The sequence below is a fragment of the Odoribacter sp. AF15-53 genome (assembly GCF_003479425.1).
Classification (GTDB): domain Bacteria; phylum Bacteroidota; class Bacteroidia; order Bacteroidales; family Marinifilaceae; genus Butyricimonas.
On record NZ_QUHC01000003.1, the window covers coordinates 288357 to 403699 of the forward strand.

Below are 115343 nucleotides of genomic sequence, written 5' to 3' on the forward strand. Positions count from 1 at the left end.
CAGTACCGCTTTTCTCATGCCTTCCCGTTTGAGCGTTTCAATCATGGTGCGAAGTTCGTCGAGATATTCGAAATGCTCGCAGTCCTGTTTGGTGAAGATTCGTCCGGGGGTGTTGAAAACCGTGTTCCGTAAATTCTGTATCGACTCCCCGTCGGTCAGGTAATCCGTGAAGGAGAGGTCTGCCTTGATGAAGAACGGAAAACTCCATGACGCGTGATTGAAGGGAGTGATGACGAATCCCTTTTCTCCCCGGTGTTTTTCAAAGCCCTTGAAAATCCGGGTATCGTTAGAAAGTTGCGCCCCGAATATCACTTCATGAGAACCGGGTAAACGGTACGTGTAAAACGGGATGTTATTTCTCAGGCAGATGGCTTGGGCTTCCGCGACCGAGAGTTTATTTTCTGTTTTTTCTGTCATGGTATTTTCCATATTCTTGTTACCGCAAAAATAGGAAAATTATTCGAATCTGATTACTTTTGCAAGTGTCCTCACCACGTGCAAAGATAATCAGGTTTATGGGTTGGTGGGTTACAGGTTGCAAGTTACGAAAGTGTATGAGTGAAAATAACGGTGGCTATAAGTTTTTAGGCGGTTGGCGGGGACTGCGGGAGTTATTGCCGAATAACTCCGGGGCGTTTAGTCAGGTTTTCGCTTCCTTGAAAAACTATAATTTCCGTCTTTATTTCGGGGGACAATGTATCTCCTTGATCGGGACGTGGATGCAGCAGATCGCGATGAGTTGGCTGGTGTACCGGTTGACGGGTTCGGTGTTCTTGTTGGCAACGGTCACTTTCATGGCGCAGATCCCGATTCTCGTGGCGACTCCCTGGATGAGTGTTTTTGTCGATCGGTTCGATCGGCGTAATTTGTTGATTTTGACTCAGTCGATGTCGATGGTACAGGCGTTGTTGATGGCTGTGCTCACGTTGACGGGGCTTATCGAGGTGTGGCATATCATGGCACTGAGTTTGTTGATCGGTTTGATCAACGCGTTGGACAATCCTACCCGGCAATCTTTTTACCCGAGTCTGGTTCCTAAAGATAAATTGAGTAACGCGATTGCGTTGAATTCTGCCGTGATCAACGGGTCGCGATTGATCGGTCCCGCGGTGGGAGGGGTGTTGATCGGGATGTTGGGAGAAGGAATATGTTTCCTGTTGAACGGGATTAGTTATGTTGCCGTGATCGCGGCGTTGCTGATGATGCGCTTGACACCGGGAAAGGTGAGGACGGTGAAGCAGAACGTGTGGGAGGATATGCGGGAGGGCTTCCAGTACGTGGCTGGGAATATGCCAATCCGCACGTTGTTACTTTTGATGAGTGCGATCAGTTTTTTCGGTTTACCTTTGATGACTTTTATCCCGGCTTACGTGAAGACCATATTGGAGGGGGAGAGCGAGTTATTGGGATTGCTGCTTTCTTGTATCGGGGTCGGGTCTTTTTCTGCCGCCTTGTACCTGGCGGCCCGGAAGAGCGTGTTGGGGTTGGGGAAGGTGGTGATGCTTTCCGGGGTGTTGTTGGGCGTGGGGTTGTCGGTCATGTCGTTTGTCACGATTCCTTGGGTGGCCGCCGTGTTGTGTCTTCCTGTCGGGTTCACGATTATAGCGACCGTGGCTTCCATTAACACGTTGTTACAGACGCTTTCCGGGGAGGATAAGCGGGGCCGGGTGATGGGATACATGGCGATGGCTTTCACGGGAATGGCTCCCGTGGGAAGTATTATTCTGGGGGCGGTGGAGAAATTCGTGGGGTTGCAGATGATTATTCTGTTGTCGGGAGTTTGTTGTTTTATCTCCTCCCTGATCTTCGAACATTATCGTCCCGTGGTACGTAAATATGCCCGTCCCGTGTATATAGAAAAAGGAATCATTAAAGAGATTGCTATGGGGATAGATTCGACGGAGGAACAACAATTCTGATTTATTCTACTTTGCAGGTGGTGTAAAAATTATATCTTTGTAGAAATTACCCCGACGATTTATGGATGAAAATGACGTATTGCTGGTAAAACAATTGAAAGACAGGAAAGAAGAGGCTTTCGTTTCCCTGTTCGGGCAATACTATAATTCCTTGTATCGTTTTGCTGCCAATTATTTGTGTGATCCGGAGGCCGCGCATGATATCGTGCAGGAGTTGTTCACCGATCTTTTCGAGAAAAGTGCCGAATTGAATATCGTGACTTCCGTGAAAGCTTATCTTTTCACGGCTACCCGTAACCGTTGTCTTAGTTTTTTGAGGAGCCTGAAAATTAAAGATACTCATAATCGTAATATGTTGGAGGCGCATCTTTACTCGGATACGGTGGATGCTATCGAGGAACCTTCGATTCTGGACGAGTTGCAGGAGATCGTGGATAAGATGCCCCCCAAGATGAAGGAGGTATTTCGTTTGCGGGTCGTGGAGGATTATAAATTCAAGGAGATTGCCGAGGAGTTGGGAATCACGGAAAACAATGCCAAGGTGCAGATGAATGGTGCAGTCCGGATGATTCGTGAAAAACTTCCGGATCTGAAAAAGCGGTTATTCTTCATGATAATCTGGTAGTTGCATCTTGTCTGGATAGGCTTTGATAATTTTTTCGGAAATATTCATATTTTGTCTTAACCTTTCGTCTGTTTGAAGCGTCTTAAGGAAAAATAAAGCCAAAAGCTATGAAAGAGGCAAATGATGAATCTTTGGAATGGACGCTAGTTAGGCGTAGTTTGATGGAAGAGTTGACCGGAGAGGAACAACAACAACTGAATACGTGGTTGAACGCGTCGCCCGCTCATCAAGCCTATTATGACCGAATTTCCGGCTTTAATCCAGCGGAAGGTCTTCCCGGATTGTCGAAAGAACAGTACGAACGGGATTTTATCCGGTATGTATCTTTGATTCGGCAAGCGAAGCGACAGCAGAAGAGACGACGTTTGGTTTATTTCACGAGATACGCGGCAGTATTTGTCGTGCTGTTGGCTGTTGGAGTTTACTTCTGGTATCAAGGGACGTCTGTATCTGAAACTCCGGTAACGTCTTTGCCTCTGGCTGTACAGGGAAAACCACAACCTATTCTGGTGACGGAGGAAGGTGCCCGTGTCTTGTTGGATGAGCAAGGGCGTTCGTTGCAACAGATTTCGCACGGAAGAATTTCTTCGGGGAAACATGGAATTGTTTATAATAATATATCTCAAGGAACAACCTCGGCTGTTGTGGGACACCACACGTTGATCATTCCCCGCGGGGGAGAATACCGGGTGGAGTTGGCCGACGGTACGATCGTTTGGTTAAACTCGGAGACGGAATTCAGTTATCCGGTGAGTTTTGCCGATTCGACCCGGGAGGTGACGTTGAAGGGAGAGGCTTATTTTGAGGTGGCCAAGAGTGCGAAACCTTTTAAGGTGCGGGTTGAGGATGTGGTCGTGAAGGTTTATGGAACTCATTTTAACGTGAATAGTTACGATAAGGAGCGGGTACAAACCGTGTTGTTGAGCGGGAGTGTAGGGGTGAGTTCCTTGAAGCATCCGGCCGTGGAACAAATGATTAAGCCGAACGAGATGGCGGATGTGAACGTGTTAACAGGGAGATGTGAAGTGAAAACGGTGGATGCGGCCGCTTATGCCGCTTGGAAGGACGGGTATTTCTCTTTTGAACACGAGACGTTGGAGCAGATTATGGAGAAATTAAGTCGTTGGTACGATGTACAGGTGACATTCGAGAATGATGAAGTGCGTACACATCGGTTTTCAGGACGTGTGGACCGGAGTGAGAGTTTCCGGGGTGTGTTGAATTTATTGCAACGGACTCTTCTGGTAAAATTCGAGGTGGAGGGAAATAGAATCATAGTTACTAAATAAAAGGAAACGGAAAGTGTTACCAGCACTTCCCGTTGAATAAATTAACCGCCTAAACTGTGGTGTTTAGGTAATTGAATCATCTTATAATCTACAAGAGTATGAAAAATTTGCGAGAAAAAAAAGCTTTTGTGGGAATTTGTTGCAGAGTGTTCGTGTTGGTAGCGTTGGGTTTGTGTTCGGTGACGAATCTTTGGGCATCTTCCATTTCTGCATCCCCGCAACGGGTGACAATTAATCTTAAAGATGCGGCAATCAAGCAGGTGTTTGCTGAAATCCGTAAACAAACCACTTATAATTTCGTGTACAGCGATGACCAGATGGATAAACTGGAACACGTGACGGTGGACGTGAAGAACGAGACGGTGGAAAACGTGTTGAACAAGGTACTGACGGGTACTCCTTACACGTACACGGTGGAGGGAAATGCTATCGCGATCGTGGCAAGGGAAAAAGCGGGAGAAAAAGTGAAGGAGACTAAAGTTGCGGGTAAGGTCGTGGATAAAGACGGTCTTCCTCTTCCGGGTGTGTCCGTGTTGATAAAGGGGACAACTCTTGGCGTGGCAACGGATATTGACGGAAAGTATACCTTGTCGTTTGTGGCACAACCGAATATCGTTTTTGTGTTTTCGTTTGTGGGAATGCAGACGAAAGAGGTGACTTATACCGGACAACCGGAAGTAAACGTGACATTGGAAGACGAGCAGGTTAACTTGAATGATGTCGTGGTTATCGGTTACGGTTCCAAGTCGAAACATGATGTGACGAGTTCGGTATCTTCGATTCATAGTGAAGATTTAAAGAAGTATTCCAGTAGCGCAACTTCTTTTGACGGGATGTTGGGCGGTGCTCTAAAAGGGGTTCGGGTAACACAGAATAATGGTGCTCCGGGAGCTGCAGCAACGATAAATGTGAGAGGGGTGACCTCCCCGGTATCCGGTAGTACAAACGAGCCTTTGTACGTGATTGATGATGTTCCATTTTTCTCGGAAAGAGGAGGTGTCAATCCATTATTGGTGATTTCTCCTAATGATATCGAGAGTATTGATGTTTTGAAAGATGCGGCAGCCACGGCTATTTACGGGTCCAGGGGTGCGAATGGTGTGATTATCGTGAAGACAAAAACCGGAAAGAATAATGAGAAGATTAGTGTTACAGCGGGATATTCGGTTACGGTAGGAAATCCGGTAAAAAGATATAAACCGTTGAATACGGAGCAATTTAAAGAAGTGCAAGATTTATTGCTGAAAAATACGATGTCTGCCATAGGCCGGGGCCAGGTCGATAAAGGGGATGCTGCTTATTTTCTGACACCTGTGATGATGTTAGTGGGGAATTTCTCTATATCGGGTTATGAGGATATGATTCCTTTGTATAATTATGATGGATTGAATGAGGACGTGTTTGGAGATGTGAGCACGAATTGGGAGAAAGAAATAGAGAATCATAATGCTATAAATCAGCAATTTGATTTAGGAGTCCGTGGCGGAGGAAAGGCGATTAACTATTCGTTTGTTTTCAATTCGACAAATCAGGACGGGCTTTTTATTAATGATGGGTTAAAACGTTACGGGGTTCGCTTGGCTGTTGATGCCAACATCACGGAACGTTTGAAAAGTGGAGCAACCATGGGATATACCTTCTCCAAGCTCCGGGATGCAACTAGTTTTTCAGATATGGATACGAAGCCATGGTTAGTGCGTCCGGATCGAGCGGTACGGGATGAAAGTGGGAACTTTGTCCGGTTACCGGGATCCAATTATGGGCAAGAGTTTTTAGGTGCCAATCCGGTTGCTAAGAGGGGCGTGAAGAATCGCACGGATGTAAACCAATTTATAGGAAGTGCTTACGCACAGTATAGAATACTTGATAATCTGAAAGTAAGGGGGGATATAAATATTGCATCTTTCCGTACTGAAGGGAGTAGTTTTATGCCTTTGACTGCAATGGATGACATGATATATTATGATTCGTTTTCGAGTCTTTATGAATCATCAAGCAACACGACCAATACATCGGTGAACTTTCGGGCAGATTATAATTTGGATATGAAAGATCATCACTTGACGTTAATGGTCGGCTATGGCTGGGATCGAACTTTTACGAAGGGTAGTAGTGTGTCATATAGCGATTTCGTTGATGATGAAATATTAAATAATCCTGCATCGGCAGCCATGGTGATGGGCTACAATAGTAATAAGATTACCAATGGATTGAACTCCGTGTACGCCCGTGTCGGGTATGTTTATGGAGATCGTTATTTGGCAGAAGCGAATTTCCGGTCAGATGCATCATCCAAGTTTGGTCCCGGTAATAAACGAGGATATTTTCCCTCCCTCTCTTTGGGTTGGCGCATGAGTCATGAGAAATTTATGGAGCCGTTCACGAAATTGGATGATCTGAAAATACGTTTTAGTGTGGGACAGACCGGATCCACTAATATTGATAATTTTGTGTACAAGCAATTGTATGCGCGTGCTTCTAATGATTTGTGGGGAGGACAACCTACGATTGTTCCGAAAGATAATTTCCCGAATCGGGATGTACGTTGGGAGATGACTACAGAGTATAACTTCGGTGTGGATTTTTCTTTCTTTAATCGTCGGTTGTATGGAAGTTTAGACATGTATTATCGTTTCACGGACGGGGCTTTAACTCCTTCTCCCGTGGCTTTGGAAACAGGTTCGATAACTTATTATTCTAACTTGATTGATTTGTCTAATAAAGGTATCGAGCTGGAAGTCGGGGGAGACGTGTTGAGACGTGATGATTGGGTATGGACATCGAAATTTAATATCGCATTGAACCGAAATAAGATAGAAGACTTGAACGGGGCGACGTTAGCTTCATATCAGGTTGATTATTTCGTGAAAGGGAAACCGGCAGGGGTGTTGAAAGGTTATGTCGTGGATGGAATTTTCCAGTCGGACGAGGAAGTCGCTTCGTATAATAAACTGGCAGAGGAGAAGCATGGAGCGGGAACTTATTACCAGAATTTGGCAACCGGGGCCGGAGATTATAGGTATCGGGATTTGAATGGCGATAGCGAGATCACGGCTGATGACAGAGACGTGATCGCTAATCCGGAACCGGATTTTTTCGGCGGATGGTTTAATTCCGTGAACTATAAGAGTTGGAATTTGTCTTTTGTTTTTCAATTCTCAAAAGGAGGGCAAGCGTTCTTGAATGACCTGCAAAACAGTGCTTCGGGAATTGTCGGAAATAGTATTCAGCGTATGATGTATCGTAATACGTGGACGGAAGATAATAAGGATGCCCGGTATGCTCGTTTGACGGTATTGGATCAAAGTGGAAATACAAATTATTCGGATCGTTACGTGTTTGAAACTTCTTATTTGCGATTGAAGAATATCACGTTATCGTATGAATTACCTCGTAATTGGTTGAAAAAGATATATCTTCAATCTGCGCAGTTGTTTGCCAGTGCATCCAATCTGTGGACGTGGACGAATTGGCCGGGACTGGATCCGGAATTAGTCGGGGATAGGACTCTTGCGGGAACAAACCCGTTGCAAGAAGGGGTGTACAGTAATGATGCCTATCCGTTGAGCAAGACCTTTACATTTGGTGTCAGGGTGAATTTTTAACGATCAAAATGAAAGTGATGAAAAAGTTTAAGTATATAATTTATTCTCTTTTGGGTGTTTTGGGTTTGGCATCCTGTGATTTAACCGGGAATATTAATGACATAAAGCCTGAATATGTATTGGATGAAAGTACCTTGATTCGGGATGGAAAATCTGCGGAATTGGCATTGAGAGGAGTTTATCAGCAATGGCGGGATAAGGGATTAACGTTGATATTACCGAATATGTGTTTTTTGTCCGGTTCAATAACCGGAGGTGGGATTGAGGAAACTCCTTTTATAAATAATGACGTGAGGCCGGAAACAAATAATATTGCCGCTTATTATGTTTCTCTTTATCGGATTGTGAATTATGCCAATACTGTAATGGAGCAATTGGAGGCGGGCAAAGCGGTTGGTCTTGATTCTTTGAGAAGGGTAGAAATGATGGGTGAATGTAAATTCCACCGGGCAATGGCTAATTTCTTCCTTTTACGCGCTTACGGACAATTTTATGACGAGACTTCCCTGTATGGAATTGTTTTAGTAAAAAAACATATGCAAGAAACCAAAGCGGTTCCTAGAAGTTCTGTAGCTGACGTGTATAAGTTGATTAACGAGGATTTAGACGATGCAATAGAAATGGCTCCGGAGTATGTTCAGAATCACTATTCCGTGAGTCGTGTTACGGCTAAGGCTTTAAAGGCAAAAGTCTTGTTGTACCAGAAAGAATATAAGAAGGCTGCCGATTTGGCGAGTGAAATTTTGGAAGAGGCCGGAGAATTTAGTTACGTCATGGAAATCAATTATGCTGATATTTATAAAAATGGTTGTTTCTCTTCGGAAGTTTTGTTTGCACCCTATACTTTTGGACTCATTGAAAGACTTACTCTTAACGTGAATGGAATCAGTCCCGGAGTCTATCTTCGTAAAGTGGCTGATGATTTTGTAGCAGGGAAAGGCGATATGTTGACAGGAGAAGGATTTGATTCGCGCTATGTTGCAACATTTATTAAGACTTCCGGACCGAATAATAACGGGAAATATCCTAATAATGATTACGTTGATAACACGATAAGCAATACTTGTTTTTACTTGAGGTTGGGTGAGGTTTATTTAATTCATGCAGAAGCGGCTATTCGCGGGTATCAGGATTATGCGGGAGCCCGTACTAGTTTGAAAGCGATCACGGATCGTGCGGGATATGATGAGAATTACGTGAATACAATTTCAGATGGGGATTTGTTGGAAACGGTACGTAAACACAAATTGATCGAATTGGTGGAAGAGAATTACGAGGATTGGTTTGATTTGGTGCGTTACTATAAAGAGGGAGATTTGAATATCACGGATGTAAAACCAACTGTTACCTCTGATACAAAATTGATTTTACCGATACCCCAAACTGCATTGGCCGGAAATAATTTGTTAGAACAAAATCCGTTATAAAAAGAAGAATATGAGGACATTTATTGTAATTTTAGTATGCCTTTTCGTGGGTGTATCTTGTCAAAATAAACCGCAGTACACGATTGACGGGAAAATTTCCGGGAATGCGGATGGTATGAAGGTGTTGTTGAATAAGCTGGGGGATACGGGATCGACGTTCGTTGATAGTACATTTATTAAAGATGGAAAATTCGTGTTTGAGGGAGTCGTTGATGAACCTGCCTATTACTCGATCATGATTGATCGTACTCCTCAAGGGGAAGTTTCTTCCGAGAAGTATATGACAAATAGTCAATTCTATCTGGAAAATTCTCCGATCAGTTTTAGTGGAAATATTGATAGTCTACCTTCTTATTTCTGGAGCAAGAAGCCGCGGAAACAAGCCCAGATCACCGGATCGGGCACGGAAGACCTTTATCAGAAGTATCTGGCGATAGGAGAAAAACAGGGTAGCGAGTTGAGTCGATTGAATGACGAGTATTTGCAAAAGTATCATATTCCCTCGATGGATGGTATTTTTAATAAAAAAGAAGGGATCGAGATTTCTCGAAAAATGGAGGTATTGAGGAAACAATTAGCTGAAATAAAATGGAATTTTGTAAAAGAGAATATCCAGACCGTTGTCGGTTATGATCTGGCAAAACAATATTTTCAGGATATGTATGTTCGTATCACCCCCGAACAAATTGACGAGTTAGAGGTTTTGGTGGATCAGGCATGGCCAAATACTACAAAAGCCTCGGAATTCAAAGCAATGGCTGAAAAAGGCAAGCGCGTGGCAGTTGGAACGAAGTATTCTGACATTGAGTTAGTCAATCCTGATGGGAAGAAAGTGAAATTATCGGAATATGTACCCGAAGGAAAATACGTGATGTTGGAATTTTGGGCTTCTTGGTGTGGTCCGTGTCGGGGTGAAATCCCTCACCTGAGAGAAGTGTACAAAGAGTACAAGGATAAAGGATTCGAGATTGTGAGCATATCTATTGATCGGAAGGATCAGGATTGGAAAAAGGCCATGAAAGAAGAGAATATGGTCTGGACCCAGTTGAACGATCCGGGGGAATTTGAAGGTCCGGTAACTCAGGTGTACAACATCATGGGCGTTCCGACTTGTATCCTGTTGGATAAGGAAGGACATATCTTCAAAACCGACATGCGGGGTGCTCAACTGGATGCCGTTTTGGAAGAGATTTATGACTGAATTTTTGTAATTACAGTTTCAAAAAAAAATAATAGTATTATTTAAGATTATCCAAAGGATATTCGGAGTTGAGATTCTGGGTATTCTTTGGATTTTTATTTTCGCTATGTTTGTTGTTTTAGACAATGATGTTCCTTGTGAAATCATTTTGGACGGTTATTTTTTTTTGTATTTTTGTCATTAACGGAGGTAATAATTGTAATGGTTATAATGTGATGGAGCAAGGGCAATTCGATGTATTATTTAATCAGTATTATGAACGTTTGGTACTGTTTGCTGAAAGTTACGTGGGAGATTTGGAAACGGCAGAGGATATGGTGCAGGATGTTTTTTTGTCTCTTTTGTCACGGACGGATTTTAATGAAGTCGAATATTCTCGTTCCTATTTGTATAGTTGTGTGAAGAACGGATGCGTGGATTATTTACGGAAACTAAAAGTTGTAGATCCGTTGGATACAAAGTTATTCGATGCGGTTTATTATGCGGGGGATTTTAATATTTTTGAACAAGAAGAGTTGATTCGTCGGGTAGAGGACGAGATCGAAAAGTTACCGGAACAACGTCGGGAAATATTGAAAATGAGTGTTTACCGGGGAATGAGTTATTCGCAGATAGCGGAAGTGACAGGATTATCAATTAACACGATAAAAACGCACATGAAGAAGGCGTATCAGGATCTACGGGAAGGACTTTATGACCAGCATTTGAATTTAATATTGCCTTTTATCTTGTTGGAAATGAAAAATAAACGTTTGTTGTAGTTTTGTTGGTGCTATTTTTTTATTTTTTCGTTCACCCTGTTTTTGTTTTTTTACGTCTTAGGTTCAAAAATTATGAATAAATGCAAGAATCTAAGTCGATATCTATATCTATTCTTTATCGGAAATCAGCAGGTAAACCGATTTCTGATGTAGACCAGCGGAAGTTTGATGCGTGGTATAACGAGTCGGAGGATCATCGTTTGTATTATAAACGTTTTTGTGTGCAGCAAGAAAAGATCATGGCTCGTGATTGTTCTGTCGTGGATGTTAAGCGTCGGTTGATGGAGGTGAAATTCAAGAGACGTGCAAAACATCATTCTAATTGGTGGAAATGGAGTGGGGTTGCTGCGGCCGTGTTGATCTTCTTTTCTGTTGGTTGGATGTATTGGGCTGAAAATAATATTTCTTGCCCGGTGGTTGTTGAAACCGAACCGGGGAGAGCAGCCGTGACTCTTCGTCTGGGACAGGGAGAGCAAATTGTATTGGATTCGACACTGGTGGCGCAGACGATTAGTCAGGATTGTGTGGCCATGCGTGTAGGTGTCGGCGTGTTAGAGTATAATCGGGATTCTGTTGCGACCGGAGAGTTAGTTTATAATCAGTTGGAGGTGCCTCCTTCCGGGGAGTACGTGGTTGTTTTGTCGGATGGAACGAAAGTTTATTTAAATTCGGCTTCCAGTTTATATTATCCCACGGTGTTCCCGGCTGGAGAGCGGAAAGTTAAGTTGTCTGGTGAAGCTTATTTTGTCGTGGCTAAAGGAGAGCGGCCTTTTATCGTGGAAACATCGTTGGAAGAGGTAAAGGTGTTCGGGACGGAGTTTAACGTGATGGCGTACGAGGACGAGGAAGAATTACAAACGACCTTGGTAGAAGGTTCTGTCGGGGTGTTGATGAAAGGGAAGATGTCGCTAGGATTTCAGAAAATTGTTCCGGGAGAGCAATTTCTTTTGAACCGGAAAACGGGAGAAACGGAGATTGTCTCGGTAGATGTTTTTCCCTATGTGGCTTGGAAGGATGGTCTTTTTGTTTCCCAGAATGATAATCTTGAGACAATTTTGAGAAGGGTGGCACGTTGGTTTGATGTCGAGATTTTCTATCAAAATCCGGCGTTAAAACAAAAACGATTTTTTGGTATTATGAAACGACAAACTCGTTTGCAGGAAGTATTGGATGTGATTGCAGAGGCGGGAAAGGTTCATTTCGATGTGAACGGTCGTGTCGTGTTAGTTCGTGATTAAAAATAAAAGCAGAAGTTGCTGGAAACAATTTCTGCCTTAAAATAAATTAAACAGGGAACAAGCATTTTGCAGGTGTTGTTCCCGTATGTTTCACTTATAATTACAAATGTATGAAAAAAAATCGGTGTTCTATTCCTATATGGAGGGATAGTTTACGAAAAATGTGGATTATGACAAGATTTCTATTTATTTTTGTGTTTGTTGCCTCGTTACACGTTTCGGCGGCGCTTCATTCTCAAAATAAGATGGTGACCCTTCATCTGAAAGGGGTAAGTTTGGAAGAGGTAATACAATCATTAAAACTCCAAACGGATTACGGTTTTTTTTATAATATTGATAGTAAAGATATCAAAAAAATGACGAACATTTCCGTGAATGTCAAGAATATGGCGTTGGAAGATGTTTTGTTGCAAATTTTGAAAGGGACGAATCTGACTTATTCTATCGTGAATGATGTGGTTATTTTAAATACCCGAAATTCTATTGTTGTAAATGATTCAGTAGGAAAAAATCACGTTCTTGTTGGTCGGGTGATGGATGTGAATAAGGATCCATTGCCGGGGGTAACGGTAAGATTAGAAAATACGAACGTGGGGACGGCAACAAATTTTGAAGGTGTTTTCTCGTTTCGACTGCCTGTTGAGAAAGGGAAGTTAATCTTGAGTTTTGTCGGTTTTAAAACAAAAGGGGTGGAGTTTAAACTTCCTTCTGATACGCTGAAGATTGTTATGGAAGAAGAAGTTGAAAACGTGGAAGAAGTTGTTGTAACAGGTTATTTTAATAAGGCAAAAGAGAGTTTTACCGGTTCGGAAGTGACGATTGAAACAGAAGAGTTGAAAAAAGTAGGAGCTTTAAGTATAACGCAAGCGTTGAGTGCTTTTGATCCTTCAATTCGTTTGGCGGAGAGCTTGACCAACGGTTCGAATCCGAACGTGCTTCCCGATATTACGATCCGGGGTGAAAACGGATTTGATTTACGGGCAAATGCGGATGATGCGACCACGAATCCTAATGCCCCTCTTTATATCCTGGATGGAGTGGAGGTTTCGGCGGAACGTGTTTATGATATGGATGTAAATAGGGTAGAGTCTATAACCATTCTGAAAGATGCCAGTGCCACGGCTTTATACGGTTCTCGCGCTTCCAATGGAGTTATCGTGATCACGACGATTCGCCCGAAGTCCGGGCAGATTCGAGTGAGTTTGAATGCTAATTATAATATCTCGGTTCCAGATTTACGGGATTATAATTTGATGAATGCCGAAGAAAAGTTAGAATATGAGCGGCTAGCCGGCTTGTATGAGTCTACCGATTATATAGAACAACGTAAACTGGATGAACTTTATAATTCCCGTTTGGAGGAGGTGAGGAAGGGTGTGGATACTTATTGGTTGTCACAGCCTTTAACGACATCATTGAATCAACGTTATTCTATTAATTTCGAGGGTGGTGACGAGTATTTCCGTTACGGAATAGATTTGCGATATGATACGGATAAAGGGGTTATGAAGCAATCCGGTAGAGATCGGTTAGGTATTAACCTGACATTTAATTATAATATCGGGACGAATTTTTTTATTCGGAATGATTTGTCCGTGGATAATGTGAAAGCGAAAAATTCTCCTTATAATGAATTTTATTTGTACGCCAATCAAAATCCATACGATCGTATTTATGATGAAAATGGAAAGTTTGTTGAGAAGCTTTCTTCTGGAGACTGGAATCCTTTGTATAATGCTCATTTGGCGAAAAAGAACACGAGTACGTATACATCTATTCAAGATAATTTTAATATTGATTGGCGTATTGTTCCTGCGTTGCGTTTGCAAGGACGTATTAGTTATTCCAGACAATTTGATAAAAGGGATTTGTTCAAGTCTCCAGAGTCTTTGGATTATAGCACGGAAACGGATCCTAAAAAGAAGGGAACTTATTTCCGTTCCAATTCACAAAGTGATAAGTTTGACGGTAATTTGACTTTGCAATACAATAAAGTGTTTGGAGTGCATTCGTTGAACGTGGGAGTGGGAAGCAATATGACGGAGTCGACCGAGGAGGGAGATTCTTATACCGGGGTCGGTTTTGTTAATCCGGATATGGTTTTCATCGGAGCGGCGATCTCTTTTGCGGAAAATTCGAGTCCGGATGGTAGCTATGATAAATCCCGGTTGGTAGGATTTTTTGGTAACGTGAATTATGGGTATGATAATCGTTATTTCTTAGATTTATCTTTCCGTACGGATGGTTCCAGTAAATTCGGGAGAAATTCGCGTTTTGCTCCGTTCTGGTCAGTAGGAGTTGCTTGGAATGTGCATAAAGAAACATTCTGGTCGGGAGATGAGAAGAGTTCTTTAAAATTGAGGGCTTCCGTGGGTAGCACGGGAACGACTAATTTCTCTTCGACTCAAGCGTTGACAACTTATAACTATGATTTTTCTAAAATATATAACGGCGTGTTTGGTGTAAGTTTGGCCGGATACGGTAATCCGGAGTTGAAGTGGCAGAACACGATTTCTTATAACGTGGGTGTGGATATGACTTTGTTGAAAGGACTGGTTACGTTTAATGGAGATTTTTACGTTAAAAACACGGAGAATTTATTATTGCCTTTGACGGTTGCACCGTCGACCGGTTTTAGTAGTTATGTGGAAAATATTGGAAAATTGAGGAATACCGGAATTGAAGGCCGTTTGCGCTTGAATTTGATTCGGGATACTCAGAGGGATTTAAGATGGAATGTAACACTTTCCGCGTTCCATAATAAGAGCAAGATCACGAAGTTGTCTAATCAGTTGGAAGAGATCAATAAATATGCTAATAGTGATTGGTATAATCAAGGAACTGTCGTGTACCGGCAATATGAGGCCGGGCGTTCGCAAACAGCCTTGATGATGGTTCGTTCGGGAGGAATTGATCCGGCAACGGGAAACGAAATTTATATTAAACGTAACGGGGAGCTGACATTTGAATATGATGCTAATGATAAAGTGGAGTGTGGGGATATGAAACCTACGATTGAAGGAAACGTGAATACGAATTTGACATGGAAGGGTTTTACGTTGTATATGCTTTTTAAATATCAGTTCGGAGCCAAGGCTTATAATGGAACCTTAGCCTCTAAAGTGGAAGGAGCTAACCCTTACAAGAATGCAGATAAGCGGGTGTTGTATGATCGTTGGAAAGAACCGGGGGATCATGCTAAATTCAGACGTATTGATGATCGAACTTCTCCCTACCAGACAACACGTTTGGTTTTTGATAATGATTTGTTTTCTCTGTCAAGCGTGTCTTTGTCTTATGAATTACCCCGGGAGATCAGTCAAAAATTCTATGCGGATCGGGTTCGATTGATGCTGAGTACGACGGATGTATTTCGTTTGTCAACCATAAAGCAAGAGCGAGGGACAAGTTATCCTTTTGCACGAACTTTTAATCTGAGTTTGAATGTTACGTTTTAATTGTTAATGAAAAGAGTTATGAGGTTAAGAAATTGTATAGGAAGTTTGTTGTTGACGCTCATGTTGTGTTCTTGTAATTCATGGTTGGATGTGGATTTGATCAACCAGAGTGAAGAAAGTGATCTTTTCAGTACTGAGCGTGGTTTTTCCGAGGCTTTAGCCGGTGTCTATTGTGATATTGCGGCTTCTAATATGTATGGACAAACATTGTCTTTCGGAATGCTTGATATTATGTCTCGTATTTATGATTATTCTCAGATCCCTAATAAGATGAAAATATTCCGGGATTATGATTACGAGAATAAGGATATGAAAAGTTATATCTATCTGTTATGGAGTTCATTTTATGCTAATATCGCGGCATTGAATAATATTTTGGAATGGAGTGAGAAAAATGCTTCTGTTTTATCTGATGAACGACGAAATCAGGTACGGGGAGAGGCGTTAGCTTTGCGAGGTTTGTTGCATTTTGATATTTATCGTTTGTTTGCTATTGATGTTAAACTGGAACCAACGGCTCGTGTTTTGCCTTATCAAACGGAGTTTGGAGTAAAAACGTCGCCTGTTTATAGCACGATGGATTATTTGAATTTGGTGATTGGTGATTTGGAGGATGCGGTAAAATATTTGGAGAATGATCCGATAATAGGAGTGACGCCTTATCAGTTGGGAAATGGCGATGGTGAAAATAAAGATGAAGCAGACCTTTATGTTGCTCGGATGAATTATTATGCGGTGAAAGCTTTACTAGCCCGGGTTTATTTGAATATGGGTGGAGATAAAATAAAGGATGCCCGTCGGCTGGCCGAGGAGGTCATTGATTGTGGTAAATTTGCTTTGGTGGATTATGAAAGGAGTTTGAACACGGACGAGGCGAATAAAGATTTGCTCTTTTCTGATGAGCATATTTTTTCTTTGCGGGGACAAAATGTGAAAACTGATGCGGAAGGTGTTCATAAACAAATAACGGGTACGGATGGAAACGTGCAAATGGCGAATGGTTATCAGGCAGTGTTGTATTTAAATGATTTAGAAGATTATAGATTGAATTGGTATAAAAGTTTTTATATAATTAAATATACGTCCGATAATAGTAAACGTTTTTTTCCAAAGATGCCTATGATTCGTTTGTCAGAGATGTACTTAATCGCTGCTGAAGGATGGATGGAGGATGATCCGGAACATGCGGCCGAATTGTTACAAACTTTAAAGCAGGCTAGAACAAAATTAATCGTGAATAAGCAAACGGTGACAGAAGAGATGATTTTATTGGAAATGCGGAAAGAGTTTGTCGGAGAGGGACAGCTTTTTTACGTGTATAAGCGTTTAAATCATGATATTATCGGTAATACTTCGGAAGATGGGGTGAAAGCAAGTAATAGTGTTTTCGTGTTACCGTTACCGGAAGAAGAGATAGAATATGGATATAGGAATTAAATGAAACTTGTTTTATGAAGAAGTTAATATATATTGTTTGGGCGTTTTGTCTTGGATTACAGGGATGTGAGCAAGATCCGGAATACGAGTATGATGATATTGATCGTATTTATTTCCAGTACGAGGTTCAGAATAGCCTTGGGAATAATGTAAGCGTTGATTCGGTCGTTTTCTCGTTTGGAAAATTGCCGGAAGAGGTAGTTGCCGATACGGCCAAGATCGTCGTGCAACTTATGGGGAATGCTTCAGAACAACCCCGGAAATATCGGGTGAAGGTGTTGGAAAAGGGGGTACAGTTAAATGGTTTGACAACCATGGTTGAGGGTGAAGATTATGCTCCTATTGCCGAAGAGCAGGTGTTTGGTCCTAATCGTTTTCAGGATACTCTTCGAATTTTGGTGTATCGTAAGAATTTGAGTACCAGTTTGCGAAATCCGGAGTCTAAAACTTTGATGCTAACTCTTGAGGAGGGAGAGGACTTTTTGTTGGGCATTAATGTCGGACATGAAATGAAGTTATCTGTAAATAATATTTTATTCCCTCCGGCTTGGTGGGAGGCAAATGAGACACAACTTGGTTTTTATCACCCGAAGAAATGGAGAAAATTGATCGAATGGGATCCTATTTTTGCGGTTGAAGATGCTTTTATCGGTACTGGGGTTGATATGCAGAAGAAGAGTGGTATGTTGAATGATTGGCTGAATAAGAATGTGATTATTGACGATGAAACGGGGATGCGTATAACGAAAACCGGGCTTGTTGAAATTTAATATTTGGAAAAGTAATTCGTATGAGAACAATACTATTTTTTGTGTGTCTGACAGGCTTGTTATTTGCTTGTTACGATGATAAGGGGAATTATGATTATCACGATATTAATCAAATTACGATTTCGGGGATTGATAGTTTGATTCGTTGTGATCAGATGGATTTGTTACATATTCCGGTCACTTTGGAAGGAACACAGTATGCCGATACTAATCAATTCACGTATTTTTGGGAAATTAATCGTAAAATGGTGTCCACGGCCAAAGATTTGAACGTGTATGTTAATTTCCCGTTAGGAGAAAACGAGGCTCGTTTCGTGGTAACGGATAAAGAACTTGGTACGAAAGCGTTTAAATATTTTAAGATCAATGTATCCAGTTCCACGGCGGGTGACGGTATTTTGGTTTTAAGCAAATATAAAGGGCATGCAGAGTTGTCTTTTAAGCGTTTGGACAAAGAAGGAAGTGTTTTTACCCCTAATTTTTATGAAGCTTTAGCCGGAAATTATTTAGGGACTAATCCACGGAGGATTCACCGGAATTATGTCCCGGAGGCAGATAATGAAAATTCCGGATTAAAAATAGAAACAGATCATCAAATAAAATGTTTGAGCGAGGAGACGTTACAGGAGATCGGGGAGAATACTATTTTGGATCATAATTTCTTTATCAGGCGTGCAAATAGTTTACCTTCCGGGGATATAACCGATTTTGATGTAAAGGCTTTCGCTCACCAGCCCGTAACGATGGAAGGGGGATTCGGTAAGTCGACTTATATATTTACCATTGCAGGAGATGAGTTTTGGATGGATCAAGCGATGCTTATTTCTTTTGGAGGAATGTCCCAAACGATGTGTATGACATATATGCAATTTAAAAGTCCGTGGGGTGGGAGGTTGTCTCCGGCAATGTTTTTGTCTGCTTTAGTTGAAAAAGAGTTACAGAATTATAATACTCCTACGGCGATGTATATGTTTGATGAAACGGTCGGTCAATTTTGTTATAATAATTTGATGGGATCTAATAATGTTGGTGTTCCTGCGCTTGGGACTTATAGTGGTTATTCTTTATTATTTGGAACCCATACGGCAACGAAAGATCATGCCGTGGCCGTGTTGAGTGATGGGGCGGGTTACCGGATGTTGTATATGAATCTTCCGAATGGGGAGCAATCCGTGCTTGCAGATTTGACGGTTCCTAGTAATATTATTAACGAGACAACATCTTATTATCCGATGAAAAATGAAGCTTATATGTTGTTTGCCACGAATGATAAGTTATATCGTTATAATTTGCGCGAGTTGGAAAATAATGTAGCTCCGGGGAATTCGAGCGTGTTCGTAGAATTGTCGAAGTGGGGATATAGTGCGGAAGCTAAAATCACGTGTATGAGTGTTTCCCGGACAGAGCAGGAAATACTTTTGGGAGTTTCCCGTTATGGGGATGATACGGAAGGAATGGCGGAAGAGTTGAAAGGAGATGTGTTGGTTTTAGACTTGAAAACAGGAGAATTGATAAAAAAATATGAAGGAGTATCGGGTGTTCCTGTAGATGTGAAAATTAAGTATCAAAAATGGCTCCGAGATGGTAAGGAGGGTGGAAGTGTTGCGGATGTACTTTATTTTTAGGAGTGTTGTAAAATAGAGAGAGTGTGTATTAGCGATAGAAAGTTTTATGCCTTTCTATCGCTATTTTTTAATTCTCTTCTTCATTCCCTTTTAATACCGGAAGGCTGATATGGTATTTTACTGCAATAACACGGGTTAGGATAACGCTTCCAGCCGTGATGATTTGCGTGGTGATATGTCCCACGGCAAAGAGATCACAAGCATAGTAAATGAGGCCCCCGAGGATACAGGCGATAGCGTATATGTCTTTACGGAAGATCAGGGGTTCTTCATTAATGAATATATCCCGGATGACACCACCGACGGCTCCGGTTGTCATACCCATGATGATAGCTACCCACATGGGGAACCCGGCGAGTAAACTCTTTTCAATACCGACCACGGTAAACAGTCCGAGACCGATGGCGTCGAAGATAAAGAACGTGTTGTTCAAGCGGATAACGTACTTGCCGAATATGATTACAAACAACAGGGCTAATCCAGTAACAATCAGGTAAGATGGTTGATGCATCCAGAAGGGGGTCAACCCTAGCATTAAATCCCGGGTTGTTCCTCCCCCGATAGCCGTGGCAGCCCCGACCACGTATGCCCCGAACCAGTCGAAGCGTTTGGCGGATGCCAGACGTATTCCACTGATTGCGAATGCGAACGTTCCGATATAATCAATGACCGTGGTAAAATCGATGTTCATAATCCTATTACTTTTTTTGAGCTTGCAAAAATAGTAATAAAGGGAGTCCGTTCGTCTTGGTTTTTGATGTTTTACAGCATCTTACATCCACTCTTCACTTTTAACTTCCCCTTCCACGGAAAGTACGATACGTTTGATCGGAATGTTACGTGTGGCTTGTTCTCTCGCTTTCAAGGCCATTTGCATGAGTCCTCCACAACAGGGTACCTCCATGATCAGTACCGTGAGCGTGTCGATCTTGGCATCGTCAATCATGCTTTGGAGTTTTTCCACGTACGAATCGGTATTGTGATCCAGTTTAGGACAGGCAATCGCTAGAATTTTCCCTTTCAGGAAACGTTCGTGGAAATTCCCGGAGGCAAAAGCAGAACAGTCGGAAGCCAGTAGTACGTTTGCTCCTTGAAAATATCCGGCTTGCGGGTTAAGTAAGTGTAGCTGTACGGGCCATTGACGGAGTTCCGAGTTTCCGGAATGCGAGACAACATTCGCCTTCGTGACCGGCTTTAATTCTCTGGCCATGGACCCCGGACATCCGCATCCTAATTTGGGGGCGGGATGCAATTCCTGCAGATTTATAGATATGTTATGACGTTTCAGGTATTCCACTCCTTGTTTTAACAATTCTACTTCTCCGTGTTCTTTCAAATGGCGTAAGTGGGCCAGGATAACGTGTTCTCCCTTGGGAGCGATGCGTTCCATAACGGCTTCCTCGCTATATGGTTCCGCTTCCCGTTCTTCTAATTCGATAGCCCCTACCGGACACTCCCCGATGCAGGCCCCCAAACCGTCACAATATAGGTCACTCACCATGACGGCTTTCCCGTCTATTAGTTGTAAGGCTCCCTCGTGACAACCTTTCACGCATAGCCCGCAACCGTTACATTTTTCCTCGTCTATTTTTATAATTGTTCGTTTCATAGTTTTTGTTTTTGATTCTAAGACAAAGATACATGCGGGAACGGGGGAATTTTGTAATGAATATTACAAAGCTGGTTTAAAATACAAGAATAATAGTTTATGAATATCAACTTGTAAAAGTCCATAAAATCCTTTGTCTCTGTTGATCTTTGTTTACGGCTATTTATCGTTGCCGTAGACAAAGAATTCCTGTGTTTTCTGACTTTATGGACTTTACAACGGTGGATTATTTGAATATCTTTTTCAGTCTTTCAAGTCCTTCTTTTACCGTGGCGAGCGGACATCCGATGTTCATGCGGAAAAAGCCTTCTCCCTCGGGACCGAAATCCGTACCGCTATTCAAACCGAGTTTTGCCTCGTGGAGTAGTTTCTCCCGGATTTGTTCGTGAGACAATCCTGTTGCCCGGAAGTCTAACCAGAGCAGGAAAGAACCCTCGGGTGGGATCATTTTCACGACGGGAAGTTCTTGGCGGAGGAATTGGTCAGTATACTCGATATTCTTTTCAAGATAGCCGATCATTTCGTCCAACCACGCATCCCCGTGTTTGTAGGCTGCCTCGAAGGTAACGTGGCCGAAAATATTTCCCAGATCCAGGTGCAGGCATAAAATCTCTTCTTCGAAAAGTCGGCGTAGTTCGGGTGACGAGATCACGATCACGGAGTTCATCATCCCGGCAATATTAAACGTTTTGCTGGGAGCCATCATCGTTACCGTGATATCAGCAATTTCCGGTGATAGGGTTGCCATGACCACGTGTTTATGGCCGGGTAACGCCAGATCGGAATGGATCTCGTCGGAAAGAATCGTGACGCCATATTGAAGGCAGAGTTCCCCGATCCGGAGGAGTTCTTCCTTGGTCCAGACTCTCCCGACCGGGTTGTGCGAATTACTCATGATCAGTAATTTTACCCCGTCTTTTAGTTTTGCCTCGAAATCCTCCCAGTCAATCCGGTAATGATTGTTTTCTACTTTGAGCGAACTGCAGACTAACTGTCGTTTGTTGTCTTTCACAACGGCATGGAATGGGGGATACACGGGTGTGAATATCAAAACTTTGTCCCCCGTTTTCGTGTATACTCGAACGGCAATGGATAGGGCGGTGACGATACCCGGGCTACTCAATATCCACTCTTTTTTCACGTACCAGTTGTGGCGGCGGGTTACCCAATCAATAAAGGCTTGTTTTGCCTCATCAGTTCGGAAGGTATATCCGAAAACCCCTTTTTCTGCGTATTGGTGTACTGCTTCCTGTATTTCAGGGGCAACTTGAAAATCCATATCGGCTACCCACATGGGTAGAATGTCCGTGAGTCCGAATACGTTAGCTAAATTGTCGTATTTTACACAAGCCGTGTTCCGGCGGTCTATTATTGCATCGAAATTATACATACTTTTCTTTATTAATTTGTGTAGCAAGTTATAAAACTCTTTTTAATTTTCTATACGAGAAGGGACGTGAAATGTTGAAACAATTATTTAATATTTAAGTAACAAGCCCTTAACAATACTATTCTTCCTTTGCGTAAGTAATCTAGGAATGAATATATGCCTAAGAAACAGCAACATTACAAAACAATCGTTCTTTCGGACATTCACCTCGGGTCAAAATGGTCGAAGACAAAAGAAGTGACCCGCTTCCTGAAACGACACTCGTGCGATACCCTTATTTTATGTGGCGATATTATCGACGGGTGGTCGCTTATGAGGGGAAAGAATAGTAAATGGCGGCGTTGTCACACGAATTTTATCAAGGTACTACTGGACATTTCGCATGACACGAAGATTATCTACGTGCGAGGAAATCATGATGATTTCCTGGATCGGGTGATCCCCTTGGCCTTCACGAATATCTCCGTGGTGAAGGATTATATCTACACGAGTGGGGAGAAACGCTATTACGTGCTTCACGGGGATGTCTTTGATAAGGTGACTTCATCCATGAGCTGGCTGGCAAAGGTGGGAGACGTGGGCTACTCTTTCTTGCTATGGGCCAATAAGATTTATAATCACCGTCGTTTGAAGAAAGGTTTGCCTTATTATTCGATAGCCCGGGAAATCAAGTTAAAGGTGAAGGCGTCAGTTTCGTATATCAGTGATTTCGAGTCTCACATTGTGGATATTGCCAGAAAGAAGGGGTGTCAGGGCGTTATCTGCGGGCATATACACGATCCCGAGAAGAAGATGATCGGTGACGTGCTTTACCTGAATTCTGGGGATTGGGTGGAGTCTCTTTCGGCGTTGACAGAGGATTATGAGGAGAATTGGGACGTGTATATTGAAGAGAAAGCCACTCCTGCTATCCGGCAGGTTGAAAAAGTAACCGTTTTACACACGGAATTGGTGGTATGAAATTGTATTAACACTGGAAAAGCCGGAATCTTAAAATAATGATTTATATTTGTATAGACATGTGATAAGGTTTATTTTAATTTCGAGTGTATGATAAGGTCTGCCATAATATTTTTGTTGTTGTGTTTTTGCAATATGAATTTTGCCCAGAAGAATGAAACTGTTTTCTCGACAGTACACGAGGTTGTTGGACGTAACGAATTGTCGGGGACAGATATTGTAGCCAAGCAATATAAATTTTCTCGGCGGATATTTGTTTCTCGAATAGATACCACGTTGGGAGTGCTGATGATTCAATTGAGGGATACGCTAAAAAAATCGGGAAATTACAAGAATACGGGACAAATGCTTATTTATGACGTGAATCAGGATCAAGTGTTGTGGAATAAGTTTTTAAATTATAATCTGGATCACGTGGAAATGTTCGGGCAATTTGTGATACAGTCAGCCAAGGGAATGAGTGAAGTTTATTTTACGATTGCAGGAAATAAAATTAGGGAGGATTTCGGGCGATATATGGGTGTGTACAAGGATATAAACCTTGGTTTAGTTGTACCGTGTGATATCTCTGGTGATCCGAAGAAACGTTTACTTGGAGTAAATATGTTTTCCGGTGAAAAATTATGGGAGCGTAAAATGGATCATGGGTATGGGATGAAAGATATTGTACGGTTAAATGATTCGGTAATCGTGGTCGTATCCGGGGGATTACATGGGGTAAATTTGAATAATGGAAAAGGTTGGGATTATGATCTTGAGGTTGGCAGGAAAAATTATTCTGCATCCATCTTTGGTAGTTTGGCGGGATTGATGGTTGGGATATTGTCCCGGGGCAGTGTCGCATTTTTTGTCGTGGGACACGATGTACGAAATATGCATTCTAATCTAATCGTTTCTGATTCGGCTGTTTATATGGCTGGAAGAAAAGAGATCGTACGGTTGGATATGGATGGAAATGTTGTTTGGAAAGATGAAATGGTGGAGGATGTAGTTACCATGTCTTCTATTTTTGTCAAAGATGGGGTGTTGTATATGGTTAACACGGGAGAAGTGTTGCGTAATCAACGGGCGCAAAAACGAGGTAAGTCTTTTTTGGCTGCATTTGATGCGAGTTCCGGGAAACGGAAATTTCTGACTCTTCTTGGTGAAGATAACGTGTTTACTCGTTATGCGGTGAAAGATAGTTCTGTTGTATTATTACAAAGAGAGGGTTTACAGGTACATGCCTTAGCCGATCAAATGGTGTTGGCGAAAATGAGTTGTGATACTTCTGTTTATGGAGAATTATTGAATTTCGTGGGTAAGAAGATATATACAGATCAGGGGAATTATTTCGAGTGTCTTGCTGATATTGATTCGGCGTGGATAAATGTTTATACTTCCAAGAAGCGTGTATTGACTATGGACGCTTCGTTGAAAATCGTGGCTAACAGGGAGTGGGATGATTTTTATATATGCTATGCTGAGAAAGATGGATATAAGTTTCTGTTGAAAGATGGGAAAACGATAGTTATTGATAAAAAGAATCGTAAGGTGGCAGATATAAACGTGAATGATAATTCCGTGATTGTTGGTAAGGCTTTGCATAATATCTCGAAAACTACTTATTCCGTGATTGATCTCTCTTCTGTCATAGAGAATTAATCGGAATATGGTACAAGAAGAAAGAGAATACGTTATTTTCTTTCCTGCGCATTAAATAACAAAAAGATGATTTTAATTTCTAAAAACAGAAAAGGGATAGATTAATTGAATGTAGCATGCAATCAAATAGGGTATGAAAAAAGATAAAAGGAGGGTGTCGATGACATTTAATTCTCCGACACCCTTTGTTGCCGTGGGTAAAAAACAACACGGCGGTCATTTACACGCACCTTAATCTTGTTTGATAACTAGTTTGTCTCGAAATGTCTAGATAAAGCATCTTGTTTTCCAGACATCATGTTCCGATATATCCCCTCCAAAGTGCCACAAAAATCTTTTTTATCAATGCGTTCACAAACTTTTCTTTGATAGAGTAGTGTCGGTCGTAAGAGGACATGCATCCGTCATTTCTTCACGCTTCTGTTTTTCTTCCGCTAGGTTACAGATATCGTCTGATGGTATCAATATATCAAAATCACCGACCAACAACAATTCTTTCAAGTCTTTAGGCAGTTTTACCTTATCCACGATATCTTTCTCTATTTCATGAAGACGATCAAGGGAGAGGTTAAGCCAGAATCCCTCGTATTTCTTGGGCAATTCCAGCGTTTTCTCGGCTATTCTATGATGCTCGGGGGGGGGAGATTCTGGAAAAAGGCATACTTATTCGTAAAACTGAAATTAACGACTTGTAATAATTTGTATTTATCACGATCAACTCTTAGGCGTACGATAAAACTATCAAACGTTTTGGTAAGGAGTGCCAATTCTTCCTGCGACAAATGGTCATGCACGATTCTTGCTATTTGTATGCTCACGCTAAATTTTGATATAAACATCCAATCCCGTTTTGGCATCTCTTTTGTCGTGGTATCTGGATTGTTGATATTCCGGATTGTCCACATACCTAGTTTTTTATCTTCTTTTATTTCATAAGTCACATCTTTCTCCTTCACGATACCAATCTTGTATCTTTGTGCTAAAATACTCTTAACATATAAACAAATACTTAAAAGTAAAATGAGTTTTTTCATAGCTCTGAATTTATGTGCTTAATTGATATTCTTTATATATTTTCCAGATCACCATGGCGTTGTTTGTTTTTGGGGGAGCATGGAATTGTTTTTTCATATCTGGGTCAATTTTTTCATCAGGCTCCCCGATGCATCCTTTGATTAAATCAATTAAAGAAAAACTGATAGATCCTAAACCATCTTTTTTTCCTTGGGTGAAATTCCAGAAACCCGTCACGTCAATTTTCTCTTTCATCAACCGGTTGAAATTGCAGGATAACCTGCTTTTAGCAACTTATCAATACCAAATTCTTTGGGATAGTTTAAGGATTGAAATTCGGGTGAAGTTCGAATCTTTTTTCGAGTTTTAGATTGTAATTTGCATAATTCCATGTGATTATGTCGATGATGATAGCCTCTATAATGTTTATTTTTCTCATAAGTTGTAGGTTTCATGGTAGCGTTAGTTTTTTTCTTCTTCGATTGCTCGTTTCATCAAGTCACAACCGTCAATGGCGTAGATGTGCGTGTCGTCAAAATTGTAGCAAGAGGGATCGAACTTCTCGTTCATGGCAATATTGTATAGCTCTTTCAATGTTTTTGTAGAAATTCTTGTGTAAGTAGTAGCAGATAGCATGAATTTCACGGTTACTACTTTCCCGGTTTTGTCCAAATAGAAAGCGACCCAAAAACCACCGCCTTCGGTCTCTCCTATTTGTTTGAGAATTTGTTTCAATTGTTTATTCAATAGCTTTTGAACACATTGGTTTCTCTTTTCTAGGCGTTGTTGGGTTTTAGCACTTTCTTTTGAGAGGGGGGCTAATTTTTCAGCATCAAGTTCTGCTCCGAAGAATTTGTTGTAATGTTTAATCCGCACTTCATAAGATTCTCCGCTATCATCCAAGGGTTTACTTTCGAAACGTTGTGCATGGAGTTGTGTGATGTAAAAACAAATGCTTAATAGCAAGATAACTTTTTTCATAATCTTGAAATTTATTGTGTAAAACTTAAGATGATTGTATGTTAAAAAATTATGGAATTTTAATTATAGCCTTGTAAGCTAAAATTTAATATAGGTTTTTCCGTGCTTGTATTCAATTTATGTTTCGGTACGCTTTCGAATGTGGTATCCGGATTTGTAGTATATACCAATAACCGGAAACGGTTATTGGTATATGAAGTATGATTAGTAGAAACTAATCTCGGCTATACTTGAAGAGTAGAGATCTCCATAAGGACCGGAATTCACAGCTATTTTTACATACCTGTATTCTTTGTTTTTCACATCTTGAGTGAAATCGATATAGTTAACTTCACCTTTTGTTTTTCCCAAGGGGTTCTCCTCTAGATATGTGGCGGGTATCCAGCTCATCAAATCATTAGCAACATAAATCTTAATAACTTCAGGGGCTATGGTTATTTCGTCTGCATTTTCTTGGAATTGTCTTTGAGCGAGACGAAGTCCATTTATGGTTTTAGACGTTTTTAAATCGAATGTTAGTTCGTAGGTTTTAAAATCTGAAGAGTAGAACGGAATCCAATTGGTAGTATAATTTCCATCAATTAAACGCTCTACATGTGAAGGAAAATCCTCGTTGTCTTTAGGATACATGCTGATTGTTGTCTCGCTTAAATCAAGCATTGTTTTCGTAGGTTCAGTTGTAGAATTGCCTTTCTCTTCGATTAGTGCGTTGTCTAAACCTTGAAAGTGTTTGTTATAGCGTTCCACGGTTAAACCATTTAATTCTTTCAATACTTTTAGAGCAAAGTTCGATGCTTCTTGTTCCACGATCTTGCTTTGTCCATACGTTGCATCATCTGCAGCATCATTGGAGGTAAAATAACGTTTACTTCCTAGTATGACTCTCTTGAGATTAGGGAAGTGTAACAAATCAATAAATGAGTTTGTTGACCAATCCAGATAAATGGTTTCTTGTTGTTCGAGCCAATTATTAGGGATTGCTTCCTCGAAACCGAATTGACGTTTTAGTTCTTGCTTAAAATCCGCTTCAAATAATTTATCTGTTGAGAATTCATAAGGTTCAAAATCAATAATATCTTGACAGCCGATTAATTCTCCGTTTCGGTGTAATATTAATGGTTTTGAAGGATTGATTTCTTCGGGTAATAAATAAAAGAGTTGGTCAACTAGTTCTTTGTTTAATTCAAGATGACCTGTTGAGCCGTCCTTTTTTGTGAATTCCAATGAAGCTGATTTAATTTCATTTTGCCATCCGAGAAAAGTGAGAATTAACCGATTTCGAATAATATATACCTTGGAAATAATCCTGTTGAATGCCATGATGTCTTCGTGAGCGTAGGTATAAGGACGTCCGTAAGTGGTGTTGGGAATAGAAGTCTTACCTTCGGCATCCACCGAACACACGGATATTTCGTAATTTCCGTCATTCAAGGTTTCTCCATTCAATTGGTTAATATTATATTGCGTGGTACCTCGTTCTAGTAGCACGGAGTCCTGGGCTTTATCCAGAATCCATTTGACCTTTACTTTTTGGATACAAGGATCTACATTATTTTCCCAATTCACGATAATTCGTTGCCATCCTGGTGTGACTAAAAGATCTGTACATTTTCCTAGGTAACGATTCTCTCCTTTTCCGGCATATTCTTTATAAGTATCTTCCAAACTCTCGTTATCGCATGCTATGCTAAAAGTCAGCATGCAGAGTAATATTCCGATGTATTTATTTATTCTCATAATTATTCGCTTTTTTCCGTGTAAATTTCTAGTTCATGGAATTGTACATAGTTGTAAGGATTATGATTGTTTATATTACCTTGACCTGGTTGTAGACTTGGGTGCCTAAATACCTCGTTAATAACTATTTTCACGTATCGATAACCTTCTTCTTGGTCGACCGAAGGAATAATGATTTCCAGATATTCTTCATCCATGGTACGAATCTCAGATATCGTTCGCTTGGGATAAGTTCCTTGGGCACTTTTACACCATCTTTGTTTCATGGGAAGATCTTTGTTTTGTTTGAATGTCCCTAGTTTTACCCAATTTTCCATTTTATCGATAACTTCGAATGTTGTTGAGGTTTGGTGATCATCTTTGAGTCCATAAAGAGTAACCTCGCAGGGAATTTCATTTGAGTTATCGAGATAAATTAGATTCATTCCTCCTGGCTCTGACCTATCTTCCCAAGATGGGGAATATTCATAATTGAATAAATTGTATATTCTGAAGAAAGCTATTGGGCGATTTTTCTTTAAGTCGAGATACATAGGCACGGCTTCTTCGCCAGCCGAATTTGGGCCTGCGGCGAACGAACAACATTTCTTTCTGTTCTCTAATTGTTCAAGTATTTCTCCTTTTTTATCTCCATCAAAAAGATATTTTGCGCCTAATTTGTGTTTTTCATGCTCGACCGATCTGTCGCAGAAGAATGTGAATTCTGCTGGATTTAATAGGCCTGCATGAAGAGATTTTACTGTAGGCCACACTTTTTCATTTACCATATAACCTCTGAAATCTTCCACTCGAATAACAATCGTAGGATCTTGAATCGTTTGTTTCATTTTGTAATTGACAGATTCGATACCATCCGTTTCTTCTAATACGAAACTGTTTACTAATATTGTATCCGGTAATTGACTAACCGGATCTATCCCCAAATAAAACACGTGCGCCATACCCGTGGTAGTCGTCGGGTTATTGTATTTTATGGTGAAACCATCCCAGTTGGGATAAACTTCCACGCTTTTCATAAATGTGACGGGACCGGAGTCTTTCGTGTTGAAGGTTACATCGAAATTTTGGGATTTCCGGTTGTCATAAAAACAAATTGTCACTTGTGCTGGAATTCCTGTTTTTTCCTCGTTAAAACCAATTAGTTGTATCGAGTCGCAACTTGTTCCACTGCGGCGTGTAATTTCTTGGCCGAAAACATCATGATAACGAACCTCGATACCAACGATTTCCGGATCAGCTGGTAGCGTGTAATGCATAATGGCTCCACCCGGTATGGGTTTGAATGTAAATGCCTGAGCGGGCTCCAAATCAATATGAACAATCGTATCATTGTCGCTACAGGCCCATAGCCCTAGAATAAATAATGATATAAATAATATATTTTTCATAATTCCTGTTTTAAGATCATCAAATCTATGGTTCTGAATCAAAGTTTATTACCAACCCGGATTCTGTACTACTCCCGAGACTAAGATTTCTTCTGCCCGTATAGGAGTAAAATAGTCTTTGGGAACTTCGAATTTGCGTTTCTTCCATACGATGATGGGAGTGCCTCCTTGTCCTTTATTATAGAATCCGTCTTGCGTAGAAGCGAGAACATTCCATCCGTATTGAGGCGTGTTTAATTCCTGTTCAGCCGTCATCCAGCGACGTAAATTCCAATAGCGACGGCCTTCAAATGCGAATTCGATATTCCATTCTTGTTGAATAATTTCACGCATGCCAGCTTGTGTTTTCACTTTATCTGGATTTTTTGCATAACTGTTCCATGCTTCTCGTACTTTCGGAATCCCTGCCCGTACACGTATTTTATCTATATAATCATATACTTTCTCGCTAGGCCCTTCGTATTCATTCCAAGCTTCAGCTGCGGCTAGGTAAAGCTCTGCCAAACGGAATAAATAAGTCGGGTTAGGAGTGCTGTATGCTGCTTGCGAGTAATTGTAACCTTGAATATCGGAACTTATCCATTTTTTTATCCAATAACCGGTGATGTTTTGTGCTTGCGATTCGTCGTAGCGTTTTGCAAAACTTCCTACTATTTCCCCTTGCCAGCAATACATGGGTAAAGCCTCGTATTGAGTTGTGCCGTAATTACTTGTTTTGCGGTACCACAAAGTTCTGTCTCCGGCGATCATGGCATAAAAACGTGGTTCACGATGACGGTGCAAGCTTAAAATATTTTCTTGTAGGGGAAGGACGTTTTTATATTTTTCATCAGCCTCTTTGCTAAAGGAATATTTGGAAGCCATCCATTGTTTGTCTTCTTCGATGGGAAGCCCGTGATCCGTGTAAAACATTTCTACCATCTTGATAGGTGCTCCCAAACAACCTGTGCTACTCCAATCATAATATCTAGTGTCATCGGGGGTAGAACGTAAAAAACCGTAATATATGTATCTGAAGTCCGAATAAATTCGGTTGATCATAAGTATCCCTTCTTTGCAGTCATAGGCTTGCCCTATCCAGGTATGTTCAATATCTGTCATGGTGTTTAATAGCGGGGAAGGCCTGTCACTATTGCCTGAAACAAGTTCTTTCCCGGCAAGATCGCAAATGAGAAGAGCTGTATCACAAGCTAATGCCGCTCTTTTCCATTTTTCCTTATCTGCGTCAGGAAATAATCGTTCTCCATCTTTATTTACAAAGTTCTTCATCATCACATTCCCGTTAAATAAAGGAGAGGCAGCATAAAGTAAAGTCAGTGCTTTTAGTGTAGCGGCGGCTTCTTTGTTGAAAAAGAGAATATGCTCTTCTTCTTTATTTGCCATGTAAGGCAACACGGGAATCACTTCGTCGCATAATTTTACAATTGCTTCCACGCATTCGTCTATTGGTCTTCGTGCTTGTTGCATGGTTTCTATACCTGAATTGGGATGAACGTTCTTATCAACAAGAAGTATTGGACCGTAACGGCGCATCAAATCAAAATAATAACAAGCCTTTACGGCTTTGACCTCTGCAGCCCATAACTTTTTTTCTTCATCAGTCATGTTGTAAACATGATCAATATTTTCTAAAAAAATATTGCAGTACCTGATGGCAGCGTAATGGTGGTTCTTGTGCCACACATTTCCATAAGGAGATTGCGCCATTTGCAAACCATCTCCAATTTTGAGCATATCAAGATATCCATATGTCGCTTTTGAGCGGGCAAAATCTCCGGCACAAAATTCATCTGCACCGAAGAAGGCTGGATTATTACTTCTGCTTGCGATGTTTGTTTCTAATGAAGCATAACATGTTTTAAGCCATTCTAGGGCGTCTTCTTTTTTCTCGAAATTAGTTTCGATGGTTTCAATGTCGTTCTCCGGAACAACATCTAGATAGTTCTTACATCCTGCCAAAGAAAGGAATGTAATGAACAATATACTATGTAATAAATATGTTTTTATCATACTTGTTTAAGATTTAGAAACTGACATTTAAACCTACGGAATAAGTCGTTTGGATGGGATAATTGAATCCATCCTCTCCTAACTCGACATCCCAAATTTTAAAATTACTGATACAGAATGGGTTGTTTGTACTGAAAGAGAGTTTTGCATTTTGTAATTTTAATTTATCTAACCATTTCCGGGGTAAATTGTAAGCTAGGGACATTACCGTACAACGTAAGAATTTACATTCACGCATGAAATAAGTACTTTTTCGAACTTCTGCATTTTCTGAATCATACCAATTTTCCATAGGATTATGTTCTATGATAGAATTCGGAGAAAGACGAGGCCAAAGAGGTCTTTGCACGGCGTGATCTTCTGACCAGTGGTCATTAGCAATGGCTTTTAACATGGCGTGATTGGAAACAAATGGGCTGATTCTTTCAGGATTGATGAAGAACGTACGTTTTCCTGATCCTTGGAAAGCAAAATTAAATTCCCAATTCTTAAAGTTTAAGAAACCACTGAAACCGTATACCAGTCGTGGGTTTTCTGGATAGCCGATAAACGTTGCATCGTTTACGTCGATTACATTGTCACCATTAAGATCCCGGTATTTGATATCTCCTGGCATCACGTCTCCATCTTGACGCGGTGAATTATCAATTTCTGCTTGATCACGGAAAAGTCCTTCGGCAATATATCCCATGGCTTGGCTGATATCTTTACCGGGCTTACGTTGCCAGGCTGGTTTCTCGCTGGCTTCTTCTATGTATTTGTAAGTTACTCTATTATAAGTGAGAGTCCCGTTTAAGATAAACCAAAGATCATTATTAAATGAATATTGAATCTTCCCGGATAAATCCACACCTCGGGAACGAGTTTTTCCAACGTTGTCCAGAGGGGGAGTTTCAATACCGATGTGTGCGGGAATAATCGTTCGTTGCGAAATGATATTATGCCGAATTTCTTGGTATATATCTGCTTGCAATTCAATTAGCCCCTTGAAAAACTGGGTCTCGATACCTAAATTGGTTGTTTCTGCAATCTCCCATTGGATCTTTTCATTTGCATAAGAAATCACGGTTTTGCGATTAAATGCTTGTTGAGGATTTCGAACCCAATCTCCTGATGGTTGGGATTGCGTTTTCCCTATTTGTGGCAGGTATACATAACGAGGTGTTGATATGATACCATCATTACCAACCTTTCCATATGAGAATCGGAATTTTAAATAAGGAAGTATCTGGGAAAGAGGACGCATCCAATTCTCGCTGGAGACTACCCAAGCTCCGCCGACGGACGGAAAGAATCCCATCCGGTTGCCTTCTGCGAAACGCTCGGAACCATTGTAGGCTCCACTAGCTTCGATAAAGTAACGATCTTTATATCCATATGAAGCTCGGAATGAATAATTCAAATTACGTTGTGGTTGTCCATCGAGCACATTACTAATGGGATTGAACGTACGTTCATACATTTGGAAAACCCCGGTTAATGAAGTCTGGTGATCGCCCCAGGCGGCATTGTGATAAAGGCGTCCTTCGTAAGTAACTCGCGTGTCTGTAGTTGATTCTTTACTTCCCACATCCAAAGTCCTTTTGCTGTAGGCGTTTCCATCAGTGGGATTAGGTGCTAAAGTATGCTCTCCAGTTTCGTGGTCATAATTTGCCAAATAATAGAAATATGGTCTCGTTGAAAAGCCTTGATCGTACAATCCGCTTTGTACAAGTGATGCACTTAAACGTAATTCTAATCCTTTGATCAATGAAGAAAGGTTTTGGATGTATTCGGCTTTGTTAATGGTAGAATAACGAGTTCGTTCATTGTATCCTTGATGTACAAGAGCGTAAGGATTTACGTCTGTTCTTGAACCTGCCGTGGTCGTACCAAATCGAATATGCGGCCAGTTGTACTTGTTATCGGCCGGATAAGTAGGTGCAAAATCGACAGGTGAGGCATTAAAGGCTAAACTATAAGCTGTTTTTGTATCGATCAGAGGACCGTGGTATCTATCTAACGTGGCTGAAGAATTGATTACGAGTTTGATACCAGCATGTAGATTGATATTTAAGTTCGTGCGGTAAGTGAACTGATTGTTTACTATATTACAATCGAATTGATTTAGCCTGTCGGTTTTTAGTAGACCTTGGTCACGATTGTAATTGATAGATGCGTAATACTGTACTACTTTAGAACCACCACGAATGGTTATCCCGGCGTGATGATTGATATTTCTGTCCTTGAACATGACATCGTACCAGTTATTAGCAGGATATACCCAGGATGGATATTTACCGGATGCCGTGCGATTAATACGTTCCACGCTGTATTTGGGAGTGGCTGAAGACGAACGATTCAAAAGGGCCTGATTGTAATAACGCATGTAATCAATCGGATCAACCACATCAATTTCTTTTGTCGGTTGACTGGCTACCATTTCATAACGTACGGTGGTGTAAACATCACCTTCTTCCCCTTTTTTAGTATTTACCAAGATCACGCCGTTAGCTCCGCGGGCCCCGTACATGGCGGTTGCCGAAGCGTCTTTCATGACGCTGAAACTCTCGATATCTTCTACCGCAATACGGGCAAAATCTAGTTTTGAACTTTCAACTCCATCAATTAAGATTAACGGGTCTGAAATAGCGTTCGTTTGAAAAGAGGTGACACCACGAATATAGAATTTGGTGTTCATTTCATCTTCTGTTAGGGCCGCAGGCAAACCGCTTGTTTTCCAACCGATCAACCCGGCGATCTTTCCAACCATTCCGGCCGTGAGGTCACTACTGGAAGTTTTTAGATCCATCGGTCGTACCGTAGTAATGGAACCTACGACGCTCTCTTTCTTCTGGGTACCGAAGGCCACAACTGTTACCTCCTCGATATTTTCTGCCGTGGGATTCAGCGTGACATTAATTTTTGTCTTTCCTTTAATCTCGACAGTTTCTGGTTTATAACCAATAAAAGAAACTTGTAATATGTCATTGGGTTGTGCAGCAATCGAGAATCGACCATCATTATCAGAAGTTACCCCCTGTTTGGTTCCGTGAATCATAACCGTTGCTCCGGGAAGAGGGTTCCCTTTTTCATCAAAAATCCTACCGGTGATGGTGCTTAGCTGAACGGTCTTCTTTTCCCGTATAGAAATTAAATTTTGTGAGATGGTGTACTCTAATCCTAAAGGGGGAAGAATTTCGTCTAAAAGTAGTGTTACTTCTTTGTTCTTTGCCGTCACGGTGAGCTTTCCTTTGGATTTTGCTAGTTCACTATTGTAGAAAAAGTCATAATTCGTTTGCTTTTTCATTTCCGTGATTACTTCGTTCAATGTGACTTCTTTCAAATTGAGGGTAACCTTTGTTTTTTGTTGGGTTTGTGCATTTGCCGGAATGGAAATGTATGCTCCCCAAAACAAGATTACGAGAATTTTTTTAAAGATTAACATCTTCTGCCATGAATTCCAGCATCTTGGCCAGACATAGTCTCGTTTTTTTTTCATAGATTTGTAAAATTAAATTATTAAACATGATACATCCGTTTCTTGCTAGGATGCCGGGTGTATGGTGAATAGGAACAGGTTGCGGATTGATCAAGTCTTCAACCTGTTATATTTTTATTTACTTTGTATTATAATTCTGTCTTCTGCCATTATGAAATTAATATCTTGAGTGTATTCCAACATTTTGAATAAAGAGCGGAGATCTTCATAACGTTTTAAGCGTCCGCTAAATTTGATCTCTTTGACTTTAGAATCGGCAAACTCTATGTTGAGATTATACCATCGGGTAAATATTGTCATTAGTTCTTCCAGGGGCATTTCCTCGAACTCGTAATAACCGTCTTTCCAGGAGGTGAATTGTTGTGTGTTCACGGGGAAATACTTCGCTTCTTCTGTCTCCTTATTGTAGGCGACTTGGGTTCCCGCTTCCATGATAAAGCTGTTGTTTTTGCACTGTGCTTCCACTCGTCCTTCAACTAATGTTGTTTTTATCCATCGGCCTTCAGGGTAAGCATTTACGTTAAATGCAGTCCCTAGTACTTGTATTGCTACGTCTGCTGCATGTACGATAAATGGATGAAGGGAGTCGGATTTTACTTCAAAATAGGCTTCACCGGTTAGAAATACCTCTCTTTTTTCTCCGTTAAATTGATCGGGATAACGTAAAGAACTTCCGGCATTAAGGTAAATTTTCGTGCCGTCCGGAAGGAGTACGTTGTATTCTGCTCCAAATGGCACGTTCATCGTATAATATTCAGGATCTCGAATTTCTTGTTCGCTTGATTCTACAATCAAAGTTTGTTTGTCTGTACGAATATCTCTGTTACTATCCGATATGATAATCGTGTTTTTCTCTTGGCTGAGAAGGCGTTTTTGTCCGTTAGGTAGTACTAATTCTGCGTCTGGTCGAGCTAAAGATAAGCCGGAAATATACGTTTGATTCTTTTCGTTTCCTTTTTGCGATATATTTTCTTGTTGTAGAAAAAATAAACAACTAAACACGAGAGTAATTCCTGCAGCACATGAGGACCATAAAATAAGCTTTCGTTTCTTTTTCGTTTGAAGAACATGTTGTTGGATTTTTGTGAAAACAATGTCTTGGTTTTGATGTTTGTTTAAAATCTTTTTTTGCTGCTTCAATTTTTGAATGATTCCACCAAATTTTTCATTTTTAGCGGAGATATTTTTCCATTCCTCCAAAATTCTTTGCTCTTTGTCGGTTAATGGTTCTTTGTTAAGACAATTGACTAGAATTTCATCGATATCTTCTTTCATAGCCCTCGATTCTTTTTTATTATATATTTAAAAAAAGAAGAAAAAGGGTGATATGAAATCAAACTTTTTTTGTTAAAAAAAGTAAAAGGGTTAAGAATAATTCTTCATGAAGATTTTCTCTAAGAAATTTGAGAGCAGTTTTCATTTGGGTTTTCACGGTGTTTATGCTTGTTCCCAGTTCATCTGCAATTTCTTGATAACTTTTGTCATTCAAGCAGGCCATGAGGAATACTTTTCGGCATTTCCCGGGAAGTTTGTCTATCGTGTTATATAATATTTCAATTTCTTCTGTACCTTTTTCTGTATCGTCATAATGATAAATATCATTCTCTAGTGAAAAAGAAGTCTGGATTTCATATCTTTTTTTGTATTCTTTTAAAAAGAGAAATGAACGATTTTTGATCATTTTGAAAATAAATCGGTCTAGATCTCCCGAAAACGAATGAAGGCGTTTGCTGTTCCATAAATAGACAAAACAATCCTGCACGATATCTTCTGCTGCTTCTAAATCATTCAGAATATGATAACAATACAACAGTAGGTTATCATAGTATCTGTCAAAAAGAAGTCGGAAGGCACCGCTTTCGTCTTTTTTGAGTAAATCTAGTATAGTTTCTGATGAATTCATTTACATTTTTTCTACCTACAAATATAGTGAACTCCAAGAGTGATGCAAATTTTAGCAAGAGAAAACCGAATAAATCAAAATTTCGAATAATTATTTCTTGGAGTTAAAAAGAAAGGGAGTCCTTTGCGGGACTCCCTTCTTTCGCTTCTTGCGTTTTGTTTTATTTTTTAGCCAAGTCGATCAAAATTTCGAGAACTTGGATAGCGCTCTTGGATACTTTGGTACCGGGGCCGAATACGGCGATAGCACCAGCATCGAACAAGAATTGATAGTCTTGGTGAGGGATAACACCACCCACGTAAACGAGGATGTCTTCACGTCCCAGTTTCTTCAATTCGGCAATAACGGCGGGTACAAGAGTTTTGTGTCCGGCAGCCAGAGAAGATACACCGACAACATGCACGTCGTTCTCAACGGCTTGTTTAGCGGTCTCCTCCGGTGTTTGGAACAACGGTCCCATATCCACGTCGAAACCAAGGTCTGCATAACCTGTGGCAACCACTTTAGCACCACGGTCGTGTCCATCCTGGCCCATTTTGGCGATCATGATACGCGGACGACGTCCGGTCATTTCGGCAAACTGGTTAGCCAATTCTTTCGCTTTCTGGAAGTCTTCGTCTTCTTTAGCGACACTTGAATATACTCCACTCACGGTTCTGATAACTGCTTTATAACGTCCGGCAACTTTTTCACATGCATCGGAGATTTCTCCCAGTGATGCTCTCTTCTTGGCAGCGTCAACGGCTAATTCAAGCAAGTTGCCTTCTCCTGTTTCAGCACATTTGGTGATAGCGGCCAATGCGGCGTCAACTTCAGCCTGGTTACGGTTAGCTTTCAATTCGTGCAAACGACGGATTTGAGCTTCGCGTACGGCCGTGTTGTCCACTTCAAGGATGTCGATCGGGTCTTCTTTTTCCAAACGATATTTGTTAGTACCCACGATGGTTTGTGTACCACTGTCGATACGGGCTTGCGTACGAGCGGCAGCCTCTTCGATACGAAGTTTCGGGATACCGGATTCGATGGCGGCAGCCATACCTCCCAGTTTCTCTACTTCCTGGATGTGTGCCCATGCTTTTTCAACCAACTCTTGAGTCAAGCTCTCAACATAGTAGGAACCTCCCCACGGGTCGATGGATTTACATACGGTAGTTTCATCCTGGATATAGATCTGGGTGTTACGAGCGATACGGGCAGAGAAGTCTGTCGGAAGTGCGATAGCCTCATCCAACGCGTTTGTATGCAATGATTGCGTGTGTCCCAAAGCGGCCCCCATGGCCTCGATACAAGTACGGCCCACGTTGTTGAACGGGTCTTGCTCGGTCAATGACCAACCAGAAGTCTGGCTGTGAGTACGTAATGCCAAAGATTTCGGGTTCTTCGGGTTGAATTGTTTCACGATCTTTGCCCACAACAGACGTCCGGCTCTCATCTTGGCGATTTCCATGAAATGGTTCATACCGATAGCCCAGAAGAAAGACAAACGGGGTGCGAAAGCGTCGATGTCCATCCCGGCGTTAACTCCGGCACGCAAGTATTCCAAACCGTCAGCCAAGGTGTACGCCAACTCGATATCGGCGGTAGCACCTGCTTCTTGCATGTGGTATCCGGAGATAGAGATGGAGTTGAATTTCGGCATGTTTTTGGAGGTGTACTCGAAGATGTCGGCGATAATCTTCATGGAGAATTTCGGTGGGTAAATATACGTGTTACGCACCATGAATTCTTTCAAGATATCGTTTTGGATCGTTCCAGACAATTGATCCAAAGTAGCTCCTTGTTCCAGCCCGGCAACGATGTAGAATGCCAAGATCGGAAGTACGGCACCGTTCATGGTCATGGACACGGACATTTTGTCCAATGGAATTTGATCGAACAAGATCTTCATATCCATGATAGAATCCACGGCAACACCGGCTTTACCCACGTCACCGATTACACGCGGGTGATCGGAGTCGTATCCGCGGTGAGTAGCCAGGTCGAATGCTACTGACAGACCTTTTTGTCCGGCAGCCAGGTTACGACGATAGAAGGCGTTGGATTCCTCTGCGGTAGAGAATCCGGCGTATTGACGGATCGTCCACGGACGCATCGGGTACATCCCTGAGTAGGGACCGCGTAAATAGGGAGGAATACCGGCCACGTAATCGAGGTGCTCCATTCCTTTTAGATCTTCGGCCGTGTACACGGGTTTTACCGGTATCAGCTCGGGTGTCAACCAGTTTTTCTCGATGTGATTAGCTTTTTCCCACTCGGCAGCAGCGGTGGTAGCTTTCTCTGTTGACTTGATATTTATATCTTTGAAATTTGGTTTCATTTTCTAATTTATGATTTATGATTCACGATTTATGATTCTTGATCTTTTCAATCTAAAATCTAAAATCTTCAAATCTAAAATTATTTAATTCCCAGTTTTTGTTGGTATGCTTTCAAGTCTTCTAACACGTTACATTTCACGTGAACATAATTCTTGATACCGATCTCTTCCAGTTGAGGTCTGCATTCCGGGTTACCGGCAACAACGATGATTGCCTTGTCCTTCAGTGCAGCGTATACTTCCGGGGCGATGGTTGCATACTCGTCATCCGAGCTACAGATAACCACGATGTCAGCCTTGTTGTCCAAGCATGCTTTAGCACCTTCTTCAACGGTTTTGAAACCATTGTTGTCCATTACCTGGAATCCGGCGCAAGCGAAGAAGTTGCAAGCGAACTGGGCTCTTGCTTTACGCATTGCCAAGTTACCCATCGGGAACATGTAAACCACCGGGCGACGTCCGTTTTCTTTGGCAAACATATCGGTTCTGATACGCATAGCCTCGAATGCCTGGGTTCCGCGGTAAGGTTTAAGCGTTTCAACAACCGCGTCGGGAGCCGTTTGGTCTTCCGGTTCGAGGATGCAAGCGCAAAGCTCTTTATCCATCTTCTCGTTGAAGTTCGGGAATTGGTTCGTACCCAAGAAATTCTCTTTCCGGTTAGCGATATCCTGATCTCTCTTCTGGGCGGTAGCTTTCACTGCGGCTTGAACGAATCCGGCTTCAAGAGCTTTCACCATTCCGCCTTGTTCTTGTACTTGCAGGAACAGTTTCCATGCAGCCTCGGCGATGAATTGGGTCAATTCTTCGATATAGTATGAACCACCGGCAGGGTCAACAATCTTGCTGAAGTGTGATTCTTCTTTTAATAACAATTGTTGGTTACGAGCCACGCGTTCTCCCAGTTCGGAAGGATGGCACTCGTAGATATAGTCGTACGGGTGAACCGTGAACGAGTCAACTCCACCAAGAGTTGCCGACATGGTCTCGGTCTGAGTCCGAAGCATGTTCACGTTCGGGTCGTATACCGTCTTGTTCCATTCGGAGGTTTCCGCGTGGATGTTCATCTTGCAAACGCAATCACAGCAAGGATTGTAAGCTTTCACGATGTGAGCCCACAGGTAACGAGCTGCTCTCAGTTTGGCAATTTCCATGAAATATTTAGAACCGGTAGCGAAGTGGAAACGCATGCGGGGAGCGATGTCCTTCACGTCCATTCCTGCATCGGTTAATTTATCCAAGTATTCTACCCCGGCAGCCAGGCTGAATCCCAATTCCTGAACGATAGACGCTCCTGAATTGTTGAAAACGTACCCGCCCACTTCGATAGTCTTGAAATTTTTCAATTCGGCAGTGCTTTCAGTCGTAGCCTTAACCACGTTGAACGGGTTCGGGTCACAGAATTTACCTTCCAGAACTAACTTGCTGATCGGGTCGATGTTGATACCACCCCGTATTTTCTCCGGGTTAAATCCTTTTTCAGCAACATACGCTTTGAACATATCCAGAATAGCAACTTTGTTGCAGCATGCGACAAAATTGATCTCGATACATTCCAGGCAAATATCTTTCAACAGGGCAGCCATATCGGCTTTCGTGAAGTTCTTGCAATTTGAAAGCACGAAACCGAGTGAGTCAACACCCTTGTTCAGAATATCCAACGCTTTCTTGTTCGCTTCGGCAACATCCTCTACCACGATGTCCTGACGTACGAACCAATCGTTGTTGTCTTTCTTGTTACCTCTCACGAAAGGATATTCTCCCGGGAAGCATTCTAGATTCTTGAGGTCTTTCATATCCTCCAACCGGTACATCGGTTGCACGTTGAAACCCTCGTTTGTTCTCCAAACCAGCTTTTTATCGAAGTCAGCCCCTTTGAGGTCTGCAATGACTTTGTCCTTCCACTCTTGAGTCGTGTTGGGAGCAAATTCATTGAAAAGCTTTTCGTTTACATTCTCTGCCATAATAGATTTTTATGTATTTATTCTGTAACTGTTTGTTATTAAAAACGAAAGGCAAAATTAGCCGTTTTTGACAATAAAAAAAAGAAATTCTTCTTTATTTCGCCGTCGAGACTAGAATATAAGTCTTTTTAAGAGTTCTGGATGATTAAGTTTATCGTTTTCACGGGGTCTGTAAAGTGGCAGAAGGTTTTCGAGGTGAGTTTTAGTAAACATGCAGGCGCTAGGATGTGAAATGTCAGCGAACGGTTGTTGTTTTATACCTGTAAACCTCGTATATTTGAAATGTAAAACGAATTATGAAAATCATGGAAAAAGCAAAAGTAATTGAGATACAGTATTATCAATCTCCTTGTGGGGAGTTGATTGTTGGTTCCTATGACGGTAAGCTCTGCCTGTGTGACTGGCAGATAGAGAAACGTAGGGCGGGTATCGATAAAAGATTGCAGGGTGTCTTGCAAGCACCGTACGAAGTCCGTGCGTCTGAGGTTATAACGAAGGCTGTGACTCAATTGGATGAATATTTTGCTCGCGAAAGAACGACTTTTGATATTCCGTTGCTTTTTATCGGCACGGATTTCCAAAAGCGTGTGTGGAGTGAACTGTTGAAAATTCCTTACGGGACGACCTTGTCGTACGCGGGACTGTCGGCTGGATTGAATAATCCTAAGGCTATCCGGGCCGTGGCCGGAGCTAACGGGGCAAACCCGATTTCGATATTTGTTCCGTGTCACCGGGTTATCGGTAGTAATCACGAGTTAACGGGATATGGCGGGGGACTGACAGCGAAGAAATTCTTGTTGGAGCTGGAGTCGATGAAGTAATCAAATCCCTGGGTGAATCCGGGGAAGTCCTAGGGTAAAACTACTATTCTCTCGTTGCTGCTTTGAAGCTCTCCCAGTGCTTCTATATGCAACGGAGGTCGAGCAACGGCGAAAGAACGAAGGAGCATGGACTAAGGGGTAGGATTACCTTAGGATTACCTTAGGATTACCTTAGGATTACCGTGGGATTACGGTGGTTTGTCGGGGATGAAAGTATTGGTGTTGTTGAATTTTGCAGGTGTCAAAAAATAGATGTAAAATATTTAACAATCAGAAGAATTCCGTTTCCATCTGTTTTGTCGGAAGAAATTTTATTTCGTAATTTGCAACGTTAATTTTAAAAGTGAAAAACAGATGAAGAAAATTAGAGCAGCCATTGTCGGGTACGGGAATATCGGTAAGTATGTGCTTGATGCACTGCAAACTGCCCCCGACTTTGAAGTAGCAGGAGTAGTACGTCGGGATGCAGCGAATGTCCCGGCCGAATTGAAGGACTATGTTGTCGTGTCGGATATTGCTCAAATCAAGGATGTTGACGTGGCAATTTTGTGTACCCCAACCCGTAGCGTGGAGTCATACGCCTCTAAGATATTGGCCATGGGGATTAACACGGTGGATAGTTTTGATATCCACACGGAAATTACCGGGTTGCATAAACGTTTGGGTGAAGTTGCCCGGAAACATGGTAAAGTGTCTGTTATTTCTGCCGGGTGGGACCCGGGAAGTGATTCTATCGTTCGTGCCTTGCTGGAGGCTTGCGCTCCGAAAGGAATTACTTATACGAATTTCGGTCCCGGCATGAGCATGGGGCACACGGTGGCCGTGAAGGCTATTGACGGTGTGAAAGCCGCGTTGTCGATGACGATTCCCGTGGGAACGGGTATTCATCGTCGTATGGTGTATATCGAGTTGAAAGACGGTTACGATTTCAAGCTGGTAGCCGAGGCGATCAAGGCCGATCCTTATTTTGTTCATGACGAAACGCACGTGATGCAGGTGGAATGTGTCGATAACCTGAAGGATATGGGACATGGCGTGAACCTTACCCGTAAAGGAGTTTCCGGCAAGACGCAAAATCAGTTGTTCGAGTTCGACATGAAAATCAATAACCCGGCTTTAACGGGACAAATCCTCGTGGCAACGGCTCGTGCTTCCATGAAGCAACAACCGGGATGCTACACCTTGATCGAGATTCCGGTAATTGATATGCTGTATGGTGATCGGGAGGAGTTGATCAGGCATTTGGTATAGGGTGGTCTTTTGTAAGATTCATGTGAATTTATTAGTTACGACTTTGTTGTTGACGATTCGGCAATGAGGTCGTAATTTTTTATTTGTTGTCGGGTGGACGATAAAATGTTATGGTTGTGTCTTGTAGTATGAAATAACTTGGTGTAGTTTGCTGATTTCTGGAATTTAGATTGTGGTCATGCAGACTATTTTATTGCTTCTGTTGTTTTGAGTGATTCCTTTGGAATTATTTCCTAGTTGAAATAACGAAGAAGTTACATAGGGTAAATAGTGTATTTTGTAACTATCACGGGAGACTCTCTTCGGAGTCTCATTAGTATATTGATGACATATTAAGGCAAAGTTGCCGGGAAGTTCCCGATCTGCATCGTTAACTTATCGGCAACTTCTCGTTAACTTCCAATTAACTTACTAGAGAGACTCTAGTGAAAGTCTCCGTGTACAACGGTGCGTCACTGGTTTAATATATCTGTATTTCTTTGGCAAGTGATATTGTTTTTTTTATAAATATACCGAAAATGTAAGAGACAATTACATAAGCATTAAATGCCGGAAGCCACCAAATGTTTTACACGTATTTTGCCATTTTCCACCAAATCTCATATCAATTCGGTTATTGGACACCTATTTATTCGTTTTTTTTATTGTGAATAACAATTACTTAAGAATCACATAATCTTCTTCTCTTAAATATTTTTTAGCAAAAAGATTAACCAAACATGCTGGAACCAGAGTCCATTCTTGCTCTTTCTTTGTTAATAGCCGATGTGTTTCATTTGGAGTATTTTTATAGTTTATCCATTCCGCTTTATCAGGTCCTTCCGGATGGGCAAGCATTCCGAGAAATGCGGTTTCGGCAAGCATTTTGAGAGTGCGATAGTGATTTATTGGTCCTATCTCAACATGATGTTGCCCGTTTTCTTCTGAAATGGTTTTATGTTCGCCAATTTCTTCATGCCATGGACGTCTTCCGATAATATCACAGAACTGTTTACCTTCCCCACTGTTCCATTTTCGAATAGCTTCATCTTTTTCATCCTCGCTAAAGTAAACTGCTTCTGCGTATTTGGTTAATGATATTCCTTCAATAGCAAGTGCCTTCTTGAGCTTTGTACGGGAGACACCTTTGGGACGAAATTCTTCATAAGTACGAGCGAAGGCCTCATACGAGAACTCTGTTATTTTCGCTATCTTTTTGGTCTTCTCTGCTAAAATGTCATAAATCCATAAATCATGTCCTTCTTGGAATAAATTGTAATATTCCAACGAATCTTCATTAGAAAATTTGAATCGATAAGCCCAGCTCTTCGTGCTTTTCCCTTTAGGAATATGTAATGCATATCCTTTTTGGCGTGCGGGTCGCAAAAAAGGTTGAAGTCCTATAGGGGTTATATTTTCTTTCATAAAATCGTCAATTTTTAGAGGGATTGGTTCGTTTGCCCTCAAAGGACAAAATAGATAAAGTATACCTTCATGTTCTTTACCATCATCAAAAGGTTTATAGCAATCCTCTTCGGGGTCATACCAACAAGTAGCAAAGAATAATGCAATATCTATATTACTGGTTAAGTCAAGAACAGGTGTCAATAGCCCATAGTGCTGTGCTAATCCTTCATAATCAACCTTGAAATTATGTCGTTTGAAAAATTTGTCCACAATGGGATATGTATCAAGCATATCACGAAATAATGTGAGCTTCATTCTCCATGTGAAAATTTCAGAGATCGTTAGCGGACGAGGGGTTTCACGATATAAAGATGGATAACATGGCATGTGTTCTTGATTTTGACCTCTAAAAAGGTAAATGACAGTCCCATCCTCTGGTAAAAGAATTTTTTCGTCCCCATTGCCTGTAAGTATCGCTTCAAAACCAAGTTCATGGTCAAGAGCAATCTGTTGATTGATATCGCTTTGTTCATAAAATAGTAGTCTTTCACGGGTGCTTTCCTTGACGAGATGTTTTATTTCTGAGATTGTAAATAATCGAGTCATTGTATTAAATATTAGTCTGTCGCAAAGGCCGTTATTTGCATTTGAATAAATTTCACATTATCTATGTTCTCGAACAATCTCCCGCATCCTTCGAAAACCTCCACAATCTCCTTTTTATTCAATCCGACTTTTACTGCAACAACGAAAAGATCCTCCTTTGAAGGTTCTATGTTATCGTTGATGATAAAATGTTGTTTGTTGTAAATATAGTAATTATTACTCAATATGACGCATGTTGAGGATTATTTATATCTCTTTAATCTAATCAAAATCTGCATATAATTTTCTATATAATATACAAAACTACCGATTTATATTTGTTTTATGATATGTTGTGAATAAAATTTATATTTGGAGGCATTAATATTTCCCATTTATCCTCTATCATGGAATTATTTGTAATCTATATAAACTAGCAAGGCTAAATGACAGGACAAATTTCAGGGGGAATTTTTATTTTCTTAAAATCAAAACTCAGAGCTTGTTTAAATTCTCCTCGCTGAAAAATAATTGACTCGTTATATCCCATTCCCCGTTGGATTCCAAATCGGATTTATCATGGCAGGCCTTTTATTACATATTCGTGAGTAATCCCTCCGTAGTCTATGGTTGGTCTACCCTTTCCCTTGATCAAGAACGTAGCAAGTACACAACACCTACGGAACATACACAGCGACAGGGGTACATGTTCCGTAGGTGTTGTGTTGGGATTCCCTTGGTGTCCTAGTGTAACGATTGAGAAAGGATTGACAGGGGTGGGCTTATTTCAAAGGATGCTTTATACAAACTCTGGATCGGGATGAAATTTAAACAGGCTCTCATTATTTTCAACTAAAATGAAAGGGTATTTTTACTCTTTTGAGAAGTGAATTACCCTCATTATAGCTATAAAGTGGCAAAAGGTTTGATTTTTGTAAAAATATATTATATATTTGCATACGTTGAAAAACGAATTGCGAAAGAGTTCGCATAAAAATATAATGTCATAATCTTGTGATAGAAAACCGCTAATCTTTTTATTCCTACAAGATAGACAGTAGTTCAAGCATAAGCGTGGACTGTTGTTTCTATTTGTAGGAAAGGTTCTTAGCGGTACCTCTATCACAGATAGCGATGATAGTTCCACGTTTTTTTAATATATATAAAATGGTAATTTAAAACTTGAAATTATGAGAGAAACATTATAATGGAATATCAGGAAAGAAATCTTTGATAGAACATTTAAAGATTTTGGCTAGTTCATTTAAATGGTCTATATTATATGATTTATCAGATTTGGGATTTTCAATCTTTTGTATAAATCCTTGAGAAACATTGAGACAGTCTCCTAAATAACGCTGACTCCATTCATTATCAAGACGGCGTTTTTTTATATTATCTATAACGTATAATCTAATTTTAGACTTCATGAAGATTAATTTGATGTAAATTAAGGGATTTTGCAGGATCAATTCGATACCCTATAGGGATTATGTCTATTTAAAGAATGAAGATAAAAACAGGAAAAGTAGTGAAATTAACAAGTTTAGATATTTCGGTGTATAACCTAACTAAAAACCAACACAATGAAAGAAGATCATGAAATTATCAGTGATGAAGAATTGAAAAGATTCTTTTTAAACGAAGCACTATTGCTTTGTCCCTCGACACGGGCAGATCTCACGGAGAGTGAAAAGTTATGGATGTTACACGTGCGTTTGAGAAAAATGAACAAACTCACGGGCATGTTGTGCAATCAAGACCTGGGAGAATACATGCTAGAAATGCAGGAAGTACTGGGATTCTATCTCGTGGAAAAGAACGAATCGAAGAAAAAGAAATTTCGAATGAACGAACACTTGAACAGGTTCAATCAATTCGCGATACGATTGACGAGGTTCTCGGACACGCTTGGACACTGTTACCTGTTTTACAATCGCCATTTAAGAACATTGGAACGGGTAATAAAACTTTATTTCCCCGGGGAATTCAAAAAGAAGCAAGAAGAAGAGGTGGCACGGCAAGGAGGAAACACGGGAGAGAAAGAAACCGGGAACGAGTGACAAACCGAACTAGATTCAAGTAATCACGACTAGAACATGAATAAAATGCCGTATCAGCAAAAATCTTCAAATTCTTTAAAATCCCGCCCTCCCCCCGGGGCGGGGTAAGATCTCACCCGAAACGAAGAAAGGGGGTGCTCGAACACCCCCTTGTAAAAACAAGACAAGCGCGTGCGCTTGTCACATAACTTAAATACAAAAGTATGAAAAAAATGGATTGTCAGCGCCAATTCATCCTGAATTCGCGTGTAGCTTGTATCATGTTTTTCGCGTTCCTCGTTCACGCTCCCCAAGGGGTAAAAAGCGAGGCTTTGCAATCGAATCAAGTAAAGCAAGATTCCATCGTGCAACATCTTGTAACAGGGAAGATCAAGGATAAAAAAGGGATTCCCCTACCCGGTGTTACCGTTCGCCTGGACAGCACGCTAGCGGGGACATCCTCCGATAATAGTGGACATTACCGGATGTATCTCCCGGTAAATAGAGGACGCCTGATTTTCTCTTTTATCGGGTACAAAACAAGAGCCATTTCCTTCACCCAGGTCGATACCCTACTGGATGTAACCCTGGAAGAGAACGTGTCGGAACTCGATGAAGTGCAGGTAATCGCTTACGGGGAACAAACACGCCGTAATAGCGTCGGGGCCATGTCCCTCGTGAAAGCCGACGAGATCAAGGATATCCCCTCCCCCTCCATCAATAACCTCTTGCAAGGCCGGGCCGCGGGGGTGGACGTGACCAACATGACAGGGGCTCCCGGTGGTGGCGGGTCACCAATCGTTATCCGGGGATACAACTCGCTCGCCGCGGAGAACGGGCGTGTAACATCAGACCCGTTATGGGTCATTGACGGGGTTCCCATGTTCAGTTACACCTCCGGGCTCACCGGGCTAAACACGATTGCCGAGATTGACACCAAGGACATCGAGTCCATCCAGATATTAAAGGACGCGGCTTCCGCGGCGATCTACGGTTCCCGGGCGGCAAACGGGGTGATCATCGTGACCACCAAAAAAGGACACCGGAATCAACCGCCCACGCTAGGGGTGAACATATCCCAGACCTGGGTTACCCGCCCCACCTTACCGGATCTCACCACGGGAAACGGGGAACGACGCCACAGGATGCAGGCCATGGAAAATTACCGGGAAGCCGTTCACGATGAAGAAACGAACCGGTACCGCCCCGTTCTATCCTATGAAGACTCGTATAAAAACGGCAAGGATTACAACTTGTTCTGGAATAAAGGCGTGGGACTGGATATCCCGATCGTGCAGGATAGCCTGAACAAATTCTACAACAACTCCACGAACCTGTTCGACTATTATTTTCAAACCGGGAAAGTGACCGACGCGAACATCCAGATATCAGGAGGTTCCAGCAACATCACGTATCATGTCGGGCTGGGATATTACACCGAGACGGGCGTGTTACGTAACACGGGATTCAACAGGATTAAACTCATAACCAACTTGTTCATCAAACCCTTCGACAGGGTTGAAAGTAACATCCGCTTCTACCTTGCCCGTACCGGACGGAACCGGGCGGGCAAGGGACATGATGCCCACACGTTCATCAACGTTAGAAATGACCTGGAGACCATCCCGGACGAGTTGCTCTCGACCTCTACCCTGATGCCCGGGCCGGGAACGGCGGCTTTTGATGAATCCGTCCGGCGTTTCAACGAGATAAAGGAGAAAAACGAGTCGTACAGGCTGAGAGCATCGTTTGACCTGGCCTACACGATCACGGACGGGCTTAAATTGAAATCGTCTCTAGCGGTCGATTTCTCCATGCAAGACCAAAATATATTCATGCCCCCCGCCCTGAACGTTGACAACAAAAGTTACTCGTCGGGGAATGACGAGATCAACATGATGTGGCTAAATGAAAACCTGCTCTCGTGCAACAAGACCCTCGCGGACGGTCACACTCTTGACGTGCTTCTCGGCCTCTCCTTCCAGGGAGACATCGCCAAAAGCAAGGGCGGGTACGGCAAGGGGGCACCGAGTGATTTGATCCGGTACGTCACGTGGAGCGGCAGCGCGTATGACACGGAGAAAAAACAACAGCTAAAGGAATACACGTCCTCCCTCGAAAGAAGCACGATGGTCGGGATGTTTGGCCGTGTATCGTACAACTACAAGCAGAAGTATTTCGCGTCCGTCACGCTTCGAAGGGATGCCAGCTCAAAGTTCGGGGAAAACACCCGCTGGGGGACTTTCCCGTCATACGCTATCGCTTACACGTTTAGCGAGGAACCGTACATGGATTGGGCCCGTGATTTCATGGATCACGGGAAAATCCGCCTCAGTTACGGGAAATCCGGGAAACAGTTCGAACACCCGTACCTCGCCTTCGGGGTATTAGCCCCCGGCACCATCCCTTTCCACGGGAATCAAACGATATCCCCTTTCTGGAATGACGGCCTGTTAAACCCGAAATTAAGCTGGGAAGAAACCCGCCAGTTTGACGCGGGGCTGGACCTCGATTTCTTCAACAACAGGCTGGGGGTCGTGCTTGATTACTACTACCGGTACACCGATAAACTATTGACGCTCGTTAGCTTGCCGGGAGATTACAACGCGTACGTCGCGCAATGGCAAAACGCTTACGCGATCTCGAATCAAGGGCTTGAACTACAAATCAAGGCGGATTTAATTCAATCTGAAAAACTGCACTGGGATATCAATTTCAATATCGCCCGCAACTGGAACAGGCTTGAAAAAAGTAACAACGGGATGGATTTCGTGAACCGGGTAAGCGCTCATAACCTGAATATCATCGGGAAACCCCTGAACGGTATTTACGTCTATAACGATCAAGGCTACTACAACTCGCGAGACGAGATCCCGTCCTATTATATAGATGGCAAACAAAGGTATCTATCCCCCCCGGGAAACCAGATTTACACGCCCGGGGACCGGAGGATACAAGATGTAGACGGGAATGGCCGGATCGCGACCAGCGTGCCGCTTCTAGAAGACCGTGTATACGGGGGATCTCCCCTCCCGCTCGCTTTCGGCGGGATCGCGACTTCTCTTGAATGGAAGAACCTCGATTTAAACCTGCTCTTCTCGTACAAGCTGGGAAGACACGTTTTAAACGCGGGAAGAGGCGCTTCGGTGGGCACCACGTTAAAAGCTAACACGAGTGAAATGATGACCCCGATACTGGCCGATCTTGACAAGATTTCCTTCTGGCAGAAACCGGGAGACGATACCGATTTCCCGGTCAACGAGCTGGATAACGGAAAGAATAATTTCGCCACGAATTTGAAAAGCAACATTGAAAAAATCAACTACTTGAAACTGAAAAGTATCTCTATAGGCTACACGCTACCCGTGTTCCCGAAACAATCGAAACATCACGCCCGTGTATTCATGTCCGTCGAGAACGTGTTTACCATCACCAATTCCTCAAGTCCCGATCCGGAATCAATAGACATCGTGACCGGGATTGACTCGAACAATAATTACCCGCTGGCAACAAGATTCACGCTAGGGTTAACTTTAAATTTATAATCACATGAAAAAACTGCTATACATCATATTGCTGTTGTTCCCGCTGGCAAGTTGCGATGACTTGTTCAAGGACTTCTTGACCGAGGAACCCGAAACACTCGTCACGAACACGAACTTCTGGAAAACGGAAAAAGACGTTGAATCCGCCATGAACGAGCTTCATTCCATGTTCAGGGAATGGGCCGGAAGTGTCACCGTGCGGCTTTACCGGGACCGGGGACTTCAATTCGATTACCTGGGATTAACCTGGAGAAATATCTCGGACAACGAACTGCAGAAAGACATGAATATAAATTCTCTCACCCTCAACTGGCTCGACGAGTACCGGACGATCGGGTTGTGCAATTTCATTTTAGGCAATATTCACCGGGCGAAAATACCCGGGGAACGGGCGAATTATTACAAGGGACAAGCCCTGACACTCCGGGCTTACGTGTACTTTTACATCTCACGCACGTGGGGCGATGCCGTGCTGATCACGTCCGAGGGGGATGTCGGCGAGAAAGCCGTGACCCCGTGGCGGGATATCATGAAAGTCGTGATTGATGACCTCCTTGAAGCCACGAGATTATTACCCCCGGTGAATGAAATGAAAGATGCCAACGGGGCAACGGTTACAAGCAAACAAATACCTTCAAGGGGTACCGCTTACGCCATCCTCGCTCACGCTTACGCCTGGTTGGCGGGATACGGGGAAGAGCCGGAATATTACCAAAAAGGTATCGACGCCGCTACCGAGGTCATCCGATCCAGTGACTATTCTCTAGTTAGTGATCCCCGGGAGGTCTGCGAGATCGTGTTACCCGGGAACAGCCGGGAAGGCATTTTTGAAATAGACTTCGTGGACCCGGAAGCGTTCAACAGGTCCGGGAATAGCCTGGCCGGGGGTACCCAGAAATGGCCCCCGGACCCGACCGCGGGACACTCGACAAGGAGAACATTACTCCGTTTAAACAACGAGAGTGTCATGGCCATGTACCCGGATGTACACGACAAGAGACGGGAAGAATACTTCTACAAACTTGACTCCATGGCACAAGTGAAGACCTCGACCACGCAAGGGGCCGCGTATATCTACAAGTTCAGGAAACCGCTCCTTCACGAGAGTGGTAGCCAGATAGGCAAACTCCGGGGATATGACTTGAACGAGATACTCATCCGTCTCGCGGATATATACCTGCTCCGGGCCGAAATGCGGGCGAAATCCAATGATGTACCGGGAGCCATAACCGATTTAAACGTGATCAGGAAACGAGCCGGGGCAAGGGAATACACCCCGGACGAGAACCTGGAAGAGGCCATCGCCCAAGAGAGGGACAAGGAGTTATTCCTCGAAGGTATATGCACGAGATACTTTGACATTATCCGTAACAGGACTTTCCGTGAAAAACTCAGGGGTAAGTTCAAAACTCTCTCCGATCAGGACGTGAAGGACGGGGCGTTATTCTTCCCGGTCTCTTTTTACGCGTTCCAGAACAACACTAAAATGACACAGAATATTTACTGGAAAAGAAATGGATTTTCAATTTAAACCATACAATCATGAAATCAATACTATTCATATTCATTACCATCGTCCTTCTCGCTAGCTGCGAGAAAGATTACCGGCATGATACCGGGCTGGCGGACGGTTATCACGATTGCTCGATGATGGACTACCTGAGAAGCGATCACAACAACTGGGACTCGATCGTTGTCGCGATAGAACACGCGGGATTAACAAGCATCTTCGAGGGCACGAACCCGGGGTATAAAGAAATCACCTTCTTCGGCCCCACGAACACGAGTATCCGGAAATTCTTTCTCGAACAGACCGGGGAAACAACCTACCAATCTATCCGGGAAATGCCCGTGGAGCTAGTCAGGGACATGATCCTCGCTTACCTGGTTGAAGGGAAAAAGATGAAAGAATCTTTTGATCACGAGATAAAAGGAACCCTCACGGGGGGAACAGAGGTGTATTCCCTGAACAACATCAAACTCCGGGTATACCGGACACGAACCGAGTTCAACGGGATTCCCGATATCGGCCCGGAAGAACTAAAAATCCACGCGATAACCAGTGGTCAAATGGCAACGATCGCCTCGGCCGATATCGAGACAAACAACGGGGTGGTACACTCCCTCGCGAATAAATTCACATGGGTTGAACTATAAAATGAATCGTATGAAATACACCTGGATTATTACACTACTCACGACTTTAATGTATTGTGGGTGCGATGACGTGAAAGTCGGCTACTTGTTTACTCAAAACGCGAAATACACCCCGGATTCTGTCGTGTTCAAGGCGAATCTCGACGAGGCAAACCCGGATGATGCCCACCGGAAGAAGTTCGAGATACCCTGGCAGAGCCAACCCGTTGAAGGCATACAAGGGACAAACCCGATTCATTACACGATTGAAAGAATTTACCCGGATAACGACAACCCGGAAATTCTAAACCAGTTTTCCACGGTTCAAAAAGGTGTCATTCAATTGCCCTGGAACCACACCGTACCCCAAGGTAAATACATCGTATCCTTGCGGGTCAGTAACGAGGGATATACCGTCGTGCTGGATTCGGTACTTACGGTGATTGTTAGGTAGAGTATAATAGCTTGAATTTTTAGTAAAAACGATATTGTGGAGTGCATTATTGCAACCCCACAATATCGTTTAAAAATCTTTTGACTATTTTGTTTTTGATATTAATATATCATTGTACGTTTGTATTATTACTGTTATCTTCTGTCCATTGCCCTATCGTTGCGGTAGATGAAATTTCTTTTTGTGTAAATGTCAGTGTGATTACATGTGCTGTGCTTGCTGCTGTGGTTAGATTTACTGCAACATCAGTGAATACAGTTGCATCTGATAAAGTTATATCTAACTTGATTGCGCTAGCTCCAACTTCAACCATTATAACATCATCAACTGCAGTGGCTTCTTCTATAGCATATGTCTTTCCTGTGAATGCATCTAAATCTGTTGCGGCTGAAGCGTATGTTATAGTTCCATCTGCTATTGCCATGCTTGCTGGTAGTTTTGTTCCTTTAACCTTAATTGAGGTAATGGTAGCATCTCCTGTGTAGCCAGTTCCTTTTACAAATTTGAATTTTAACTGGGAAAGTTTATGGCTAAAAGAAGGTTTTAGGGCTTCGGTTGTTGATTTATTTCCATTAACAACGGGTGCATACATGATATCTTGTTGCCCCGTGAGTCCCGTGAATGTTACAACTCCATTGGCTAATGTCGCTCCTGTTCCTGGGTGATAGCCTATTAAATAAGTATTTTTTGTTTTGTCAATGTTGTAATATTGGGAGGGTGTGAATGTGATAGCTCCATTTGTTGCAGCAATTTTAGCATCTATGGATTGAACTGTTGCAATTGTCCAGTCTGATGGAATTGCAGTTTCATCTGCTCTTACAAATACGACATCATCTACAGCACTTTGGGGAGTAATGGCTCCACTACTTCTGGCAATAGTGTTTACTTCAATTCCTGCATTCAATTTAATTTCCACCGGAGCATTCGGATCGAGGTCTTCTACTGAGGATTTTGTACAACTTGTCATAGCTGCTATGGCAAGGACGGATAGAATAAGTTTTTTCATGACGTAAAATTTAAGTGATTATTTTTTTAATTTGTTTCAATGTTTATAGTGTGACAGATCCCGAGGCAGTTCCTTCTTGCCAGGGGGTGACTGTTGCGCTTATACTGATGTTTTTGTCGTTGAATGTTAAGGTGACGGAGTATGCTTTTCCCGGCATGTAATCGGTATCGTCGGTGGTGGCGGATACTTGGAATGTTTGTTCCTGGGTGCCATTATTGGTAACGATGGTGAGGGGAAGAGTGTTTCCTGTCACGGGTGCGATCATCACCGCTGTACCAACCTGTTTCGGGGTGGTGGAGAGGGTTTGATCCGTGATTGACGGGATTACGAGGGATGCTGACGAGGAATAGGTGATGGTTCCTGTTCCCACGTGGAGCGACTTCGGTAATCGGGCGTTATCGATCGTGATGGATTGAAGTTTCTGGGCATCATCCCAACCACTGCTTTTGGCTACGATAAATTTGAATTGCGTGAGTAGATGGTTGAATGTGAGTGGTTGTTTGATCTTGTTCCCGAGGGAGCCTGATATCGTCTTGGCGTACATAACGTCGACTTCTCCTTGCAGGGAACTAATCGGGATGATTGCTTCAGAGGGAATCCCTTGGGGATACCATGCCGTGATAAAGGTTTTAACGGAATTATCCGTGTTATATTGTGGATTTTCTTGTAGAGTCAAGTTGTTTGTAGATCCGATGGTAATTGTTGTGGGAGCGCTTACCCATGTCGGGGTACTCGTGTAGTCGGGGGTGGATGATGCGGATTCCCATCCGGCAACCGTCGCATCAAAAGAACCTTCCGTGATGGCGGCTTTTGAATGAAGGGTGGTAACCCCGGCATTCAGGCGGATGGTGCGATCGTTCGTGTCATCATCTCCTTTTTCTCCTTCACAACAGATTGTCAGGGGGAGGATAGAGAGTAATATTATGATTGTCAAGTTCGTTTTCATTTTGTTATTGGTTTTTGTTTAGAGTATTAAAGTTATTTGTTGATTGAAGCGGATGCTGTTCCCAGTTTCCAACTGGTGATGATTGCCATGAGTCCCATGTCTTTTAACTCGATGGTCGCTTCATTCTTGTTGTTGTCTGTTATTTGTTTGATGACTTCGGATATGTCGGCTGTCACGGTTCTTTGCGTGTCATCTTTATAAGTAGCGTTAATTTCAACCACGGTTTGTGGGGTCTGCGACGGGGGAGTATCTGCCGCAACAGGGGTGGAGCCGAATGTCGTGCAACTGATCGAAACATTCCCGTCGGTCCGGATGTCGGATTGCATTTCGACATCCGCAATCGTTTCGGTGGTTATGGGGCGTCCGTCAGAAAGACTGATGGATTGGGCGATACCTTTTAATCGTGCGGATACGTTTTTTATATCCCCGTCTTGCGACAGGTTGATGTTAGCCACGATTTTTTTGACGTACGATTTTATTTTGACTTGGCTTTGGATCGGGTTTTGCGCATCCACGGTAATCTCGTCGATGGAGCATCCGTAAAGCATGTCCGGTTGTCCAAGTGTTTGGGCCGATTTTGCGGTGGGGGCCACTGAAGCTTCGGCAAGTTCGTACTTGTCTAGGTGTTTGAACAGGATGTTCCGGGTGTCATTATTAAAAAGTAGTACTTTGTATTTACCTTCCGGTAGACGGTAAGAGCATCCGTCGGCTTGCGTGTCGAGTTGTATGGGAGTACCCTCGGGTTCGGGATAAAATATAAATATCATTCCGGCGGATATTGGTAGGTCTCCCCAATCCGTAGCAATCGAGACGGACCCACAAAGAGTCTTTTTCTCTTTCACGCATGAAAAGGAAAAAATGATGAATACCGAAATGAATATTTGTTTTTTCATATCAAAACACGTGGGTTCATAAATGTTTTATGCAAACATCCGTGTTTTGTCAGAAATGTTGTGAGGAATAGATATAAAAGTGAATTTTTTTACAAATTCGGAAGCGTTTTTGTCAAATTCGAAGTTTTTTACGTATTCATAACTTCATAAAGGGGTCGCGTAACGCTGTTTCCATTGTTTTGGGGTGATTCCTTCGTTTAGCTTGAATGAAGAAATGAAGGAGGATAACGAGTTGAAGCCGGATAAGGTTGCAACTTCTTGTATTTGCATTTCCGGATGTTCGAGCAAGAGAATGGTCGCTTTTTGTATCCTGTATTTATTGACGAATTGGTAGAAACTGAAACCGAATTCATTATTGATGACATTAGATACGTAGGTGCGGTTCGTTCCCAAGAGATTGGCAACGTCGTTGATGGTAAGATTGCCGTTCGTGTAAATTTCTTTTTGGTCAAAGAGGCAAATCAGCTCGTCTTTCATTTTTTCTCTTTTTTCTCCCAGGTTCTTCAAGTATTTTTCCGGGAGAGGGGGAAACACGGAGGAAAGTTCCGGTTCGGGTTTGATCTCCGCTTCGATCTCTTCGAGAGAAATTTTTTCACACGGGATCACGGGTGTTTCCAAGATATGCAGGGGATGTGTAGTCGTGTAATAGATATAGGGTTCGTTGAGAGCATGAATAAAGAGGTAGAAGATGAAGAATATCGAGGTGAGGTGGAATAGGTAGTCGCTCCATGTACTTTGAATGGCCGACATGGCAAGAGCGATTACGGCGTAAACAATGGCCAAGGGGATGGCTTGATCCAACCATTTAAGATCAATGTTTTCTGTTGAAGAATAATTGTTCTCTAATTCTTGAATATGTTGCTTTTTGAATCGAAGTATGCATGTTGCGTAGATGATAATCATGACCATTTGTACGATCAGGCAAATGTATTGGAATATCATTCGAATGGGGTTCGCGATGGTATAAGTTTGTTTGAATTGAGCCGTATCCTCTTGTAGGGGAAAGATGAATAGGGCCAGGATGAAGACGATTATGGCGGGAAGAAGATGGCGTGTTATTTTCCAGCGATTTAGTCTTTCCGGTTTGGTTACTTTTCTGAAATAAAAAAAGTACAGGGGGATAAGGACTAGATTGATGGCGATGTCAAATGCCGGTAATCCGAGTTCCCCGGTGTAAAATTTTTGAATGTTCTGGGTCATGTTGAGGATGAACAGGAAACCTGTTAAGATAAAGATGACACCCAAGAGAGAACGGGGATGTATTCCGGCCTGTTTGTTGGATGATTCGCCTTTGATGGTCAATAACGTGATCCCGCAAAATAAAGGGATAATAAAAGAAAGGACGTATGAAAAATACATCCAAAATATGGATGAGAACATGTTATTATTTATCATATTTGGCCGACTTGACTGTTACGTTTACTCCTTCTTGACGGTGCAAATATAGTCAAATATATGTCTATTTGGATGGATTTTTGTCGCTTATGGTGTTAAATGTGTAGTCGATATAAAATTGATTCTCTAAAAATTGACATCCTGCCGTAAACTTTGTACTTTCGTCACGTCTATAAATGACTTATAACGAGAATTTCATGAATGATGAGAAATTGAAGGAAGAAGTTCGCAAGGCTTGCGAGGTTCTGAAAAATGGCGGGATAATTCTTTATCCTACCGATACGATATGGGGAATCGGGTGTGATGCCACGAACGAGGAGGCCGTGAAACGGGTATACGAGTTAAAGCACCGGGAGGATAGTAAGGCGATGTTGGTATTGCTGGATGATGTGGGGAAACTGGCTTCTTACGTGGAGGTTCCGGATGTCGCTTACGAATTGTTGGAGGTAAATGATAAACCCATGACAATTATTTACCCGAATGCGAAGAATCTGGCGAAGAATCTGATCGCGCAGGACCGGACGATCGGTATTCGGATCACGTCGGAAATTTTCACGAAAGCGTTGCTTTATCGTTTCCGCAAGCCGATCGTGTCGACATCTGCCAATATCAGCGGGGAATCTTCTCCCAAGTGTTTTGCGGAGATTAGTGAGGCCGTGAAATCAGCCGTTGATTACGTGGTGGATTTTCGTCAGGAAGAAACTTCGAATCCCGCTCCGTCAAGTATTATCAAATTGGGTGTAGGCGGGGAGATCCAGATCATCAGGAAATAAATATTAACCCGAAAGTTGAGTCTTGATATGTCCTTCACATTTTCAATTTTCAATTTTCAATTTTCAATTTTCAATTGTGTTATGGCTTTAATTTTAAATATTGATACTTCTACGGATGTTTGTTCCGTTGCTATTGCCCGGGATGGGTATGTGATTGCTTTGAGAGAGAATGACGAGGGATTTAATCATTCCGTTTTGCTGGGTGTGTATGTCGATGAGTTGTTGAAAGAGAACAACCTGACGTCTGATGATCTGGATGCCGTTGCCGTGAGCATGGGACCCGGTTCGTACACGGGGTTGCGTATCGGGGTGTCTTTGGCAAAAGGAATATGTTTTGGTGCCGGGAAGCCTTTGATTGCCGTAAGTACGTTAGAGGCTTTGGCGAACGCTGTGGCTCGTCGGAAGGGCGAAGCGGCATACTACTGTCCGATGATTGATGCTCGTCGCATGGAAGTTTACACGGCAATATATGATCGAGAGGGGGAAATGATTCAGGATATTCGTGCGGAAGTGATCGAGGAGGGTTCTTTTGCCGATTTACTGGTTGATCGAAAAATATTATTCTTCGGAAACGGGAGTGATAAGGTGAAGAATGTGCTAAAAAATCCGAATGCCGTGTTTATATCCGGGGTCACAACTTCCGCTGGGAATATGGTTGTGCTTGCCGAACGTAAGTTTGCCGAGAAGAAATTTGAGGATGTGGCTTATTTCGAGCCTTTTTATTTAAAAGATTTCGTGGCTACGGTGCCGAAACGGAAAGTGTTGTAAAGTTTATTGACAGAGGAGTTGGACGTGGAGAATTTTTTTGATACGATAGGGGAATGTTGCCTGTTTAAATATTATTTTGATGTTTGGATGAAAATTATTGTCATCTTGCCATAAACTTTGTACATTCGTCTGTCTTAAATGACCCATGATAGGCGTTTTATAAATGATTATAGCATGCAGATACCTGATGACGTGATTTGTTCATTGTTAAAGCAGCACCAGACGAAAGGAATAGATTATATGTTTGACAAATATTATCGTCCTTTGGTGTTGTGGGCAGCCACGTTTGTGAATGATATACCGAAATCGGAGGATCTGGTGCAGGATTTTTTCGTAAAACTATGGGAGAAGGACGTGGGACGAACTTTATTGCCGGAGACGTTGAAATCTTTTTTATATACTTCCGTGCATAATTTAGCCTTGGACCGTTTGGAGAAAAAAGACCCGCTTCGGGATGCGGTGGAGTTGATTCACGTGAGGCGTCCGTGGGAGGAGTACGATTATTTCAAGGAGGAGATTTTCCAGAAGATGAAGGAGGAAATCGAACATTTGCCCGAACGTAGCCGGGAGGTGATTACTTGTGTTTATCTGGAAGGGAAAAGTTATAAGGAGACGGCTCAGGTTTTGGGGGTGGCGGTTTCCACGGTGAATACCCTGTTGGTGAATGCGCTTAAAAAGTTGAGGGAACAGGCTCGGGATATGACAGAATATTTAACGTTATTATTTTATCTTTCCGCTTTCGAGAGAAATAAAGAGTATCTTCAATAAATTCGTTTTTATTTATTTTTCAAAAAAAGTGATTTCTCATTCAATGATGCGGGAAAGTTTTCCGTATTATTTGAAAATAGGAATGTATGTCTGATAAAAACGAAATAGATACTTTGTTGGTGCATTTCCTTCAAGGGCAGTTGAATCGGGAGGAGAGAGAGAAAGTGAAAGCGTGGATTACCGGGGAGGAAGATCACGAAAGATATTTTCAAGAATTTTGTCGTGTGCATGTGCATTTGCAGTGGATGGTTCGGGAGAACGCCATTAAAGGCGATCTCCCGATGTTCCGACAGAGATTGGCACGGCGTCGCCGGATCGGGAGGTATGCGAGCGTGGCGGCCGGTATCGTGTTGTTGCTTGGTGTTGGGTTGGGATTACGGCAGGTTGTTCCCGCTTGGATGCCGGATGATGAGTATGCGGAGTCGGTCGTGCATCCCGGGAAGGCGCAAGCCATGCTTTATTTATCGTCGGGAGTGATGGTTCCGATAGATTCTTCTGGGAAAAAATTGACGGAGTTTGACGGGACGGCCATCGAGGTACATGAAAACGGATCCATGAGTTACAAAGCGTCATCCCGAGAGGGGGATGGGGTGAAGGAGGGAATGAATCATCTGGTCGTGCCGCGAAAAGGGGAGTTTCGGTTGACTTTGGCAGATGGCACGAAAGTATGGTTAAATTCCGAGAGCGAGCTTTCCTATCCTTGCAAATTCACGGGAAAGGAACGGGTGGTCCATTTGAAAGGGGAGGCTTATTTTGAGGTTGCCCCGAATAAGGCGTGCCCGTTTATCGTGAAAGCGAACGAGGCGGATATAAAGGTGTACGGTACGCAGTTTAACGTTAATACCCGACGTGAAGGGATAGTCGAAACGGTTTTGGTAGAAGGAACTGTCGGGATGAAAGGGCGAGGGAAAGAACAAGTGTTAAAGCCTAATCAGAAAGCGGAATATCACGTGGGGGATGGGGAAATTCGGGTGGAAACGGTGGACGTGCTTCCGTATATAGCTTGGCGTGACGGGAATTTCGTTTTCGAGAATGAATCGTTGGCGTCAATCATGGATAAATTGTCGCTTTGGTATGATTTGAAGGTGTTTTATAAGCGGGAAGATGCGAAGGAAGTTCGCCTTTCGGGAATTATGGAAAGATACCGGGACGTGAACGAGTTGTTACGTTTCTTCGAAAAGAGTTCGGATTTGAAATTTTCGGTGAGGGAGACTACTGTTTTCGTGGAATAAGAAGTGTTTAAACTTATTATAAAACGGGGAATGTAGCGCATCCCCCGTTTGTAAAGGCAATCGGAATAGCGTGTTTGGCGACAGGACTATTCCAATGTATAACCTGTAAATGCAAATTTATGAAATGTAAACGAATCTTTGTCCCTTCGGGCATGAAAAGATTGAAAATTGTCAGAATTATGAGGTTATTCTCAATTTTTATGCTGGTTTTCACGTTAGGAGCGACGGCTTCCGGGTTTTCGCAGAAACAATTGGTTTCGCTTGACTTGAAGCAACGTGATGTGAGTACGTTATTCCGGGAAATCTGGAAACAAACGGGGTTACGCTTCGTGTATAACGAGAAGTATGTTGCGGACTTACCTCTCGTGAACGTGAAGGTGGATAAACAAGAGGTGAAAAAGGTACTGGATGAGGTTTTTAAGAACACGGCGTTTGAATGTGTTTTTGAAAGCGATGTGATTTATCTTTCCCGCCGGAAGCAGGAGGCCGATCCTCAGGAAAAAGTAAAGGAAGTTACTTTGAAAGGACGTGTCACGGATAAGGATGGAAATCCGATGCCCGGGGTGACGGTTCGTATCGCTAACATGGCGATTGGGGTGACGACGGACGTGAAGGGCGATTACAAATTGACGATGTCAGAGGGAGTTCACACGGAGATTATCTTCTCTTTTGTGGGGATGAAGTCTGTGACCTACAGGTTTCCGAGGGAGAAGGACGTGACGTATAATGTCGTGATGGAGGAGGATTTGATGATGATGGAGGATGTCGTGGTGATTGGTTACGGGACGAAAGCTCAAAAAGATATTACGAGTGCCGTGGGAACGGTTCAAGGTGAACAGTTGATGAAAACGGCAGGAGCCGCGGCTAACACGTTTGATAATATGTTGGGTGGAGTTCTTAAAGGTGTGTTGGTGACTCAAAACAGCGGGCAACTGGGAGCTGCCGCCACGATAAATATCCGGGGAATTACTTCTCCTTTGGGAGCCGGTGGTACGCAAGGAACTGTTAGTAGTGCAAATGAACCTTTGTACGTGATTGACGGGATACCTTTCTTTAACAGTAAAGACGGGATCAATCCCTTGTCGGTGATTTCTCCGAAAGATATCGAGAGTATTGATGTGTTGAAAGATGCGGCGGCTACGGCTATTTACGGTTCTCGCGGGGCAAACGGTGTGATTATCGTGAGAACGAAGAGTGGCAAACGGAATGAAAAAATGACGGTTACGGCGGGATATTCTATTTCCGTGGGTAATCCGGTGAAACGTTATAAACCGTTGAATACGGCTGAATTCAAAGAGTATCAGGAGGAGTTGTACCGGAATGCGATGACCGCGACAAATCAAGGAAATGATATGGCAAATCCATTGTATCTTTCTTTTGCCCAAAGTTCTTATCACATGGAACCGGTATTAGATGAAGCGGGTAATCCGGTTTATGAACCATGGGGGGAATCGAAAAAAAGAATCATATTTGATGAATATCTGGGTTTGAATGATGAGGCTTTCGGGACAGTCAACACGAACTGGGTGAAAGAGACTCAAAATAAAAATGCGGTTACCCACCAGTATAATTTTGCCGTACGGGGTGGAGGTGCGATGATGAATTATTCTTTCTCTTTTAACGCGTCGGATCAGGAAGGTTTGTATATCAATGATCGCCTGAATCGTTACGGGGCCCGTTTGTCTGTTGATGCGGACGTGTCCAAACGCACGAGAATAGGGGCTTCCATGGGATATACTTTTTCCCGGAAAAAGCAGGGGGATGAATCCGGAAAATCAGAATGGTTGGTACGTCCCGATGTTCCCGTCTACACGAATGGGGAATTAACCCGGTTAAGCGGGGAGTATGATTACGGGATGTCGGAGATTACGCTGGCCACTCCGGTAGCTAAAAGAAGATTGGTTCAGGATCTATCGAAGTCCTACCAGTTTATAGGAAGTGCTTATTTGGAGTACGAATTGATAAAGAATTTGAAATTGCACGGTGATATAAATTTGAACGTGTTCCAGGATGAAATGAATACGTTTTATCCCAAAAAGGCTCAGGATGATATGACGGCATTCGGTATGCCTCTTGACGGTCTCTTGAACACGGGTTCTTCCAAAGTGTCAAATTCTTCGATTAATTTCCGGGTGGATTACCGTTGGATTCACGAGCAACATGAATTGAATGCTATGCTGGGTTACGGTTGGGATCGGTCGTTCTCGAACGCTGAAAGTCATAATTACCAGGGATTCCCGGATGATAACGTGTTGAATGATGTAAACTCGGCGGTATCTATGACTAATAAACGTAGCGCGGAGAATACGGAAGGATTGAATTCTGTTTATTTTCGTTTGGGATATGTCTTCGGGAACAGGTATTTGGCTGAATTTAATTTCCGTTCAGATGCTTCCTCGAAATTCGGTCCGGGAAACAAACGGGGGTATTTCCCTTCTCTTTCTTTGGGATGGCGTGTGAAGCAAGAGAGTTTTATGGAGAACGTGGAATGGGTTAATGATTTGAAATTAAGGATGAGTTACGGGAAAACCGGGTCAACGAACGTGGATGATTTCTCTTATATTCAATTCTTTACCCGGGGAAATCGGGATTTATGGGGAAATGAGGTGTCGCTTGGTCTGAAAAGTGTTTTGCCTAACCGGGATGTGAAATGGGAAATGACCGGGGAATATAACGTGGGGGTGGATTTTAGCTTTTTGGGGCATCGCTTGTTGGGTAGTGTTGATGCATATTATCGCAAAACGAAAGGGGCACTGGGACCTGCGCCGGTACCGTATGAAAGTGGTTTCGGTTCGTACACGGCTAATTTGATCGACATGTCGAATCATGGCGTGGAAATTGAAATCGGGGGAGGAGTTATACGAGGCGAGAATTGGTCATGGGATACCCAGTTTAATATATCTTTTAACCGGAACCGGCTTGAAAAATTGAACGGTTCGAATCTTAATGAGTTTCTGTTGGATTACTACATGGTAGGGAAACCTTCCGGGATACTGAAGGGCTTTGTCGTGGAGAAAATATTCCAGACTCAGGAAGAGGTGAACCAGGCTAACCAGAAGGCCGTGGCCGCGGGGTATGATTATTACTATGGAGAATACGCCGGACCGGGAGATTATATGTTTAAAGACGTGAATGGTGATGGGCATATCTCGGATGAAGATAAAGAATTGATCGCAAACCCGGAACCCCGTTTCTTTGGAGGTTTTTTTAATACGTTGAGTTGGAAAGGGTTGAGCCTTTCTGTCATGTTCCAGTTCTCGCAGGGTGCCACGGCATTTTTTGAATCATTGTCCAAATTGGGTGTACCTATGGAGAGCGTGGAACGGGAAATGTTCCGTAACACGTGGACTCCTGAAAATAAAAATGCCCGTTATGCCCGTATGGTTCCCAATTATTACGATAATGGAACGTATCCTTCCGACCGATACGTGTTTAAAGCATCTTATTTGCGCTTGAAAAACATAAGTCTTTCTTATGATTTGCCTATGGGGGTATTGCGTAAGTTGAACGTGCAGGGAATTCAGGTCTTCGCGGGGATGTCGAACTTGTGGACCTGGACGAATTGGCCGGGCTTGGATCCGGAAACTGTCGGGATTGGTATGCCAACGGGAATGCCGGGTACCGGTAGCGTGTCGAATATCGACCCTTACCCGTTGAGTAAAACATTCTCTTTTGGCGTGAACGTGCAATTTTAAGTCAATCATTTAATTCGAGAGTTATGAAAAAGAGATATAGTGTTATTATTATATTGATGTTGCTGGTCGGTTTGGGATCGTGTGATTTGATGAATCGAATCGATGAAATCGAACCGAAGCATCAGCAGGAACTGGGAAACGTGATGACGGATTCTGCTAGTGCCGAGTCTTTGTTGAGGAACGTGTATCAACAATGGAGAGGGGGCGGTATCGCCCGTTCCCAGATGTACATGTCGTTGATGTCCGGGGCGTTGGTGAAGGGGCAGGGAAATGTCTTGGTTAATGGTGTGGATTATCAAGAAAATAAAGTGAAAGCGGAAGATTTGACCGTTGGTGAGATGTACAAAGATTATTACAAGGTAATCAATATCGCGAACGTGGTGATCGAGCTTTTGGAACAAAATATGGCCCCGGATCTTTCCGTGAAAAGAAAAGAAGAGATGATTGCCGAGTGTAAATTTCATCGGGCCATGGCTCATTTTGGATTGTTGCGTAGTTTCGGACAGTTTTATGACATGAATTCCCGTTTCGGGATCGTGGTGCGGGAAACTTCTTATCCCAGTCGTCCGGTAGCTCAGGCGCGGGCTTCCGTGAAAGATGTTTATACTTCGGTGCTGAATGATTTGAAGTACGCGGTTGAGAAAGCACCTAAAAATATAGCACCGGATAAACATTATTACATTTCCCGTTTGACGGCAAAGGCGTTGAAAACGAAAGTTCTTCTCTGTATGGGTAATTATCCGGAAGCGGAAAGTGTGGCGGGTGAAGTGATCCGGGAGGCATCCGGGTACGGATACGAGTTGGAAGAAGTATATGACAACGTGTTTGTAAACAGTTTTAATTCCAAGGAAGTTCTTTTTGCTACTTATTGTTTCGGAATGACAGAACTTGGTTCTAACGAGTTTTCTTATAACACAACCTACGGGTCTTACACGGAACAGATTTCGTTAGATCCTGATTTTGAGGGAGAACCGAGTCTTGATTCCGGAGAAGGATACGATTGGCGGTTCGGGTATGCTTATAACATGTTCGGACCGGATCTGGGGGGTAATGGAGGATCAGGAGGAGATGTCGAGTGGGGTGGTGATGTCGAAGGGTATACATTGGCAAGATCCGGAGTCTCTCGTGGAGGGGATAACGTGCAAGCACGCACAAATAATAAATATCCTTATCCTGATATGGTGGCGGGTCGTAAAGGAAATACCGTATTCTTTTTGCGTTTGGCGGAGATGTACTATATCCACGCCGAGGCCGCAATTAGGAACGGGAATTATGATCCGGCACGGAGTAGTTTGAAGTCTGTTCTGACTAACGGAAGGACTTCGCTTGATATAGATGTGGATGCAGTGCCTGATAACGCTTTGTTGGAGTTTACACGTAAAAATAAATGGATAGAATTGTTTGCAGAAAATAATGAGGAATGGTTTGATATGGTGCGTTATTACAAGGCGGGTGATTTGAATATTACTTCGATCAAAGGAACGATAACCAAGGATAATCAATTGATATTACCCCTTCCGAAAGAGGCTTTAGCCGGTAATAATTTGTTAGAAGTTAATCCTTGAAAATTTAATAAATAAAAAAGAGAACACTATGGTGAAAAATTTATTGTTAATGCTTGTCATGGGCATATTTTGTATGGGTGCTAATGCTCAAGTTGAGATACCTTATAATCCGGTGAAATTGCAAGTTCCTAAAGGGGAAAAGGGGTATATTATTCGGGGGGAGATAGCGAACGCCAAGGACGGGATGAAAGTCTATCTGTTGAATGATCAGGTGTGGCCGGAAGTCCTTTTGGATTCAACCGAGTTAAAAGGAGGGAAATTCGTGTTCACGGGATATGTCGAATACCCGTTGATTTTGAAAATTACTCTGAACAGTAATAAGGAGGATAGTTATGGTTTGCTGGGGACCGCATTCTACCTGGAGAACTCGGAGATTAGTTTTACGGCGGACGTGAATACATGGGAAACGTATTACTATAACCCGGATGTTAAGGGTAAGGTTCCTGCCGTAGTCAAGGGGTCAAAAGAAAATGATTTGTATTTGAAGATGAAGAGCGAAGAGGAAGCTATCAAGGCTCAAAAGGCACCTCTGGATGAGAAATTCATGAATACGGCAACAGCAACTAACGCCAAGCAAATGGTGCCTTTGGTGAAACAATTAAAAGTATTTGAACAGGCACTCGTTGATTTACGATTGAAATATATACATCAGTATCCCGGAACAAGCATGGCGATAGATTTGTTGGGTTGGGAAATAAAGAGTACTGTTTATATTAATTACACGATACCTCAATTGGAAGAGTTGGAGAATTTGATGGTGAAAGCGAATCCGAGGCGTGCAGATGAATTGAAAGGATGGTTTGCTCAGGCGAAACGGACGGCTCTCGGGGTAAAGTATACGGATATGGAACTGAAAACAGTGGATGGCAAAGTGGTAAAATTGTCTGATTATATACCGGAAGGTAAATATGTTTTACTTGATTTCTGGATGTCCGGTTGTGGACCTTGTCGGGGAGAGTTGCCGCACGTGAAACAGGTGTATGAAGAGAATAAGGATAAGCTGGTGATCGTGAGTATTGCTGCCGAACCTGAGATGTCAGAGTGGTTGAAAGCCGTGAATGAAGAGAATATGCCCTGGACCCAACTCTATGACTGGAGAAATTGGGATGATAAGGAAGGGGTTAATGGAAAGTTCAACGTGATTGCTTTCCCTACTTGTATTCTGCTGGATAAAGAGGGACGTTTTTTCAAAACAGATGCACGAGGCGCAAACTTGGAAATCATTTTGGATGAATTATTCGGTTACTGGAATAAGAAGTAAAATAAACACATAGCGAAATTGCAAAGTTGGGCAAAGTGTAGTGAATTGGTTGATAAATAGTTTGTTACGCTTTGTTTTAAAGTACCGTTCATAAAACGGTACTTTTTTATATTTTTGCACTGCTTGAAAGAAAAAGTATAAAAAATATAAATAAACACTCGTTTGGGATGGCATGAAAAAGGTTGTATTATATATTGCAATGAGCCTTGATGGATATATCGCAGATTGCAAAAAATCCGTGAATTGGATAAAAGGACAAGATGATTCCGTAGAAATGCAGGATACCTATTCGGCTTTTTTTGACAATGTAGACACTGTTATCATGGGAAAAAGAACCTATGAACAAATAACAACGGAGCTGTCTCCCAGCAGATGGCCGTATTCGGGGGCTATAACCTATGTCTTTACTCATGATGCATCAATGACTGACACCGTGGATATAAAATTTACAAATGCCAATCCATGCCAACTTGTCAATAAACTCAGGGAAGAAACAGGAAAGAACATCTGGATTTGCGGAGGAGCTGATATTATAAATCAATTGATGAAAGAAGATTTAATAGATATATTCCATATCTCAATAATACCAACCATTCTTGGTGGAGGCACAAAGTTATTTGAAGAAACAGGTAGTATGATAAATTTGGGTTTAGTTAATACATTAAATTATAATGGAGTGATTGAGGTTGTTTACAAGCGCAGATAACCTCCATCTCTTCATCTCTGAGACAGTTTTATACAATCCATTGTCCTTTGAGGCAATATAACATTGTCATCGTTTTTATTTGGAATGTATTTTAAATCGGTTGTCCGGAATGGTGATGTCTACAAGCAATACCTTTCCGGATAATTTTTTATGGGATGCATGGTTGCTGGTTATTTTATCTTTTGCGAGATAGAGGGAGTTTATTACCTTTACACCCTAATAGAGCTTAAAAAACATGATATGAATATAAAATTACTGACCCCCTCACATTGGACGGATTACGAACTGATTGACAGTGGAGCATTTGAGAAATTGGAACGTTTCGGGAAACAAGTTATAGCCCGGCCGGAACCGCAAGCGATATGGAATAAGTCACTTTCCGATGCGGAATGGATGCAGCGGGCAGATGCTTATTTCCGAAAAGACAAGCAAAGTGAGGAACGGGGAGAATGGATTTGTAAACCCAAGATGCCACAACAATGGTTTGTGAACTACCGGTTCGGGGAGATGAACCTGCGGATGCGGTTGGGATTGACTTCTTTCAAGCACGTGGGGATATTTCCAGAACAGGCCGAGAATTGGGATTTTATATATGACGAGGTGAAACGGGTGGGTGAAGGAGCCCGTGTATTGAATTTATTCGCTTACACGGGAGGAGCTTCTTTGGCTGCCAAGAGTGCGGGTGCCGACGTGACGCATGTCGATTCGGTGAAACCCGTGGTAACTTGGTCCCGCGAGAACATGGAGGCTTCCGGGCTGGATGGGATCCGTTGGATCGTGGATGATGCGTTGAAATTTGTTCGCCGGGAGGTGAAGCGGGGTAAAAAGTACGATGGGATTATACTCGATCCTCCCGCGTACGGGCGCGGGCCCAACGGTGAGAAATGGATTCTGCAAGAGAATATTAACGAGTTGATTTCCTTGTGTGGTCAATTATTGGAATCTTCTCATAGTTTTCTGGTTTTGAATCTCTACTCGATGGGGTTGTCTGCACTATTGGCCCGGAGTGTCGTCCGGCAGTTAGTAGGTGATTGTAGCGGGGAACAATTCGGGGAGCTTTATTTCACGGATTCATTCGGTAAGGCATTACCATTAGGCGTTTATTACCGGTTGTGGCGGGAGTGAGGTCTTAAAGGGATGAAAGAGATTGGCATCAGATAAGCGTTTGTATGGGGCATTTGAAATCTAAAATCTAAAATTGTAAATCCAAAATTTTCAGATTTGTGCTGATTTCCTTATCTTTGCACCCTCAATGAAAAATATTAAATCTAAAAAATAAAATAAATGGCAACAACGGCTGATTTTAGAAATGGATTATGTATCGTTTTTAAAGACGATTTATACAGAATTGTTCAGTTCCAACATGTAAAACCCGGTAAAGGTCCCGCGTTCGTGAGAACGAAAATGCAGAACATCAAAACCGGTCGTACGCTTGAGAATACGTTTACTTCCGGGGTAAAGATTGATGTCGTACGTATTGAAAGACGTCCGTATCAATTCTTGTACATGGAAGGTGCGGATTATATCATGATGCATACGGAAACTTTCGAGCAAATTCCAATCGCAAAAGATTTGATCAATGCTCCGCAATTCCTGAAAGAAGGAGATGCCGTCGAAATGGTGGTACATGCTGACACGGAAACCCCGCTGTATGTAGAGTTGTTGCCGACAGTTGTATTGGAAGTTACTTATACCGAACCGGGATTGAAGGGGGACACCGCTTCTTCTACCGCGTTGAAACCGGCTGAAGTTGAGACCGGTGCGAGAGTAATGGTTCCCTTGTTCATCAACACCGGGGAGAAAATCCGTATCAAAACGGAAGACGGTTCTTACGTGGAACGTGTGAAAGAATAAATTGAATCAGATTTCGATTTCTCCTTGTGCTTCCACTTGGAGTTTTTGAATGACCTTTTCAGCGGAGTTTTGCTCCGCTTCTTTTTTAGATGCCCCCACGCCTTGAGCCATGATGTCGTCACCGATCGAGATCGTGCACACGAATTTTGAACGACGGGCGTTTCCTTCGATGGTGTCAATATTCAGGTCGATTTTTTGTTTCTGGGCCCATTCGATGAGGCGGCTCTTGTAGTTTTTATCCACGTGGACCAGATCCTCCAAGTTGACGTAATGCGGAAAGATATAATTCTCGATAAACGCTTTTGTTTTATCGTATCCCTGATCAAGATAGATCGCTCCCGTGAATGCCTCGAACACGTCCCCGTAGATATGCTTATTTTTGGAGATATCCGATTTGGCGATCACCTCCTCGCTCAATCCCATTTTTATAGCGATGATATTCAGTGATTCGCGACTTACGATCTTGGAGCGTAACCGGGTCATGAACCCCTCGTCCTTGTTGGGGAAAAATTTATACAATATCTCAGCGACAATAGCACCGAGCACGGCATCACCCAAGAATTCGAGTCGCTCGTAATTCAAGACGGTTCCGCTTTTGGTGTATCGAGAGGCCGATTTGTGCAACAATGCTAAGGTATACAGACCTTTGTTGCCGGGAATAAATCCCCATTCTGAAATAGACAATCCATAAAACTTTTCCTTCCCGTGAAGGTAAAGTTTTATGGATTGAATTATTTTACTAATCACTTCCCAAAAGTTTTAGTTAGTGATTACTTTTTAAATACAACACAAGCATTGTGACCACCGAAACCGAAAGTGTTGCTAATGGCTACATTAATTTTCTTTTCTTGAGCCTTATTGAACGTGAAATTCAGCTTGGGATCCAGTTCCGGATCAAGGTTACTGAAATTAATGGTAGGGGGTACAATGTCGTTTTTCACAGCCAGAACACAAGCGATCGCTTCTAAGGCACCGGCGGCACCTAATAAATGTCCTGTCATTGATTTGGTGGAACTGATGTTCAGTTCATAAGCGTGTTCACCAAATGCTCTTTGAATGGCCTTAGGTTCTGCCACATCTCCTAGTCCGGTAGACGTTCCGTGAACATTGATATAATCAACATCTTTCGGGCTTAGTCCGGCATCTTCCAATGCGAGTAACATAACATCGGCTGCTCCTTCTCCTTCTGGATCCGGGGCTGTCATGTGGTAAGCATCGCAATTGGCTCCGCCTCCAGCGAGTTCTGCGTAGATGTGAGCACCTCTTTTTACTGCATGTTCGTACTCTTCCACGACTAAGCAAGCACCGCCTTCACCGATAACAAATCCGTCACGGTCAGCGTCGAAAGGACGCGATGCTGTTTTCGGATCATCATTACGAGTGGATAAAGCTTTCATGGAATTGAAACCACCTACACCCGGAGGGGTAATGGCTGCTTCGGATCCACCGGCAAGTATCACGTCTGCTTTTCCTAGTCGGATCAGATTTAATGCATCTACTAACGAGTGTGCGGATGACGCGCAGGCTGAAACCGTCGTGTAGTTCGGGCCCTTTAGACCTTCTTCTATGGCGATCATGGCTCCACCCATGTTGGCAATCATCTTGGGTATAAAGAACGGGTTGAATCTGGGAGTTCCGTCTCCTAATGCAAAAGTTTTGCATTCTTCGTAGAACGTATCCAAACCGCCGATACCTGCACCCCAGATTACACCGATTCTCTTTCTGTCCTCTTGCGAGAAATCGAGTCCGGCATCTTTTACGGCCTCCCTGGAACAAATCAGGGCAAACTGGCTGTAAAGATCCATTTTACGAACTTCCTTCTTGTCGAAGTATTCCGTGGGCTCGTAGTTTTTAACTTCGCAAGCAAATTGCGTGCGAAATTTAGATGCATCAAAACGAGTAATAGGACCGGCGCCACTGACGCCACCTTTCAAGTTCTCCCAAAATTCGGCCACGTTATGACCTAAGGGATTAATAGTTCCAAGACCAGTTATTACTACTCGTTTGAAATTCATAGATAAAATATTAAATTATTGAGCGTTAGCTTCAACGTAAGCAATAGCATCGCCCACGGTAGCGATTTTCTCAGCTTGATCGTCCGGAATAGTAATATTGAATTCTTTTTCCAATTCCATGATCAATTCTACCGTATCCAAAGAGTCAGCTCCTAAGTCGTTAGTAAACGTTGCCTCCGGTGTAACTTCAGTCTCGTCAACTCCTAATTTATCAACAATGATAGCTTTAACTCTGTTTTGAATGTCAGACATAACTTTAAATTTTAATTAGACATTTTTTAAATTCACACTTGCGTCTACAAAAGACGCGCATAACTCTCTAAGTTCGGGGGCAAAGTTAGAGAATTTATTTTTCCTAGAAAATTTTTTGGCATGAATAAAGTTTTCTTATCTTTATGCGTTTGATTTTTAATAGATTACAGGATGAAAAAAATTGCAATATTTGCCTCTGGTTCAGGTTCTAACGCTGAAAATATCATTAATTATTTCCAAAATGATGCCGAAAATGTCGTGAAAATCGTGTTTTGTAACAAGCCAAACGCGTATGTTTTGGAACGGGCTAAACGTTTAAATGTTCCCACGTTTGTTTTCGGACGGGAGGATTTTTATCATTCTGACATGGTTTTGAACGAGTTAAAACGACTGGACATAGATATGATCGTTTTGGCCGGCTTCCTGTGGAAGGTTCCGGACGCGATTATCGAGGCTTACCGGGAGCGTGTGGTTAATATTCACCCGGCACTTTTACCCTCGTACGGGGGAAAAGGCATGTACGGTATGAAAGTGCATGAATCCGTGATTGCCGCGGGTGAAAAAGAGAGCGGTATCACGATTCATTACGTGAATGATCATTACGATGAAGGGGCTACCATTTTTCAGGCAAGATGCGAGATAACTCCTGAAGATACCCCCGACACGTTGGCTGAAAAAGTGCATGCGTTGGAATACGAGCATTTCCCGCGGGTAATTAAAGAAGTGCTTGAAAAAATCTAATGATTTTTTCTTGATTTTAGATTTAATGATTTTAGATTGAAGATTGATGAAGCTCCTGATTCGGTAAATTCATTTTCAATTTTCAATTTTCAACTTTCAATTATTATGAAGAGGTTTACTATTTTATTAGGATTATTACTAGCCGGGTTGTGGTGTCAAGCCGGAGAAGCGAGATTGTTAAGGTTCCCGCATAGCGTCGGGGACAAGTTGGTATTTTCGTATGCCGGGGATCTTTATCTGGTTTCGGCAGACGGGGGTACGGCTCGTCGTCTGACGTCTCACGTGGGATGCGAGATGTTTCCCCGTATCTCGCCGGACGGGAAATATATCGCTTTCACCGGGCAGTATGACGGGAACACGGAAGTATTTGTTATCCCCGCGGAAGGTGGTGAGCCTCGTCGTCTGACTTACACGGCAACTTTAAAGCGGGATGATCTGGGTGATCGTATGGGACCGAATAACGTGGTCATCGGGTGGACCCCGGATAGTAAACGTATCCTTTATCGTTCCAGAAGATACACGTTTAACGATTTCACGGGACAACTATTCACGGTTCCCGTTGAGGGAGGCATGTCAGAAGAGATTCCGTTGACGAACGGGGGCTTCGCCTCTTATTCCCCGAACGGGAAGAAATTGGCTTATAATTATATATTCCGGGAATTCCGGGCTTGGAAACGTTATCAGGGAGGGATGGCGGATGACATCCGGGTTTTTGATTTCGATACCAAAAAATCCGAAAGAATCACGAATAACGAGCGGCAGGATGTATTCCCCATGTGGTCTCCGGATGGGAATACTATATATTATATATCCGATCGGAACGACGTGATGAATCTTTTCGCTTACAACGTGAATACAAAAGAGGATAAACAATTGACCTCTTATAAAGAATACGATATTAAATTTCCCGCTATCGGCGATCGTCGGATCGTGTACGAACAGGGGGGATACATTTACGCTTATGACCTGCAAAACGGTAAAGAATCCAAGATCACGATACATATAGACAACGACCAGACGTATTCCCGTCCGGTGTTGACTGACGTGAGCGGGCAGATTTCAAGCGTAGCTCCTTCTCCCGGGGGAGAACGGGTGGTGGTGGCCGCCCACGGGGATATCTTCTCGTTACCTGTGAATGCCGGGATTACTTATAATCTGACCAACTCGTCCGATGCGAATGACATGCAGGCAGGATGGTCGCCCGATGGGAAATACATCAGTTACGTGTCTGATAAGGATGGGGAGTTCAATATCTACCTCCGGGACGTGCAGACCGGGAAAGAACGAAAACTGATCAAGAACTTGAAGAGTTATATTTTCAATTATAAATGGTCGCCTGATTCAAAGAAAATTCTTTGGAGCGAAAAAGGAAACACGTTGAACATTTCAGACGTGGAGAGTGGGAATAGGAAAGTGATCGAGAAATCGGGTGTCAGTCCCTTGACTTCTTACAACTGGTCACCGGATAGTAAATACATCACTTACGTGCGTCCGGAAGCGGCGATGAATAATATCATCGTGTACAACACGGAAAGCGGCGAGAAACATCAAGTCACGGATGGCTGGTTTGGTGCGGCTTCTCCCAATTTCAGCGAGGACGGGAAATATCTGGTTTTCGTTTCTGCCCGTTCATTCACCCCGACGTATAGCCAGACGGAGTGGAATCACGCTTATACCGACATGAACAAGGTCTATATTCTACCTTTGGCTCAGGGAGCCCCGATACCTTTTGCCCCGAAAAATGATATTGTGCGAAAAGAAACGGTAGTCGAGAAGAAGGATAACAAGAAGAAAGAGAGTGAAGATAAAGGAATCGTGTACGATTTCTCTAATGTAGAGAATCGACTAATAGAACTGCCTGTGCTGGCATCGAATTATTATGGTAATGTACACATGTTGGGCAACCGGGTATACTATAACCGGGGAGGCCGCACGTTGATGTATGATCTGGATGGAAAGAGAGAAACCGATACGGGGGGTAATATTGAGTTCGCTCCCGGTTATAAAAAGGCCGTGGCTTTTTCCGGTTCCGCGTTCCAGGTTGTGGATCTTCCGGTAATCTCTGCTAGCGTGGGTAGTCCGGTTGCCACGAAAGGTGTGAAAAAAGTGATTGATTACCATCAGGAATGGATGCAGATTTATAATGAAAGTTGGCGGCAGATGCGTGATTTCTTTTACGCCAAGAACATGCACGGCGTGGATTGGGATCACGTGTATGAAAAATATAAAGTGCTGGTACCTTACGTCAATCACCGTACGGACTTGACTTATATCATTGGAGAGATGATCGGAGAATTGAGTGTCGGTCATGCTTATTCCATCAACGGGCGTGTGCCTATGCCTGAGAGAATCAACATGGGATTGCTGGGCGCCAAATTCGTGAAAGATAAATCCGGGTATTTTAAAGTGACCAAGATCATCGAAGGGGCCAACTGGGATGCATCAACCCGTTCTCCTTTAACCATGCCCGGTGTGGATGTGAAAGAGGGAGACTATATCCTGGCAATTAACGGGAAATCGTTGGAAAAAGTCGATAACCTGTTTGCCGAATTGATTGATATGGCGGGTAAGACGGTAGAATTGACCGTGAACACCACCCCGACGGAAAAAGGCGCCCGGGAGGTATTGGTCGTTCCGTTAGCTGACGAATCGAAATTATACTATTATAATTGGGTACAAAACAATATCCGCAAGGTGAGCGAGGCAACGAACGGTGAGGTCGGGTATATCCATATCCCGGATATGGGTGTCGACGGGTTAAACGAGTTCGTGAAACATTATTACCCGCAGTTGCAAAAGAAGGCCCTGATCATTGATGACCGGGGCAATGGCGGGGGGAACGTGTCGCCCATGATTACCGAGCGACTGATGCGTACCCCGACCTTCTACACGATGCACACGAATCAAACAGCGGGATCGGTAAGCCCCGTGGGGACATTCCTCGGCCCCAAAGTCTTGTTGGTAAACGAGTATTCGGCATCGGACGGTGATCTCTTCCCCTATCGTTTCAAGTATAATAAGCTGGGAACAATCATCGGACGTCGCACATGGGGTGGAGTTGTCGGGTATAGCGGTTCGATCCGTGTAGTCGACGGAGGGTCTATAGTCACTCCTTCCTACGCGCCTTTCGCTGCCGACGGTAGTGATTTTATCATTGAGGGAACGGGCGTTTATCCTCATATAGATATTGAAAACGATCCCTATCTGGAATATAACGGGGAGGATCAACAGTTGAACAGGGCTATTCAGGAAATTCTGGAAAAACTAAAAACCGAAAGGAAAGAAATTCCGGCAATCCCGGCATTCCCGGATAAGTCGGGCAAAGCAAGTAAAATAAGATAAATTCTTTTAGAATGACATTGTGTCTTTTACATGATTAAATTATTCTCCATATAAAAGATACAATGTCATTCGAAAAGAATAATTTCTATATTTGTCAATACGATCATAATTAGAGAGCCTTTTATTTTGTGAATGGAGTAAAGGTGGAACATGTTTTATGAAATTAGAACAGGCATCACAAGAAATATTATTACGGCAATTGAACGAGGGAGAAGAGGTAGCATTTGAATATGTCTTCCGTGAATATTATGCCTCGTTGTGTTTCTTTGCCAATAAATTTTTACGGGATAGAGAAGCAGCAAAAGATGTCGTGCAGGAAGTATTTCTCCATTTTTATGAAAAAAAGCAATATCATTTTCCCAATTGGATAGCTTTGAAATCTTTTTTGTATGGTTGCGTGCAACGTAAGACGTTGAGTTATTGGGAAAAAATGAACAATCGAGCAAGAATACAACGGGAAATGGAGTTGCAAGAATATCAAGAGAATGAATATTTCTTGCATCAGGTGGAAGCCGAAATGTTTGAAGAGATTTTTGCTGCCATAGAAAAATTGCCGACGGAATGTCGACGGATTTTTAAAATGAGTTATATCGACCATTTGGATATTCAAGAAATTACCGAACAATTGAATATCTCCAAAGCAACCGTGAAAACACAACGTCAACGTGCTAAAAAGTTTTTGCGCGAGCGTTTACAAAATCTTTATCCCATACTTGCGATTTTGTTTTACTGAAAAAAAATTAAACATCTTGTCATCCTTTTTTAATTTCTACCGGATTAAGTAGGTAAAATGTAAAAAGGAATGGACTCAAATAAACATACATTTCAGGAAATAGCTCGATTGATATTGCTAAATCGCTACGGGAAAGCTGAAAAATCGCAAATAATCGAATTACAAAAATGGTTAAAGGAGAGCGAGGAAAATCGGAACTTTTATAATAAAGTCTTATCTCGTTCATACTTGGAAGAGGGCTTGGAAGAATATATGCAATATGACGCGGATGACGCTTGGAAACAACTGAAAACAAAGATGCATCCTCGGAAAAAGCAATTTTTCGTACGTAGCCTTCCCTATGCTGCAATTGTTGCTGTCATTGTGGGATTGACGGTTTGGTTTCAAGATCGAAATTCAAAACAGGATGCTGAATTGCAGAATGTTGTGACTAATGTAATTCTTCCCGGTTCTCCCAAAGCGCAATTGGTTTTGTCTGATGGCCGGCAAATTGAATTGGAAGCGAAAGGCAAGGGATTATGTCGCCGGGTAGAAGGAGAAAATTTCGAAAATAACGGGCAACTATTAGATTACCGTCAGCGAAAATTTGTTGAAAATACCGTACAGGTTCATACGTTGCGAATACCGCGAGGTGGAGAATATCAAATCATTTTATCGGATAGTACCCGGGTGTGGGTGAATGCTGATTCTGAATTACAATATCCCGATCGCTTTACGGGAGAGCAACGGAAAGTTGTACTAAAGGGTGAGGCTTATTTCGAGGTGGCTAAAGATTCTTTACGTCCCTTTTATGTTGAGGTCGGTGACATGAATGTAAAAGTATTGGGAACGTCATTCAATATATCCGCTTATCCTAATTCTAAACGCCAAACCACGTTAGTTGATGGTTGTGTTACAATAAATTGGAATCAACAGCAGGTGACACTCCACCCCGGGCAGCAAGCCACGGAAACGACCCGGGAATTACAAGTGCGGCAAGTGAACGTGTCAAATTATGTCGGATGGATTGATCGGCGTTTCGTGTTTAAAGACAAGCGTTTGGGTGAAATATTGGAAGACTTGGAACGTTGGTACGATGTCGAAGTATTTGTGACAGACGATAAAATTCGTGATTTACATCTTACAGCAAATTTTCAAAAATACGAGAAAATAGACAAGGTATTGGAAATTATTGAATATGCGGCGTGCGTGAAATTTGAAATTAAGGATCGGATGATTATTGTTCGTTTGGATTGAATGGATGAAAAACAGGAAAGTGGTCCAACACTTTCCTGTCTAATTAAGTGATGTCCTTTTAAATAAAGGGCAATTTTAAATAATTAAAACATTACAAATGTATGAAAAAAAGTCAAGAGTTTGATGTCGGAAGGAATTTCGATGCCGTTCGAAAATTGTATTTAACGGCGAAATTATTGCTTTATTTTTTGATCGTAAATCTTTCTATGGTTCATGCGAATGTTTTTTCGCAAGACAGAGTTTCGATCTCTGTGCATGAATCTTCTTTGATTCATGTGTTTGAACTGTTGAGTAAACAAACGGGATATCATTTCGTTTACAGTAATGAAATCCTGCAACGTGCCGGGAAAGTGAGTATGGATATGCAGAATCGGACTCTTGCTGATGTTATGGCCGAGTGTCTGAAAAACACGGATTTATGGTATCGTTTGGAGGATGATATGATTGTTATTTCTCCGAAATTTAAGCGGGAAATTGCTCAAGAAAAAGAGAAATTTTTAACGGGAATCGTAAAGGACAAGGCGGGTGAAATCTTGCCGGGTGTAACCGTGAGGATTAAGGGAACGCATCTTGGAACGTCTACGGATACCAAGGGGTGTTTCAAAATTCTGTTGCCCCAGATGGAGAAAATCACGTTGGTATTTTCTTTTGTCGGAATGAAAACCATGGAATTCGTGGTTAAGGAGGCCAAACAACCCATTGATGTGGTCTTGGAAGAAGAAAAAGAAGACTTGGAAGAAGTGGTTGTAACCGGTATTTACACCCGTAAAAAAGAGAGTTTTACCGGTTCTTCGAAAACTTACAAAACCGAGGATTTGAAAATGGTGGGAACTCAAAACATTATTCAGAGTTTAAGAACATTGGATCCGGCTTTTAATGTGTTGGAGAGCAAAGAGTACGGTTCGGACCCCAATCGTTTACCAGACATTGAGATCCGTGGTAAAAGTAGCATTGTCGGCTTAAAAGAGGAGTTCGGGCAAGATCCCAACCAACCTTTGTTTATTCTGGACGGATTTGAAACCACGTTACAAACCGTTGTCGATTTAAACATGGACCGGGTGGCATCCGTGACCATCTTGAAAGATGCGGCCTCTACGGCCATTTACGGTTCAAAAGCGGCTAACGGAGTCGTGGTCATCGAAACGAAAGCCCCGGTACGCGGGAAACTTCGGTTAAATTATAACGGTAGTATGGATATTTCTTTTGCGGATTTGACGGATTATAACTTGATGAATGCAGAAGAGAAATTGGAATTCGAACGTCTCTCCGGAGTCTTCGAGAGCGAGTCGGCTATTATACAAGAACAATTGACGGGGAGATATAATCAATTGCTACAAAATGTGAAGAGAGGTGTCGATTCTTATTGGATGTCCGAACCTTTACGTTTAGGAATTACTCATCGGCATAATTTGTACATAGAAGGAGGTGACGAGCAAATGCGTTATGGTTTGGGGGTTAATTATTCCGGAATCCAGGGAGTGATGAAAAGTTCAATCCGCGACATTATCGCTTTGTCCCTAGACTTGGTTTACCGGAAAAAGGGTTTCAATTTTGTGAACAAATTATCCGTCGACTGGAATAACAGTGACAATCCGATAGTTCCCTTCTCTACATACGCTAGTACCAATCCTTATTATGAAAAGAAATCGGCTAGTAGTGAACGTTGGCTGGAAGACTGGCATGTGGAAAATATTACCGGTATTAATTTCGGGACTATCCGGGTTGAGAATCCTTTGTACAATGATCTTCAGAACAGTTATAACCAAGCGAAAAGTTTCGGTATCCGGGATAATTTTAGTGTTGAAATTCGTCCGGTTGATGTTTTGAGCATTCGCGGACGTGTGGGATTGACCAAAAGCTATAGCGAAAGTGAAGTATTCACTTCCCCGAATGCTACCCAATTTGATAAGGCAGACCCACTGCTTAAAGGAAGTTATAATAATTCCAACAGTGACGTGTTGAATTACAATGCGGATTTAACCGTTACCTACGGACAGTTATTGGGAGAAAAGCATATGATTAACGTTGCCGCGGGTATGAGCGTTAGCGAAAACAAAACGGTTAGTAAAAATTTTAGTGCTCAAGGTTTTCCGGAAGGTAATTTCACGAAGCCTAGTTTTGCCAATCAATATCCGGAAGGTGATAAGCCGGGTTACTCCGAGAGTAAATCCCGCAACGCCAATTTTTACCTGAACGGGGGATATGCTTACGACAACCGTTATCTGTTAGACGTCAATTTGCGTTCGGACGGAACCTCCGTGTTCGGGGCTAATAAGCGTTTTTCGACAACCTGGGCTGTCGGCGTGGCTTGGAACCTGCATAAAGAAAATTTTTTAAAGAATCATACCAATTTATTCAATGTATTGAAAGTGCGGGCATCTATCGGTAACCCGGGTAACCAGAATTTCGGCTCTTATTCTGCTATTACAACCTATTATTTTAATAACTGGATGTTGAATGATTTCGGTACCGGTCTTTTAATCTCCACCTTCGGGGACCCGGATTTGGAATGGCAGCGGACTTTGGACAAGAATATCGGTTTGGACTTGAGTATGTTTTCCAACCGTTTTCATATCAATTTCGACTATTACCATAAACGTACCGACCCGCTGATCGCCACCATCAAAATGCCTTCTTCCATGGGAGTTACCAGTCGGCGGGCGAATATCGGAGTGCAAGTAGATCAGGGATTCAACGGTAGTTTGAGTTATGCTTTCCTTTACAATCCCAAAAAAGGAATCAATTATACTATGAGTGTCAATTTCCGTTACGGGAAGGCTTACTACGACAAGATCGGTCACAACCTTGATCAGTACAATAAAGAGAATATTGCTAAAAACATGGTGAGATATTACGACGGTGGTAGTCCGACCGCGTTGTGGGCCGTTCGGTCTCGGGGGATTGATCCCGCTACCGGTAAGGAAATTTTCGTACGGAAAGATGGCGTGTTAACTTACGATTTCTCTTATGACGAAGAGGTGGAAGTGGGCGATACCCGTCCGACTCTTGAAGGCGTGTGGGGAAATACACTGTATTACAAAGGATTCTCCGCCAGCGTGCAAATTCGTTACAGTTTCGGGGCGGATGCGTTTAACTCCACGCTATTCAATAAAGTAGAGAATATCTCTTCGGGTAGTATTACTTCCAATCAGGATAAACGTGCTTTGTACGATCGTTGGAAAAAACCGGGCGATAAGGCTCAATTCAAAGGAATCTCGTTATTTGACTATACCCCGATGTCTTCGCGTTTCGTGATGAAAGAGAATTATATTTCGATAGAGTCCGTGCGTTTGGGATACTCGTTCGACAGTCAGTGGCTGAAGAGAAATTTGAAAGTTTCTTCGTTGAATATCAACGCCTATATGAATTCAATCGCACGCTTCTCCACGTTAGAGGATGAACGGGGATTGTATTATCCTTTTGCCAGAAACATATCACTGTCAATTGGCCTTATATTGTAATTTAAATATATCAGAGTCATGAAAAACTTATTATACATATTACTGGCAGCCACTTTTTTGAGTGGTTGTAACAACTGGTTGGACGTGCAGCCTTATGACCGGGTGGCAGAAGACGTTGCTTTCACTTCGGTAAAAGGCTTTGAGAATGCGTTGAATGGTATATACATCGAGATGAATCATACCAGCCTGTATGGTTCTTATCTGTCATGTGAAATGATAGAACTCATGGCACAACGTTATCACGTGAATGAAGGTACCGTTTATTATCACGATCTGGTGGAGCATCAATACCAGGGAGAGATGTGCAGAACTCGTTTCGCGAGCATCTGGGAGAAAATCTATAACTTGATTGCCAATATCAACAAGTTGTTGGAGAATTGCGAGAAGCAGCGCGCCGTGCTAAGTGATGACTATTATCAGCTTATCAAGGGTGAAGCACTTGGATTGAGAGCTTTCTTGCACTTCGATATTTTCCGCTTGTTCGGGCCTCTCTACGAACCGTCCGATAATGTTACCCGATTGCCTTATTACAAAATATTTTCGCTGAATGAACATCCCCGCTTTGCCGCCGAGGAATTCATGAACAATGTCATTGCGGATCTTCGTGAAGCAAGTAACCTGCTGGAGAATGACCCGATTCGTACGGAGGGCAGTTGGCAAGAAAATACATATACATTCACCTCTTTCCGGAAAATGCGTCTAAACTGGTATGCGGTGCAATTGCTTTTGGCTCGTGCGGAATTGTACCGTGGGAACAAGTCGGATGCGTTGTCTGCGGCCCGTAACGTGATAGATGCTCAGGAAAAATGGTTCTCGTGGGTAAACAGACAAAATATTTCATCCGGGAAAGAAGATGCCGATCGTGTATTTTTTGATGAGATCGTTTTTGGTTTAAGAAACTCAAGAGTAACAAGGCTCTATTCGAGTTATTTTAACGGGAATACATTGAGTTCCGAAATGCTTTTAGCTCCCTTAAACTCCCAGATTCTAAAGATTTTTGAGAATAATAGGGATGACTATCGTTACGTTGCTTTCTTCTCGACTCTGTTGACCGCGGGAAGTTCCGCTTACAATCTTTTTGAGAAATACAAATCAACGGTAGATTCGCTTTCCTCCAACTTGATGCCGATGTTAAGGATTTCCGAGGCCTACTATATCGCCGCGGAATGCGAACCGGAACCGGAAGAAGGGATGCAATGGTTGAATCAGGTATTAGTTCATCGTGGTGTTAAAGAAATGACAAATAGTAGTTTGCTGGCCAGCACGTTGGAAAAAGAATATATTCGAGAATTTTGGGGTGAAGGACAACTCTTTTATTATTATAAACGATTGAAATATAGTGAGATAATAGATTCAGATGACCCCCAGTATGTCAGTATGAGAACAATGGGGGTAGCCGAATACCAGCCCCAGATTCCGGAAAGCGAATCTAAATACAATGATATGTATAACTAACAATAATTATCATCGCTATGAAATATTTGTTTTTTCTTTACATGCTAGCTCTGGTACTGTGTTGCGGATGCGAGCATACGGAATTGGATTGTTATGAAGGAGGAAGTTCGGTTTATTTCTCTAAAGAAAGTTTTCGAATTTCGGGAGATACCTTACGATATGATACTTGGGGTGTTATTGACGGGGACATCAAGGAACAGACCTTCAAACTGCCTATTTATCTTTTTGGAACCGTGACGGATTACGACAGGAAAATCAAAATTCGTACGGAATTATGTGATGTAGATACGCTTCGTGCAGAAGTCAACGAGGATTTCCGTCCCATCCCCACGGAAGTCATCTTGCCGGCAAATAGCAACGAAACATACTTGGAAATTATCATGTTGCGGAGCGAAAAATTGAAGCAATATAACCGGATATTTACGGTTGTTATCGAGGAGAATGAAGAGTTCAACTCGGAATACAACTGGCGTAAGGATCGTGACGGGAATAGTTATTTCCTCGGGCATAGCATGACAATCATTGTGAGCGAGAATTTTCCGAAGCCCTGGTGGTGGGATGGGAATGGTGTGCGGTATTTTGGAGAGTGGAGTTACCTTAAAGCCGACCTAATTTGTACGTTGTGCAATATTCACCGGACCGAATTTATCGGTAAGATGGTTATTCCGGATTCCAAACTCAAGTATTACGGTAAAAAGGTGCAACGTTGGTTGAACGCCCAAGAGTCTCCCTACTTGGAGGAAGACGGAACTCCGATGGTAATGGGTGAAGATGCTCAGGACTAGCTCATTGTTAAACTTAAAAAAATGTAATATGAAGCAACTTTCATTATATATATTCTTACTCCTGCTAGCGGTGGCCTGCTATGATGACTTGGGCAATTATGACTACACGGAACTGAACTCGGTTACCGTTGATAGCATTCGTTCCAATTGGTATGAAAAATATTCATATGCGGATACCTTGAAAATCAATCCTGTATTGAATCTTGCTCTTGGCGGATCGGAAGATCACTTGAAATTCGAATGGAAACTGATGCCTTTGCATGCGCGGTATAACAAAGATTCCATTCCGGTGGAGGAGCAAAAAGCAGGATATATTATCGGGAGAGAAAAGAACCTTGCTTACCCGCTGGTAGAAAAACCGGGCGATTACGCTGGTTTCTTTTACGTGAAAGACACGCTTACGGGTGTTTCTTATAAGACCGATTTTTACGTGAGATTGCGTACTGCCGTGAGTGACGGTTGGATGGTGTTGTGTGAGGAAGCTGGGAAGGCCCGGTTGGATATGATTTCTTATACTTCCGAAAATGAAAAATTAGTTTCACACAACATCTGGGAAGGACTCGGGATGGAGCTCGGGAAACCCTACAAGTTGGTTTACAATTATAATCGTACCTTCGGGACCTCCCGTTTGGCATATTGTGAGGCGGGAACCTTTAACCTGGATCCCGAAACGTTACAACCTTCCGAGGAAAACAACATGATTTGGCAATTCAGCGAGAATCCCGATAAGGTAGAGATTGTCGGTGGGATTACAATGATGAATTCAGACCCGAGAAGAGAAATCGTGGTAACATCCGAGGGAGAACTTTTTTGGCGAAATTATGATGATCTCATAAATGGGATACAATTTACCTTCCCCGTGAACAAATTGGAAAAGAGTGACGAATACTTTAAAGTTTCCCGTCATATCGGGTACAAACCTAATTATAGTTGGCCCAACACTTGTTCCGTTATTCTTTATGATGAAACGAATCGTCGTTTCTTGGCTTTGGAAAGTATGGGGAAGAAAGATTGGTGGGGAGATGTTACTTATGAAGCCAAAGATTATCCTAACGTGTTGTCCTTCACGGGAGGTACGGCTGATTATGATGCAAATACCGGTAAAGACTTGGTACACATGGAGGGTACTCGGGAAGGATATGTATTCGCCGTGTTGAAAACACCCGGAACCGAAGATTATGACATTTACGGCATGATCACCAACATTGATTATAAAGTGGAAAGGACTCATTACCTGCGTCTGCTTCCTGCCAATGGTGACAAGATTATCCATTTCGCTTTTCATCCTGTTTTCCGTATCCTTTATTACGCCACGGAGCAAGGCGACGTGTATCAATTTAACCTCAGTACACCGGAAAAGAAAGCCGAGAAAATTCTTTCTTTCCCCGGCGAGCGTATATCGGTCATGAAATTTCAATGTCCGGTAGCTTATGTGGCATACGAACCTTGGGAACGCGCACGGGAATATTGGTTGTACGTGGCTGGATACGACACGGCTTGCGAGGAAAGTGTCAGTGGCGTTTTAAGAATGTTTGATTTTCCGCAACAAACATCTGCTCCCGTGTTACAACAGGAAATCAAACAATTGGGAAAAATAATAGATATTGCTTATAGATTTAAAAACGATTATAAAAAATGAAACATTTTCTACTATTAACAGGCATCATCTTTTGTCTTTGGGGACAGAATACCGTTTATGCTCAAGTGTATGGAACTTATCCTCAAAATAACGCAACCCTCAGCCTGCTCCGGATCACCGGGGCGGGCGCACCGGATACGCTCGAAACGGTTACAATTAAGAACGGGCGTTTCCATTTCACGACCCGACCGCAAGAGGCCGGAATTTATAGCCTGGTATTGCACGATATCGGCTGGGCTTATCCCGTGTTGTTGGAAAAGGGAAAAAATAAGATACTCATCTCTGAAGCTGCAACTATACAATTGGAAAATACGAAATTGCAACGACAGGTCAAGGCTTGTAGTGATGAACTCAAAAAATTGAATGAAGAACTAGTCGCGACAATAAAGCAATTGCAGCAAGAGAAAGTCGAGAACAAGCAGCAGGCTTTAAAAGAGAAACAATTGAATCTCGAAGGGCAAGTCGATAGCTTGCTGGCGCGCTACATTCGGGCTAATAAAAACAACATGGCGGGTCTTCTTCTTGTTTGGGATAAGATGGATTGGGTGGATTTCCAGAAGTTGGAAAATCGCTATCGGCTATTGGACGAAAATATGCAAAACACCCCGATAGGTAAAGCTATCAGCAAGGAAATAGATCGGCGTTGGTATTTGAAACCGGGGGGTATAGCCCGGGATTTTACCATGCCTGACACCGCGGGCAATCCGGTCACGTTATCAACCATTAAGGCAAAAGTGAAAATCCTTGATTTCTGGGCATCGTGGTGTGTGCCTTGTAGAGCTGCAAATAAAAGACTGATACCTTTATATGAGAAATATAAAGATAAGGGTTTGGAAATCATAGGTATATCTGTTGATCGTGATGCCGCGCAATGGAAAATGGCTATAAAAAAAGATGCTTGCGGGTGGATTCAGTTATCCGAACTGAAAGCAACTCCCGATGCCGTTTATTTGCGTTATAAAGCAACCAGCATACCCAGGTGGTTTGTATTAGACGAAAATAATCGGTGTGTTGCGACTGGTAACGATGATAAAGGGTTGGAAGAGATTGTGATAAAAGAATTGGGACTTTAATATTGAGCATTAAATGAATAAGATTGTGATCATATTTTTGGTGGGTGTGATTTCGTTTATGATGGGTTGTAAATCTGATGGATACTCTGTTGATGTTTTTATAGAGAATAACGAACGGGCGGCTGTAAAGATAGTATCGTTGGGAGTGGACGGCCAAGAGGAAATACTAGCTTCGGGCGAGGTCGTAGATGGATCGTTTCATTTTTCCGGTCACGTTGACTCTCCTCGGATTTGTTTTGTGACGATTTCAGGTGTAACGGGTCGCGTTCCTTTGATATTGGAAAATGAATGCTATCGAGTAACAATTCATTCGAAAGAAGTTGTTGATTCTCAAAATTTTACCATCGAGGGCGGGCGGTTGCAAGCTATTAGAAATGAACTACGTGATGGCGAGAAAGTGACCCATCACGTTCGTGATTCTTTGGTAGAACTCTATCAGCAGTCAAGGGCGGTTATGGATGTTATCGAAATGTCTGTTATACGTAAGGAGTTAGATACATTAAGCGAGCAATATAATGCGCACGTCTTGGAATGTATCCGGGCTAATAATGATAACCTTGTAGGAGTGTCATTCGTGTATGAACGCTTGAGACAGTTACCCTACAAGCAACTAAAAGCCCGTTATGAGTTGTTGACAGAGGCTATGCAAAATACCCCTGAAGGTAAAGTTGCTTCGCAACGATTGGCGTGGTTGGGTAGTATGCAACCTGGTAATCAATTTTTGGATTTCCGTCTTCCCTCGGTTTCTGGGGATACGATAACCTTGTCCGAATTAAAAGGGAAGGTGAAATTGATTGATTTCTGGGCTTCCTGGTGTGGTCCCTGTCGTTCGGAAAATCTTAATTTGTTACGGATTTATGAAAATTATAAAGATAAAGGGTGCGTTATTGTGTCTATTTCGATGGATACCGATAGAAAAGCTTGGGAAGAAGCAATTAATGAAGATAAACTTCCTTGGCTGCAACTTTCTGATTTAAAAGGTATCGGAAAGGGTGTGGCTCGACAATATAACATCCAAGCGATACCGCAAACTTATATCCTTGATGCGGAGAATAAGGTTATCGCTGTCGGTTTGAGAGGAAAAGCTCTTGAAGAAACTATTGATAAAGCGATGCAATAAAACCATTGGTAGGCAAGTATCTACCCGGTTTTTCCCTTTGGAATGTGGTTCGTGAAAGTTTCTTGTAAACCTCGAATTTGTGGTCAACCCGGATTTATTTTGTAATTTTACAACCTAAATTGGATGAGAAAATGACTACAAAAGAGGTTGAGTGGGACGGTCTCCCCGTTCCGAGGCGGTATTGGGCGATTCTTGCGATTGCCATGGGCATCACGGTCTCCGTGCTGGACGGTACAATTGCCAATGTGGCGTTGCCGTCCATCGCGGCGGACTTGAATGCAACCCCGTCGATGTCGATTTGGATCGTGAATGCTTATCAGTTGGCGATCGTGGTCTCCTTGTTATCCTTATCATCATTGGGAGATATTTTGGGATATCGTCGGGTATATATTGGTGGTTTGTTGATCTTTAGCGTGACCTCTCTGGCCTGTGCGCTTTCGAATTCGTTGTTGACGCTGACTGTCGCCCGTGTGTTCCAGGGATTCGGTGCCGCGGCACTGGCTAGTGTAAATACTTCATTAATCCGGATTATTTATCCCCGAAGTCGTTTGGGGCGGGGGATGGGAATTAACGCGTTGGTGGTTGCTGTTTCGGCAGCCGGGGGACCGACCATTGCGGCCGGAATCTTATCCGTTGCTTCCTGGCAATGGCTGTTCGCCATAAACGTGCCGATCGTGATTGTTGCTTTGATCCTGTCGTTCAAGTTCCTTCCGGTGAACCCGCTCAAGAGAAGCGGGCGTAAGTTTGACTGGATCAGCGGGCTTATGAACGCGTTGACTTTCGGTTTGCTGATTTTCTCGATCGAGGGATTTACTCATGGCGTGAACCTCTCGGTTCTCCTTCCCGGGATTGCGGTCGTTTTGTTGATCGGCTATTTCTTCGTGCGCCGTCAGTTATCGCGGGAATATCCCTTGTTGCCTGTCGACCTGCTACGGATACCGATATTCTCGTTGTCCGTCGGGACCTCTGTGTGTTCCTTCGTGGCACAAATGTTGGCGATGGTATCTTTACCGTTCTTCTTGCAGCACACGTTAGGATTGGATGAGGTGGCAACCGGCTTGTTGCTTACCCCGTGGCCTTTGGCAACGATGGTAGCGGCACCCTTGGCAGGTCGGTTGATCGAGCGGGTTCACGCGGGGTTACTGGGAGGCGTGGGATTGACGATCTTCGCCTTGGGGTTGTTTCTATTGGCGGTATTTGCCGATCAGGTGCCCAACGGCGTTATCGCCTTGTTCATGGTGATGTGTGGTTTTGGTTTCGGTTTGTTTCAAACGCCCAACAATAGTATATTAATTTCTTCGGCACCCCAGAACCGGAGTGGTGGGGCGAGCGGAATGTTGGGCATGGCCCGGTTAACCGGACAGACCACGGGAGCCTCGTTGGTGGCCTTGATGTTTGTTGTCTTTCCGGTTGGTGGAACTTATGCCTCCCTGTATTTTGCCGGAGGGTTTGCCACGCTTGCCGCTATTGTCAGTTTTAGCCGGGTGTCACTTCCCGAACCGGAATTATTACGGGGGAATGCGAAGAAAAAAGGATAGCGGGATCGTTTCGTCTTCTTTTTTCTATACTTTTGTGTCCGAACCTTGCGGACTTTTTAGACTCGGTAGACAGATATGAAGAAACGGATTTTGAGAACGATTGTTTTTGTGGGAATAATGCTTGTTGTGCTTGCCCCGTGCGTGTTCGGACAGGAGAGTGATAGCTCGAATATATCGTCTCCTCGCAAATTCGTTCATGGATTGAGAGTCGAGTGGCGTCCGGAGTATATTTTCCCGACTCACTCTTTTTTAAGTGGTGACAATCCGGAGGGGAAGATTATCCGCGGATCTTTTTCAACCCACGTGAAGTATCTATTCCGGTATAGCCCGGAGAGTGTTATCGGTCGTGTTTACGGGGATGTTTATCAAGGTGTCGGTTTGGGATATTATACTTTGGGAGAGCCTGATTTGTTGGGTAACCCGTTAGCATTTTATTTATTCCAAGGAGCCCGTATTGCTCGATTGGCTCCCCGTTTATCTTTTAACTACGAGTGGAATCTGGGTTTGTCTTCGGGGTGGAAACCTTATGATTCCTACGACAACTCGTTCAACCGGATGATCGGATCGAAGGTAAACGCGTATATTAACGCTAATTTTTATCTTCGTTGGGAATTCTTTCCGGGGATCAGTTTAACCTCGGGTATCACCTTGTCGCATTTTTCCAATGGTAATACCCGGATTCCGAATGCCGGATTGAACTCGATCGGGGGAAATTTCGGGTTGGAGTGTGATTTTTACCGGAAGAAAGACGTGACGTCCTTGAAAGAAGAGAGCGTTTTTCGGGACTTGGCGTTCCGTCGTCATTTCAGTTATGATTTCGTGGTTTTCGGTTCATGGCACCAGCAATTGATGAAGGTCAGCGATGGTTATACTCCTTCGCCCGAGTATTACCCGGTGTTCGGGTTCAATTTTGCTCCCATGTATAATTTGAATTATAGATTCCGTTGTGGCGTGTCGTTAGACGGTACGTATGATGGGGGTGCTAACTTGTACACGCGGTATGACGTGTACGGGACGATTGATAAATCTGAAATTCTCCGACCGGATTTGTCCGAACAATTCTCTCTGGGGCTTTCGGCCCGTGCAGAATACGTGATGCCTTTCTTTACCTTGGGCGTCGGGATGGGAACAAACTTTATCGGTAAAGGAGATATGCGAGTTTTCTATCAGGTACTCACGTTGAAGATTGCCGTCTCCCGGTCAGCCTTTTTGCACGTGGGGTATAATCTTCGGGAATTCAGTGAACCTAATTACCTGATGTTAGGGGTCGGATTCCGGCTAAATGGTAAATACACGGCTTTTTAATTTCTTTTTCGGAAAGCATTTGATCTTGATGTGGAGATAGCTCTGTTGCATAAGGGGTTATCCGGGGAAATCCTCGTGATGAAAGGGGAAGTATATGTAGATTTAATACCGGAATTTAACAAGTATAGTGTATGACTACTGTACGAGTAGTTGATATCATCTTTTAGAAAACTTTTAATTACCTTTTATGAATCTTATTATAATAGGGTTCATATAGGGTTTGTATAGGGTTCGTATAGGGTTCATGAAGGTAATGATACACTATTCATCAAGTAGTATGCATGTAATAATGTATTACTTTTTATTGTATAATAGATGTTTAGAATAGGACTTTCCGATGGTTTGGAAAAAACGTTAAGGGCCGTTCGGGAAAAGTTAAGTATTTTAACCGACACGTGTCGTTATATTCATTATATTTGTTCCTATGTTGTTTTAAGGAATAGTCATGTTTCTTGTCGTTGAGATTCAGGATGTTCTGAAATTGTCTGATATTTAATTAATAGGAGATTTTATGCCATTTACTCATTTTCACGTGCACTCGCAATATTCGATTCTAGACGGGGCGGCGAGCGTTCCGGGATTAGTCGATAAAGCGATTGCCGACGGGATGAAAGCTATTTCGTTGACCGACCACGGAAATATGTTCGGGATTAAATTGTTTTACGATGTTTGCCGGAAGAAAGGCATAAAACCGATTCTCGGCGTGGAGGCTTACGTGGCACGAGTATCTTTATATAATAAGGAAAAACCGGTGGATCGTTCCGGGGAACACTTGATTATTCTGGCTAAGAATCTGCAAGGTTACCTGAATCTGATAAAACTTTGTTCGGTTGCGTTCGTGGATGGTTATTACTATCGTCCGCGTATTGATAAGGCACTTTTGGAAAAACATCACGAGGGGTTGATTATTTCTTCAGCGTGTCTTGGAGGCGAGATTTGTCAGAAAATCATGGCCGGGGATATCGAGGGAGCGGAAGCTGCCGCGTTGTGGTATAAGAATCTGGTGGGCGAGGATTATTACTTGGAGGTGATGAGGCACCCGGCCGCTGCCGCGAAGGAGAGAGCTGAGGTTTACGAGAATCAGGTGAAGTGTAATGCCGAGATCATGCGGATAGGGGAAAAGCTGGGAATCAAGGTGATCGCCACGAATGACGTGCATTTTCTTAACGAGGAGGATGCCGAGGCGCATGATTTGTTGATTTGTTTGAATACCCGTAAGGATTTGGACGACCCGAACCGGATGCGTTACACGAGGCAGGAGTGGTTCAAAACGACGGCCGAGATGGAGGAGTTGTTTAAAGATATCCCGCAAGTGATCGAGAACACGCAGGAGATTGTAGATAAAGTGGAGGAATATAAACTGGATTCCGACCCGTTGATGCCGGTTTTCCCGATTCCTCCCGAGATTGGAACGGAAGAGGAATACCGGAAAAAATATACGGAAGAAGACCTTTTCAACGAGTTTACGCGGAACGAGAAAGGGGAAGTGGTGATGAGCGAGGAGGAGGCCCAGAAGAAAGTGAAGAAGTTGGGGGGATATGACCGTCTCTACCGTATTAAGCTGGAGGCGGATTACTTGAAGGAACTGGCGATGAAAGGGGCCGTGAAACGTTACGGGGAGAATATCCCGCCGGATATCATGGAACGATTGATCTTCGAGTTGCATATCATGAAGACGATGGGTTTCCCGGGGTATTTCCTGATCGTGCAGGACTTTATCCAGGCGGCTCGCGATATGGGCGTGATTGTTGGGCCGGGACGTGGTTCGGCCGCGGGGAGTGCCGTCGCGTATAGTTTGGGAATCACGAATATAGACCCGGTGAAGTACGATTTGCTGTTCGAGCGTTTTTTGAATCCCGATCGTATCTCCCTGCCTGATATCGACGTGGATTTCGATGATGACGGACGACAGAGGGTGTTGGAATGGGTGACCGAGAAATACGGGGCGGATAAGGTGTCGCATATCGTGACCTTCGGTAGTATGGCGGCCAAGATGGCTATTAAGGACGTGGCGCGGGTGTTGAAGTTGGATTTATCCGAGGCGAATCGCTTGGCCAAGATGGTGCCGGAGACGCCCAAGATCACGTTGAAGAAGGCATACAAGGAAAATCCTGATCTGGAGAAGGAAAGAGAGTCGCCTAACCCGTTGGTGGCTAAAACGCTTCATCTGGCGGAGATTCTTGAAGGTTCGGTGCGGCAAACCGGGGTACATGCTTGCGGTATTTTGATTAGCCGTGACCCGTTGACCGATCATATCCCGATTATGCCGACCGAGGGCGAGAGTTTGATGACCACCCAGTATGACGGCCATTTCGTGGAGCCTATCGGGTTGATCAAGATGGACTTTCTGGGGTTGCGAACGCTTTCGATTATAAAAACTTGTTTGGATAATATAAAGAAATCCCGTCACGAGACGTTGGACGTGGACTCGATTTCGTTGGAGGATAAAGAGACATTTGATTTGTTTTCACGCGGGGATACGACCGGTCTGTTCCAGTTTGAGTCGCCGGGAATGAAGAAGCACTTGCGGGCGTTGAAGCCGAACCGTTTTGAGGATTTGGTGGCCATGAATGCTTTGTATCGTCCGGGGCCTATGGAGTATATCCCGGATTTTATCAAGCGTAAACACGGGGAAGCCCCGATCGAGTATGATCACCCGATGATGGAGCCTTACCTGAAAGACACGTACGGGATCACGGTGTACCAGGAGCAGGTGATGTTGCAATCGCGTGCCTTGGGTAATTTCACGCGGGGTATGTCGGACACGCTTCGTAAGGCAATGGGTAAGAAGCAAATCGACACGATGAATCAGTTGAAGACGCAGTTTATCGACGGGTGTAACAAGAACGAGGAGTTCGTGAAGGGGGCAAAGGCGATGGGGAAGGAGGTAAACCCGTTGGTCGATAAGATTTGGGGGGACTGGGAGGCTTTCGCTTCTTACGCGTTCAATAAATCGCACTCGGTTTGCTACGCTTATATCGCTTACCAGACCGGGTTCCTGAAAGCGCATTATCCCGCCGAGTTCATGGCTGCCAACTTGAGTTGTAACCTTTCGCAGATCGAGAAGGTTACGATCTTTATGGATGAATGTAAGCGAATGGGGTTGAGTGTGTTGGCGCCGGATGTGAACGAGTCGGATGATGATTTTACCGTGAATCACAAGGGGGATATCCGTTTCGGAATGGCCGGGATCAAGGGGGTTGGAGAGGCTGCCGTGAACGCGATTATTAAAGAACGGAATGAAAACGGACCTTACAAGGATCTTTTTGATTTTTTCGAGCGTATTGATTACAAGACGGTGAATAAGAAGACGTTGGAAAATCTGATTATTGCGGGGGGATTGGATAGTTTCGGGTTGGACCGGGCTCAATTTTTCCATATGCCCGACGGGCACGTGACTTTCCTCGAAAATCTGGTGAATTACGGGCAGAAGAAACAGCAGGATAGCATGTTGATGCAGGCCACGTTGTTCGGGGGAATGGACGAGTACGACGTGATCAAACCCTCGATTCCCTTGTGCGAGCCGTGGACTGACGTGGAAAAAGCTCGTAAAGAGAAAGAATTGATCGGTATTTACCTAACTTCTCACCCGTTGGATTCGTATAAATTGGAGATCAATGCTATTTGTACCCCGTTGGAGAGTCTGAATAGTGATCTGAGTTCTTATAAGGATCGGGACGTGACTATCGCGGGTATTATCGTGGCCTTGCGGGAAGGGAAAACGAAAAAGGGAAATGATTTCGGCATCTTGACGATCGAGGATTTCACGGGTACTTACGAGTTGCCTTTCTTCGGGGAGGATTACATCAAGTTCCGTAATTATTTTATCATGGAGACATCGGTTTATATCAAAGGAAGGGTACAGGAGAAGAAATGGGGAGGAGCCGGAGAATTGACTTTTAACGTGCAAAGTATGGATTTGTTGAGCGTGATCAGCGAGAATCTGATACGTTCGATTACCCTGCAGGTTGATGTGGAAAAATTGACTCACGAGCTTGTGAACGAGATACATAACCAGTTCGTGAACGAGAAAGGGGATCTCCCGTTGAACTTTGTTTTGTATGACGGGACGGGACACCGGGTAAAGATGTTTTCAAGAACCTGTAAGATAGGACGTTCGAGAGAATTATACGAATATTTCGAAAATAATGATGCTATTAAAATGAAAATTAATTAATTTCGCCATGTCGAAGCGTTGGACCAAGCGAACTTAATCCAACGCTTTTAACATGAAAATTATTATAAACTTTAAAGATAGAAGTATGGCTATTGCAGTTAATGATTCAAATTTCGAGGAAGTTGTGCTGAAGGCAGAACATCCTGTACTTGTAGATTTCTGGGCAGAATGGTGTGGACCATGTAAAATGATGTTACCCATCGTGGAAGAAATCTCTAAAGAGTTCGAAGGCAAATTGGTGGTTGCCAAAGTTGACGTGGACAGCGCGGCTGGAACGGCAGCTAAATTCGGTATCCGTAACATCCCGACAATTCTTTTCTTTAAGAATGGAGAGGTTGCAGACAAACAGGTGGGTGCTGTACCTAAGACTACTCTCGTATCTAAGATTAATGCACTACTTTAAAATATGAAACCGCCTGAAAGGCGGTTTTTTTGTATCTGGACATTTGATGAGGCGTACTCCTGTATGTAGCTTTAATAAAGTAAATAGCCTGCTACTCCCGCCGCGATGATCATTAAAATCGGGTCCATTTTATATTTGAAGGTGGCGATAAAAGCCACGGCGAAGATGATGTAACTTTTGTAGTCCGCGAAGTTTTGTTTGTTCATTAGAAGTAGGGCCGCGGCACCGATAAGGCCCAGCACGGTAATTTTTAATCCCTGCATGGCCATTTCCACGTATTTGTTGTCCCGGAACATGAAAAAGAATTTGGAAATGGAGATCATGATGATGAGGGAGGGAAGGCTCACTGCAATCGTGCAGATGGCCGATCCCCAGATGCTACCTGTCGCCGTGTAACCGATGTAGGTTGCCGTGTTGAAGGCGATGGGGCCGGGCGTGCTTTGCGAGATGGCCACGATGTCCGTGAAGTCGGCCACGCTGATCCAGTTGTGAACTTCTACCACGTCATGTTGTATTAGCGAGAGCATGGCGTATCCTCCCCCGAAACCGAATAACCCGATTTTAAAGAACGTGATAAAGAGGCTGATATAAAGATCTAGTTCAGACATGATAATTGATAATTGAAAATGGAGAATTGATTCCGGTTCATATTTAAAGTTTGTGGGTTATTTTGCCGTAAAGGAGCCCCCCCGCGATGGCCGCGATGATGATGTATATCGGGGAGAGGTTTAATTGCCAGACGAGTAGAGCCGCGATTACCGGGAATATAACGGTTTTACGGGTGATCCCGGCTGATTTACCCATCTGGTATAACGGGGCGGCGATAAGTGCCACGACGGCCGGGCGGATACCCTTGAATACCCGTTCAACTCCGGGATTGTTTTTGAAATCCGTGAATATGATCGCGATTAACAGGATCACGATGAAAGAGGGAAGAATGGTTCCCAAACTGGAGAAAATAACTCCTTTTACCCCTCGTGCCTTGTATCCCACGAAAATAGCCGTGTTCAACGCTATCGGGCCGGGAGCTGATTGGGCAATTGCCATCATCTCCACGAACTCGCTTTCTTTTAACCAGCCTTTTTTGTTCACGACTTCCTGCTGGATGAGCGGGATCATCGCGTAACCTCCTCCTAGGGTGAAAGAACCGATTTTGAAAAACGAGATAAATATTTGCCAGTATGTAGCCATAATTTTGTTCTTTATGATCGGGACAAAGATACTATAAAACTGGCTTCTTTCATAGTATATACTGATTCTTGCGCTTTGTAAGTTGGTGAATGCTGGATTATAGAATTGAGTTATTAATTTTCGAGTTGTAGAAGGGGACAGGTAAGTTATAACAATAGATGGAGTGTGTAAATCTCGTTTGAATTTCGTAATATTGTGGCATTGATAAGCGTCGCGAAATGAAAAATATGCGGAAGAGTACGAAGAGAAAAATAATTGTGATAACCTGTCTGTTGCTTGGGATGGGGTTGATCGTGTGGTTCGGGGTTTTTCAGAAGGCGGGAAAGTTCGATACCCTGCAAGCGGTACCCGTGGATGCTGTTTTCAAAGTGAATATAACTTCGGTAAACCGTGTTCATGAACGGTTGCGGCAGAATTTTATCTGGAAGTCGTTGAAGGGATATCCTTATTTTGAAGAGTATCACTCGAATTTGCAGTATGTCGACTCGTTGGCGAATGCCTATCCTAAATTGAAAAAGGTGCTGACTGATCGCCCGGTAACGATCTCCTGTCATCAAATCGGTTTGGGTAAATATGATTTCCTGTATGTTTGTGATTTGGGAAAGCTGAACGTGATTCGGCTTTTTGAATCTTTGCTGCTGACGCTGATGCAGGATGACGAGATCAGGATAAAGACGATGAAAGACCCGAACGGGGAAATCCGGTCGTTGCGTTGGGCGGATTGGCAGTTTTTTTTCACGATCAAGGATAATCTGTTGATCGGTTCGTCGTCTCACGCGTTGGTGTCCCGTTCTCTGGCACGGTGTAAATCGAAGAAAGAGGTCGAGAGTTTGGTTACTTCAGAAGATGTAACGCTTGATATTGACCATCGGCAGTTGGGTAAATGGATCGCTTCGATTATGGAGGATTCGGCTGTTTCGGATGAATTCGCGTTGTTGCGTAATACCCGTTTGATGTTGCAGTTGAGTGATAAGGCGCTTCGTTTTTCGGGGGAAACGAGGACTAACTCGGATAAATTCTCTTTACTGGATGTGGCGAGTTTCTTGGAAGCGGGGCCTTCTTCCTTGGAGAAAATTGCGGGGGAAAATACGGCGGCTTACCTGTCATTTTGTTTTCCTTCTTTTAAAGAGGCCGAGAATCTGTTGTTGGAGAATTATAAGGTGAATTACCCGCAATCTTATAACGAGATGAGGAAGTCGATGGATCGCCTGAATAAGTTTTTGAATTTGGATGTTCTGGATGTCTTCACCTCGTGGATCGGGGGAGAGGTGGCGATCATTAAACCTCGTTTGGAAAGTGATCAGGATACGGAGGATATTGTTTTGGCCGTGCGGGGAAAGGATATTGATTTGGCAAAGGATCAAATGGCTTATCTAGCCGAACAGATACAGCGGAAAACTCCTATCCGGGAGAAGGCGATGGAATATAATGGGCATACGATTCATTATTTCCGTTTGAAAGGTTTTTTCAATCTCTTTTTCGGTGGTATGTTCGAGCGTTTTGAACGTCCTTATTACACGTTTTTGGGCGATTATGTCGTTTTTAGTAATTCTCCCCGTACGCTTGCCGAGATGATCAAGGAGTACGTGCTGGGGAACACTTTGGAAAATAACGAGAAGTACATGCGTTTGAAAGGGCAGTTGGGTAACCGGAAAAACGTGTTTGGTTACGTGCAGACGCCGAATACTTACGAGTATTTGTATGATGCTTTTAAAACCGGTTCCAGGGAAGGGCTGGAGAAAAACAAGGGGGCTTTTTTAAGTTTCGAGACTATAGGATTCTCGTTGTCGAAGGAAAGAGGGGCTTTTGAAACACAAATTATTGCCAATTATAATGATAAGGCTCCCGATGAATATAAAATCAGGGAGTTGAATCGTCAGTTCGAGAATCAGATCAACAAGATCGAGGCCGGATTTTATTATCCCATGATACCGGATAGTGTGGCGGTGAGTAATCAAACGTATTATGAATACCGAACGGATCAATGTATTTTTAAAGGGGAGTTGAAGGATGGAATTCCGGATGGCGTGTGGTGCGTGTTTAATGTTTCGGGTACGTTGCTGGGGCAATTCCCTTACGGGAAGGGAAAGATTGAGGGAGTAGCTCCATTCTTTTACGAGAATGGGGATTTGCTGGCTCAGGTGAGTTATAAAGACGGTTTGATTGCAGGTTACAAGGAATTTTCTCCTGACGGTACGTTGCGGGCGGAGATCGCGTTCCGCAAGGGGGTACGGCATGGGATGGCAAAGTTTTATTATCCCACGGGACATTTGTTTTGCGAGGGGCGTTATAAAAATGGGCGACATGCCGGTAAATGGCGTTATTACAAGGTGACGGGCGAGAAATATTATTAGAATAATAAACCGGATTAAACAAGTTAGTTAAACTCTATTTAATCCGGTTTGCTATGTGATCGTATTTTTTTAGATCTGTCTCAGAATATTCACGAGCGAGTCTTTCACTTGGATGTATTGAGGCATATTCTCTTTTGATACAGGTTCTTTGGGTGGAGAGTTCATTTTTAATGGATTGATCGGCGATCCGTTCTGATATACCCGGAAATCCAAGTGGGGGCCGGTTGCTAATCCTGTGCTGCCGACATACCCGATAACATCGCCTTGTTGGACTCTTTTGCCGGGTTGGATGCCTTTTGCAAATTTTGACAAGTGCATGTAGGTGGTGGTGTACACGCTGTTATGTTTGATGGTTACGTAATTTCCTCCACCATTGGCTTGGTAAGCTTTTTTCACGACAACGCCATCTCCGATCGTTTTTACTGGGGTTCCCGTTGGTGCGGCGTAGTCAACACCATGATGTGCCCGGTATCTTTTTAAGACAGGATGGTAACGATTGTTGGAGAATCCCGACGAAATCCGAGAATAAGTCAAGGGGGCTTTCAGGAAACTTTTTTGTAAACTATTCCCGTTTTCATCAAAGAAGGTAAGCTTGCCATCTTGCTCGAAAGGAATGGCGAAGTAGTCTCTACCCATGTGATTAAATATGGCTCCTTTTATCTCGTAATCTCCTAACGGTTTGTCTTCCACGTATGATTCTTCGTAAATGACAAGAACGGAATCTCCTTTGGCTATCCCGTAAAAATCTATACTCCATGCATATATCTGAGATAACGTAATTGCTAGATTCGGGTTTACTCCTGCGGCAGAGAAGGCATTCCATAACGAGGATGTGATGACAGCTTTTGCTGTACCTTCTTTTTTCACGACATCTTTTTTCCCGATGTAAATGTCCGCGCTTTCTTTGAAGTCAATCACGACGTATTCGAGCGCGTTGCTTTCATAAATGAAAAATTCGGGCGTGCGAAGACTATCTTTCGCCAAGAAAAGCGTGTAGTTTTGCCCGCTTTTTATTTTTCGTAGGTCAAAAACATCTTTACAACGTTGAGATATTTCGTGAATCTTGGCAGGGGAAACTTTGTATTTGGCAAGGATTAGGGATAGGTTTTGATTTTTACCCACAACTCCTTCCTCTACTTCGAAATCGTCAGAGGGTATCCCGTATTTATAATGTACCTGTTGTTGTTCCGTGGAGTCGACAACTTCTTCTACTGCATTGGCATCCAGTATGGCTTGTTTGTTACCTTTGTTACTAGGCCAGAAAATAATAATACCCAATACGAGCCCGATCGCGGCCCAAATCCATATCCACTTTGTTTTTTTCATTTGCTTTAACATCCAGGGTTTGCATCTAATTAGGTCTGCAAGTTAGGTGATTCCGACTAGAACTGCAATAAGGCGGGAGATTTTTTATCCACATAATTTTCTATGTGTGAAAAGATTCTTAATGTTGTTATTAATAAAAAGTTAAAGTCGATTTTTTGATGCTGTTCATATTTGGATTTTACTATTTTTGACAAAACGAAATATAAAAAAAGGTTCCAGATATTTGGTGTGAATTTATTTCGTGGAATGATAAGGGTAAGAGTGGATATGTTATTTTCTTCTGAAAATGCGAGATGATGAAAAGAGTAATTCGGTGGTTGTTAGGGAATTAGTTGATTTGGGTATCTTAAAATTTTCATAAAGTTGATTTTTGAATAACACTAAATTGTTGTTGGAACGTCTTTTTATAAAGCTTTGATAAAAAGTGTTGTTGTATGCAATATTAATTTTAATAACAAATTTATGGAAGAGCCAATTGTAAAAGTCGAACACTTGTCACATCGTTACAGCATTCAATGGGCCGTAAGAGACATAAGTTTCGAGATTCCCGTAAGGGGGATTTACGGTTTGTTGGGGTCGAATGGCGCCGGCAAGTCAACCACGATGAACATTATTTGTGGGGTCATCAAGCAAACGGAAGGACAGGTTTTTATCAAGGGGATAGATGCCCGTAAAAGACCCGTTGACGCTAAACGGCATATCGGTTTCCTGCCGCAGAAGCCTCCCTTGTACGGTGATTTAACTGTTGAAGAGTATTTGCTTCATTGCGCGCGGTTGCGTTGGGTCCCGGATAATGAACTCCATTCCGCGGTGGAAGAGGTTTTAGCCCGTTGTGGTATCACTCATTTCCGCAAGCGTTTGATCAAGAATTTGTCGGGTGGTTATCAGCAACGTGTGGGGATTGCCCAGGCGATCGTGCATAAACCTGATCTGGTTGTGTTCGACGAGCCTACGAATGGTCTGGACCCGAATCAAATTATGGAGATCCGTCATTTGATCCGGGATATTGCCCAAGATCGTACGGTGATTCTTTCCACTCATATATTAACCGAGGTACAAGCTACTTGTGATCATATTTTGATGATTGAGGAAGGAAAGATGGTATTTATGGGTACCGTGGATGAATTTGATAATTATATTGTTCCGAATTCTCTTTATGTTGCTATGATTGATCCTCCTGTCGTGGATGAGTTGACGAAGATCGAGGGCGTTTTGGGTGTGGACGAGTTGGGAAACAGGAATTTCCGTATCCGATTCTCGGAAGCGCAAGAAGTTATAGATCAGATCGTGAAGTTGAGCGCGGCCAATGATTGGCGTCTGTCCGAGATTCGTGTGGAGAAGAGCTCGCTCGATAATATATTTGCAGAAATATCTAAGAAAGCACATTAAAAAAATCAGGTTATGTTTAAAATGATATATAATATAGCGAGGACGGAATTGCAAATGCTATTCTATTCTCCCGTGGCGTGGCTAATTTTGGTCGTGTTTGCCGTGCAAGCAGGGATGCTTTTCGCCGGACAGTTGGAAGGACTCGTGGCCAGCCAAGAAATGGGATATAATATTAATGGGTCTACGATGACAATTTTTGCCAGCCGTTGGGGTGGGGTTTTCACGAGTATGCAGAATTACTTGTATTTCTATATTCCTCTTTTAACGATGAGTCTGGTCAGCAAGGAGTTGAGTAGCGGTTCGATTCGTTTGTTGTATTCTTCCCCGATCACGAATTTCCAGATTATCGTGGGTAAATTCTTCTCCATGATGATCTACGGTTTTTTCATGATCGCTATTTTGTTTTTGATCGTACTTTGCAGTTGGGGTGTTGTCAAGGATTTCGATTTACCGATGGTTCTCGTGGGATTGTTGGGATTGTATCTGTTGATTTGTGCATACGCGGCAATCGGTATTTTCATGTCCAGCTTGACGTCTTACCAGATCGTGGCAGCGATCGGCACGTTTGCCGTGTTGATGTTGTTGAGCATGATCGGTGGCTGGTGGCAGGATTATGATTTCGTGCGTGACGTGACTTATTGGTTGGCTATGCCCGGTCGAAGCGGGAAGTTTATTGCCGGGTTGATTTGTAGCGAGGACGTGCTTTATTTCGTGATCGTGGTTTGTCTTTTCTTGGCGTTAACGATTATTCGTTTGAACTCGGTTCGTCAGAAAATTCGTTTCGTGATCACTTTAGGAAGAAATGTCGGTGTTATCTTTTTGGCTTGTTTCTTGGGATATTTGTCTTCCCTCCCGACAATGAAGGTTTATTATGATGCCACGAAGACGAAGTTGAACACGTTGACCCCGAATAGCCAGGATATCGTGGCGAAATTGGATGGCGGTATGACGATAACGACTTATATCAACGCGCTTGACCCGGGATCGGCCTGGTACGCGGCTCCTTATTTCCTGAAGCCTGATATGGAGCGTTTCGAGCAATATCAACGCTTCAAACCGGATATCAAGCTAAAATACGTGTACTATTACGACACGACGGCTAACCCGATGTTGGACAGAAGGTTCCCGAATATGACTCTCCGTCAGAAGATGGTCGAGGTATGTAAAACTTACGGGTTGGATTCAAATAAATTTATCGGACCGGAAGAGATTCGTGCGATGATTGATTTATCGGGAGAGAATAACACGTTCGTACGGCAGATTGTACGTGAAAATGGAGAAAAGGCTTGGTTGCGTATTTATAATGATATGCAAAAATTCCCAAGCGAGAAAGAAATTTCTGCCGCATTCAAACGGATGGTGATGGAGTTGCCGGTTGTCGGTTTCGTGAGCGGGCATGGAGAACGTAGTTATGCCGGTGGTAAAGACCGTGATTACAGTGCATTCGCTAATAATAAATCATTCCGTTATTCTTTGGAAAATCAAGGGTTTGATGTGGCTAATGTTACTTTGGACAAACAGGTACCGGAAAAGATTAATATCATGGTTGTTTCGGATCTACGTGAATGGTTTACGCCGGAAGAAGAAGCTAATTTGCAGCAATATATTGATCGCGGGGGTAATTTATTCATTCTTGGAGAACCGAGACGTCGGGATGTGATGAATAAGTTGTTTGCTAAATTCGGTTACGAGATGACAACGGGAGTATTGGTTAAACGGGATACGAATCTTCAAGCAGATGTTATCCTTTCGTACCCGACGGAAGAGGCTGATACGATCGCTTATGATTTCAATATGATGCGCAGACGTAACATGGTGATCACAACGCCTACTACGGCCGGATTGGAACAGATTGAGGACAAAGGGTATGTTGTGACGAATATGTTTAGAACTGACACGATCGGCGTTTGGAATGAGTTGGAGACTACTGATTTCATTGATGATACCGTTCGTTTGAACCCGTCTATCGGAGAAGTGGAGAAGATTTATAATACGGTCGTGGCTTTGTCAAGAAAAGTTGGAAACAAAGAACAGAAAATTATCCTTACCGGTGATGCCGATTGTATCAGTAACGGAGAGTTCGGACGAAGAGTTCCGCATGCTCGTACGAACAACTTCTCATTGATTACCGGAGGCTTCTTCTGGTTTTCTGATAATGAAGTTCCGATTGACGTGAGACGTCCCGCACTTCCGGATGATAAAGTTTATGTGTCTCAATCGGGAACTAAAATGATTAAGTGGTCGTTTATGTTGTTGATTCCGTTGATTTTAGCAGGTGGAGGTGTCTTTATCTGGATTCGTAGAAAAGGAAGATAAATGATTTATAATTCCGGATTTAAAATCAGATAGATAAGAAAATTGAAAATGTGATAATTAATTACTATATTCACATTTTCAATTTTCAATTTTCAATTTTTCAATTAAAATAAGATGAGTTTTAAAATAGACAAGCAGACTTTGGATGATCTGGCCATTTTCGGGAATAATCGGACGAAATCTGTTTACGATATTTTCAACCGGACCCGTACGAGGGGAGGGGCGAAAATTCTTGAAGAGATGTTCTTGTATCCTTTGTCAGATGCCGGACAGATTAACGAGCGGAGTGATGTTATTCGTTATTACCGGGATATTGCGGCCGAATTCCCGTTTCGTAGCGAGATTTTCGACACGATGGAGTTTTATTTGGGCAACACGGATAGGCGTACCCAATTAATGACGCAGGATAACACGCTGGGAAGAAAATTTAAGAATCTTGTTGGAACGGATACCGAGTATACCCAGATCCATAACGGGATTGTTTGTTGTATCGAGTTGTTGAACACGTTGGACGCTTTCTTGAAGAATTCCAAGGCGGATGCTGAGAACAAGACGATCGCGGAGTTGACCGGGAACCTGAGAGGTTTGTTGGGAAATGAAAAATGGTCGTGGTATGTTTCCGAAAAGGGGAAGAAGAAGCTGGCTTACGAGCAGGCTGTTGTTTACGACCGTGTTTTCCGTTTCGAGGAGCGAGATAAGCTGATGAAGATCCTGTATTACGTTTACCTGTTGGACGTGTACATGGCTGTTGCTAACGTGGCAAAGGAACGCGGGTTTATATTTGCAAAAGCTCATCCGAACGACAAAAACACGTTGATTCTGAAAGGTGTGTTTCATCCGTTCCTGACGAAACCGGTAGGGAACACGATAACGGTGGACGAGAATAGTAACGTGATTTTCCTGACTGGGGCGAATATGGCCGGGAAGTCAACTTTTATGAAGTCTTTCGGGATTGCTATTTTCTTGGCTCACGTGGGATTCCCTATTCCTGCCACGGAAATGGAGTTTTCCGTTCAGAACGGTATGTTCACGACAATCAACTTGCCGGATAACCTGAGTATGGGATATAGCCATTTTTATGCCGAGGTATTACGCGTGAAAAAAGTAGCACAACAGGTTCGACAGACTCAACATTTAATCGTGGTGTTCGATGAACTTTTCCGCGGGACGAACGTGAAGGATGCTTACGATGCAACGGTGGCGGTTACGGAGGCTTTTGCCGGAATCCGGAATTGCACGTTTATCATTTCGACTCATATTATAGAGGCCGGAGAGGTATTGAAGGAAAAGTGTGATAATATTAATTTCGTTTATCTACCGACCAAGATGGAGGGTAGTAAACCGGTTTATACTTACACGCTGGCTCCCGGTATCACGGATGATCGTCACGGTATGATGATCGTGAATAACGAGCATATTATTGAAATCATTAAAAATGGAGAAGTATGAGTTTCGAGACAGATAAACAAACGTTGGATGATTTGAATCTCTTGGGGAAATATAAAAATAGTTCCGTTTACAGCTTGTATGTCGATACTATAACCCGTGGAGGAGAGCGGAAGATGGAAGATATGTTCCTGCACCCGTTGACGGATGCCAAGGCAATTAATGATCGTTCATCCGTGTTCCGTTATTTCAAAGAACATAATTTCGGTTTTCCTTTTGGTAAAGAGGAGTTCGATACCGTGGAACAATATATCGCCGGGGCTAGCGGTAAGCGCGGTTTTATGAATATGGTGCAGATCATGCGGGCGAAGGCAATGTTTTATATCAGTCATGATCAAGAGTTCGGAATCATACGGGATCGTGTCGTGACGTCGATAGAGTTTTTCCGCAAGGCCCGGAAGTATTTCGATGAGTTGGGAAAGGATGCTGCCGGCAATCGTTTTCAAGAGGTGGCAGAACGCGGGAAGGCTTTATTGAATGATAGTAAAATTGTTAAATTGTTGGAGAATTCACGTCGGGAGAATCCCGGTTTAATGGATTTGATTCTTTTTGATCAGAATTTGCGTTGCTCTTGTCATAAAAAATTCAAGGAGGTGATCGAGATTCTTCAAGATGTTGATGTGAACGTGGTTGTGGGAAATGTCGCCAGGGAAAAGAATTTCTGTTTTGCCGAGGCTGTTGTTGACGGTGATGTATTGATTTCCGTGAAAGGGGTGCATCATCCCCGGATTGATGGGGCGATTTCGAATGACGTGGATGTGACTGTTGATAAAAACGTGTTCTTCCTGACGGGTGCGAATATGGCCGGTAAATCAACTTTGATGAAGTCATTCGGTATTGCCGTGTACGTGGCTCACATGGGGTTCCCCGTGGCCGCAACATCTATGAAATTCCGGATTCAGGACGGTATGTATACTTCTATTAATGTGCCTGATAATATTAATCTGGGATATAGCCATTTTTACGCTGAGGTTCTTCGCGTGAAGAAGGTTGCCATCGAGGTTAGCCGGGATAAGCATTTGCTCGTGATCTTTGACGAGTTGTTCAAGGGAACGAACGTGAAAGATGCTTTCGATGCGACACTGGCTGTAACGGAGGCTATTGCCGAGAGGAAGAATTGCGCGTTCATGGTTTCGACCCACATTATCGAGGTTGGACAGGAACTTGGAAAACATTGTAATAACGTGACGTTCGAGTATCTCCCGACCGTGATGAAGGGTAAGTTACCGACTTATACTTATAAGTTAGAACAAGGTATTACGAGCGATAAGCATGGTATGATTATTATCAATAACGAGAAGATTATCGAGATTATTAAAGGCGAGATCGCTTCTTAGGCTGGCGAATCGTTTGGATTATATATTGTCCCGGGAATATGACTGTTCCTGGGATTTTTTATTTATATAGATGAATTGGAATAGAATGAAACGAGTAAATTTAATGAATGTTAAAATACAAGATAATTATAGTTTCGTATTTATATTTCATTATTTTTGAATAATAAGATTATATGTCAGCGAGTGTGCATCTTTTTATACGAGAGAAATGTTTAGTGATAAATCAATAGAGGTCGTGGATCTATCCGATTCCAAACAGTTTAAAGCGAATTACGAACGGTATTTTACCGCTTTAAAACACTTTGCTATGCATTATTTGGGGGATGAAGAAATGGTTTTTGATTTATTACAAGATTTTTTTTTGAAACTATGGGAAAAGGGAGAGAGTTTTAAGAATGAAGAAGTTTTTAAAGTTTATCTTTACCGGGGCGTGCGAAATAATTGTTTGACTTATATACGGGATAAAAAAAGGGCGGAAAAACGTTTGGAGGATTATGGTAGTGATGAAGTTGAGGAAGATTTTGTAAGTCGTGTTATTGAATCAGAAGTTTTTTCTTTAATTAATCAAGTTTTTGAGGAATTGCCCGAATCTTGTAAAAGAGTGTACCGTTTAAGTTTGGAAGGAAAATCTCATCAGGAGATAGCAGATGAACTGCATATAGCGATAAATACGATTAAACGGCATAAGAATAATGCCAATCATTATATAAAGGATCGATTAGAAAAATTACTTGTATTAATGATGTTAATTTCTTCTGATATCTAAGTTTTAGAATTATTTTCTAAAAAACATTAAATGATATAACACCTTTCCAGATATTTGGCGTCTTTGATATAAAATCAGATACACGTTGTGTTTGATGTTATATAGAAAGGATATGTATAAAATATCTCGAATATTGTTAAAATATTTCACATTCGGAACGAATGACGAGGAATCTCAACTGTTGGACCAGTGGAGACGTGAGTCTGACCGTAATGAGAATCTTTTCCAAGAAATGGATTCCCCTGATTTTTGGGAAAGGGCAATAGACCCTATCCACAAGAAAATGCAGGAAGAACAGTGGCATTTGTTACAAATGAAAATTAGGATTATCAAGGATCAGGGCGAATTAGTTCGGGATGATATTGAAAAGACCTACAAGCGAATAAGACGTCGTTTGTATATTCGTCGTCTGTCGTCCGTGGCTGCTGTTCTCGTTTTATTGTGCGGAATAGGTGTGAGTGTTTGGAAATATGCGGGAACATGGGATAAATCAAAAGGCATGGAACAAATTGAGTCTATCCGGCCCGGGGGGAAAAAAGCTGTGTTGTATTTAGCTTCGGGAGAAACGATCCCTCTGGCAAAAGTAACCGGTGAGATTCAGAAGGAGGGAACAGTGATTCGGGTGGACGAGAAGGATGGAGTCTCTTACGATCCCGTGACAGAAGAGAAGGAAAAAATCGTTCACCGTATAGTCGTTCCTCGGGGAGGGGAGTACAAGATGGAGCTGGGTGATGGAACTAAAATCTGGTTAAATTCAGATTCGGAAATTAGCTACCCGGTGCAATTTGCTGAAGATAAACGTGCCGTCACGTTAAGAGGGGAGGCCTATTTTGAGGTGTCAAAGGATGAGTCACGACCTTTTATCGTGAATGTTGAGCAAATGACCGTGAAGGTGTACGGGACCAAATTTAACGTCAACAGCCAGATGAAGGGGATCGTGGAGACGGTATTGGTAGAAGGTCGTGTCGGAATCATCGCGGATGATAAAGAGATTATATTGCTGCCGAAGCAAAAAGCTGTCTATGATCAGGAAAAAGGGGACGTGTATGTCCAAAATGTCGATATCACTTCTTACGTGGCGTGGAAAGACGGTAACTTCGTGTTTGATAATGCCTCTTTAGGGGCAATCATGGATAAGTTGTCGTTGTGGTACGATGTGGATGTTTTTTACGGGAACGATGAAGTACGGAACGTACATCTTTCCGGGGATATGGTGCGTTATAAGGAGATTCAGAATTTACTCTATTTTTTCGAGCAAATTTCCGATGTGAAGTTTGAAATTAAAGGAAGAACGATCGTAGTTAATTATAAATAAAAAGAGATGAAAATGGTGACACATATTCATCTCATACTAACTAAAGACAGGGTTAATAGATTCCTGTCCTATTGTTAAACTTTCAAACACAAATTTATGAAATGTAGTTGGATTTTCGCTCAATGGGAGCTTAAAAAATCGAAAATTCTAAAGATTATGAAATTATTCTCGATTTTTATGTTTGCTTTTATGTGTTATGCGACAGCAAACACGTATTCGCAAAAACAAATTGTGTCTTTGAATTTGCATCGTGCAGACGTGAATTCCTTATTCAAAGAAATTCGTAAACAGACAGGGTTACGTTTCGTTTACAATGAAGAACACGTGGCGAAATTGTCTCGTTTTGATATGAAGGTGGAGAAGTGTACGGTACAGGAGGTGCTGAACAAGGTATTTAAAAACACGTCTTTGCAATATTTTTTTGAAGATGACGTTATTTTTATCGTTCTTCAGAAGCCTACCGTGCAGGCTGATTCCGTGAAATCGGAGGTCGTGAAGGGTATTGTTGTGGACGAGAAAGGAACGGTCCTTCCGGGGGTAACCATTCAGATAAAAGGTACATCTCTGGGGGTATCAACGAATGTAAACGGGGCTTTCCAGATCACCGTGCTACAGGATACCGTCACTTTGGTATTTTCTTTTATCGGTATGGAGACAACAAGCGTGAAATTGCAAAAATTGAAGGCGGGGGAGGTGCGGAAGGAATTGAAGGTCGTGATGAAAGAGCAAGAAATAACTTTGGAGGATGTGGTGATAACGGGATACGCCAACGTGAAGAAAACGAGTTTTACCGGTAGTGCAACTTCTGTTACAAGAGAGGAGTTGAAGAAGGTTACTTCGGGTAATATTATTAGTGCCTTGCAAGTTTTTGATCCTTCTTTACGAATGATCAAGAATAATTTGATGGGGTCCGATCCGAATACCTTACCCGAGTTTTACGTGCGGGGACGTTCTGGAATAGAGAGCGTGAAGCAATTGGATAAAATCAATGCCACGACAGATGATATTTCACAATATGCTTTGACAAATAATCCGAATACGCCGATTTTTATTATGGATGGTTACGAGGTTTCCGTCGAGAAGGTGTACGACTTGGATTTGAACCGGGTGGAGAGCGTGACGATCCTGAAAGATGCGGCGGCAACGGCAGTGTACGGTAGCCGGGCTTCCAACGGGGTTGTCGTGATTGAAACGGTGGCGCCGTCACCCGGGCGGTTGCGGATGGCTTATTATTTTACGGGATCGGTAACGGCTCCAGATCTTTCAGATTATAATTTGATGAATGCACGGGAGAAATTGGAGGCCGAGCTGGCCGCCGGGTTATTGGATGCCGAGAGCCCAAACGGTACGAGTGGTACGAATGATTATTTTCAGCGTTTAAGCGATTACCGGAACAAATACCGGAATGTAGCTATGGGAATCGACACGTATTGGATGTCGCAGCCTTTGCAGACGCAATTTAATCACAAGCATAGTTTGTATATAGACGGTGGGGCTGAATCCGTGCGTTTCGGGTTGGGATTGAATTATAGCGGGCAGAATGGTGTGATGAAGGAATCCTATCGCCGGACTTATGGGGGAGACTTTAAGGTGGATTACCGGCTAAAAGGGTTTCAGTTGAATAATCAGGTAATATTCAGTATGATGAAGGCACAAAATTCACCCTACGGGAGTTTTTCCGATTACACGACAAGACAACCTTATTACACGCCCAAGGATATGGAAACCGGGGAATATTCCCCGACAATCGAAGGCGGTTGGGGATCGTCGGGAGCGAAACCAAATCCTTTATTTGAAGCGACATTAGGTAATTTCGACAAAAGTGATTATCGTGAATTTACGAATAATCTGACGATGAATGCGTACTTTACCCGGGGGCTTCAGCTTAAAGCCCAATTGGCATTAAAGTACAAGGAAAGTGGCACGGAAAAATTTTTAGATCCCAATTCTTCGAAATATGCTCTTCAAACAATATCTCCTTTTCAGAAGGGTGAGTTGACGAAAACTAGGCAGGAAGCGTTCAGTTGGAACACGAATGTGCTGTTGATATACAACAACACGATCGGAAACCATAATTTGAATCTTTCTTTAGGATTGAATATTACGGAGGACAGATCGACTTACGAGTTATCTTCGTTCCGGGGATTCCCGTCGGCCCAATTGCATGATCAAAAGTACGCCAAAGAAATTATCAATAATCCGTCCGTTTCGGACAGTCATTCCCGGTTGATAGGTACATTCCTTTTTGCGAATTATACTTGGAAAGATATTTATCTGATGGATGTTTCCATGCGTTTTGATGGTTCTTCACAGTTCGGATCTGATCAACGTTGGGCTACTTTCTGGTCTTACGGTGCAGGAATCAATTTGCACAAGTATGCCTTTCTAAAACCCATTACCTGGTTGAACACGGCTAAGATCAAAGGAAATTACGGGCAGACTGGTAAAGTGACTTTTCCACCTTATGCGGCGAATCATACCTACCAGTTGATGCTTGACAGTTGGCACCCGACGGGTATTGGCGGCAAGTTGTCCTATATGGGAAACAGTCATTTGAAGTGGGAGAAAACCAACACGTTGAATCTTGGTATTGAATTGAGTTTCTTTAGTCGTTTGAGCGTGAATTTCTCGTGGTATGACAAACGAACGGTGGATTTGATCACGGATGTGACAATTCCTTCTTCCACCGGGTTCACGGCCTATAAGGAAAACATGGGAGAGGTGTTGAATCGGGGATACGAATTTGATGTAAATTATGCCGTTTGCCGCAGTAAGGATTTTGATGTTAACCTGTTTGTTCGCGGGGCACATAACAAAAACGAGATATTGAAAATCTCGGATGCCTTAAAGGCATACAATGATGCGGTAGATGATTTTTTTAATACCTATCTGAACAAGCCTGAGGGTGGCTATTCCACACCGATCATGAAATACGAAGAGGGTGGATCCCTGACCTCGCTTTTCGGGATGAAATCATTGGGTATCGCACCGGCGAACGGGGAAGAATTATTCATGAACCGGGATGGAAGTGTCACTTACGAGTGGAATTCGGCCGAGCAAATAATTCTTGGAAACACGGAACCGGATTTACAGGGATCTTTTGGTTGTAACGTGCGTTGGAAAGGATTTACTCTTTACACATCTTTCCTTTTCGAATACGGTGGGGAGTCTTATAATCAGACGTTAGTGAACAACGTGGAAAACGTGAATTTGTGGCAACAAAACGCCGATCGTCGAGTGATGACCATGCGTTGGCAGAAACCCGGTGACGTGACAAAATTGAAATCTATCAAAGATCGTTACAAGGTGACGAATCCGACCTCTCGTTTCGTGCAGAAAAACAATAATATAACGTTTAATTCTTTATCCTTGGGTTATGATGTAAATCCCAATTGGGTTAAGAAAATAGGGCTAAATATGCTGAAGGCTCAGTTTAGTATGAATGACGTGGCAACGTTTTCTACGGTTAAGCAGGAGCGGGGTTTGAGTTATCCTTTTGCCAGAACTTTTAATTTTAGTTTAAGTGCAAGTTTTTAAACCAACAAATTATGAGAAAGATATTGAATAAGATAATCATGTTTGCGGTCTGTGCCGTGTTACTGTCTTGTAACGACTGGTTGGACGTGGATTCCAGTACAAACGTGAAAGGTGAAGAGTTATTTAGCAAACCCGACGGGTTCTACACGGCCGTGAATGGTGTCTATCGTTTGCTGGGAGATGTTTCGTTGTACGGGGAGAGCCTGACTTGGGGACTTGCCAGTGTTATCGGAAACAATTATGACGAGAGTAAATTGCCGGAGAAGTATGCAAATTTGTCTAATTACGCTTATGACAAGAATAACAATAAAGCGTTGATTGATCCGGTGTGGGAGTCCGGGTATTCCGTGATTGCGAATTGTAATTATATTATCGAAAATATCGAGGGACGCGATTCATCGTTCTTTCCATTGAAGCAAATAGAGAAAGATATGATCCTCGGGGAGATGCTCGGGGTTCGGGCCATGATGCATTTTGATTTGTTGCGGCTTTTTGCTCCGGCACCGGCAACACATCCTTCCGGGGCGTGGATGCCTTACGTGACGACTTATCCTTGTCATTCGACAAAACACTTGACGGTGGATGAGATGTTGGAGTGCATTATCCGAGATTTGGAACAGGCTAAAAAGTTGGTGGCCGCTCACGATACGTCAACGTTGGATAAATATTCTGCGAGTATGCAAACGGTGAATTTGCGTTTTTACGCAACTTCTACGTTAACAGCCGGAGGAAATTTCTTTGGCATGCGCGGGGTGAGAATGAACTATTGTGCGGTGTCGGGGATCCTTGCCCGTGCATACCAGTATCGAAACGCACCGGGTGATGGTGAGAAGGCTTACCGGAGTGCGTTGGATATGTATCATTTCAAGAAGGATCGTACTTGGTTCAAATGGACGGACTGGTATACGATGGAATACGGAAATAAGTATATCAAGATGTGGGATGATATTTTGTTTGCCGGATATAATGCTAAGTTGTATGATATCTGTGCCGCAACGAGAAATATGGGTAACTATTTTTGTTACAAAAATTACAAGGGAAGTAAAGATCTTTTCGGAGATGAATTGAGCGATTTTCGATATAAAAAATTTATTGCCGCGGATGGAAGTTCGACTCGTTGGGAAAAGAATCCGGATAAATCGGATGCAACGATAGAGAAGAATCAGGGACCGTTGGCACCCGTGATACGGATGAGCGAGGTGTACTACATTATGTGCGAGTACTTGGCTGGAACAGAGAATGAAGCGGATTTGAAACAGGCAAAGGTGTTTTTGAAAGAGTTGAAAACGGCTCGCGGGTCTACAACGGCTCTTGATAATTTGACCGCGAAGGATTTCCTCGAAGTGTTGTACAATGACATGACCCGGGAGTTTATGTCCGAGGGACAGACGTTCTTCTTGTACAAACGTTTGAACCGTCCGATTTACAACGGAGAACAACTGAAAGACATGAGTCGTCGGTGGGTACTACCGAGACCTTATAGTGAAGATGCTTATTCGAATCTTTAAAACTGATTGTTATGAAAAGAATATTCTTATATGTATTGAGTTATTGTTTCTTGCTGGCAGCTTGCGAGAAAGATGATATAAAGACGTACGTCGGGGGGGATTATATTCAGTTCGCCGAGTCGTACGTGGATTCAACTACGGTGTCGTTTGCTTATTACCCGGGCGAAAAGGTTTTGCAGGTGCCCGTGGTGATGAATATGTCCTCGTTTGCGTCGACGCTGGAGCGGGATTACAAAATTGTTGCGGATTCGAAGCTTTCGACGGCTAAGGAGGGTGTGCATTTTGATCTTCCGGAAAGAACCTTTTTCAAAAAGGGCACCATTGCCGACACGGCTTATATTACGCTTTATTTGACGGATGATATGCAGACAAATTCCTATCGTTTGGTGTTGCGGGTTGTAGAGAATGATAATTTTAAGGTAGGACAAGCGGAGAAAATTGTTAAAATCTTCTGGATGCATAACCAGCTGTCCAAACCAGCGTGGTGGGATGGAGTAGAGAAGGCGTATTTGGGTAAATATTCCCGGAAAAAATACGAACTTTTGATTCAGGAGGCCAAGGTTAGTGATTTGAGTAGTGCTTCCGACAGTGAGAAACGGGCTGCCGCTTTGGCATTGTATTATTACTTGCAAAGGAATCCCACGTGGGACACGGAAAATGAAATGCAAATGTCTGTACCTGTGAAAATATAATTAGAGAGAGTTATGAAAACAAAGATATTATTTTGCGTGATAGCATGCTTGATGTTGTT

At 42.8% G+C, this 115343-nt stretch carries 84 protein-coding genes (2 of these 84 cut by a window edge); 56 read left to right on the forward strand and 28 right to left on the reverse strand.

The features are described from left to right. Positions 1-417 carry the 5' portion of an isochorismate synthase gene (locus DWW52_RS09285; protein WP_158582539.1) on the reverse strand. Its footprint begins 726 nt before the window's first position, so only the first 417 of its 1143 coding nucleotides appear in the window; the start codon lies at positions 415-417; its stop codon lies beyond the left edge, outside the window. A gap of 137 nt (positions 418-554) precedes the next feature. On the opposite strand from DWW52_RS09285, the gene DWW52_RS09290 reads away from it, so the two are divergent. The 12 genes from DWW52_RS09290 to DWW52_RS09345 all read left to right on the forward strand — a co-directional run bounded on the left by DWW52_RS09290 (position 555) and on the right by DWW52_RS09345 (position 19355). Beyond that, a complete protein-coding gene (locus DWW52_RS09290; RefSeq protein ID WP_118715219.1) occupies positions 555-1919 on the forward strand; it encodes an MFS transporter in 1365 nt (454 codons plus the stop codon). Between the two features lie 61 nt (positions 1920-1980). Next, positions 1981-2544 carry an RNA polymerase sigma-70 factor gene (locus DWW52_RS09295; protein ID WP_118715221.1) on the forward strand — a complete coding sequence of 188 codons (564 nt, stop codon included), beginning with the start codon at positions 1981-1983 and terminating at the stop codon, positions 2542-2544. A 107-nt stretch (positions 2545-2651) separates the two neighbouring features. Next, positions 2652-3833, forward strand: a complete 1182-nt coding sequence (locus tag DWW52_RS09300; RefSeq protein WP_118715222.1) for a FecR family protein — start codon at positions 2652-2654, stop codon at positions 3831-3833. 98 nt (positions 3834-3931) lie between these two features. Continuing rightward, a complete protein-coding gene (locus DWW52_RS09305) occupies positions 3932-7438 on the forward strand; it encodes a TonB-dependent receptor (RefSeq protein WP_118715224.1) in 3507 nt (1168 codons plus the stop codon). Positions 7439-7455: 17 nt separating this feature from the next. Further along, the gene (locus DWW52_RS09310) at positions 7456-8865 is read left to right on the forward strand and encodes a RagB/SusD family nutrient uptake outer membrane protein (protein ID WP_158582540.1); all 1410 of its coding nucleotides are present in this window, start codon (positions 7456-7458) and stop codon (positions 8863-8865) included. A 10-nt stretch (positions 8866-8875) separates the two neighbouring features. Further along, on the forward strand, positions 8876-10066 hold the full coding sequence (locus tag DWW52_RS09315) for a TlpA disulfide reductase family protein (RefSeq protein ID WP_118715227.1): 1191 nt from the start codon (positions 8876-8878) through the stop codon (positions 10064-10066). Between the two features lie 137 nt (positions 10067-10203). Next, complete coding sequence (locus DWW52_RS09320) at positions 10204-10827, forward strand: RNA polymerase sigma-70 factor (RefSeq protein WP_158582541.1); 624 nt, start codon at positions 10204-10206, stop codon at positions 10825-10827. Between the two features lie 80 nt (positions 10828-10907). Next, a complete protein-coding gene (locus tag DWW52_RS09325; RefSeq protein ID WP_118715229.1) occupies positions 10908-12065 on the forward strand; it encodes a FecR family protein in 1158 nt (385 codons plus the stop codon). Between the two features lie 170 nt (positions 12066-12235). Continuing rightward, positions 12236-15523: a SusC/RagA family TonB-linked outer membrane protein gene (locus DWW52_RS09330; protein ID WP_158582542.1), complete on the forward strand. Its 3288-nt coding sequence runs from the start codon at positions 12236-12238 to the stop codon at positions 15521-15523. Between the two features lie 18 nt (positions 15524-15541). Further along, the gene (locus DWW52_RS09335; RefSeq protein ID WP_158582543.1) at positions 15542-16960 is read left to right on the forward strand and encodes a RagB/SusD family nutrient uptake outer membrane protein; all 1419 of its coding nucleotides are present in this window, start codon (positions 15542-15544) and stop codon (positions 16958-16960) included. Positions 16961-16974: 14 nt separating this feature from the next. After that, positions 16975-17730, forward strand: coding sequence for a DUF4843 domain-containing protein (locus DWW52_RS09340; protein WP_118715232.1), 756 nt, complete (start codon positions 16975-16977; stop codon positions 17728-17730). A gap of 20 nt (positions 17731-17750) precedes the next feature. Next, positions 17751-19355 (forward strand): PKD-like family lipoprotein, encoded by a 1605-nt coding sequence (locus DWW52_RS09345; protein ID WP_118715233.1) that lies wholly within the window; start codon positions 17751-17753, stop codon positions 19353-19355. A 67-nt stretch (positions 19356-19422) separates the two neighbouring features. On the opposite strand, the gene DWW52_RS09350 is transcribed toward DWW52_RS09345, so the two are convergent. The 3 genes from DWW52_RS09350 to DWW52_RS09360 form a co-directional block, all read right to left on the reverse strand. Beyond that, positions 19423-20046, reverse strand: coding sequence for a trimeric intracellular cation channel family protein (locus tag DWW52_RS09350; RefSeq protein WP_118715234.1), 624 nt, complete (start codon positions 20044-20046; stop codon positions 19423-19425). 81 nt (positions 20047-20127) lie between these two features. Continuing rightward, positions 20128-20964, reverse strand: coding sequence for an ATP-binding protein (locus DWW52_RS09355; protein WP_118715235.1), 837 nt, complete (start codon positions 20962-20964; stop codon positions 20128-20130). A 226-nt stretch (positions 20965-21190) separates the two neighbouring features. Further along, positions 21191-22354 carry a MalY/PatB family protein gene (locus DWW52_RS09360; RefSeq protein ID WP_118715236.1) on the reverse strand — a complete coding sequence of 388 codons (1164 nt, stop codon included), beginning with the start codon at positions 22352-22354 and terminating at the stop codon, positions 21191-21193. Between the two features lie 156 nt (positions 22355-22510). Between DWW52_RS09360 and DWW52_RS09365 the strand changes: the two genes are divergently transcribed. Together DWW52_RS09365 and DWW52_RS09370 are read left to right on the forward strand one after the other, a co-directional pair. Then, entirely contained in the window at positions 22511-23314 is an 804-nt protein-coding gene (locus DWW52_RS09365; RefSeq protein WP_118715237.1) for a UDP-2,3-diacylglucosamine diphosphatase, read from the forward strand. 90 nt (positions 23315-23404) lie between these two features. Beyond that, positions 23405-24958: a hypothetical protein gene (locus DWW52_RS09370; protein ID WP_148315346.1), complete on the forward strand. Its 1554-nt coding sequence runs from the start codon at positions 23405-23407 to the stop codon at positions 24956-24958. Between the two features lie 351 nt (positions 24959-25309). Here DWW52_RS09370 and DWW52_RS09375 read toward each other — a convergent pair whose 3' ends face one another. The 12 genes from DWW52_RS09375 to mutA form a co-directional block, all read right to left on the reverse strand. Beyond that, complete coding sequence (locus tag DWW52_RS09375; RefSeq protein ID WP_118715239.1) at positions 25310-25558, reverse strand: hypothetical protein; 249 nt, start codon at positions 25556-25558, stop codon at positions 25310-25312. A 17-nt stretch (positions 25559-25575) separates the two neighbouring features. Continuing rightward, positions 25576-25992: a hypothetical protein gene (locus tag DWW52_RS09380; protein WP_118715240.1), complete on the reverse strand. Its 417-nt coding sequence runs from the start codon at positions 25990-25992 to the stop codon at positions 25576-25578. A gap of 10 nt (positions 25993-26002) precedes the next feature. After that, a complete protein-coding gene (locus DWW52_RS09385; RefSeq protein ID WP_118715241.1) occupies positions 26003-26227 on the reverse strand; it encodes a hypothetical protein in 225 nt (74 codons plus the stop codon). A gap of 207 nt (positions 26228-26434) precedes the next feature. Further along, positions 26435-26953 (reverse strand): hypothetical protein, encoded by a 519-nt coding sequence (locus tag DWW52_RS09390; RefSeq protein WP_118715242.1) that lies wholly within the window; start codon positions 26951-26953, stop codon positions 26435-26437. A 204-nt stretch (positions 26954-27157) separates the two neighbouring features. Further along, complete coding sequence (locus DWW52_RS09395) at positions 27158-28690, reverse strand: DUF4998 domain-containing protein (protein ID WP_118715243.1); 1533 nt, start codon at positions 28688-28690, stop codon at positions 27158-27160. Positions 28691-28692: 2 nt separating this feature from the next. Further along, positions 28693-30078 carry a DUF4959 domain-containing protein gene (locus DWW52_RS09400; RefSeq protein WP_118715244.1) on the reverse strand — a complete coding sequence of 462 codons (1386 nt, stop codon included), beginning with the start codon at positions 30076-30078 and terminating at the stop codon, positions 28693-28695. A gap of 48 nt (positions 30079-30126) precedes the next feature. Beyond that, entirely contained in the window at positions 30127-32088 is a 1962-nt protein-coding gene (locus DWW52_RS09405; protein WP_118715245.1) for a RagB/SusD family nutrient uptake outer membrane protein, read from the reverse strand. A 13-nt stretch (positions 32089-32101) separates the two neighbouring features. Then, a complete protein-coding gene (locus DWW52_RS09410; protein ID WP_118715246.1) occupies positions 32102-35569 on the reverse strand; it encodes a TonB-dependent receptor in 3468 nt (1155 codons plus the stop codon). A 114-nt stretch (positions 35570-35683) separates the two neighbouring features. Then, positions 35684-36844 (reverse strand): FecR family protein, encoded by a 1161-nt coding sequence (locus DWW52_RS09415; RefSeq protein WP_118715247.1) that lies wholly within the window; start codon positions 36842-36844, stop codon positions 35684-35686. A gap of 58 nt (positions 36845-36902) precedes the next feature. Continuing rightward, positions 36903-37472 carry an RNA polymerase sigma-70 factor gene (locus tag DWW52_RS09420; RefSeq protein ID WP_118715248.1) on the reverse strand — a complete coding sequence of 190 codons (570 nt, stop codon included), beginning with the start codon at positions 37470-37472 and terminating at the stop codon, positions 36903-36905. 160 nt (positions 37473-37632) lie between these two features. Next, positions 37633-39789 carry a methylmalonyl-CoA mutase gene (gene scpA / locus DWW52_RS09425; RefSeq protein ID WP_118715249.1) on the reverse strand — a complete coding sequence of 719 codons (2157 nt, stop codon included), beginning with the start codon at positions 39787-39789 and terminating at the stop codon, positions 37633-37635. Positions 39790-39869: 80 nt separating this feature from the next. Next, entirely contained in the window at positions 39870-41750 is a 1881-nt protein-coding gene (mutA, locus tag DWW52_RS09430) for a methylmalonyl-CoA mutase small subunit (RefSeq protein WP_118715250.1), read from the reverse strand. Positions 41751-42055: 305 nt separating this feature from the next. Between mutA and DWW52_RS09435 the strand changes: the two genes are divergently transcribed. Together DWW52_RS09435 and DWW52_RS09440 are read left to right on the forward strand one after the other, a co-directional pair. Then, positions 42056-42571: a methylated-DNA--[protein]-cysteine S-methyltransferase gene (locus DWW52_RS09435; RefSeq protein ID WP_370449496.1), complete on the forward strand. Its 516-nt coding sequence runs from the start codon at positions 42056-42058 to the stop codon at positions 42569-42571. 354 nt (positions 42572-42925) lie between these two features. Beyond that, positions 42926-43822 carry a diaminopimelate dehydrogenase gene (locus tag DWW52_RS09440; protein WP_118715252.1) on the forward strand — a complete coding sequence of 299 codons (897 nt, stop codon included), beginning with the start codon at positions 42926-42928 and terminating at the stop codon, positions 43820-43822. 657 nt (positions 43823-44479) lie between these two features. Here the strand turns inward: DWW52_RS09440 and DWW52_RS09445 are convergent. Further along, positions 44480-45814: an FRG domain-containing protein gene (locus tag DWW52_RS09445; protein ID WP_118715253.1), complete on the reverse strand. Its 1335-nt coding sequence runs from the start codon at positions 45812-45814 to the stop codon at positions 44480-44482. Between the two features lie 1181 nt (positions 45815-46995). Further along, on the reverse strand, positions 46996-47223 hold the full coding sequence (locus DWW52_RS09455) for a helix-turn-helix transcriptional regulator (protein WP_118715255.1): 228 nt from the start codon (positions 47221-47223) through the stop codon (positions 46996-46998). A gap of 156 nt (positions 47224-47379) precedes the next feature. Here DWW52_RS09455 and DWW52_RS09460 point away from each other — a divergent pair, with 156 nt between their 5' ends. From DWW52_RS09460 to DWW52_RS09480, 5 genes are all read left to right on the forward strand, one after another. Beyond that, entirely contained in the window at positions 47380-47856 is a 477-nt protein-coding gene (locus tag DWW52_RS09460) for a hypothetical protein (RefSeq protein ID WP_118715256.1), read from the forward strand. A 203-nt stretch (positions 47857-48059) separates the two neighbouring features. Further along, positions 48060-51380: a SusC/RagA family TonB-linked outer membrane protein gene (locus tag DWW52_RS09465; RefSeq protein WP_118715257.1), complete on the forward strand. Its 3321-nt coding sequence runs from the start codon at positions 48060-48062 to the stop codon at positions 51378-51380. 4 nt (positions 51381-51384) lie between these two features. Next, a complete protein-coding gene (locus tag DWW52_RS09470; protein WP_118715258.1) occupies positions 51385-52911 on the forward strand; it encodes a RagB/SusD family nutrient uptake outer membrane protein in 1527 nt (508 codons plus the stop codon). A gap of 11 nt (positions 52912-52922) precedes the next feature. Continuing rightward, on the forward strand, positions 52923-53537 hold the full coding sequence (locus DWW52_RS09475) for a fasciclin domain-containing protein (protein ID WP_118715259.1): 615 nt from the start codon (positions 52923-52925) through the stop codon (positions 53535-53537). Positions 53538-53547: 10 nt separating this feature from the next. Further along, a complete protein-coding gene (locus DWW52_RS09480) occupies positions 53548-53970 on the forward strand; it encodes a hypothetical protein (protein ID WP_233556798.1) in 423 nt (140 codons plus the stop codon). 109 nt (positions 53971-54079) lie between these two features. Here the strand turns inward: DWW52_RS09480 and DWW52_RS09485 are convergent, their stop codons facing one another. The 4 genes from DWW52_RS09485 to DWW52_RS09500 form a co-directional block, all read right to left on the reverse strand. Beyond that, entirely contained in the window at positions 54080-54976 is an 897-nt protein-coding gene (locus tag DWW52_RS09485; RefSeq protein WP_118715260.1) for a fimbrillin family protein, read from the reverse strand. A gap of 43 nt (positions 54977-55019) precedes the next feature. Beyond that, complete coding sequence (locus tag DWW52_RS09490) at positions 55020-55922, reverse strand: fimbrillin family protein (RefSeq protein ID WP_118715261.1); 903 nt, start codon at positions 55920-55922, stop codon at positions 55020-55022. A 32-nt stretch (positions 55923-55954) separates the two neighbouring features. After that, complete coding sequence (locus tag DWW52_RS09495; protein ID WP_118715262.1) at positions 55955-56815, reverse strand: DUF5119 domain-containing protein; 861 nt, start codon at positions 56813-56815, stop codon at positions 55955-55957. A 144-nt stretch (positions 56816-56959) separates the two neighbouring features. Beyond that, a complete protein-coding gene (locus DWW52_RS09500; protein ID WP_118715263.1) occupies positions 56960-58210 on the reverse strand; it encodes an AraC family transcriptional regulator in 1251 nt (416 codons plus the stop codon). A 197-nt stretch (positions 58211-58407) separates the two neighbouring features. Between DWW52_RS09500 and DWW52_RS09505 the strand changes: the two genes are divergently transcribed. From DWW52_RS09505 to efp, 10 genes are all read left to right on the forward strand, one after another. After that, on the forward strand, positions 58408-58983 hold the full coding sequence (locus DWW52_RS09505) for an L-threonylcarbamoyladenylate synthase (protein ID WP_118715350.1): 576 nt from the start codon (positions 58408-58410) through the stop codon (positions 58981-58983). 81 nt (positions 58984-59064) lie between these two features. Continuing rightward, positions 59065-59751, forward strand: a complete 687-nt coding sequence (tsaB, locus tag DWW52_RS09510; protein WP_118715351.1) for a tRNA (adenosine(37)-N6)-threonylcarbamoyltransferase complex dimerization subunit type 1 TsaB — start codon at positions 59065-59067, stop codon at positions 59749-59751. 174 nt (positions 59752-59925) lie between these two features. Further along, a complete protein-coding gene (locus tag DWW52_RS09515; protein ID WP_118715264.1) occupies positions 59926-60519 on the forward strand; it encodes a sigma-70 family RNA polymerase sigma factor in 594 nt (197 codons plus the stop codon). Between the two features lie 86 nt (positions 60520-60605). Further along, positions 60606-61751, forward strand: coding sequence for a FecR family protein (locus tag DWW52_RS09520; protein WP_118715265.1), 1146 nt, complete (start codon positions 60606-60608; stop codon positions 61749-61751). Between the two features lie 179 nt (positions 61752-61930). Beyond that, positions 61931-65446 carry a TonB-dependent receptor gene (locus DWW52_RS09525; RefSeq protein WP_158582544.1) on the forward strand — a complete coding sequence of 1172 codons (3516 nt, stop codon included), beginning with the start codon at positions 61931-61933 and terminating at the stop codon, positions 65444-65446. A gap of 23 nt (positions 65447-65469) precedes the next feature. Continuing rightward, entirely contained in the window at positions 65470-67011 is a 1542-nt protein-coding gene (locus DWW52_RS09530) for a RagB/SusD family nutrient uptake outer membrane protein (protein WP_118715267.1), read from the forward strand. A gap of 28 nt (positions 67012-67039) precedes the next feature. Further along, the gene (locus DWW52_RS09535; protein WP_118715268.1) at positions 67040-68272 is read left to right on the forward strand and encodes a TlpA disulfide reductase family protein; all 1233 of its coding nucleotides are present in this window, start codon (positions 67040-67042) and stop codon (positions 68270-68272) included. 172 nt (positions 68273-68444) lie between these two features. Next, on the forward strand, positions 68445-68978 hold the full coding sequence (locus DWW52_RS09540; protein WP_118715269.1) for a dihydrofolate reductase family protein: 534 nt from the start codon (positions 68445-68447) through the stop codon (positions 68976-68978). 240 nt (positions 68979-69218) lie between these two features. Next, entirely contained in the window at positions 69219-70103 is an 885-nt protein-coding gene (locus DWW52_RS09545) for a class I SAM-dependent methyltransferase (protein ID WP_118715270.1), read from the forward strand. A 159-nt stretch (positions 70104-70262) separates the two neighbouring features. Then, the gene (gene efp / locus DWW52_RS09550) at positions 70263-70832 is read left to right on the forward strand and encodes an elongation factor P (RefSeq protein WP_118715271.1); all 570 of its coding nucleotides are present in this window, start codon (positions 70263-70265) and stop codon (positions 70830-70832) included. A 6-nt stretch (positions 70833-70838) separates the two neighbouring features. Here the strand turns inward: efp and rnc are convergent, their stop codons facing one another. From rnc to DWW52_RS09565, 3 genes are read right to left on the reverse strand one after another with little or no spacing between them, the layout of a single operon-like run. Beyond that, entirely contained in the window at positions 70839-71579 is a 741-nt protein-coding gene (gene rnc / locus DWW52_RS09555) for a ribonuclease III (protein WP_233556800.1), read from the reverse strand. A 23-nt stretch (positions 71580-71602) separates the two neighbouring features. Continuing rightward, positions 71603-72847, reverse strand: coding sequence for a beta-ketoacyl-ACP synthase II (fabF, locus tag DWW52_RS09560; RefSeq protein ID WP_118715272.1), 1245 nt, complete (start codon positions 72845-72847; stop codon positions 71603-71605). 15 nt (positions 72848-72862) lie between these two features. Continuing rightward, positions 72863-73099, reverse strand: coding sequence for an acyl carrier protein (locus tag DWW52_RS09565; RefSeq protein WP_118715273.1), 237 nt, complete (start codon positions 73097-73099; stop codon positions 72863-72865). Between the two features lie 171 nt (positions 73100-73270). On the opposite strand from DWW52_RS09565, the gene purN reads away from it, so the two are divergent. The 14 genes from purN (at position 73271) to trxA (ending at position 96107) form a co-directional block, all read left to right on the forward strand. Continuing rightward, a complete protein-coding gene (gene purN, locus DWW52_RS09570; protein ID WP_118715274.1) occupies positions 73271-73840 on the forward strand; it encodes a phosphoribosylglycinamide formyltransferase in 570 nt (189 codons plus the stop codon). A 105-nt stretch (positions 73841-73945) separates the two neighbouring features. Further along, positions 73946-77182, forward strand: a complete 3237-nt coding sequence (locus tag DWW52_RS09575; protein ID WP_118715275.1) for a S41 family peptidase — start codon at positions 73946-73948, stop codon at positions 77180-77182. Positions 77183-77339: 157 nt separating this feature from the next. Continuing rightward, a complete protein-coding gene (locus tag DWW52_RS09580; RefSeq protein ID WP_118715276.1) occupies positions 77340-77915 on the forward strand; it encodes an RNA polymerase sigma factor in 576 nt (191 codons plus the stop codon). A 69-nt stretch (positions 77916-77984) separates the two neighbouring features. Then, on the forward strand, positions 77985-79151 hold the full coding sequence (locus DWW52_RS09585; RefSeq protein ID WP_118715277.1) for a FecR family protein: 1167 nt from the start codon (positions 77985-77987) through the stop codon (positions 79149-79151). 101 nt (positions 79152-79252) lie between these two features. Then, positions 79253-82612 (forward strand): SusC/RagA family TonB-linked outer membrane protein, encoded by a 3360-nt coding sequence (locus DWW52_RS09590; protein ID WP_233556802.1) that lies wholly within the window; start codon positions 79253-79255, stop codon positions 82610-82612. Between the two features lie 18 nt (positions 82613-82630). Then, on the forward strand, positions 82631-84067 hold the full coding sequence (locus DWW52_RS09595; RefSeq protein ID WP_118715278.1) for a RagB/SusD family nutrient uptake outer membrane protein: 1437 nt from the start codon (positions 82631-82633) through the stop codon (positions 84065-84067). Positions 84068-84084: 17 nt separating this feature from the next. Further along, the gene (locus tag DWW52_RS09600; protein ID WP_118715279.1) at positions 84085-84852 is read left to right on the forward strand and encodes a DUF4843 domain-containing protein; all 768 of its coding nucleotides are present in this window, start codon (positions 84085-84087) and stop codon (positions 84850-84852) included. 28 nt (positions 84853-84880) lie between these two features. Beyond that, on the forward strand, positions 84881-86491 hold the full coding sequence (locus tag DWW52_RS09605) for a PKD-like family lipoprotein (RefSeq protein WP_158582545.1): 1611 nt from the start codon (positions 84881-84883) through the stop codon (positions 86489-86491). Further along, complete coding sequence (locus tag DWW52_RS09610; RefSeq protein ID WP_118715281.1) at positions 86488-87564, forward strand: thioredoxin-like domain-containing protein; 1077 nt, start codon at positions 86488-86490, stop codon at positions 87562-87564. Before DWW52_RS09605 ends, DWW52_RS09610 begins: the two co-directional genes overlap by 4 nt. 13 nt (positions 87565-87577) lie before the next feature. Further along, positions 87578-88684 (forward strand): TlpA disulfide reductase family protein, encoded by a 1107-nt coding sequence (locus DWW52_RS09615; protein ID WP_118715282.1) that lies wholly within the window; start codon positions 87578-87580, stop codon positions 88682-88684. Positions 88685-88815: 131 nt separating this feature from the next. Next, entirely contained in the window at positions 88816-90222 is a 1407-nt protein-coding gene (locus DWW52_RS09620; RefSeq protein WP_118715283.1) for an MFS transporter, read from the forward strand. A 75-nt stretch (positions 90223-90297) separates the two neighbouring features. Continuing rightward, complete coding sequence (locus DWW52_RS09625; protein ID WP_118715284.1) at positions 90298-91527, forward strand: acyloxyacyl hydrolase; 1230 nt, start codon at positions 90298-90300, stop codon at positions 91525-91527. Between the two features lie 511 nt (positions 91528-92038). Further along, positions 92039-95704, forward strand: a complete 3666-nt coding sequence (dnaE, locus tag DWW52_RS09630) for a DNA polymerase III subunit alpha (RefSeq protein WP_118715285.1) — start codon at positions 92039-92041, stop codon at positions 95702-95704. Positions 95705-95789: 85 nt separating this feature from the next. Next, complete coding sequence (trxA, locus tag DWW52_RS09635; protein WP_118715286.1) at positions 95790-96107, forward strand: thioredoxin; 318 nt, start codon at positions 95790-95792, stop codon at positions 96105-96107. Between the two features lie 71 nt (positions 96108-96178). On the opposite strand, the gene DWW52_RS09640 is transcribed toward trxA, so the two are convergent. Together DWW52_RS09640 and DWW52_RS09645 are read right to left on the reverse strand one after the other, a co-directional pair. After that, entirely contained in the window at positions 96179-96715 is a 537-nt protein-coding gene (locus DWW52_RS09640; protein ID WP_118715287.1) for a chromate transporter, read from the reverse strand. Between the two features lie 43 nt (positions 96716-96758). Then, positions 96759-97298: a chromate transporter gene (locus DWW52_RS09645; RefSeq protein ID WP_118715288.1), complete on the reverse strand. Its 540-nt coding sequence runs from the start codon at positions 97296-97298 to the stop codon at positions 96759-96761. A 218-nt stretch (positions 97299-97516) separates the two neighbouring features. On the opposite strand from DWW52_RS09645, the gene DWW52_RS09650 reads away from it, so the two are divergent. Continuing rightward, positions 97517-99652, forward strand: coding sequence for a DUF3352 domain-containing protein (locus DWW52_RS09650; RefSeq protein WP_233556804.1), 2136 nt, complete (start codon positions 97517-97519; stop codon positions 99650-99652). Between the two features lie 69 nt (positions 99653-99721). Here the strand turns inward: DWW52_RS09650 and DWW52_RS09655 are convergent, their stop codons facing one another. Then, positions 99722-100978 (reverse strand): peptidoglycan DD-metalloendopeptidase family protein, encoded by a 1257-nt coding sequence (locus DWW52_RS09655; protein ID WP_118715290.1) that lies wholly within the window; start codon positions 100976-100978, stop codon positions 99722-99724. Between the two features lie 462 nt (positions 100979-101440). On the opposite strand from DWW52_RS09655, the gene DWW52_RS09660 reads away from it, so the two are divergent. From DWW52_RS09660 to DWW52_RS09705, 10 genes are all read left to right on the forward strand, one after another. Beyond that, complete coding sequence (locus DWW52_RS09660; protein ID WP_118715291.1) at positions 101441-102367, forward strand: ABC transporter ATP-binding protein; 927 nt, start codon at positions 101441-101443, stop codon at positions 102365-102367. Positions 102368-102379: 12 nt separating this feature from the next. Then, entirely contained in the window at positions 102380-104683 is a 2304-nt protein-coding gene (locus DWW52_RS09665) for a Gldg family protein (protein WP_118715292.1), read from the forward strand. Between the two features lie 114 nt (positions 104684-104797). Next, complete coding sequence (locus DWW52_RS09670) at positions 104798-106132, forward strand: DNA mismatch repair protein (protein ID WP_118715293.1); 1335 nt, start codon at positions 104798-104800, stop codon at positions 106130-106132. Then, on the forward strand, positions 106129-107466 hold the full coding sequence (locus tag DWW52_RS09675; RefSeq protein WP_118715294.1) for a hypothetical protein: 1338 nt from the start codon (positions 106129-106131) through the stop codon (positions 107464-107466). Before DWW52_RS09670 ends, DWW52_RS09675 begins: the two co-directional genes overlap by 4 nt. Positions 107467-107674: 208 nt before the next feature. Further along, positions 107675-108232, forward strand: a complete 558-nt coding sequence (locus DWW52_RS09680; protein WP_118715295.1) for an RNA polymerase sigma-70 factor — start codon at positions 107675-107677, stop codon at positions 108230-108232. A gap of 112 nt (positions 108233-108344) precedes the next feature. Then, positions 108345-109547 (forward strand): FecR family protein, encoded by a 1203-nt coding sequence (locus DWW52_RS09685; protein ID WP_158582546.1) that lies wholly within the window; start codon positions 108345-108347, stop codon positions 109545-109547. A gap of 156 nt (positions 109548-109703) precedes the next feature. Further along, positions 109704-113084 (forward strand): SusC/RagA family TonB-linked outer membrane protein, encoded by a 3381-nt coding sequence (locus DWW52_RS09690; RefSeq protein ID WP_118715354.1) that lies wholly within the window; start codon positions 109704-109706, stop codon positions 113082-113084. Positions 113085-113095: 11 nt separating this feature from the next. Next, positions 113096-114592: a RagB/SusD family nutrient uptake outer membrane protein gene (locus DWW52_RS09695; protein ID WP_118715297.1), complete on the forward strand. Its 1497-nt coding sequence runs from the start codon at positions 113096-113098 to the stop codon at positions 114590-114592. A gap of 11 nt (positions 114593-114603) precedes the next feature. After that, complete coding sequence (locus tag DWW52_RS09700) at positions 114604-115284, forward strand: DUF4843 domain-containing protein (protein ID WP_118715298.1); 681 nt, start codon at positions 114604-114606, stop codon at positions 115282-115284. A gap of 12 nt (positions 115285-115296) precedes the next feature. Continuing rightward, positions 115297-115343, forward strand: the start of a protein-coding gene (locus DWW52_RS09705; protein WP_118715299.1) for a PKD-like family lipoprotein. The gene runs 1504 nt beyond the window's last position; 47 of the gene's 1551 nt are visible here — the first part of the coding sequence; the start codon lies at positions 115297-115299; the stop codon falls past the right edge of the window.

Bases quoted from the DNA above. Each gene is read 5' to 3' on its own strand.
- DWW52_RS09675 (WP_118715294.1), top strand. From the start codon at position 106,129: ATGAGTTTCGAGACAGATAAACAAACGTTGGATGATTTGAATCTCTTG.
- DWW52_RS09420 (WP_118715248.1), bottom strand. From the start codon at position 37,472: ATGAATTCATCAGAAACTATACTAGATTTACTCAAAAAAGACGAAAGC.
- DWW52_RS09610 (WP_118715281.1), top strand. From the start codon at position 86,488: ATGAAACATTTTCTACTATTAACAGGCATCATCTTTTGTCTTTGGGGA.
- DWW52_RS09470 (WP_118715258.1), top strand. From the start codon at position 51,385: ATGAAAAAACTGCTATACATCATATTGCTGTTGTTCCCGCTGGCAAGT.
- DWW52_RS09395 (WP_118715243.1), bottom strand. From the start codon at position 28,690: ATGAGAATAAATAAATACATCGGAATATTACTCTGCATGCTGACTTTT.
- DWW52_RS09505 (WP_118715350.1), top strand. From the start codon at position 58,408: ATGAATGATGAGAAATTGAAGGAAGAAGTTCGCAAGGCTTGCGAGGTT.
- DWW52_RS09685 (WP_158582546.1), top strand. From the start codon at position 108,345: ATGTATAAAATATCTCGAATATTGTTAAAATATTTCACATTCGGAACG.
- dnaE (WP_118715285.1), top strand. From the start codon at position 92,039: ATGCCATTTACTCATTTTCACGTGCACTCGCAATATTCGATTCTAGAC.
- DWW52_RS09315 (WP_118715227.1), top strand. From the start codon at position 8,876: ATGAGGACATTTATTGTAATTTTAGTATGCCTTTTCGTGGGTGTATCT.
- DWW52_RS09680 (WP_118715295.1), top strand. From the start codon at position 107,675: ATGTTTAGTGATAAATCAATAGAGGTCGTGGATCTATCCGATTCCAAA.
- DWW52_RS09445 (WP_118715253.1), bottom strand. From the start codon at position 45,814: ATGACTCGATTATTTACAATCTCAGAAATAAAACATCTCGTCAAGGAA.
- DWW52_RS09590 (WP_233556802.1), top strand. From the start codon at position 79,253: ATGAAAAAAAGTCAAGAGTTTGATGTCGGAAGGAATTTCGATGCCGTT.
- DWW52_RS09300 (WP_118715222.1), top strand. From the start codon at position 2,652: ATGAAAGAGGCAAATGATGAATCTTTGGAATGGACGCTAGTTAGGCGT.
- DWW52_RS09355 (WP_118715235.1), bottom strand. From the start codon at position 20,964: ATGAAACGAACAATTATAAAAATAGACGAGGAAAAATGTAACGGTTGC.
- DWW52_RS09360 (WP_118715236.1), bottom strand. From the start codon at position 22,354: ATGTATAATTTCGATGCAATAATAGACCGCCGGAACACGGCTTGTGTA.
- DWW52_RS09695 (WP_118715297.1), top strand. From the start codon at position 113,096: ATGAGAAAGATATTGAATAAGATAATCATGTTTGCGGTCTGTGCCGTG.
- DWW52_RS09670 (WP_118715293.1), top strand. From the start codon at position 104,798: ATGAGTTTTAAAATAGACAAGCAGACTTTGGATGATCTGGCCATTTTC.
- DWW52_RS09525 (WP_158582544.1), top strand. From the start codon at position 61,931: ATGAGGTTATTCTCAATTTTTATGCTGGTTTTCACGTTAGGAGCGACG.
- DWW52_RS09480 (WP_233556798.1), top strand. From the start codon at position 53,548: ATGAAATACACCTGGATTATTACACTACTCACGACTTTAATGTATTGT.
- DWW52_RS09460 (WP_118715256.1), top strand. From the start codon at position 47,380: ATGAAAGAAGATCATGAAATTATCAGTGATGAAGAATTGAAAAGATTC.
- DWW52_RS09580 (WP_118715276.1), top strand. From the start codon at position 77,340: ATGAAATTAGAACAGGCATCACAAGAAATATTATTACGGCAATTGAAC.
- purN (WP_118715274.1), top strand. From the start codon at position 73,271: ATGAAAAAAATTGCAATATTTGCCTCTGGTTCAGGTTCTAACGCTGAA.
- DWW52_RS09405 (WP_118715245.1), bottom strand. From the start codon at position 32,088: ATGATAAAAACATATTTATTACATAGTATATTGTTCATTACATTCCTT.
- DWW52_RS09345 (WP_118715233.1), top strand. From the start codon at position 17,751: ATGAGAACAATACTATTTTTTGTGTGTCTGACAGGCTTGTTATTTGCT.
- DWW52_RS09500 (WP_118715263.1), bottom strand. From the start codon at position 58,210: ATGATAAATAATAACATGTTCTCATCCATATTTTGGATGTATTTTTCA.
- efp (WP_118715271.1), top strand. From the start codon at position 70,263: ATGGCAACAACGGCTGATTTTAGAAATGGATTATGTATCGTTTTTAAA.
- DWW52_RS09485 (WP_118715260.1), bottom strand. From the start codon at position 54,976: ATGAAAAAACTTATTCTATCCGTCCTTGCCATAGCAGCTATGACAAGT.
- DWW52_RS09435 (WP_370449496.1), top strand. From the start codon at position 42,056: ATGGAAAAAGCAAAAGTAATTGAGATACAGTATTATCAATCTCCTTGT.
- DWW52_RS09530 (WP_118715267.1), top strand. From the start codon at position 65,470: ATGAAAAAGAGATATAGTGTTATTATTATATTGATGTTGCTGGTCGGT.
- DWW52_RS09340 (WP_118715232.1), top strand. From the start codon at position 16,975: ATGAAGAAGTTAATATATATTGTTTGGGCGTTTTGTCTTGGATTACAG.
- DWW52_RS09350 (WP_118715234.1), bottom strand. From the start codon at position 20,046: ATGAACATCGATTTTACCACGGTCATTGATTATATCGGAACGTTCGCA.
- DWW52_RS09515 (WP_118715264.1), top strand. From the start codon at position 59,926: ATGCAGATACCTGATGACGTGATTTGTTCATTGTTAAAGCAGCACCAG.
- DWW52_RS09490 (WP_118715261.1), bottom strand. From the start codon at position 55,922: ATGAAAACGAACTTGACAATCATAATATTACTCTCTATCCTCCCCCTG.
- DWW52_RS09565 (WP_118715273.1), bottom strand. From the start codon at position 73,099: ATGTCTGACATTCAAAACAGAGTTAAAGCTATCATTGTTGATAAATTA.
- DWW52_RS09660 (WP_118715291.1), top strand. From the start codon at position 101,441: ATGGAAGAGCCAATTGTAAAAGTCGAACACTTGTCACATCGTTACAGC.
- DWW52_RS09535 (WP_118715268.1), top strand. From the start codon at position 67,040: ATGGTGAAAAATTTATTGTTAATGCTTGTCATGGGCATATTTTGTATG.
- DWW52_RS09645 (WP_118715288.1), bottom strand. From the start codon at position 97,298: ATGGCTACATACTGGCAAATATTTATCTCGTTTTTCAAAATCGGTTCT.
- DWW52_RS09700 (WP_118715298.1), top strand. From the start codon at position 114,604: ATGAAAAGAATATTCTTATATGTATTGAGTTATTGTTTCTTGCTGGCA.
- DWW52_RS09305 (WP_118715224.1), top strand. From the start codon at position 3,932: ATGAAAAATTTGCGAGAAAAAAAAGCTTTTGTGGGAATTTGTTGCAGA.
- DWW52_RS09665 (WP_118715292.1), top strand. From the start codon at position 102,380: ATGTTTAAAATGATATATAATATAGCGAGGACGGAATTGCAAATGCTA.
- DWW52_RS09540 (WP_118715269.1), top strand. From the start codon at position 68,445: ATGAAAAAGGTTGTATTATATATTGCAATGAGCCTTGATGGATATATC.
- DWW52_RS09465 (WP_118715257.1), top strand. From the start codon at position 48,060: ATGAAAAAAATGGATTGTCAGCGCCAATTCATCCTGAATTCGCGTGTA.
- DWW52_RS09520 (WP_118715265.1), top strand. From the start codon at position 60,606: ATGTCTGATAAAAACGAAATAGATACTTTGTTGGTGCATTTCCTTCAA.
- DWW52_RS09325 (WP_118715229.1), top strand. From the start codon at position 10,908: ATGCAAGAATCTAAGTCGATATCTATATCTATTCTTTATCGGAAATCA.
- DWW52_RS09575 (WP_118715275.1), top strand. From the start codon at position 73,946: ATGAAGAGGTTTACTATTTTATTAGGATTATTACTAGCCGGGTTGTGG.
- DWW52_RS09335 (WP_158582543.1), top strand. From the start codon at position 15,542: ATGAGGTTAAGAAATTGTATAGGAAGTTTGTTGTTGACGCTCATGTTG.
- DWW52_RS09310 (WP_158582540.1), top strand. From the start codon at position 7,456: ATGAAAAAGTTTAAGTATATAATTTATTCTCTTTTGGGTGTTTTGGGT.
- DWW52_RS09380 (WP_118715240.1), bottom strand. From the start codon at position 25,992: ATGAAAAAACTCATTTTACTTTTAAGTATTTGTTTATATGTTAAGAGT.
- mutA (WP_118715250.1), bottom strand. From the start codon at position 41,750: ATGGCAGAGAATGTAAACGAAAAGCTTTTCAATGAATTTGCTCCCAAC.
- scpA (WP_118715249.1), bottom strand. From the start codon at position 39,789: ATGAAACCAAATTTCAAAGATATAAATATCAAGTCAACAGAGAAAGCT.
- fabF (WP_118715272.1), bottom strand. From the start codon at position 72,847: ATGAATTTCAAACGAGTAGTAATAACTGGTCTTGGAACTATTAATCCC.
- DWW52_RS09640 (WP_118715287.1), bottom strand. From the start codon at position 96,715: ATGTCTGAACTAGATCTTTATATCAGCCTCTTTATCACGTTCTTTAAA.
- DWW52_RS09615 (WP_118715282.1), top strand. From the start codon at position 87,578: ATGAATAAGATTGTGATCATATTTTTGGTGGGTGTGATTTCGTTTATG.
- DWW52_RS09440 (WP_118715252.1), top strand. From the start codon at position 42,926: ATGAAGAAAATTAGAGCAGCCATTGTCGGGTACGGGAATATCGGTAAG.
- DWW52_RS09605 (WP_158582545.1), top strand. From the start codon at position 84,881: ATGAAGCAACTTTCATTATATATATTCTTACTCCTGCTAGCGGTGGCC.
- DWW52_RS09620 (WP_118715283.1), top strand. From the start codon at position 88,816: ATGACTACAAAAGAGGTTGAGTGGGACGGTCTCCCCGTTCCGAGGCGG.
- DWW52_RS09330 (WP_158582542.1), top strand. From the start codon at position 12,236: ATGACAAGATTTCTATTTATTTTTGTGTTTGTTGCCTCGTTACACGTT.
- DWW52_RS09290 (WP_118715219.1), top strand. From the start codon at position 555: ATGAGTGAAAATAACGGTGGCTATAAGTTTTTAGGCGGTTGGCGGGGA.
- DWW52_RS09595 (WP_118715278.1), top strand. From the start codon at position 82,631: ATGAAAAACTTATTATACATATTACTGGCAGCCACTTTTTTGAGTGGT.
- DWW52_RS09495 (WP_118715262.1), bottom strand. From the start codon at position 56,815: ATGAAAAAACAAATATTCATTTCGGTATTCATCATTTTTTCCTTTTCA.
- DWW52_RS09415 (WP_118715247.1), bottom strand. From the start codon at position 36,844: ATGAAAGAAGATATCGATGAAATTCTAGTCAATTGTCTTAACAAAGAA.
- trxA (WP_118715286.1), top strand. From the start codon at position 95,790: ATGGCTATTGCAGTTAATGATTCAAATTTCGAGGAAGTTGTGCTGAAG.
- DWW52_RS09585 (WP_118715277.1), top strand. From the start codon at position 77,985: ATGGACTCAAATAAACATACATTTCAGGAAATAGCTCGATTGATATTG.
- DWW52_RS09545 (WP_118715270.1), top strand. From the start codon at position 69,219: ATGAATATAAAATTACTGACCCCCTCACATTGGACGGATTACGAACTG.
- DWW52_RS09365 (WP_118715237.1), top strand. From the start codon at position 22,511: ATGCCTAAGAAACAGCAACATTACAAAACAATCGTTCTTTCGGACATT.
- DWW52_RS09625 (WP_118715284.1), top strand. From the start codon at position 90,298: ATGAAGAAACGGATTTTGAGAACGATTGTTTTTGTGGGAATAATGCTT.
- DWW52_RS09370 (WP_148315346.1), top strand. From the start codon at position 23,405: ATGATAAGGTCTGCCATAATATTTTTGTTGTTGTGTTTTTGCAATATG.
- DWW52_RS09385 (WP_118715241.1), bottom strand. From the start codon at position 26,227: ATGAAAGAGAAAATTGACGTGACGGGTTTCTGGAATTTCACCCAAGGA.
- tsaB (WP_118715351.1), top strand. From the start codon at position 59,065: ATGGCTTTAATTTTAAATATTGATACTTCTACGGATGTTTGTTCCGTT.
- DWW52_RS09390 (WP_118715242.1), bottom strand. From the start codon at position 26,953: ATGAAAAAAGTTATCTTGCTATTAAGCATTTGTTTTTACATCACACAA.
- DWW52_RS09690 (WP_118715354.1), top strand. From the start codon at position 109,704: ATGAAATTATTCTCGATTTTTATGTTTGCTTTTATGTGTTATGCGACA.
- DWW52_RS09410 (WP_118715246.1), bottom strand. From the start codon at position 35,569: ATGAAAAAAAAACGAGACTATGTCTGGCCAAGATGCTGGAATTCATGG.
- DWW52_RS09650 (WP_233556804.1), top strand. From the start codon at position 97,517: ATGAAAAATATGCGGAAGAGTACGAAGAGAAAAATAATTGTGATAACC.
- DWW52_RS09400 (WP_118715244.1), bottom strand. From the start codon at position 30,078: ATGAAAAATATATTATTTATATCATTATTTATTCTAGGGCTATGGGCC.
- DWW52_RS09600 (WP_118715279.1), top strand. From the start codon at position 84,085: ATGAAATATTTGTTTTTTCTTTACATGCTAGCTCTGGTACTGTGTTGC.
- DWW52_RS09655 (WP_118715290.1), bottom strand. From the start codon at position 100,978: ATGAAAAAAACAAAGTGGATATGGATTTGGGCCGCGATCGGGCTCGTA.
- DWW52_RS09455 (WP_118715255.1), bottom strand. From the start codon at position 47,223: ATGAAGTCTAAAATTAGATTATACGTTATAGATAATATAAAAAAACGC.
- DWW52_RS09295 (WP_118715221.1), top strand. From the start codon at position 1,981: ATGGATGAAAATGACGTATTGCTGGTAAAACAATTGAAAGACAGGAAA.
- DWW52_RS09475 (WP_118715259.1), top strand. From the start codon at position 52,923: ATGAAATCAATACTATTCATATTCATTACCATCGTCCTTCTCGCTAGC.